This is a genomic window from Vibrio sp. Y2-5 (assembly GCF_014596725.1).
Lineage (GTDB): Bacteria > Pseudomonadota > Gammaproteobacteria > Enterobacterales > Vibrionaceae > Vibrio.
Window position 1 is genome coordinate 114,364 of sequence record NZ_JACVEG010000002.1, and the last position, 115,343, is coordinate 229,706.

The 115,343-nt window shown below is 43.5% G+C and carries 91 protein-coding genes (2 of these 91 only partly in view); 39 read left to right on the plus strand and 52 right to left on the minus strand.

The window, feature by feature from the left end; translation table 11 throughout:
• On the plus strand, positions 1–488 hold the final stretch of the coding sequence (locus HUO09_RS05740) for a reverse transcriptase family protein (RefSeq protein ID WP_188233310.1). 610 nt of this gene lie to the left of the window's left edge; 488 of the gene's 1,098 nt are visible here — the last part of the coding sequence; the start codon falls outside the window, past its left edge; its stop codon occupies positions 486–488.
• Positions 489–566: 78 nt separating this feature from the next.
• On the opposite strand, the gene HUO09_RS05745 is transcribed toward HUO09_RS05740, so the two are convergent.
• Together HUO09_RS05745 and HUO09_RS05750 are read right to left on the minus strand one after the other, a co-directional pair.
• Positions 567–1,820, minus strand: a complete 1,254-nt coding sequence (locus tag HUO09_RS05745) for a site-specific integrase (protein WP_188233311.1) — start codon at positions 1,818–1,820, stop codon at positions 567–569.
• Between the two features lie 455 nt (positions 1,821–2,275).
• Positions 2,276–4,177: a DEAD/DEAH box helicase gene (locus HUO09_RS05750; RefSeq protein ID WP_188233312.1), complete on the minus strand. Its 1,902-nt coding sequence runs from the start codon at positions 4,175–4,177 to the stop codon at positions 2,276–2,278.
• Positions 4,178–4,555: 378 nt separating this feature from the next.
• Between HUO09_RS05750 and rnb the strand changes: the two genes are divergently transcribed.
• The gene (gene rnb / locus HUO09_RS05755) at positions 4,556–6,589 is read left to right on the plus strand and encodes an exoribonuclease II (protein ID WP_188233313.1); all 2,034 of its coding nucleotides are present in this window, start codon (positions 4,556–4,558) and stop codon (positions 6,587–6,589) included.
• Positions 6,590–6,668: 79 nt separating this feature from the next.
• Here rnb and HUO09_RS05760 read toward each other — a convergent pair whose 3' ends face one another.
• Positions 6,669–7,022, minus strand: a complete 354-nt coding sequence (locus tag HUO09_RS05760) for a DUF3024 domain-containing protein (RefSeq protein WP_167413727.1) — start codon at positions 7,020–7,022, stop codon at positions 6,669–6,671.
• Between the two features lie 301 nt (positions 7,023–7,323).
• On the opposite strand from HUO09_RS05760, the gene HUO09_RS05765 reads away from it, so the two are divergent.
• Entirely contained in the window at positions 7,324–8,148 is an 825-nt protein-coding gene (locus tag HUO09_RS05765) for a phosphate ABC transporter substrate-binding protein (protein ID WP_167413728.1), read from the plus strand.
• Between the two features lie 52 nt (positions 8,149–8,200).
• Here HUO09_RS05765 and HUO09_RS05770 read toward each other — a convergent pair whose 3' ends face one another.
• The 4 genes from HUO09_RS05770 to HUO09_RS05785 all read right to left on the minus strand — a co-directional run bounded on the left by HUO09_RS05770 (position 8,201) and on the right by HUO09_RS05785 (position 12,842).
• Positions 8,201–8,872: a MaoC family dehydratase gene (locus tag HUO09_RS05770; protein WP_167413729.1), complete on the minus strand. Its 672-nt coding sequence runs from the start codon at positions 8,870–8,872 to the stop codon at positions 8,201–8,203.
• A 311-nt stretch (positions 8,873–9,183) separates the two neighbouring features.
• The gene (locus HUO09_RS05775) at positions 9,184–10,032 is read right to left on the minus strand and encodes an NAD(+)--dinitrogen-reductase ADP-D-ribosyltransferase (protein WP_167413730.1); all 849 of its coding nucleotides are present in this window, start codon (positions 10,030–10,032) and stop codon (positions 9,184–9,186) included.
• A complete protein-coding gene (locus tag HUO09_RS05780) occupies positions 10,032–10,994 on the minus strand; it encodes an ADP-ribosylglycohydrolase family protein (RefSeq protein WP_188233314.1) in 963 nt (320 codons plus the stop codon). Before HUO09_RS05780 ends, HUO09_RS05775 begins: the two co-directional genes overlap by 1 nt.
• 141 nt (positions 10,995–11,135) lie before the next feature.
• Entirely contained in the window at positions 11,136–12,842 is a 1,707-nt protein-coding gene (locus tag HUO09_RS05785; RefSeq protein ID WP_188233315.1) for a methyl-accepting chemotaxis protein, read from the minus strand.
• A 208-nt stretch (positions 12,843–13,050) separates the two neighbouring features.
• On the opposite strand from HUO09_RS05785, the gene HUO09_RS05790 reads away from it, so the two are divergent.
• Both HUO09_RS05790 and HUO09_RS05795 read left to right on the plus strand, forming a co-directional pair.
• Positions 13,051–13,323, plus strand: coding sequence for a PepSY domain-containing protein (locus tag HUO09_RS05790; protein WP_167413734.1), 273 nt, complete (start codon positions 13,051–13,053; stop codon positions 13,321–13,323).
• Positions 13,316–13,831 (plus strand): cytochrome b/b6 domain-containing protein, encoded by a 516-nt coding sequence (locus HUO09_RS05795; protein ID WP_167413733.1) that lies wholly within the window; start codon positions 13,316–13,318, stop codon positions 13,829–13,831. The genes HUO09_RS05790 and HUO09_RS05795 overlap by 8 nt, the downstream gene beginning before the upstream one ends.
• 557 nt (positions 13,832–14,388) lie before the next feature.
• On the opposite strand, the gene uxuA is transcribed toward HUO09_RS05795, so the two are convergent.
• The 5 genes from uxuA to HUO09_RS05820 form a co-directional block, all read right to left on the minus strand.
• Positions 14,389–15,462, minus strand: a complete 1,074-nt coding sequence (gene uxuA, locus HUO09_RS05800; RefSeq protein ID WP_167412908.1) for a mannonate dehydratase — start codon at positions 15,460–15,462, stop codon at positions 14,389–14,391.
• A 3-nt stretch (positions 15,463–15,465) separates the two neighbouring features.
• Positions 15,466–16,947 carry a mannitol dehydrogenase family protein gene (locus HUO09_RS05805; RefSeq protein ID WP_188233316.1) on the minus strand — a complete coding sequence of 494 codons (1,482 nt, stop codon included), beginning with the start codon at positions 16,945–16,947 and terminating at the stop codon, positions 15,466–15,468.
• Between the two features lie 119 nt (positions 16,948–17,066).
• Positions 17,067–18,029, minus strand: a complete 963-nt coding sequence (locus tag HUO09_RS05810) for a TRAP transporter substrate-binding protein (RefSeq protein WP_167412910.1) — start codon at positions 18,027–18,029, stop codon at positions 17,067–17,069.
• A gap of 16 nt (positions 18,030–18,045) precedes the next feature.
• Positions 18,046–19,407 (minus strand): TRAP transporter large permease, encoded by a 1,362-nt coding sequence (locus tag HUO09_RS05815; protein WP_167412911.1) that lies wholly within the window; start codon positions 19,405–19,407, stop codon positions 18,046–18,048.
• Positions 19,404–19,940, minus strand: a complete 537-nt coding sequence (locus tag HUO09_RS05820) for a TRAP transporter small permease (protein WP_188233317.1) — start codon at positions 19,938–19,940, stop codon at positions 19,404–19,406. The genes HUO09_RS05815 and HUO09_RS05820 overlap by 4 nt, the downstream gene beginning before the upstream one ends.
• Before the next feature lie 377 nt (positions 19,941–20,317).
• Between HUO09_RS05820 and uxaC the strand changes: the two genes are divergently transcribed.
• From uxaC to HUO09_RS05835, 3 genes are all read left to right on the plus strand, one after another.
• Entirely contained in the window at positions 20,318–21,730 is a 1,413-nt protein-coding gene (gene uxaC / locus HUO09_RS05825) for a glucuronate isomerase (protein ID WP_188233318.1), read from the plus strand.
• Between the two features lie 96 nt (positions 21,731–21,826).
• Complete coding sequence (locus tag HUO09_RS05830) at positions 21,827–23,287, plus strand: tagaturonate reductase (RefSeq protein ID WP_188233319.1); 1,461 nt, start codon at positions 21,827–21,829, stop codon at positions 23,285–23,287.
• A 9-nt stretch (positions 23,288–23,296) separates the two neighbouring features.
• Positions 23,297–24,784 (plus strand): UxaA family hydrolase, encoded by a 1,488-nt coding sequence (locus HUO09_RS05835; RefSeq protein ID WP_188233320.1) that lies wholly within the window; start codon positions 23,297–23,299, stop codon positions 24,782–24,784.
• 91 nt (positions 24,785–24,875) lie between these two features.
• Here HUO09_RS05835 and HUO09_RS05840 read toward each other — a convergent pair whose 3' ends face one another.
• Positions 24,876–25,625, minus strand: a complete 750-nt coding sequence (locus tag HUO09_RS05840) for a GntR family transcriptional regulator (protein ID WP_167412916.1) — start codon at positions 25,623–25,625, stop codon at positions 24,876–24,878.
• A gap of 195 nt (positions 25,626–25,820) precedes the next feature.
• Here HUO09_RS05840 and HUO09_RS05845 point away from each other — a divergent pair, with 195 nt between their 5' ends.
• Positions 25,821–26,507: a DNA-3-methyladenine glycosylase I gene (locus tag HUO09_RS05845; protein ID WP_188233321.1), complete on the plus strand. Its 687-nt coding sequence runs from the start codon at positions 25,821–25,823 to the stop codon at positions 26,505–26,507.
• A gap of 80 nt (positions 26,508–26,587) precedes the next feature.
• Here the strand turns inward: HUO09_RS05845 and yghU are convergent, their stop codons facing one another.
• On the minus strand, positions 26,588–27,448 hold the full coding sequence (yghU, locus tag HUO09_RS05850) for a glutathione-dependent disulfide-bond oxidoreductase (protein ID WP_188233322.1): 861 nt from the start codon (positions 27,446–27,448) through the stop codon (positions 26,588–26,590).
• 205 nt (positions 27,449–27,653) lie between these two features.
• Positions 27,654–28,457 (minus strand): MetQ/NlpA family ABC transporter substrate-binding protein, encoded by an 804-nt coding sequence (locus HUO09_RS05855; protein ID WP_188233323.1) that lies wholly within the window; start codon positions 28,455–28,457, stop codon positions 27,654–27,656.
• A gap of 197 nt (positions 28,458–28,654) precedes the next feature.
• On the opposite strand from HUO09_RS05855, the gene HUO09_RS05860 reads away from it, so the two are divergent.
• Both HUO09_RS05860 and HUO09_RS05865 read left to right on the plus strand, forming a co-directional pair.
• Positions 28,655–29,371: a glutamine amidotransferase gene (locus HUO09_RS05860; RefSeq protein ID WP_188233324.1), complete on the plus strand. Its 717-nt coding sequence runs from the start codon at positions 28,655–28,657 to the stop codon at positions 29,369–29,371.
• 101 nt (positions 29,372–29,472) lie between these two features.
• Positions 29,473–30,411, plus strand: coding sequence for a diguanylate cyclase (locus tag HUO09_RS05865; RefSeq protein ID WP_373563684.1), 939 nt, complete (start codon positions 29,473–29,475; stop codon positions 30,409–30,411).
• A gap of 89 nt (positions 30,412–30,500) precedes the next feature.
• Here HUO09_RS05865 and HUO09_RS05870 read toward each other — a convergent pair whose 3' ends face one another.
• Both HUO09_RS05870 and HUO09_RS05875 read right to left on the minus strand, forming a co-directional pair.
• Positions 30,501–31,625: a carboxypeptidase family protein gene (locus HUO09_RS05870; protein WP_188233325.1), complete on the minus strand. Its 1,125-nt coding sequence runs from the start codon at positions 31,623–31,625 to the stop codon at positions 30,501–30,503.
• 89 nt (positions 31,626–31,714) lie between these two features.
• Positions 31,715–32,635 carry a LysR family transcriptional regulator gene (locus tag HUO09_RS05875; protein WP_188233326.1) on the minus strand — a complete coding sequence of 307 codons (921 nt, stop codon included), beginning with the start codon at positions 32,633–32,635 and terminating at the stop codon, positions 31,715–31,717.
• Positions 32,636–32,765: 130 nt separating this feature from the next.
• On the opposite strand from HUO09_RS05875, the gene HUO09_RS05880 reads away from it, so the two are divergent.
• The 3 genes from HUO09_RS05880 to HUO09_RS05890 all read left to right on the plus strand — a co-directional run bounded on the left by HUO09_RS05880 (position 32,766) and on the right by HUO09_RS05890 (position 37,764).
• On the plus strand, positions 32,766–33,521 hold the full coding sequence (locus HUO09_RS05880) for an SDR family NAD(P)-dependent oxidoreductase (RefSeq protein WP_188233327.1): 756 nt from the start codon (positions 32,766–32,768) through the stop codon (positions 33,519–33,521).
• Positions 33,522–33,716: 195 nt separating this feature from the next.
• Positions 33,717–35,891, plus strand: a complete 2,175-nt coding sequence (locus HUO09_RS05885) for an esterase-like activity of phytase family protein (RefSeq protein WP_188233328.1) — start codon at positions 33,717–33,719, stop codon at positions 35,889–35,891.
• 157 nt (positions 35,892–36,048) lie between these two features.
• Positions 36,049–37,764: a S8 family serine peptidase gene (locus tag HUO09_RS05890; RefSeq protein WP_188233329.1), complete on the plus strand. Its 1,716-nt coding sequence runs from the start codon at positions 36,049–36,051 to the stop codon at positions 37,762–37,764.
• A 109-nt stretch (positions 37,765–37,873) separates the two neighbouring features.
• Here HUO09_RS05890 and HUO09_RS05895 read toward each other — a convergent pair whose 3' ends face one another.
• Positions 37,874–39,277 (minus strand): glycoside-pentoside-hexuronide (GPH):cation symporter, encoded by a 1,404-nt coding sequence (locus tag HUO09_RS05895; RefSeq protein WP_188233330.1) that lies wholly within the window; start codon positions 39,275–39,277, stop codon positions 37,874–37,876.
• A 314-nt stretch (positions 39,278–39,591) separates the two neighbouring features.
• On the opposite strand from HUO09_RS05895, the gene xylA reads away from it, so the two are divergent.
• The 3 genes from xylA to HUO09_RS05910 all read left to right on the plus strand — a co-directional run bounded on the left by xylA (position 39,592) and on the right by HUO09_RS05910 (position 42,515).
• A complete protein-coding gene (gene xylA, locus HUO09_RS05900; RefSeq protein WP_167413687.1) occupies positions 39,592–40,911 on the plus strand; it encodes a xylose isomerase in 1,320 nt (439 codons plus the stop codon).
• 99 nt (positions 40,912–41,010) lie between these two features.
• Positions 41,011–42,060, plus strand: coding sequence for a glycoside hydrolase family 43 protein (locus HUO09_RS05905; protein ID WP_188233331.1), 1,050 nt, complete (start codon positions 41,011–41,013; stop codon positions 42,058–42,060).
• Positions 42,061–42,281: 221 nt separating this feature from the next.
• Positions 42,282–42,515, plus strand: coding sequence for a DUF2789 domain-containing protein (locus HUO09_RS05910; RefSeq protein WP_167413689.1), 234 nt, complete (start codon positions 42,282–42,284; stop codon positions 42,513–42,515).
• A 100-nt stretch (positions 42,516–42,615) separates the two neighbouring features.
• Here HUO09_RS05910 and HUO09_RS05915 read toward each other — a convergent pair whose 3' ends face one another.
• From HUO09_RS05915 to HUO09_RS05940, 6 genes are all read right to left on the minus strand, one after another.
• Positions 42,616–43,998, minus strand: coding sequence for an aspartate ammonia-lyase (locus tag HUO09_RS05915; protein ID WP_188233332.1), 1,383 nt, complete (start codon positions 43,996–43,998; stop codon positions 42,616–42,618).
• Between the two features lie 269 nt (positions 43,999–44,267).
• Positions 44,268–46,238: an alpha-amylase family glycosyl hydrolase gene (locus HUO09_RS05920; protein ID WP_188233333.1), complete on the minus strand. Its 1,971-nt coding sequence runs from the start codon at positions 46,236–46,238 to the stop codon at positions 44,268–44,270.
• A gap of 38 nt (positions 46,239–46,276) precedes the next feature.
• Positions 46,277–47,407 (minus strand): ABC transporter ATP-binding protein, encoded by a 1,131-nt coding sequence (locus tag HUO09_RS05925; RefSeq protein ID WP_188233334.1) that lies wholly within the window; start codon positions 47,405–47,407, stop codon positions 46,277–46,279.
• 127 nt (positions 47,408–47,534) lie between these two features.
• Positions 47,535–48,020 carry a glycosidase gene (locus HUO09_RS05930; RefSeq protein ID WP_188233335.1) on the minus strand — a complete coding sequence of 162 codons (486 nt, stop codon included), beginning with the start codon at positions 48,018–48,020 and terminating at the stop codon, positions 47,535–47,537.
• An 80-nt stretch (positions 48,021–48,100) separates the two neighbouring features.
• Positions 48,101–49,111, minus strand: a complete 1,011-nt coding sequence (gene lpxD, locus HUO09_RS05935) for a UDP-3-O-(3-hydroxymyristoyl)glucosamine N-acyltransferase (protein WP_188233336.1) — start codon at positions 49,109–49,111, stop codon at positions 48,101–48,103.
• Positions 49,112–49,131: 20 nt separating this feature from the next.
• Entirely contained in the window at positions 49,132–50,166 is a 1,035-nt protein-coding gene (locus HUO09_RS05940) for a porin (RefSeq protein WP_167413217.1), read from the minus strand.
• A gap of 399 nt (positions 50,167–50,565) precedes the next feature.
• Between HUO09_RS05940 and HUO09_RS05945 the strand changes: the two genes are divergently transcribed.
• The 6 genes from HUO09_RS05945 to HUO09_RS05970 are packed head-to-tail and all read left to right on the plus strand — an operon-like array spanning position 50,566 to position 57,498.
• On the plus strand, positions 50,566–51,795 hold the full coding sequence (locus HUO09_RS05945; protein ID WP_188233775.1) for a maltose ABC transporter substrate-binding protein: 1,230 nt from the start codon (positions 50,566–50,568) through the stop codon (positions 51,793–51,795).
• Between the two features lie 2 nt (positions 51,796–51,797).
• Positions 51,798–53,081: a carbohydrate ABC transporter permease gene (locus tag HUO09_RS05950; protein WP_167413218.1), complete on the plus strand. Its 1,284-nt coding sequence runs from the start codon at positions 51,798–51,800 to the stop codon at positions 53,079–53,081.
• 2 nt (positions 53,082–53,083) lie between these two features.
• Positions 53,084–53,917: a sugar ABC transporter permease gene (locus tag HUO09_RS05955; RefSeq protein WP_167413219.1), complete on the plus strand. Its 834-nt coding sequence runs from the start codon at positions 53,084–53,086 to the stop codon at positions 53,915–53,917.
• A gap of 15 nt (positions 53,918–53,932) precedes the next feature.
• Positions 53,933–55,726: a glycoside hydrolase family 13 protein gene (locus HUO09_RS05960; RefSeq protein ID WP_188233337.1), complete on the plus strand. Its 1,794-nt coding sequence runs from the start codon at positions 53,933–53,935 to the stop codon at positions 55,724–55,726.
• Positions 55,723–56,619, plus strand: a complete 897-nt coding sequence (locus HUO09_RS05965) for an ROK family protein (protein WP_188233338.1) — start codon at positions 55,723–55,725, stop codon at positions 56,617–56,619. Before HUO09_RS05960 ends, HUO09_RS05965 begins: the two co-directional genes overlap by 4 nt.
• A gap of 51 nt (positions 56,620–56,670) precedes the next feature.
• Positions 56,671–57,498, plus strand: a complete 828-nt coding sequence (locus tag HUO09_RS05970; RefSeq protein WP_167413222.1) for a helix-turn-helix domain-containing protein — start codon at positions 56,671–56,673, stop codon at positions 57,496–57,498.
• A gap of 103 nt (positions 57,499–57,601) precedes the next feature.
• Here HUO09_RS05970 and HUO09_RS05975 read toward each other — a convergent pair whose 3' ends face one another.
• The 9 genes from HUO09_RS05975 to HUO09_RS06015 form a co-directional block, all read right to left on the minus strand.
• The gene (locus tag HUO09_RS05975; protein ID WP_188233339.1) at positions 57,602–57,979 is read right to left on the minus strand and encodes a carboxymuconolactone decarboxylase family protein; all 378 of its coding nucleotides are present in this window, start codon (positions 57,977–57,979) and stop codon (positions 57,602–57,604) included.
• A gap of 58 nt (positions 57,980–58,037) precedes the next feature.
• The gene (locus HUO09_RS05980) at positions 58,038–58,394 is read right to left on the minus strand and encodes a MerR family transcriptional regulator (RefSeq protein ID WP_188233340.1); all 357 of its coding nucleotides are present in this window, start codon (positions 58,392–58,394) and stop codon (positions 58,038–58,040) included.
• Between the two features lie 195 nt (positions 58,395–58,589).
• On the minus strand, positions 58,590–59,780 hold the full coding sequence (locus HUO09_RS05985; RefSeq protein ID WP_188233341.1) for an acetate/propionate family kinase: 1,191 nt from the start codon (positions 59,778–59,780) through the stop codon (positions 58,590–58,592).
• A gap of 326 nt (positions 59,781–60,106) precedes the next feature.
• On the minus strand, positions 60,107–60,289 hold the full coding sequence (locus HUO09_RS05990; RefSeq protein WP_188233342.1) for a hypothetical protein: 183 nt from the start codon (positions 60,287–60,289) through the stop codon (positions 60,107–60,109).
• Between the two features lie 126 nt (positions 60,290–60,415).
• Positions 60,416–61,174 (minus strand): class II glutamine amidotransferase, encoded by a 759-nt coding sequence (locus HUO09_RS05995; RefSeq protein ID WP_167413226.1) that lies wholly within the window; start codon positions 61,172–61,174, stop codon positions 60,416–60,418.
• A 169-nt stretch (positions 61,175–61,343) separates the two neighbouring features.
• Entirely contained in the window at positions 61,344–63,344 is a 2,001-nt protein-coding gene (locus HUO09_RS06000; RefSeq protein WP_188233343.1) for a methyl-accepting chemotaxis protein, read from the minus strand.
• Between the two features lie 151 nt (positions 63,345–63,495).
• Positions 63,496–63,759 carry a hypothetical protein gene (locus HUO09_RS06005; protein ID WP_188233344.1) on the minus strand — a complete coding sequence of 88 codons (264 nt, stop codon included), beginning with the start codon at positions 63,757–63,759 and terminating at the stop codon, positions 63,496–63,498.
• Between the two features lie 216 nt (positions 63,760–63,975).
• Positions 63,976–64,320, minus strand: coding sequence for a HopJ type III effector protein (locus HUO09_RS06010; RefSeq protein ID WP_167413200.1), 345 nt, complete (start codon positions 64,318–64,320; stop codon positions 63,976–63,978).
• Between the two features lie 94 nt (positions 64,321–64,414).
• On the minus strand, positions 64,415–65,395 hold the full coding sequence (locus tag HUO09_RS06015) for an ABC transporter substrate-binding protein (protein WP_188233345.1): 981 nt from the start codon (positions 65,393–65,395) through the stop codon (positions 64,415–64,417).
• 160 nt (positions 65,396–65,555) lie between these two features.
• Between HUO09_RS06015 and HUO09_RS06020 the strand changes: the two genes are divergently transcribed.
• On the plus strand, positions 65,556–67,490 hold the full coding sequence (locus HUO09_RS06020) for an ATP-binding protein (RefSeq protein WP_188233346.1): 1,935 nt from the start codon (positions 65,556–65,558) through the stop codon (positions 67,488–67,490).
• On the opposite strand, the gene HUO09_RS06025 is transcribed toward HUO09_RS06020, so the two are convergent.
• A complete protein-coding gene (locus HUO09_RS06025; RefSeq protein WP_167413203.1) occupies positions 67,487–69,025 on the minus strand; it encodes a DUF3369 domain-containing protein in 1,539 nt (512 codons plus the stop codon). The genes HUO09_RS06020 and HUO09_RS06025 overlap by 4 nt on opposite strands.
• Before the next feature lie 222 nt (positions 69,026–69,247).
• On the opposite strand from HUO09_RS06025, the gene HUO09_RS06030 reads away from it, so the two are divergent.
• On the plus strand, positions 69,248–71,245 hold the full coding sequence (locus HUO09_RS06030; RefSeq protein ID WP_188233347.1) for a methyl-accepting chemotaxis protein: 1,998 nt from the start codon (positions 69,248–69,250) through the stop codon (positions 71,243–71,245).
• A gap of 64 nt (positions 71,246–71,309) precedes the next feature.
• On the opposite strand, the gene HUO09_RS06035 is transcribed toward HUO09_RS06030, so the two are convergent.
• Both HUO09_RS06035 and HUO09_RS06040 read right to left on the minus strand, forming a co-directional pair.
• On the minus strand, positions 71,310–71,801 hold the full coding sequence (locus HUO09_RS06035; RefSeq protein ID WP_188233348.1) for a hypothetical protein: 492 nt from the start codon (positions 71,799–71,801) through the stop codon (positions 71,310–71,312).
• 36 nt (positions 71,802–71,837) lie between these two features.
• On the minus strand, positions 71,838–72,350 hold the full coding sequence (locus HUO09_RS06040) for a nicotinate-nicotinamide nucleotide adenylyltransferase (RefSeq protein WP_188233349.1): 513 nt from the start codon (positions 72,348–72,350) through the stop codon (positions 71,838–71,840).
• Between the two features lie 105 nt (positions 72,351–72,455).
• Between HUO09_RS06040 and nadE the strand changes: the two genes are divergently transcribed.
• The 7 genes from nadE to HUO09_RS06075 all read left to right on the plus strand — a co-directional run bounded on the left by nadE (position 72,456) and on the right by HUO09_RS06075 (position 81,030).
• Positions 72,456–73,286 (plus strand): ammonia-dependent NAD(+) synthetase, encoded by an 831-nt coding sequence (gene nadE, locus HUO09_RS06045; protein WP_167413207.1) that lies wholly within the window; start codon positions 72,456–72,458, stop codon positions 73,284–73,286.
• A 251-nt stretch (positions 73,287–73,537) separates the two neighbouring features.
• Positions 73,538–74,866: an anaerobic C4-dicarboxylate transporter gene (locus HUO09_RS06050; protein WP_167413208.1), complete on the plus strand. Its 1,329-nt coding sequence runs from the start codon at positions 73,538–73,540 to the stop codon at positions 74,864–74,866.
• 222 nt (positions 74,867–75,088) lie between these two features.
• Entirely contained in the window at positions 75,089–76,666 is a 1,578-nt protein-coding gene (locus HUO09_RS06055) for an EAL domain-containing protein (protein WP_188233350.1), read from the plus strand.
• A gap of 279 nt (positions 76,667–76,945) precedes the next feature.
• A complete protein-coding gene (locus tag HUO09_RS06060) occupies positions 76,946–78,091 on the plus strand; it encodes an ABC transporter substrate-binding protein (RefSeq protein ID WP_167413210.1) in 1,146 nt (381 codons plus the stop codon).
• A gap of 9 nt (positions 78,092–78,100) precedes the next feature.
• On the plus strand, positions 78,101–79,810 hold the full coding sequence (locus HUO09_RS06065; protein ID WP_188233351.1) for an ABC transporter permease: 1,710 nt from the start codon (positions 78,101–78,103) through the stop codon (positions 79,808–79,810).
• Complete coding sequence (locus HUO09_RS06070) at positions 79,776–80,426, plus strand: ATP-binding cassette domain-containing protein (RefSeq protein ID WP_188233352.1); 651 nt, start codon at positions 79,776–79,778, stop codon at positions 80,424–80,426. Before HUO09_RS06065 ends, HUO09_RS06070 begins: the two co-directional genes overlap by 35 nt.
• The gene (locus tag HUO09_RS06075; RefSeq protein ID WP_188233353.1) at positions 80,416–81,030 is read left to right on the plus strand and encodes a CDP-alcohol phosphatidyltransferase family protein; all 615 of its coding nucleotides are present in this window, start codon (positions 80,416–80,418) and stop codon (positions 81,028–81,030) included. Before HUO09_RS06070 ends, HUO09_RS06075 begins: the two co-directional genes overlap by 11 nt.
• 97 nt (positions 81,031–81,127) lie before the next feature.
• On the opposite strand, the gene HUO09_RS06080 is transcribed toward HUO09_RS06075, so the two are convergent.
• Genes HUO09_RS06080 through HUO09_RS06090 form a run of 3 tightly spaced genes read right to left on the minus strand, consistent with a single transcriptional unit; the run spans position 81,128 to position 83,680 of the window.
• Positions 81,128–81,256 carry a DUF2474 domain-containing protein gene (locus HUO09_RS06080; protein ID WP_167412494.1) on the minus strand — a complete coding sequence of 43 codons (129 nt, stop codon included), beginning with the start codon at positions 81,254–81,256 and terminating at the stop codon, positions 81,128–81,130.
• Positions 81,257–81,277: 21 nt separating this feature from the next.
• The gene (gene cydB / locus HUO09_RS06085) at positions 81,278–82,285 is read right to left on the minus strand and encodes a cytochrome d ubiquinol oxidase subunit II (protein WP_188233354.1); all 1,008 of its coding nucleotides are present in this window, start codon (positions 82,283–82,285) and stop codon (positions 81,278–81,280) included.
• Positions 82,286–82,315: 30 nt separating this feature from the next.
• Positions 82,316–83,680, minus strand: coding sequence for a cytochrome ubiquinol oxidase subunit I (locus HUO09_RS06090; protein ID WP_188233355.1), 1,365 nt, complete (start codon positions 83,678–83,680; stop codon positions 82,316–82,318).
• Between the two features lie 155 nt (positions 83,681–83,835).
• Here HUO09_RS06090 and HUO09_RS06095 point away from each other — a divergent pair, with 155 nt between their 5' ends.
• The 3 genes from HUO09_RS06095 to HUO09_RS06105 all read left to right on the plus strand — a co-directional run bounded on the left by HUO09_RS06095 (position 83,836) and on the right by HUO09_RS06105 (position 89,941).
• Positions 83,836–85,245, plus strand: a complete 1,410-nt coding sequence (locus HUO09_RS06095) for a PLP-dependent aminotransferase family protein (protein ID WP_167412497.1) — start codon at positions 83,836–83,838, stop codon at positions 85,243–85,245.
• Between the two features lie 296 nt (positions 85,246–85,541).
• Positions 85,542–87,503, plus strand: coding sequence for a glycoside hydrolase family 3 protein (locus HUO09_RS06100; protein ID WP_223159332.1), 1,962 nt, complete (start codon positions 85,542–85,544; stop codon positions 87,501–87,503).
• A gap of 548 nt (positions 87,504–88,051) precedes the next feature.
• Entirely contained in the window at positions 88,052–89,941 is a 1,890-nt protein-coding gene (locus HUO09_RS06105) for a methyl-accepting chemotaxis protein (RefSeq protein ID WP_167412498.1), read from the plus strand.
• Positions 89,942–90,104: 163 nt separating this feature from the next.
• Here HUO09_RS06105 and HUO09_RS06110 read toward each other — a convergent pair whose 3' ends face one another.
• Together HUO09_RS06110 and HUO09_RS06115 are read right to left on the minus strand one after the other, a co-directional pair.
• A complete protein-coding gene (locus HUO09_RS06110) occupies positions 90,105–90,896 on the minus strand; it encodes a family 16 glycosylhydrolase (RefSeq protein WP_188233356.1) in 792 nt (263 codons plus the stop codon).
• A 121-nt stretch (positions 90,897–91,017) separates the two neighbouring features.
• Complete coding sequence (locus tag HUO09_RS06115) at positions 91,018–92,274, minus strand: putative glycoside hydrolase (RefSeq protein WP_188233357.1); 1,257 nt, start codon at positions 92,272–92,274, stop codon at positions 91,018–91,020.
• An 834-nt stretch (positions 92,275–93,108) separates the two neighbouring features.
• Between HUO09_RS06115 and HUO09_RS06120 the strand changes: the two genes are divergently transcribed.
• Positions 93,109–94,110 (plus strand): substrate-binding domain-containing protein, encoded by a 1,002-nt coding sequence (locus HUO09_RS06120; protein WP_188233358.1) that lies wholly within the window; start codon positions 93,109–93,111, stop codon positions 94,108–94,110.
• Positions 94,111–94,199: 89 nt separating this feature from the next.
• Here HUO09_RS06120 and HUO09_RS06125 read toward each other — a convergent pair whose 3' ends face one another.
• From HUO09_RS06125 to HUO09_RS06165, 9 genes are all read right to left on the minus strand, one after another.
• A complete protein-coding gene (locus tag HUO09_RS06125) occupies positions 94,200–95,219 on the minus strand; it encodes a LacI family DNA-binding transcriptional regulator (RefSeq protein WP_188233359.1) in 1,020 nt (339 codons plus the stop codon).
• A gap of 305 nt (positions 95,220–95,524) precedes the next feature.
• Positions 95,525–96,532: a glycosyl hydrolase family 8 gene (locus HUO09_RS06130; RefSeq protein ID WP_188233360.1), complete on the minus strand. Its 1,008-nt coding sequence runs from the start codon at positions 96,530–96,532 to the stop codon at positions 95,525–95,527.
• Positions 96,533–96,604: 72 nt separating this feature from the next.
• Entirely contained in the window at positions 96,605–100,420 is a 3,816-nt protein-coding gene (locus HUO09_RS06135) for a cellulose biosynthesis protein BcsC (protein WP_223159333.1), read from the minus strand.
• A gap of 19 nt (positions 100,421–100,439) precedes the next feature.
• Complete coding sequence (gene bcsB / locus HUO09_RS06140; RefSeq protein ID WP_188233361.1) at positions 100,440–102,662, minus strand: cellulose biosynthesis cyclic di-GMP-binding regulatory protein BcsB; 2,223 nt, start codon at positions 102,660–102,662, stop codon at positions 100,440–100,442.
• Complete coding sequence (bcsA, locus tag HUO09_RS06145; RefSeq protein ID WP_188233362.1) at positions 102,662–104,767, minus strand: UDP-forming cellulose synthase catalytic subunit; 2,106 nt, start codon at positions 104,765–104,767, stop codon at positions 102,662–102,664. Before bcsA ends, bcsB begins: the two co-directional genes overlap by 1 nt.
• A gap of 23 nt (positions 104,768–104,790) precedes the next feature.
• On the minus strand, positions 104,791–105,594 hold the full coding sequence (gene bcsQ / locus HUO09_RS06150) for a cellulose biosynthesis protein BcsQ (protein ID WP_188233363.1): 804 nt from the start codon (positions 105,592–105,594) through the stop codon (positions 104,791–104,793).
• Positions 105,594–105,968, minus strand: coding sequence for a hypothetical protein (locus HUO09_RS06155; RefSeq protein WP_167412508.1), 375 nt, complete (start codon positions 105,966–105,968; stop codon positions 105,594–105,596). The genes bcsQ and HUO09_RS06155 overlap by 1 nt, the downstream gene beginning before the upstream one ends.
• Before the next feature lie 408 nt (positions 105,969–106,376).
• Positions 106,377–107,783, minus strand: coding sequence for a glycoside hydrolase family 1 protein (locus tag HUO09_RS06160; RefSeq protein ID WP_167412510.1), 1,407 nt, complete (start codon positions 107,781–107,783; stop codon positions 106,377–106,379).
• A 36-nt stretch (positions 107,784–107,819) separates the two neighbouring features.
• Positions 107,820–109,238 carry a PTS transporter subunit EIIC gene (locus HUO09_RS06165; protein ID WP_188233364.1) on the minus strand — a complete coding sequence of 473 codons (1,419 nt, stop codon included), beginning with the start codon at positions 109,236–109,238 and terminating at the stop codon, positions 107,820–107,822.
• Between the two features lie 669 nt (positions 109,239–109,907).
• Here HUO09_RS06165 and licT point away from each other — a divergent pair.
• Positions 109,908–110,762, plus strand: a complete 855-nt coding sequence (gene licT / locus HUO09_RS06170) for a BglG family transcription antiterminator LicT (protein WP_188233365.1) — start codon at positions 109,908–109,910, stop codon at positions 110,760–110,762.
• Positions 110,763–110,767: 5 nt separating this feature from the next.
• Positions 110,768–112,699: a beta-glucoside-specific PTS transporter subunit IIABC gene (locus HUO09_RS06175; protein ID WP_188233366.1), complete on the plus strand. Its 1,932-nt coding sequence runs from the start codon at positions 110,768–110,770 to the stop codon at positions 112,697–112,699.
• Between the two features lie 261 nt (positions 112,700–112,960).
• Here the strand turns inward: HUO09_RS06175 and HUO09_RS06180 are convergent, their stop codons facing one another.
• Positions 112,961–113,506, minus strand: coding sequence for a carboxymuconolactone decarboxylase family protein (locus tag HUO09_RS06180; RefSeq protein ID WP_188233367.1), 546 nt, complete (start codon positions 113,504–113,506; stop codon positions 112,961–112,963).
• Between the two features lie 124 nt (positions 113,507–113,630).
• On the opposite strand from HUO09_RS06180, the gene HUO09_RS06185 reads away from it, so the two are divergent.
• A complete protein-coding gene (locus tag HUO09_RS06185) occupies positions 113,631–114,524 on the plus strand; it encodes a LysR family transcriptional regulator (protein WP_188233368.1) in 894 nt (297 codons plus the stop codon).
• Between the two features lie 113 nt (positions 114,525–114,637).
• Here HUO09_RS06185 and HUO09_RS06190 read toward each other — a convergent pair whose 3' ends face one another.
• A protein-coding gene (locus HUO09_RS06190; RefSeq protein WP_188233369.1) for an arylsulfatase crosses the window boundary here: on the minus strand, positions 114,638–115,343 show its final stretch. It continues 1,679 nt past the right edge of the window; only the last 706 of its 2,385 coding nucleotides appear in the window; the start codon falls outside the window, past its right edge — the gene reads right to left on this strand; the stop codon is at positions 114,638–114,640.

The following is a 115,343-nucleotide window of genomic DNA, read 5'->3' on the forward strand; positions in this document are numbered from 1 at the left end:
ACAGTGAAAACTTTGAGAGAGAGATATCATTCTTCTTATCATGCCTTTCCCTTAGACTAAATCACAAAAAAAGGAAAGCGTGTGAAAACACCATTTCCTTAAATGGTTATGTTATTAAAAACTCAAAACCTAAGAAACTAGATTTTTTTAACATACACAAGGAAGACCCTGTCGGAAAAATAAGCTTATCAAACAAAAAACTTAAAATAATCAAAAAGATAATTCACCACTTAAAAAAGGGTTCTAGTGCTATAACCATTATGGAAGAGCTCTTTTATTTAAACTTCAATAAAAATAGAAGCAAATTTTATAATTATTACGGATTTTATCAAAAGTATGCAGAAGATCAATTGCAAAATAAACTAAAAGGTTATCGTTCATATTTACTTTCACTAGTTATTTTTCATCAAAAAAATAAATGCGTGGATGAATTGTGCTTAAGAACAGTAAAAAAAATGATAAAAGACATTAATAAAAAAATAGTTTAACGCTTTCATGTTAATAAACTGGCTCTAGTTATTCAGAGCCAGTTATATTGATACACACCAAGAACAGATTTAATATAGTCATAAGTTAACTATTGAACTTAGTCGCACCTTCTCAAAAGGCACACATCGCTGACTTTCCATAAAATCACACCATTTTTCATAGCACTCTCTTTGTTCATAAAGATAGTCATAATCTAAATAGTGTTTCTTCGTACCTGTATGCACTTTATGCCCCAACATCACGTCGCTGACCTTTGGATTGAAGCCTGCTGATTCCCACCAGTTTCGAGCTGTTCTTCGCATATCGTGATTAAGCGAAGGCGGTAATCCATGACTTTCTACAAAACATGAGAAACGTTTGCCAACATCAACGAGAGTATTCCCCGAGATTGGGGTATCTGATTTTTTGTTTACTTGAGGAAAAATGACTTCACAGTTAGGAAACATAGCGAATTGCTCTCTCAAAATGCTTACAGCTAGTTCTGGTATAGCGCGTCTAATTTCGCCCCCACCCTTGTGTCGTATTTTGTTATGTTCTTCTGGTACCGTCCAAATCAGCTTTTCAAAATCAAAGTCGGTTTTCTTTGCGAGTCGGAGCTCTACGCCTCGACAACCGAAAATCATTAGAAGCTTCAGTATATTTCTATTGCTAGGATGCGCAGGAAAGCCCGAGAGGAGCTGCCAAAGCCTTCTGACGTTGTTACCTTCCTGTTTGGTGCTTCGGACGCTTGTAGGCTTTCCTACGTCGTTTTTCTTCAACTCTGAAATTACGTTATATTTTAAAAGACCGTGTCTGACCGAAAACGATAGAACACCTTTAAAACGTGCCATTAAGTTTGCCGAATGCTTAGGGCTTACTCGTTCACTGGCTATTTTGAAAACCTTAACGTAGTCAAACAACTCTAGGTCTTTAGCATCATAGTCGCCAACATATGGGACAATATCTTTGTAGAACATAGTCAGTAGCGGCTCTGGCCGTTCCAAATTTGGCTCTGCGTGGTTTGCATACCAATAGTCGATCAGTTCTTTAACTGTGGTAGGTTTAGGATTTTCGCGGTTTATGATTAGTTTGTTTCGAGGGTCTATGCCTTGTGAGACTAAAGCTTCTTTTTCCTTTTTCACTTTCTCTGCATCGGTAATTCGCAATTCGGGATAAGTCCCTAATTTCATTCTTATGGCTTTACCGCCTAAAGAAAACCGATAAAACCATGAGATCTTTCCTTTTGGGGATATTCGTAATCCGAGTCCATCACGATAAGTTATTTCCGGAGCACCCTCGTATGTTTTGCCACTTACAGAGCGCAACCAAGAATCGGTTATTCGTTTTGTCATGGTGTATTCTCTGTACCAAAAATTTGGTACGAGTTTGGTACAAGCGATTCAGAAAATCAAAGAATCATTTTGAGCATACTAGATTATGAGAGGTGGCTACAGAAAACTCTAAACACTTGATTTACAGTGGATTGTGAACAAGTGAGATGATGAGAGATAAATTGAGGAGATGCTGCATGTGATACACACCAAGCAACACTTGTTTAAATATTGTGCTTAAAAATCAGAATGATAGAAAACAAGCACTCGATAAATCATTTTTAAATGCATCAACTCAAAGCGCAAATACGGATGCACTATCGTTAACACAAGCTGAGCATTCTAACGGATATGGATGAAATCTCAAGCAATCATTGCGTTCAAGCCTGATTAGACTGTGTTTATTAATCCAATCCAAAAAAGAAACCCATGGCTTTCACCACGGGCTTACTCTATTAAGTTTTATCAGCTGTCAATTAAGCTTCTTGGCTACGACGGCTGTGACCACGTTCACCACGGTAGTTACCACGGTTGTCGCCACCACGGTTACGGTCAAAACGACGTTCACCGCCTTCACGGCTGCCACCTTCACGGTTGCCACGGAAACCACCTTCACGACGAGGTGCGCCATCACGGTTACCACGGAAGCCACCGTCACGGTTGCCACCTTCACGACGTCCGCCTTCACGACGACCACGAGATTCGCGGAAATCATCAAAATCACATACAACCGCGCCTACTTCTTTTTGACGAATACGCAGTTTACGTAGTTTGCCAGTCACTTCAGCAGACATAGTCTTTGGAAGCTGAACAAATGTATGACCTTGAGCCAGTTTAATAGCACCGATAGAACCTTTAGTTAGGCCTAGTTCGTTTGCAAGAGCACCAACGATGTCTTTAACTTGCACGCCTTGGTCACGACCAACCTGAAGCTGGTAAGTTTCCCAATCTGCTTTGTCACGGCTACCGAATTCACGACGACCACCTTCACCGCGATCATCACGACGCTCACGACGACGTTGTTTGTCACGCTCTACTGCTGCGATCATTGGATCTTCACCAGTGTAGAACAGTGGACGCTTACCTTGTTGGCGTTTCAACAAGATTGCACATAGTGTTGCAGCATCCATTTCTAGAGACGCTTGTAGCTTCTCTACGAGTTCAGCAAACTTATCAAGAACAGTGTTGTTTTCTTTCTCTGCCGCTAGCTCAGCAGCAAGTAGAGTAAGACGAGCTTCTGCTACTTGATCACGGTGTGGAAGTTGAATTTCTTCCATTGATGAACGAGTAACGCGCTCAATAGTGCGAAGCATACGAAGTTGGTTAGTACGTACTAACAGAATCGCTTTACCTTTACGGCCAGCACGACCTGTACGACCGATACGGTGGATGTACGACTCAACATCGAATGGAATATCGTAGTTAAATACGTGAGTGATTCGTGGCACATCAAGACCACGAGCAACAACGTCAGTTGCAACAAGGATATCAATAACACCTTGTTTGATATGGTCGACAGTACGCTCACGTAGAGACTGAGGAATATCACCGTGCAGTGCAGCCGCTTTAAAGCCACGAGAGCTTAACCAGTCTGCAAGACGCTCTGTATCTTGACGAGTACGAACGAACACGATTGACGCGTCAGTTTCTTCAGTTTCTAGAAGACGAGACATTGCTTCGTCTTTCTCTACGCCTTTTACAACCCAGAATTGTTGCTCTACTTTCTCAACCGTTTGGTTTGAACCAGCAACGTCAACACGAGCAGGGTTACGTAGGAAGCGATCAACAATAGTTTTAACCATTGGAGGCATTGTTGCAGAGAACAGTACGCGTTGCGCTGATTCAGGAGCTTGCTCCATGATCCAAGTAACGTCGTCTACGAAGCCCATCTTCAACATTTCGTCAGCTTCATCAAGAACGAAAGTATGACATTCGTCTAGGTGTAGGCGTTCACGAGTGATCAAGTCTTTCACACGACCAGGAGTACCAACAACAATGTGAGCACCTGACCGTAGAGAACGCATTTGATCAACGATAGAAGCACCACCGTAGATTTCTAGAACTTTAAGGCCTTTAATATTTTGACCTAAGTTTTTAATTTCAGCAGCTACCTGAATCGCAAGCTCACGAGTTGGAGCCATAATGATTGCTTGAGGTTTATGCTGAGATAAATCGATTTTGTTTAGCAGCGGTAATGAAAATGCTGCTGTTTTACCAGTACCGGTTTGTGCTTTACCTAATGCATCACGGCCTTCCAAAAGATGAGGAATAGCTGCTGCTTGGATAGGTGTTGGAGAAACGAAGCCCATTTCGCTTAGGGCCGAAAGAACAGCACTGTTAAGTGCTAAGTCACTGAATTGAATCACAGTCTCTGACATGGGGATCCCACTAAAATATTAATAAACCAAGGTCCCATGTGCTCCACCATTTCCAACCAATCCAACGATTGTCTGAATTCCGTTCAGATACGGATAAGTCATATAACGCATCAAGCCACTAGGGACATCTAAGGGAGGCGGATTATTCCCTAAAAGCATAAAAAAAGCCAGAAAAAATTGAAATTCATCACAATTTATTCTCTTAAAGGATAAAAATTCATCAAAACCTCGTTCCAACCCTTTTATTCGTCAGTAATTTGCGCCGACAAATGCACAAATAGCACTGGTCAAATTGCTTGAGAAAGGTCTTCGCTGGGTAGTAATAATTGCCTGTAATGATTATAGTGTGCGCAATTCACTAAGCTAGAAATAGAAGACATGTTCCAAGACAACCCGTTACTTGCCCAATTAAAGCAACAAATTCAAGAAAACCTACCAAAGAAAGAAGGTGTGATTAAAGCCACCGACAAAGGTTTTGGATTTTTAGAAGTCGATAGTAAAAACAGTTTCTTTATTCCGCCTCCGTACATGAAAAAATGTATGCACGGAGACAAAGTGATTGCCATTATCCGCACCGAAAAAGAGCGGGAAGTTGCAGAACCACAAGAACTTGTCGAACAATCTCTGACACGCTTTATTGGCCGAGTAAAGTTATTCAAGGGCAAACTCAACGTAGCACCTGATCATCCACAACTTAAAAAGTTGCCATTAAAAGCAAAAGTTAAAAAAGGTTTGAATCCAGAACACTTCCAAGAAGGTGACTGGGTAGTTGCTCATCTCGTTCGTCACCCTCTAAAAGGCGAAGACCACTTCCTTGCGGAAATCTCAGAAAAAATTACAGATTCTGAAGATAAAATCGCTCCTTGGTGGGTCACGTTGGCAGAGAATGATTTACCTAACAGCGAACCTGCGGGGATCGAGAATTGGCAACTTAAAGATGATGCCGATCTTGAGCGTTCTGACTTAACCCATATCCCGTTTGTGACCATTGATGGCGCATCTACTAAAGATATGGACGATGCGCTATACGCGAAAAAGCTCGATAACGGTAACTTTGAACTGACGATTGCAATCGCCGACCCTACCGCCTATATCACCCCAGATGATGAGATGGATAAAGTGGCACGTGAACGTGGATTCACTATCTATCTACCGGGTCGTAATATTCCAATGTTGCCACGTGATTTAGCAGACGACTTATGTTCTCTGATCGAAAATCAAGTGCGCCCAGCTCTATGCTGCACCGTTACGGTAGGCGCAGATGGTGTTATAGCTGATGATATTCGTTTCTTTGCCGCTAATATCCAGTCTCATGCCCGTCTGGTATACGACCACGTTTCAGATTGGTTAGAAAACGGTGAGTGCACTGAATGGCAACCGAATGAAACTATTGCAGAAGTTGTTAAGACTTTGCATACATTCTCTCAAGCTCGTGCAAACTGGCGTGAAAACAATGCAGTTGTATTCCCAGATCGCCCAGATTACCGTTTCGAACTGAGCGAAGATAACGACGTTATTGCTATTCATGCTGATATGCGTCGTACAGCAAACCGCCTTGTTGAAGAAGCAATGATCACTGCCAACATCTGTGCAGGTAAGGTTCTTCAGTCAACCTTTAATGCCGGCGTCTTTAACACTCACGCAGGTTTTAAAGCCGATAAAATGGCTGATGTGGTCGAACTGATGACATCAAATGGTGCACAGTGCGATGCGGAAAGCTTAGCAACACTTGAGGGCTTTGCTGCGTTACGTCGTTGGTTGTGCGAGCAAGAAACCTCTTACTTAGATAACCGTATTCGTAAATGTCAAAGCTACAGTGAAATTGGTAACCAGCCACTCCCTCACTACGCTATGGGCTTAGACGTATACGCGACTTGGACTTCACCAATTCGCAAGTACGGCGACATGATTAACCACCGTATGCTAAAAGCGCATATCTTGAATAAAGAGCCAGTACAGCAACCGGATGAAACTGTGGGTGAAGAACTGGCGCTGCACCGTAAACATCACAAGATTGCTGAACGCAACGTCGCGGATTGGTTATACGCTAGAACACTTGCAGAAGAACCAAGTAAGCAAACTCTCTTTAACGCAGAGATCTTTGATATTAACCGCGCTGGTGCTCGTGTTCGTTTACTTGAAAACGGCGCAGCCGCGTTTATTCCAGCTTCATTGATTCTTGCAAACAAAGAACGCTTAGAATGCAACGGCGACCAAGGAATGATCACTATCGATAAAGAAGTGGTATATCGTTTGGGTGATACGCTTGAGGTTGTATTAGCCGATGTCAGTCAGGAAAACCGCAGTATCGTGGCCAAGCCAACTCAGGTATTTGCAGATGAACCTCAATTGCAAGTTCAAACCGAGGACACTCAGCAAGCTGAAATGAGCCAAGAAGAAAAAACGGAATAATCGGTTTCGATATCGAATTGGTCAAAAACATAAAAGGCATTCCATCGGAATGCCTTTTTCATTCATAACGCCGTTCAATTCACGACCAGAAGTAAGATTTTGGATCTTTCTCAATTTCACGCATCACTGCTGTTAAATCGGAACTTTTGGAGAGAAATGGGTAAGGAACCCACATTTCACTGTTCTCTTCACGGGTTGGAATATAAAGCTCCCAGTGACGTTGATCCGCATCCCAAATTATACGAGCTACTGGGCTCGAATACTCACTATGGACAGAGTCCAGCTTGTAGTGTTGTTGTATGAACTGCACACCATTATCTATCGGCTCAAAACTCGATTTTCCTAAATCCACAGGAAGGCTGCGGTTGCGGCTATGGCACACAAGTTCTGCCCTGCGTTCAATTTGACGCTGTAACAAGTTTACGACCGTCATGGCGTTGGATACCCCATTATCTTGTGACCGAATACAGCATTAAGAGCTAGTCACTCCAAATATCTTAAAGTTAACTCAGTATAACTCAATAGAGTCTGTTTATCCTTTGGCGACTTTTTGCTGTGAAAACAACTTTATAATGCGAACAAAACTAAACTTCAAAAGAATAACAAACACAACGTCACACTAGAGATATTCCGCCCATATTTCTATGCGTACTATCAAACACTTTCATAAAACTGTCATTTAATCGCAATAAGATATTCCGCTGATCTGTCCTTATTTTGTTTGGAGTTCCATTATGTTTCGAGTTGCGTTAGCCACTCTTTGCTCGTTTTTTCTAGTTACCTCTTTCGCGCATGCTAGCGAAATCAACGTTTCTGGGTCGACCTCTGTTGCACGCATCATGGATGTGATTGCCGAAGAATATAACACTAGCCATAAAGATACCTATATTGCGGTGCAAGGCGTAGGCTCTACCGCTGGTATTACGCTACTAAAGAAAGGTGTGGCCGACGTAGCGATGAGTTCTCGTTACCTTACGAATGATGAAGTAGAAGAGTCGTTGCAGACATTCATCATCGCATTTGATGGTCTAGCTGTTGTCGTTAACCAATCAAATCCAATCGGTAACTTAACCCGTGAACAACTTTACGACATCTATAAAGGCAAGATCACTAACTGGAAACAAGTTGGTGGCAATGATCAAAAAATCGCCGTGGTAACGCGCGAAGCTTCTTCGGGTTCTCGCTTTAGTTTTGAAAGCTTGCTTGGTTTGACCAAGGTGATTAAAGACAGATTAGTTTCAGATATCAATCCAAACAACCTTGTGGTTAATAGCAATAGCATGGTGAAAACGTTAGTAAATCATAACTCGCAAGCGATTGGCTTTATTTCTACGGGCTCTGTTGACCGTTCTGTCAAAGCAATTAAGTTTGAAGGAGTGAAAGCGACTCCAGAGACTATTGCTAACCACGAATACCAACTTTCTCGTCCATTCTTGTTACTTCACTATCCAGAGAAAGATAAACAAGAAACTAAAGAGTTGTTCAGATTTATTCAGTCAGACAGAGTGAAAAAACTGATTGAAGAGTATGGATATATTCCAACATCGAAATACAAGTAAGCATGACAAAAAAAGGAGAGCTGACGCTCTCCTTTTTAATCAAATCAATGTGTTAAAAGTGCAATTGAATAACGGATGTTACGACACAACCTGGACGGCGAACACCTTCAATTTCTACTTTTATTTCACGCTCAATCTCTAAACCTTTCTTAATTGGCGTTACTTTTGACAGTGTGCTTACCGCTCTTACACGGCTATCCACTTTAATTGGATAAGGAAAACGCACTGAGTTTAGGCCAATGTTCACCATCATTTTCGCGGTCGGAAATAGCAACTTGTCTTCATCAACGCTGTCCGTCAATTTTGGCAATAACGCTAATGTAAGAAAGCCGTGTGCGATAGTGGTTTTAAATGGTGACTCTGCTTGAGCTCTTTCTGGATCCGTATGAATCCACTGCATATCTTCCGTAATTGCGCCAAACTGGTTGATTCGATTCTGATCAACCAATAACCAATCTCCTGTATGGATAACTTCACCTAACTTCGACTCAAGTTCATTATAAACAGCCTGAGCTTCTGGTTTTAATACGATAGGTTCAACAACAGGAACATCTTCATTTGCTGGCTGGTGAAAATCCTTCACCCATGAAAAAAGCTGGCGGCTATTTGTTTTATCCAATAACTCTCCCCAGTACTCGCGCACTGTAGGAGGCATCAATTGTTTAAACTCATTATGCTTAACTATGTTCTCAGCATGATGTTTAAAAATATCCGCAACTTTCATCAAAACCTCATTCTTAACTAAGAAGAAATACTAATTCGTTAATTTTGAAGCACTTCACAATAATCCGCAATAACTTTCGAGCGTACATGCGTATTCCGAATGATTAAATTCATTTAAAATACAAACAGTTAAGCAATAAAACATTATTTTATTAGAATTCGTATTATTAGAACAATTACTCCAGTTAATAAAATCCTCAAAATATCAAATTCTTTATTTTTCAATCAGTAATATAACTTTAGATAACCGAACGCTTATTGACCAAGTGTGACTAGAATTTTGCATAGCAGCTCACATGTTACGTGCCACTGTTAGCCCAGCCAACGTTTTACTCGATATAAGCCCCCTAAGACCATAAACTCCTGCTCACCTTGCAAACTATGAGGCAAAAGAGATTCAAAGCAGGCAATTTTGGAGAGAGGGACATTCACAGCAAACACTTTAGAGCCAAAACGAAGTGCACTCTCAGGGTCAGCTGTAAACGAACTTAAGTTATTAAACAGTTTCACCCATTCTCCACCAATTTTAAACTCAGCTTGTTCAGTGCACCCTCTATAGAGGGTTAAATAATCGTCTCCCTTAACACGTAAGCGCAACTCATGCTGGCAGAACAAGTACAACAAATCTAACTGGGCATACAACTCATTGGTATTGTAGGTTGCTCGTGTACACACTTGCCGAAAACGCAAATATTCTGGCGTGTCTGGGCCATGCAACGATCCTTGATGGAAGCAAGTCAGCAAACCAAACCGGGATTCAACCCAACTGCGCCATGCCGCCCCTTGCTCGTTATCGGAATCAAATAACCACCCTAGCAGTAGCCTTCGGTAGTTCACCTTAGGACGAGGTGGCGGATCGGTGTTTTCACTTGAACGATAATCACCTTTTGATAAATGAAAATGCTGAGACATAAAATGTTTGAAGTGCTCAGCCCTTGCCTGATAACTGTCGGTATTGTTTAAGACCTCAAACAAAGTGGGATACCAAACATGCAAACCATCAATTTCCAAAGGGATGGGTCTTTGTTGATAGCTAAGACTTGCCAACAACTTGGACGGAACGTTGCAATGATTCAGTGGCAAGCAAATCTGCTGGAGAATTGCACTTTCTTCATCACTCAAAGCGTATTGTTCTGGCTCACAAACAGGTATCGGTATCATTATTCACCGCCTGAGATTTTTGTATTTTTCGTATTTAGGGCAAGCGCATAGAGTTCATCCGAAAGAGCCAAAATGTCTTCGTGTTTGTAGAGTACTGATAGCCAGTCATCTCGAATTCCTTGATGCCCGTAATGAGCGCCCGCGAGTTGACCTGCAATCGCCGCAGTAGTATCGGCATCATTGCCCAAATTCGCGGCTGCCAATACACAAGACTCAAAGCTATTAGTGTTCATAAAACACCACAATGCCGACTCTAGGCTTTCAATCACATAACCACTTCCGGTTAACTCTTTATAGCTTTTGTTGAGAAACAAGCCTGATTGAATCTCCTTAATCTCTTCCGTTTCCGCCGCATACTCCAGCTCGGCAAAAAACTGTTTTTCATGACCATGAATCAGATGGAACAGGATCGAAGACAAATAACGACAAGCATCAACGCACAAGGCCGAGCCATGTGTCGTCCGAGAACTCTCACCGGCGTAGAACACAGCGTCAGGAAGGGACAATTGATAGAAAATCGGTACAGGAGCTAATCGCATGATTGAGCCATTACCAGAGCTCCAGCGAGCTTTAGAACCCGCGTAAGGATCGCCCGTCTTTTGATAGCGACGCAATGCAGATGATACGCCGACGCCAACGTCAAAGCAGACACCAATACTGCTCATATAACCTTTATTCATCCACTGGCAGTATTTGTTCATTTGATCGCGAGCGTCAAACTCGCCACATTCCAGCAAACTATGAGCAAGACATAGCGCCATTGAAGTATCGTCCGTCCAATAGCCTTTTTTGAGACAAAAATGCCCCCCACCCATCATATCTGTAATGGGTTTAAACGTCCCTGGAGGCTTAAATTCAAGTGTCGTACCCAGTGCATCTCCAACCGCGAGACCAACTAAGCAGCCTCTTGAACGATCGAGATCTGGAGTAACAGAAGATAAATGAGTAATAGACCCAGACATAACAACTCCATTGCTTTCTAAATCCTGCACTTCTGTATTCATTTTTCATGAATATCAGTCGTGTTCACCAGTTTAGAGTGCCATAGATTATCAGTACAAAAAGCCACCAAACTCTCAGGTTTTAAGGTTTATTTTGCCCAACTACGAAATGCATTGGGCTCTTACCTGAAACGCAGACATGAGTGTACGTAACGCATTTGCCTGCACCGCCAAACCTTCACTTGCGGTAGCAGTTTCTTCAGTGCTTTGCAGTACTCTGTCACCGGAATCTTTAATACCAATCAGGTTCTGGCTTATTTGATCTGCAGTAACCGCTTGTTCTTCACTAGCGGCTGCAACCTGAGTATTCGATTCAGAGAGCTCAGCCAATGCGATGGCGATGTGATTTAGTTGATTTCTCGCTTGTTGAATACAATCGGAAGTTTGGTGTACTTTCTCGTTACTTTGATTCATTGCACCATGAGCATGCTCTGAATTTTTGACTAACACTTCGATCAAATTGCCTATCTCATTGGTAGCCTGCTGGCTTCGAGAGGCGAGAGCTCGAACTTCATCAGCAACAACGGCAAATCCACGTCCTTGTTCACCAGCCCGAGCGGATTCGATGGCCGCATTTAACGCCAATAGGTTGGTCTGCTCCGATATTCCATCTACGACTTTGACGAAATCTTGTATCTTTTGCGTGCTGTTTTTTAAATCAAGAATCATGTTTTGAGATTGGCTTGCTTGCTCGACCAACATAACAGACAGCTCTTGGGTCATATCGATTGTTGAACAGCCCTCTTTTACATTCGTTTCCGCGCGAGAAGTAGCAAACGCAGCATTATCAGCGTTGCTCGCCACCTCTGTGATAGTTGCAGCCATTTCGGTCATTGCTGACGCCACTTGTTCCGTGTTTTCTTGCTGAACTTGCATAGCTTGACGATTGCCCTCTGCAACGGCGGATAACTCTGTCACGGTTGCGGCAATGGCATCTGTTCGGCTCATCACTTCCCCGATCATTTTACTTAACGAATTAGCCATCACGTTCATACTTGACATCAGTTGGCCAATTTCATCATTCGATTTCACTTCGATCAGTTGATCAAAATTGCCTTGCGCCATACTCGCTGCCACATTTTTCGCTCTGTTCATGGAACTGACTATTCTGCGACTAAATAATATGCCGACAGTTAAACCAAAAATGATCGAGACAATAGACAGCGTTGCCATGCCTATCAATGCTTCATGCTCTTGTTCTTCCGTTATCATGACAGCATTCTCAGTCGCGTTTTCTAAGCCGACTAAAAATTCAGACAATTCCACATTGAGTAATTGCTGTGACTTTTCAAATTGATGGACAGTTTCAGCCATTGCCGCATTATTTTGTTTTGTTTCCAATCCATCCAAAATAGAAAACAAGGTTTTCTCATACCCCTTATGATGTTCTTCGAGCTGACTTAAATTTTTCGACAATTCAGACAGATGGTTGGCTTGCTTAGTACTGATAGCGTGCTTTATCGCTTCGGTAAGCAGTGACTTAGCGTTCCGTATTTGATCATCAAAATAGGTTGAAGATTGCCTAACTTGAGCTACAAATGTCGCCATCGTTTGCTGGCTTTCTCCTGAAGGTATCTCCGCTAAACGAAAAGCTTTTTCTAACAACACCGCGCCTTCGAGTTGTTTAATAGTGATACTGCTCGTCAATTTGACCAATGGCATATTTTCATGAGCAATCCCATCGATCTCTTTAGAGACACGTTCCATTTTCACTACAGCATAAAAAGAAACAATTAAAGTCAGAGCAAGTAACGTAACGATTAAGCCGATCAGTTTCTTGGTGATTGTTAGGTTTTTAAGCCAACGCATAGACACCTCTGTGTTGTTAGCAAACAAATTAAGAATAGCTGATACAAAAATTTAGGATAAAAATTATACCGATATTAGACCCAACCCTCTTTTAAGCGCTTACTTAAGCATGGCAAACCATTCTTAAGCATTCCTTAAGAATTAGTGTTCAAACTGGGCCTTGATCGTTAACCAAGATTCTCAAGGAGAGAACATGACTACTAACACGATGCTTCGTTCTGGTTTACTAGTAACACTGATGGCTACATCTTCGTTGGCAATGGCTTCTGATCCTGTATGTACAAAACAGCCGGAATCTAAATGGATGCCTTTCGACCAAGCAAAACAGCAGGTTCTGGATATGGGCTACAAGATTAAAAAGTTCAAGACAACCAGCACCGGTTGTTACGAGTTGTACGGATATAACGCTGAAGGCAAAAAAGCTGAAATCTATTTCAACCCAGTGGATATGAGTAAAGTAAAAGAGGAACAAGATGACTAAACCATACGTTTGGGACACTGTCGTTCGTCTCACACACTGGACCGTAGCCGCGATGTTTCTTGCGAACTACTTTGTCACAGAAGAAGGCAGTGAAACGCACGAATGGGTGGGATACATCGTTCTGGCAGCGATAGCAGTTCGGCTCTTATGGGGCTTTGTCACTCGCTCCCCTGCTCGTCTATCAGCATTCAAGCCGTCTGTGTCTCAAGCTGTAGATCATTTGCAACAGGTCTTAAATACCAAGTCTGATGATCATCAGGGTCATAATCCCGCTGGCGCAGTAATGATTTGGGTAATGTGGACACTTCTCATCCTTACAGGCTTATCCGGTTGGTCAACTCAGCTAGATATGTTTTGGGGAGAAGAATGGGTAGAGCAAGTTCATGAGTTGTTCGCTAATCTCACCATGTTCGCTGTTGCAATTCATATCAGTGCGGTCATCTTTATGACTCACTGGACGAAACGCTCTTACGTGAAAAGTATGCTGTTTTCTCGTAACTCTCACTAACCAATTCATTTAATTAGATATTTAAAACAGCCTGTTTTTGCTAACAGGCTGTTTTTCTTTTTGTTGAACAAGGGTTATGTAATTTAATTACATTAAATAAAAGTAAAAACCCTAAAACTCGCCGAATGAATAAAAATAACCACAGGCAATGTTGATCTATGTCATACCAAGGAGTAAAGTGTGACCAAAGTCTCGTTTAATTAACCGTTTTATAGGTGGGAACATGTTCGACAGAAAGAAATCGTTACTAAGCAACATTCGTGAATTAGGCAGTATCCTAGCGCTATTCTCAGTATCATCATTGACAGTGCTATTGCTAAGCCAAACTTGGGTTAATTTCTAATTCTGAGTCAATCACAGCGACACTGAGAAAAATCGAGAGAACGAACCTTGGTTGTTATACAAACGCTGGTTCTAATGGAGAGTTTTGATGGTTTGCTTGAGTTCAGATAACCCAATCAAGGTGTCATTTCACCGCTAGTGTTTCACCATGAGTGAAATGACACACTTATAAAACAGACAATCATTCACTTATCAATAACTGTCTGTTCCCCTTCTTAAGATTGTTTAGCGTTTTTTTCCACGCTATCCCAAACACCAAGAATATACATTATGCCTAGTGCACGGTCGTATAACCCGTAGCCTGGACGCGCCCATTTTTCTTCGCCCCAAATATGACGACCATGATCGGGACGCACATACCCATCATAACCATGTTTATGCAGAGTCTGAACGACTTTGACTGTATCCACTGAACCATCACAAGCACGGTGTGAAGCTTCGATAAAGTTACCATTGTCATAGCGTTTAACGTTACGAATGTGCATGAAATGAATGCGGTCGTGGTACGCATCTATAATGTCTGGAATATCGTTATTCGATGAACCCAGAGAGCCCGTGCACAAGCTCAAGCCATTGTATGGGCTTTGCACTAAGTTAAGAAAACGACCGATGTTCTCTTTATTGATGATCAAACGTGGCAGACCAAAAATTGGGAATGCAGGGTCGTCTGGGTGAATACCCATCTTGATACCCACTTCTTCACACACAGGAATCACTTGCTCTAAGAAGTATTGTAGATTGCGCCATAAGTCTTCAGCCGTGAAGTTTTCGTACAGTTTAAACGTTTCCTTCAAACGAGCTAAACGCTCTGGTTCCCAGCCCGGCATAGTCACATCGACATTGGTCGATAACTTTTCGATCAGCTCGATTGGATCAATATTTTCGATTTTGCTTTTTTCGAAGAACAGCGCGTTCGAACCATCTTCCATCTCTTTGTAGAGTTCAGTACGAGTCCAGTCAAATACCGGCATAAAGTTGTAACACACCACTTTTACGCCCACTTTTGCAAGGCGACGCAGTGTTTCTTTATAGTTCTCGATGTATTTATCACGAGTTGGTAGACCAAGTTTGATGTCTTCGTGAACATTGACACTCTCAACAACGTCAATATGAAAACCCGCCGCTTCAATGATCGCTTTTTCTTTCGCGATACGCTCTTCGCTCCAAAGCTCACCAGCAGCCATATCATGCAGTGACCAGACGATACCTTCTACCCCTGGGATCTGTTTAATGTTGCCGAGAGTAACTTTATCGTTACCTTCTCCGTACCAACGGAATGTCATTTTCATCTATTATTTCCTCTGTGCTACGAAGCTGGCTACCGATGCTTTGGCACCGTTTGCAAACAGTGTTTCTAACGCGGATTGCAGCTCTGCTCTGAATGTTTGATTAGTCGCTAGCTCTTGGTCAAAGACACTGCGAAGAGATAAGAAACCATCTAAGGCTTTTTCTAAATCTGAGTCAGCTTGCTGCCAAATTTGCGCAAGCTGCTGTTTGAGCGGATCTTGAACATCAATCTCCTGCCCTTGTTCGTTTACACCGCTGACATAACGAATCCAGCCCGCCAATGCTAAACATAACCCTTTGATAGAAATACCATTGTTAAGTGAATAGCGAATGGTTTGTAGGAAGCGTTGCGGAACCTTCTGTGTTCCGTCCATCGCAATCTGCCATGTACGGTGTTGCAGCCCTTTATTCTCGTAACGCTCAATCAGCTGATCTTTGTACTTATCGAGGTCGATGCCTTCTATGCTTAGCGATGGCGTGATTTCTTCGTCCATCAGATAACGAACAAAGATCTTAAAATTCGGATCTTGAATCGTTTCCGCAATGGTTTCATAACCAGACAAATAACCAAGATAGGCCATCGTAGAGTGAGTACCGTTAAGCAGACGCAGTTTCATCTCTTCAAATGGCACAACGTTGTCTGTTACCTGCACATTGGCGATAGACGTCTTTTCCCAAGCAGGGCGTTCATTGACAAATTTGTCTTCAATCACCCACTGTAAAAAAGGTTCGGTAACCACGCTGGCTTTGTCTTCAAAACCCAAAACTTTCTCCACACGAGCGATATCTTTTTCTGTCGTACGAGGAACAATGCGGTCGACCATAGTACACGGGAAAGTAATGTGCGCTTTAATCCACTGGTACAGCTCTTCATCCAACTGCTTAGCAAACTGCAACACTACTTTCTCTAAAACATGACCATTTTCAGGTAAGTTGTCGCAGGTCAATGGTGTAAAAGGCTGAACACCTTTTTGGTAGCGACAGCGTATAGCTGAAACCAAAAAACCGATCGCCGATTTTGGTGTATCAATATTTTCTAAATCATGCTGAATCAGTGGATGTGAAAGATCTAAATCACCCGTTGCAGGGTTGTGGCAATAGCCCTTTTCTGTAACGGTCAGCGAAACGATTTTCACCTCTGGGTTACACATATAGCTTAAAACTTGCTCTGTTTGAGCTGACATCAACACTGTCTCGATTGAGCCAACGATGTTGATATTCAATTGATCGTTGTATCCGACACCGACCGAATAAAGGCTATCTTGTGCCATTAACTCTTTCTGTAAATCGGCATCGCTCCAAGTGACACCAACGATTTTCCAGTTACCGCCAAATTCTTTTATCACAGCATCTGTAATTAATGCCTGATGAGCGCGGTGAAAAGCGCCAAAGCCCAAATGTACAATCCCAACTTTTGCATTCTTGTTATTTTCGTTGGGTTGAATTAGGGCATTAGCCGCAGGTAAGTGAGCTTGACTTAATCTCATAATTATTCGAACCAAATGATGTTAATAGACGCAAAGCGAACTCTTTGCGTAGGAAATCTTGCGTGAGAGAGTGACCAATAGCGCAGGGAAAAGTCCCCGCGCTATAAGAACATCTCTGCTTACATTGCTTGAATCTTGTCTAGAAGAGGTACTAGATCTGGGTTTTCCTTACGGAATTTTTCATACACAGGCTTAACCGCTTCTTGGAACTTAGGAATGTCACTCTCAACGAAAGTCACATTTTGGTTAACCAGTTCCGCTTTCGCTTTTTCTACGTAGTTTGCCCAGTTAGTGTCTTGTTGCTTAACTGTCTCTTTCGCGATTTCACGAATTTTTGCTTGGTCTTCTGCTGATAGGCTATCCCATACACCTGTTGACACTACAAGTACGTCAGGAACCATAGTGTGCTTGTCGTAAGAATATGTTTTCTTCACTTCGTAGTGACGAGAAGAGTAGTAAGACGGAATGTTGTTCTCCGCACCATCGACAACACCCTGTTGTAATGCTGAGTAAAGCTCACCGTATGGTAGTGGAACCGGAGTACCGCCTAGCGCTTTGATAGTATCAATCGCAAGCGCTGAGTTTTGTACACGGATTTTCAGACCTTTCAAATCTTCTGGAGTACGAATCGGTTTGTCAGTGTAAAAGCTACGTGCACCTGCATCTAAGAATGCAAGACCGATAAAGCCAGAGTCTTTAGAAGACATCAGGATTTGCTCACCAATAGGACCTTGAAGTACAGCATCGTATTGTGCGCGGTCACGGTATAGGTAAGGTAGAGAAAGTAGTTTGTAATCTGACGCAAATGCTGTCAGTGGTGCAGCACTCACTTTAGTGAAGCCGATAGTGCCACCTTGTACCATTTGCAGTAGTTCAGTTTCATTACCTAAAGTACCGTTTGGATACACTTTTACGCGCATTTTAGTTTCTTTTGTCACTTTGGCAGCAAACCAATCCAAAGATGTGTGAACTGGGTGCTCTGTCGGTAACGCATGAGCTAGCTTAACAGTAGCTGCATAAACGTTGCCTGCCATTAGTGTTGAAAGCGTACAAGCAAGTAAAAGTTTATTTGTTGTTTTCATTTTATAGTCCTATCAATTATTGAGGTTTATAACCAGCTAGTTCCGGTAGCCATAATGAAAGTGAGGGGAACAAGGTCACTATCGTCAACGTGATAACCATGAGGACGAATAGCGGTGCCAATTTAGGAACAACAGCGCCCAACTTGGTGCCTGTAACACTGCAACCAACAAACAAGGCAGTGCCTACTGGTGGTGTACAAATACCGATACATAAGTTGAATACTAAGATGATCCCAAAGTGAATCGGGTCAATACCAAGCGTGATAGCAATTGGTAAGAAAATAGGGGTAAAAATCAGTACTGCTGGCGTCATATCCATGAAAGTACCTACCACCAACAGAATCAGGTTCATCAAAAGAATAACCATGATCGGGTTTGTAGAGGTTTCAAGTACAAACTCAGCGATGTAAGTAGGAATATCCGCGTTCGCCATCGCCCATGACATTGCAGAAGATGTCGCCACCATCAGCAATACGATAGAAGTGGTAATCACACTATCAACAAGCACAGGGAACATATCGCTCATTTTCAGTTCGCGGTAAGCAAAACCAAGGATTAGAGCATAGACAACCGCAATCGCAGACGCTTCAGTTGCAGTGAAGATACCGCCCAAGATGCCACCCATAATGATGATAACCAGCGTTAAGCTTGGGATAGCATCCCAGATAACTTTGCGTTTCTTCTCTGTTGAAATAATTTTCTCACGAGGAATGTTGTAACGCTTGCCGAGCAAGAAGATACCAATCATTACGCTCAAGCCCATTAAAATGCCTGGGACATAACCAGCAATGAAAAGGTACTGAACTGAAGTACTACTTACCAACGCAAACAGAATAAGAATGTTTGATGGCGGAATAAGCAAACCAGACGGACAAGATGCCACGTTCACTGCAGTTGAGAAGTCCATTGGGTATTTGTGCTTCTCTTGCAGCGGCTTCATGATGCCACCAACCGCCGCCGCAGAAGCCGCCGCAGAGCCTGACAATGAACCGAACAACATGTTCGCCATAACGTTTACATGCGACAGCGAACCCGGCAAGCGGCCACCGAAAATCATTGCAAAGTTAATCAAACGAGAAGCAAGACCACCTCGGTTCATCAAGTTACCGGCCACGATGAAAAATGGCAGGGCGAGCAAACCGAAATTGTCTAACCCGTTCGCTAACTTCTGCGATACGAGAATGGTCACTTGTTCAATTGGGAAGTCGATGAATACAGTAAGTAGAGCAGCTATACCGATTGCAAACGCAATTGGCACACCAATAATCAGCAAAACACCTAATACGCCGAACAACACAGCCGCAGGAAAGAAATCGTAAAATGCATCAGGCGCATTCGCTAGGAAGTCTTGTGAAAACAGTAAATCAATCAGAGTCATTTTGAATATCCTTCTGCTGCCACACGCTCTTCTTTATTTACAAGCGAAAGAACTGAAGAAATAACGTCGACAGTACCGAAGTAAGAAATAATGTAGCCCGCCAGAGGTACGACAACATAAACATAACCAATCAATAGGTGGTGACCACCAATCACGATCCCAGGAGAAATCTGACCATGTTTAAGTGTGTTTGTGACCAGTGCAGTTCCGCCATAAATAAAGGTGACAGCAGCGAAAGCAATGATGATTAGGTTAATAAGGATACCTAACACCAATTGTCCGTTATGGCTTAATCTTGGCGCCAAAAGTTCCAACGCTAAATGACGTTTGATTGCGAAGGTGTAAGCTCCACCTAGCACACCAATCCAAATTAATAAGTAACGTGACAGTTCATCTGTAAAGGCAGAAGGATCTTGTAATATAAAGCGAGTAAATACTTGCCACACAACCGCAACAATCATTACGGTCATAAACATACTCAACACAACACGCAATAAGCCATTGATATATGAGTTGATAGACTTAATTATCATAGTAATTAATCTCTAATTAGTTTTTGTGCCACCAGACAGAACAAATAATCCATTACGTTCCCATTCTGTTGGTGACGTTTCCCTGAACAACATGTGTCGATTGCAATCATCACAATTCGTTATTCGTAAGCTTATTCATCGGTAATTCCGATAATGAAGCAATCCTACATTTGGTATAACAATAAAAAATTGGTCTAGATCATAAAACGAAACGGGCTTTCATTTTTTTACTTAAAGTATGATCACCTTTAAACTTTTGACAAAAATCACTCTAATTACGTTCAAAAATCAATCAAAACTCTACTTAAATCGTGTTTCTTTGGCTTTTATGAGTTTAATATCACACACAAATGGTAGAACACATAAGGACAACCTGTATGACATCTTTCCTTTCGGAGGATTTTTTACTCCACAGCGAATTTGCTAAACGCCTTTATCATGAAGTAGCAGCCGATTTACCTATCATCGACTACCACTGCCACCTGTTACCACATCAGGTTTCTGAGGATTACAAATTTCAAAACTTAACTGATATCTGGCTTCGCGGTGATCACTATAAATGGCGAGCAATGCGTATTAATGGTGTGGATGAGCGTTTCTGTACTGGTGACGCAACGGATAAAGAGAAGTTCTTGGCATTCGCTCGTACGGTTCCCTATACAATTGGAAACCCCATTTATCACTGGGCTCATTTAGAGCTACGCCGACCGTTCGGGATTACTGGCATTGTATTAAATGACGACACCGCAGAACGTGTTTGGAACGAAACCAATGAGATGCTAGCTACACCTGAATTCTCTGCTCGTTCGATCATGCAGAAAATGAATGTGGAAATGGTGGGTACTACCGATGATCCAATCGATGACCTCACCGCACATAAAAAAGTAGCAGAAGACAAAGACTTCCCAGTACAAATGCTGCCAAGCTGGCGTCCAGACAAAGCATTCAACATTCACCTAGAAACCTTCCCTGCTTATATGGAAGCACTATCTAAAGCCGCAGATGTTGAAATTGCTCGTTTTGCAGACCTTTGCTCTGCACTAGATAAACGCCTACAACACTTCGCAGACCACGGCTGCTGTATATCAGACCACGGTCTAGATACGGTCTGCTACGAAGATTCAACTGAGCAAGAACTGGATGCCATCCTCAGCAAACGTCTAAGCGGCGGAAACGTCTCTGAATTTGAAAGCGCACAGTTCAAGACGGCAGTATTGGTATACCTAGGTAAAGAGTACGCAAAACGTGGCTGGGTTCAGCAATACCACATTGGTGCTCTACGTAATAACAACCAACGAATGTTCAAGCTTCTTGGTCCAGACGTTGGTTTCGACTCTATCCATGATGGTTTAGTCGCCTTGCCTTTATCACGTCTGCTGGATGCGCTTGATCGCGACAATGCACTACCGAAAACCATCCTTTACGGTTTAAACCCACGTGATAATGAAGTTCTGGCAACCATGTGTGGCAACTTCCAGGACGGCAGTATCGCCGGCAAAATCCAATTTGGTTCTGGTTGGTGGTTCAATGACCAAAAAGACGGCATGGAACGTCAAATGACTCAGCTTGCACAGCTTGGTCTACTAAGCCGCTTTGTCGGTATGTTAACCGATAGCCGTAGCTTCTTGTCATACACCCGACACGAGTACTTCCGCCGCATCCTATGCCAAATGATTGGTCAATGGGTTGAAGATGGTGAAGCACCAGCGGACTTCGAACTGCTTAGCCGCATGGTTCGCGATATCTGTTATTACAACGCGAAAAACTATTTCGGTATTACCGCTAAATAATCTGACGCTCTGCGGCTGTTGCTTATTGATGAAGACTCTACCGACAAAGAGATTCTTCACCGTGCTTCAGCCGCAGCATATCGATAGGTAACTTTTATGAAACAGCTAAACCGAGATACCTTTCCCGGCCCTTCTTACCCAACCAAAATTATTCAATTTGGCGAAGGTAACTTTTTACGCGCATTTTTAGATTGGCAAATTGACCAACTCAACCAACACACAGATTTCAACGCTGGCGTCAGCATTATTCGTCCAATCGATACCGACTTCCCGCCCAGTCTTAACACTCAACAAGGTGTGTATACCACGCTGATTCGTGGTCTGGATGAAACAGGCCAAGCGATCTCACAATCCCGTGTTATCTATTCTGTGAACGAAGAGCTGTCTGCTTACCAAAATTTCCAAGCCATTCTTGGACTTGCTCGTAACCCGGAAACTCAGTTTGTGTTCTCAAACACAACGGAAGCGGGAATTGCATTTGTGGAAAGCGATCAGTTTGATGATTTACCACCAAGTAGCTACCCAGCTAAGCTGACCCGTATGCTGTGGGAGCGCTACAACTACTTTGAAGCCGATGAAGACAAAGGCTGGATCATTGTTCCTTGCGAACTTATCGATTACAACGGCGAATGCTTGAAAGAAATTGTTGGCCGCTACATTGAGGCGTGGGAGTTACCTGTTGAATTCAAACAATGGGTAGAAGCGGCAAATACATTCTGCTCAACTTTGGTCGACCGCATCGTTACCGGCTATCCAAAAGATGAAGTGAGCACGCTGGAAGCGGAGCTAGGCTACAAAGATACTTTTATGGTCAGTGCCGAAAACTTCTATCTGTTTGTGATTCAAGGTCCTCAGTGGCTAAATCAAGCACTGTGTCTGGATCAGCTTAGCACTGAACACTCGCTCAACATTAAAATTGTTGACGACATCAAGCCTTATAAAGAACGTAAAGTCGCGATTCTTAACGGGGCGCATACCGCGCTTGTACCTGTGGCATTCTTGTCTGGTATTGATACCGTTGGTGAAAGCATGGCTGACGAGCAGATGGCAACGTATATCAAAGCGCTGATGTTCTCTGAGATCATCCCTACTCTTTCACTGCCAAAAGATGAACTGCAGACGTTTGCTCAAGATGTGGAATATCGCTTTAAGAACCCTTACATCAAACACCTGCTGTTATCTATTTCGCTTAATGGTATGACAAAGTTCAAAACCCGAATTTTGCCGCAGTTACTCGCGTATCAAGAAAAGACCGACCATTTACCTCGTCACATGAGCTTTGCACTTGCAGCGTTAATTACCTTCTATCGCGGCGAACGTGAGGAAGGAAATTACCCTCTTAGTGACGACCAACCGTGGCTAGATTTCTTTGCTTCCGAGTGGCCTAAGGTGTTATCAGGGGAGCAAAGCTATGGCGCGTTAGTTGAAGGTGTGTTGGGTAACACTGCGCACTGGGGACAAGACCTCAATCAAGTGCCTGGTTTGACGGAATGCGTAACCGCGTACATCGAACAAATTTGCCTTGTGGGCATGCGACGTGCGTTAAATCGCTGCTAAGGAAATAGCATGAACTCTCTTATCAAAATACATCCTGCAGACAATGTAGCGGTTGCACTAAAAGACTTAAGTGCTGGCACAACATTAGTCGTTGATGAGCAAGAAATAACGTTGCAAGAGGACGTTCCTCAAGCGCACAAAGTGGCGTTGCAAACTTTTGTTGAGAATGACCAGATTATCAAATATGGCTGCCCTATCGGACATGCGTTGGAAAAGATAGAGCTAGGCCATCGTGTTTATCAGGATAACATTCGCACCAACTTAAGCGATTTAAACGAATACCAATACCAACCGGATTTCCAAAATGTGCACAGCACATTGGAAAATAAACCAGTGAATATCTATCGCCGTGAGAATGGTGATGTGGGTATTCGAAACGAACTTTGGATCATCCCAACGGTTGGCTGTGTAAACGCTATAGCTAACATGATGAAAAGGCAGTTTGAGTCTGAAGTCGACATGTCAGCTATTGATGGCGTGCAAGTGTTTACTCACCAATATGGCTGTTCACAACTGGGGGACGACCACAACAACACTAAGATTCTGCTGCAAAACTTGGTGAAACACCCTAACTCCGGCGGTGTTTTGGTGGTGGGTTTAGGTTGTGAAAACAACCAAGTGAACGCGTTTAAAGACACGCTTGGTGAGTATGACGAACAGCGTGTTCAATTCATGATCTGTCAAAAACAAGATGATGAAGTGGAATACGGCGTTGAGCTGATGAAAAAGCTGTATGACGTGATGTCCAAAGATCAGCGAGTTCCGGGCAACCTGAGCGAAGTTCGTTTTGGCTTAGAATGCGGAGGCTCTGATGGCTTCTCAGGCATCACAGCTAACCCTCTGCTAGGACGTTTCTCAGATTACCTTGTCACGCACGGCGGCACCACAGTGTTGACCGAAGTGCCAGAGATGTTTGGTGCAGAACACATTCTTATGAGTCGCTGCGTTGATAAAAACGTATTCGACAATACGGTATCCATGATCAATAACTTCAAGCAGTATTTTATCGATCACAAACAACCTATCTATGAAAACCCATCTCCGGGTAACAAGGCGGGCGGCATTTCTACATTAGAAGAGAAATCTTTGGGTTGCACGCAAAAAGCCGGTTCTAGTCAGGTGATGGACGTACTTAAGTACGGTGAACGTTTAACCAAGCCGGGTTTGAACCTTTTAAGTGCTCCGGGGAACGATGCGATTGCAACCTCTGCGCTGGCGATGGCGGGCTGTCACATGGTGCTGTTCAGTACTGGTCGTGGCACACCTTATGGTGGACCAGTACCCACATTGAAGCTGGCAACCAACAGTGACTTAGCACGCCGCAAACCACACTGGATTGACTTTAATGCAGGCACTCTGGTGGAAGGCACATCAATGGACAACTTACTTGAAGAATTTGTCGATAAGGTTACCAGCTTCGTAAATGGTGAGCCGACGCGCAATGAAATCAATGAGTTCCGAGAAATCGCCGTATTCAAAAGTGGCGTAACGCTTTAATAAGATGTGCTAAAAGACAACAAAGGCTACCTTCGGGTAGCCTTTATTTTTCAGTTCTTTTGCAGCATTTCTTCTGCCACTAAAAAGATGTTTATGAAGTAGCAATCGGGCTTTCTGAGAACAAGAAACGATCATAGTCATCATTTGAAGCATCAAACAGCATGATCTTGGTATTTTCAATGTGCTGCCAAGCTGCCTGACGTGCGGCGACCGCATCTCGCTTGATTAATGCTTTTACGATTTCATCGTGATCGCTACACCAACTGCGGATTTTATTATCTTCAATGTGCTCGTGAAGCTTCTTCCAATAAGGGTTGTTTTCACGATGTTTCGACAGCATTTCAGCAATGTGTACCACTACTGAGTTTTGCGTACAGCGAGCCATCTGAATATGAAATTCAATATCCCAGTAAGAATCACGTGAACAATCGTCTTGCTTCGCTTGCTCTTGAATCTTCATCAAAGCAACCAAATCTTGTTTAGTCGCTTGAGTCGCTGCAAATTCGGCTATATTGCTTTCAAATAACTGGCGAGCCTGTAGCAATTCAAACGGACCACAGGTAAGCATGAAACCGAAATCACCCGACGACTGCACGATGTCAGGTACTACGTTATCAACCTGCGTGTTAATGACTCGGATACCCGAACCTTTACGCACTTCAACATAGCCTTCAACTTCAAGCATTATCATTGCTTCACGAATCACGGTACGACTCACTTCCATCTGCTCAGCGATCACTCGTTCAGCAGGAAGCATATCCCCAACGTTGTAAACGCCATTAAAGATTTCCGTTTTAAAGTGATTGGCGATTTTTTGATAAAGCTTAATATTCGGTTCCATATTAATCTCTCAAACCACTTGTTATACCAATTTAGTGACAGCTTACCATAGATAGTATTCCAATCGATAGTCAAAAAAATGGTCTGATTTCAAAATTTTCAAAATGACTCGCAACACGTTCCTCCCTTCTTTAGCGTGCCGATCGGTTATCCCTTTGCTAGTATTTATTTCTAAACTAAACAAGAGTCTTCAAGCATGACAACCGAAAAATTTTCTTCCATTTATCAACGAGCCGTCGATCGTAAAGGTGGCGAAGACCAGTTAGAAACGCTGCTTAGCACGCCATTAAGTCAAACCGAACTTGCTGCGCTACCTGAAGATCGCTGGTTATCTGCATTTAGTATGAAAGTGTTTCAATCGGGAATCTCTTGGGATGTTGTGAGAAAGAAATGGCCTAACTTTGAAGAGCTTTTCTTCGGCTTCAAAATTGAACCCCTGTTGATGCTGTCTGACGAAGTATGGGAACAAAAAGCACAAGATCCACGCATCATCCGTCATTTAGCCAAAGTGATGTCGATTCCGCGCAATGCACGCATGATTTATGAAACCAGAGTCGAACACGGTTCTTTCAGTGAAATGGTGGCAAACTGGCCACTAGACAATATTACTGGCCTTTGGGAATACTTAAAAAAGCACGGTGACCGTCTAGGTGGCAACACAGGGCCATACACTCTGCGTACTATGGGTGCTGATACGTTTATCTTCTCTACCGATGTTGAAGCCTACCTTCGGAACACTGGCGTTATTGATAGTGCAAAGACAACCAAACGTGCAATGACCGCAGCCAATCAAGCATTCTGCCAATGGCGTGAAGAGTCTGGACGTAGCCTAAGCGAGATAAGTCAGATCATCGCCTATAGCACGGGTGAAAACCGAATCTAAAGTGATTTATGAGCACGGTAATAATGCAAAAAGGGAGAGCCTCCAAAGACTCTCCCTTTTGTTTATCAGCACAGAAATGGTTATTGAGGTCGTTTACTCAATACCGCATCAATATCTGCTGCGCTATGGCGTTCTTCGACTTGTTCCCACTCTTCACCAAAAGTGCGGTTTACAATTCGGCCACGTTGAACAGCAGGACGCTCTAGCATCATTTTCGCCCAACGTTGAACATGAGTATAAGACTCAACATCCAAGAACTCACCAGCATTGTATGCTTTGCCTAGTGCCAGATTACCGTACCAAGGCCAGATAGCGATATCTGCAATACTGATTTCTTCACCAGCAATAAAAGTATGTTTCGCCAGTTGCTTATCAAGAACGTCAAGCTGACGCTTTGTTTCCATTGCAAAACGGTTAATTGGGTATTCAAACTTCTCTGGCGCATAAGCGTAGAAGTGCCCAAAGCCACCACCAAGATAAGGTGCAGAGCCTTGCAGCCAGAATAGCCAGTTCATTACTTCAGCACGTGCCGCACCTTCTTTTGGTAGGAAATGGCCGAACTTCTCAGCAAGATAGAACAGAATATTACCGGATTCGAATACGTTTACAGGTTCATCACCTGAGCGATCAACCATCGCTGGAATTTTCGAGTTCGGGTTGACGGCAACAAAGCCAGAACTGAACTGGTCACTGTCACCAATGCGAATCAGGAACGCATCATATTCCGCTTCTGTCACGCCCAGAGCAAGTAGCTCCTCAAGCATGATGGTCACCTTCTGGCCATTTGGCGTACCCATAGAGTAAAGCTGAATTGGGTGAGAGCCCACTGGAAGTTCTCTTTCAAAACGAGCACCTGAATCCGGTCGGTTAATGCTCGCCCATTGACCACCATTTTCGCTGTCCATTGTCCAAACTCTTGGTGGGATATATTCACTTGCCATGGTTGATCCTTCTCTTGGTTTACGTATTCGATTTACGACTTCTTAAGATATAGGGGCAAATTATTGCAGATAAAGTCTTTTATGAATTTTTAGTTATAACAATAAATTATTGTAAGGGAGAAGAAATTATATAGGCAGGGAGAAACAGTGACAGGAAAGATTTGAGTTCCCGCAGTAACAGACGCTACTACGGGAATCAGAGCAATTAGAACGCTGGCTCGATCGTGCCATTAAAGGTTTGTTGCATGTAGTCACGAATCGCCTGTGACTGGTAGATCTCTACGAATTTCTTATATGCTTCGTTATCTTTGTCTTTTTCACGACTTGCAATCACCATTACTGCAAGCGGCGCTTGCTTCGATTCAAGGTAGATACCCTGTTTCTTAGGATCAAGACCCGCAGACATCACGTAGTTCATCGTGATAGCCGCAGCATCAACGTCGTCCAACGTACGAGGAAGCTGCGCCGCATCCACTTCCAAGAACTCGAAGTTTTTCGGGTTTTCTACGATATCGTTTAATGTCGCTTTAAAACCCACATCCGCTTTTAAGGTAATCAAACCTGCGTCAGCAAACAGCAGTAAACCACGCCCACCATTGGTTGGGTCATTGGGAATAGCAACACGAGCATTCTCTGGCAACTCTTCTAACGATTTGTATTTATTAGAATAAATACCCATACGCATCAAAATAGATTTACCAATCGATACAAGGTGAGAACCTTGGCTATTGTTGTAGTTGTTTAGGAAAGGAAGATGCTGATAACTATTTAAATCAATACTGCCATCTTCCAACGCCGCGTTTGGCGTAATGTAGTCAGAGAACTCGACTACTTTCACTTTTAATCCCTGTTTAGCTGCCTCTTTTGCAACCGCTTCCACTACCTGTGCGTGCGGCCCAACTGTTGCACCAACAGAGATTTCGTCACTCTCTTTCTGACCACAAGCTGTTAAACCGAAAACCAAAAATGCCACTAAGCCCAACTGAGAGAGTTTTTTATATCCGTTCATTATTTATTCCTTACCCAAACCAAAGACGTATAGCCGTCTAAACAGCTATATTATCGATGACTAACTAATATGCAACTACAAATTTGCTATAAGGTAGTTCCTTCTGTGCTTTTCTTCCGCGCAGTAAATACCGATTGAACTCATATTTCGTTTTCACTAAATTAGCCAAAGTAGCAGGAAGTCAGAAAAAGGAATTTATGAAAACGTTACTGATAATTAATGTTGGTCAGGCTCCTGAACAACAACTTAAGAAATACGGAGATTTTGAACACTGGGCACAGAGAGCCATTAGTGAAGTCGATATCCCCGTAACGTTCCTAGATGGTACGCGCGATGCTTTACCTACTTATGACTCTTTAGCAGGAGTCATCATCATGGGCTCACTGTCTATGGTGACCGAGAAGACCGACTGGATGCTGAAGTTGTCAAACGACATCGTTGCCCTCACTGAAAAACAAATCCCTCTTCTTGGTATTTGCTTTGGCCATCAATTAATCGCCCAAGCGCTTGGTGGCACTGTGGGTTATAACCCCAAAGGCCTCGAAATTGGAACGGTAGAGTTGGAGCGTTTACCAAGCGCGAGCAATGATCCTCTATTTGAATCACTTCCAGCAAACTTTGCGGCTCAAACCGTTCATTTCCAATCGGTTCAGCAACTTCCATCGAATGCCGTGTGCCTAGCCAGAAGTGAATTGGATGAACACCATGCCTTCCGAGCAGGAAGTTGTACTTGGGGCGTGCAATTCCATCCAGAATTTACCAGCGACATCATGCGCGATTCTGTTGAAGGTTTGAAAGAAGCGATTGCCGATAGCTATACCAGTAAGCTCGAACAAGTCTCTGAGACGGAACAGGCGAAACAAATTTTGGTAAGGTTCGCCAGTATGTGTAAATCACGTATTGATCACCCTTAGACTTTAAAAACATGAGCTAGAATATCAACAGTAGAGCCACTTTCGTTGGGAACGCGAGCGGTTAAGCCTGTATTTAATCTATATAAAAAGGCTGGTACTTCGTGAAAGTAGAACATATGGATAAACAGTGTTATGAATGCGAAGAATACGCTGCGGTAATTTCAGCTTTGCCTGATATGGTCTTTGTTCTCACTGAATCTGGTCGCTATGCGGCGATATTTGGTGGCGAAAACTCCGACCTTTATCATGACGGCTCATCTTTAAAGGGATTAACCCTCGCCAATGTTCTTCCTGCAGATAAGGCCGCTTGGTTTAAAGATCGAATTAAAGAAACGCTCGATTGCGATTGCATCAAAGTTTTTGAATATTCCTTATCTGCAGATGACGTTGACACGGTCGATGAAGCCTCTGGGCCGATTGGAGAACTACGCTTTGAAGGCCGAGTTAGCCCGCTGAAATCATTACGCTATGGCGAAAGAGCTGTGGTGTGGGTTGCTCGAAACATTACCGCTCGACACCAGATTGAGCAGAAGTTGCTCTATCAATCTGAAGTGGATGATTTATCCAAAACACTCAATCGTCGTAAGTTGTTTGAAACACTGAACGATGCCTTCTATGCCTTCAAGCGATACCATGAAAACTACTGTTTCCTTGTGGTCGATATCGACAATTTTAAGCGGATTAATGACTTTTACGGACACAGCCTAGGCGATGAAGCTATCCGTAAAGTCGCAGAGATCTGCAAACAGAGAGTACGTAAAACTGACACGATTGGACGACTTGGTGGCGATGAGTTTGGCATTATTCTCAAGCACACAGACGAAATTTCTCCCGTGAAGTTTGCAGAGCGACTGGTAGATGCGGTATCCAACACTCTGCTACACGAAGAGCTTTCCGATACGCGAGTCTCCATTAGTATCGGCTTAAGTTATTTCACTGAAAGTGATACAGGGATGGAAGACATTTACCATCGGGCTGACCTTGCACTCTATGACGCAAAACGCCGCGGAAAAAATCGAGTATCAACCAAAACCAATTAGTTGGCTTAATCCGACTTCTACATTTCCACCGAATACAACAAAGGCACGTCAGAGAACTGGCGTGCCTTTTATCGATTACACTTTGTATCTTACAGGTGGTCAATCACCGCAGGAATAGCGGCCAGTACATCTTGACCGAATGCCACGCTACGCTCAGGAGACCAACCATAAAGCTCATCAGGATGGCAGTTATGATCCTTAAACGGCATCTCTAAAGTGTAAGACAGACACTTAAATTCTTCGGCAACCCAATTTGAACCGACGGTCAAGTTTGCTTTACCCGGTTCATCTTTGTCATAACCAAATTCATCCTGAAACTCAGGCGTGATAAAGGTTAATGCTTGCTTAAACAGAGCTTCAAGGTTCGCCATTTTCTCGTTGTAACTTGGAACACCTTCGGCACCAGCCACGAAGTTATAAGGGATTGCTTCATCGCCGTGAATATCGAGGAACAGATCAACACCCGTTTCCATCATTCGCTGACGAACGTAGTAAACCTCAGGACTTTTCTCTAATGACGGTGATTGCCATTCGCGGTTAAGGTTGATACCAATCGCATTAGTTCTCAGGTGACCACGAACGCTGCCATCTGGGTTCATGTTTGGCACAATGTAGAATACCGCTTTTTCAAGCAGTGCATTCGCTACGGTGTCAGTGTTATCAAGCAGGCGTTGCAGCAAACCTTCCACAAACCATTCAGCCATGGTTTCACCCGGATGCTGGCGTGCAGTAATCCAAATATTTTTCTTCTCAGAACTTGATTCACCAATCGTTAACAGACTGATGTCACGGTTATCCAGTGTTTGACCTAGCGTTTGAAGCTTGGTTTGTGGGTGCATTTGAGCTTGATGCAACAAGTCTAAATGACGCTCGTAGCTGTATGGCGCAAAATAGGCGAAATAGATCGAATCGTACTCTGGCAGAATCGAGAAACTCAGGTTGTCGCCGTCGTAAGAAGCGGGCACACGGAACCACTCTTCACGATCGTAAGAAGCCACCACATCGTAACCGTCCCAGCCTTCTGGATAAGCCGATTTTGCGAGGTTCATCATGCGGAACTTGTGCTCTGTGTTGGCTTCACTTTCTACTCGAAAGAAAAACCATTGAGCAATTTCAGTCTCGTTATCACGTTTAATCGACAATTGAATATCTTCACGATTTTCAGCGTTGATAACTTCAATATTACCCGCGTCAAAATTACTAAATATTTTCATAAAGTCACTATATTGCTCGGAGTCTTGGTTGTTCGGTGTTTTGTCCAATTTATCAATATAAACCATGAGTTAAAAGAATGTTCTAAAGATTACAACTTTGTCTCTGGTTCATTGCTGCTAAATCGCTCAAATAGCTGAGTTAACCAGTCAATAAATTCTCTTATTCTTCTTGGCTGTTGGTGGCGAGACTCGTAGAGCACCGACATTGGCATCGGCATACAGACATAATCACTCAGTACTTCAATCAGCTCTCCATTGGCGATGTGCTCCTGCACTCCCCACTTGGGTAATTGGATAATACCCAAACCATTGAGGCACGCTGACAAATAGGCATCCGTTGTACTTACTGAAATCAGGCTCTTGGTTGACACAAAGTGCGTTTTGTTATTTTTGACGTACTCAAAACCACTCTGTAATCCGCTCTGCTCAGGTGCATAATCCACGACAAAATGCTGATCAAGCTGATTAAGTTGAGTCGGCAACCCATACCTCTCAACATAACTTGGACTAACGCAGTTAATCATTTCAATGCTGCCCAAATGTCGCGCAATCAGATTGCTGTCTTCCAATATTCCACCGCGAATCACACAGTCGATACGCTCTTTGATGAGATCAATTCGATAGTCTGCTCCCACTAGTCTCAGTTGGGTTTTCGGGTGAAGTTCGAACCATTGGTGAAGATTAGGCGCGACGACCGTAGAAAAGAAGCGGCTTGGCATATCCACTTTGATCACGCCACTGAGTTCATTGCTTTCGCGCTGAAACTGATTCTCTAGCCCTTCCAATTCGTCAATCAGTCTCAGGCTCTGAGATAAGTAACGTTCACCAGCTTCTGTTAATGAAACCTGCCGCGTGCTGCGTCTCAATAACCTCGTTTGTAGGTGCTCTTCCAAACGGCTCACCGACATAGAAATCGCTGATTTCGGCACGCCAAGTTGATTGGAAGCCTGCGTAAAACTGCCTGTTTGAGCGACCGCAATAAAACGCTTCATCGTTTCAATCTTATCCATCAGCCTCGTTTGCTCACTGGTTATTGTTCATTTGATACGAACAGTGTTGTCTGATTACCGCTATTTTTCAATCCAATACCGAAGAGTAACGTATAAACGAACCCAACAACTGAGCTCAAAAGGTAAAGACATGAACAAAATTGCACTAATAACTGGTGGCAGCCGCGGTCTAGGCAAAAGCGCGGCACTTAAATTGGCAGAGAAAAACGTCGATATCATTTTCACCTATCACAGTAACCAACAAGCGGCGCTGGATGTCGTTGCCGAAATCCAACGTTTGGGACAAAAAGCAGTAGCCTTGCAATGTGATATCCGTGATACCGCTTCGTTTGCTGCATTTGAAAGCTCCCTTTCGAAGATCCTACAGGAGCAATTTGGACGTTCTGACATTGATTACCTGTTAAACAATGCGGGAACCGGTTTGCATGCCACGATCGAAGAAACGAGTATTGAAGATCTTGAAGAGATGTTTAATACCCACGTGAAAGGTCCGTTTGTTTTCACACAGAAGATGCTTCCGCTAATCAAATCTGGCGGTCATATCGTGAATGTATCTTCTGGTTTAACGCGATTTTCTTTCCCCGGCTCCGCGGCCTATGCCATGGCTAAAGGTGCAGTAGAAGTGATGACTCGCTATATGGCGAAAGAGTTTGCGGCAAACAACATTCGCGTGAATACGCTTGCTCCGGGGGCTATCGCAACCGATTTTAGAGGCGGCGCAATTCGTGACAATCAACAGGCACAAGCGATGGTGTCATCGGTTACCGCTCTAGGACGTGTCGGTGAAGCTGACGATATTGGAAAAATCATTTCATCTATGTTTAGCGAAGGCTTTGACTGGGTAACGGGGCAACGAATTGAGGCGTCAGGCGGTATGATTCTTTAATTTCTGATAAGGGGGGCATAGCTTAACTGTGCCCCGCTCTTATACTTCTCTCTTCAAGATTTCAAACAGGACTAAAAACTAGCCCTAACATGGCAATTTCGAATTCTGTAAACATAACAACATAAAACTCTCATGCAACTGACACACAGCGTATCTAGCGTGTTCGACTAAGTCTTAAATAACAGGGAATAAGGCATGGAAGTCAAATATCTAAAAACCACATTACTAGCGGCAACCATTGCAGCCGCTTCATCTTTTGCGCATGCAGAATCATTTCAACGTATTGCTACATTTTCGGTAGCAGACAACATTCCTGCGGGTAAAGCGAAATCTTCGGTGACGTCATCAGAGATCATAACCGCATCGGAAGATGGCAATACCTTGATCTATTCTGACAGCCCGATGGGCGGTATTGGTTTCATCGACATTAAAAACCCAAATCAGCCTTTAGCTGCGGGGTTTCTTGATTTACAGGGTGAACCGACATCGGTAGCAACGATAGGCAAAATGGTGGTTGCGGGTGTTAACACTTCGAAAAGTTACACCGAACCTTCAGGCTATCTGGCCGCGGTTTCTGTCGCGAGCCATAAGCTGATTCAAAAATGTGATTTGGGCGGACAGCCTGACTCTGTAGCAGTATCAAAAGACGGTCGTTTTGTTGCCGTTGCAATTGAGAACGAACGTGACGAAGAACTCAACGATGGTGAGTTGCCACAAATGCCTGCGGGATACCTTTCTATTGTTCCGATCAAAAACAACAAACTTGATTGTGCAAGCACCAAGAAAGTGGACTTAACGGGCATCACTGAAATTGCACCGTCCGATCCTGAGCCAGAATTTGTCGCGTTCAACGACAACAACGAAATAGCGCTTACACTTCAGGAAAACAACCACATCGCCATCATTGATGCGGAATCTGGAAAAGTCATCCATCATTTCTCAGCAGGCACCGTTGATCTAAAAAATATTGATATCAAGAAAGATGGCGCGCTGACTTTCAACCAATCGCTAACTAACGTACGCAGAGAACCCGATTCAGTAAAATGGCTCGACAATGACCGTTTCGTCATAGCGAACGAAGGCGATTACAAAGGCGGTGCTCGAGGCTTTACCATTTTCAACAAACAAGGTGAAGTTCTGTTTGAAAGCGGAGCGAGTTTTGAATACGAAGTGGTCAAAGCAGGCCATTACCCAGAAAAACGTTCAGGCAAGAAAGGCGCTGAACCAGAAGGGATTGAAGTAGCAAAATTCGACAATGATACGTACATTTTTGTTATGTCTGAGCGTGGCTCAATTATGGGGGTTTATCGTGATACCGGAGCCGAGCCAGAATTTGTTCAAATGCTGCCTTCAGGTATCGCACCAGAATCCGCGATTGCAATTCCAAAACGCGGCCTGATTGCGACGGCAAACGAAAAAGACATGGTGAAAGACAAAGGTGCCCGCTCTCATGTAATGATTTATCAATGGACGAATGAAGCGCCAGCCTATCCTATGATTCAGTCCACAATGGACAACAACAACCGTCCTATTGGCTGGGGAGCATTATCGGGGCTGGCGGCAGATTTAAACCAAGCAGGTATTCTCTATTCCGTCAGCGACAGTTTTTACTCTGCTCAACCCGCAATCTTTACTATTGATGCAACACAGTCTCCTGCGCTGATAAAAGACAAAATCATCATCACTCATGGTGGCAGAGCCGCAGAAAAGCTCGACTTAGAAGGCATCGCCGTTGACCCACAAGGTGGATTCTGGCTTGCTTCTGAGGGCAACGCTGGAAAATCCGTTCCGCATCAACTGTTACATGTCACCAAACGCGGTGCAATTGACCAAACAGTGCCTTTCCCTGCCGAGTTACTTCAACATCAAGAACGATTTGGTGCTGAGGGTATCGCTATTCAGGGTGATTCTTTATGGGTCGCAATTCAGCGCCCTTGGAAAGATGATGAGAAAAATACCGTCAAACTGCTTTCCTACAACACCAAAACCAAACAATGGAGCGCCGTCAAATATCCATTAGAAAGCGCGCAGAAAGGTTGGGTTGGTCTGTCTGAAATCACGATTTACGGAGACAACGCGTACATTGTTGAGCGTGACAACCAGTTGGATACGGCTGCGAGAGTCAAACGTCTTTATAAAGTTGCACTTTCTGATTTCAAACCAGCGCCGTTAGGTTCCCAGTTACCAACGGTAAGCAAAACCTTGGTACACGATTTCTTGCCAGATCTAAAAGCAACGAAAGGGTATGTGGTTGATAAAATCGAAGGTTTTACTATCGATACATCCGGTCAAGGTTATGCAGTCACCGACAATGACGGCGTAGACGACAGCAGTGGCGAAACGCTGTTCTTCAAAGTAGACAAGTTCTAAGTTCTCTTCAAAGTCAGAATACTACTCTCCAAGCGAGCCCTAAGCGGCTCGCTTTTAATTCGTTCACACCCAAAGCAACACTTTAGTATTAAGACCAATCTCACACTTATTAACTATACTATCAGTAACATTTACAAGACGTTTAAGGTGAGCGGTCATGAATATCATGCGCAATGTTTTGCTTTTAATGCTAACAACCTTCTTTATATCAACGAGCTATGCTCAAAATGCAGACGTTTTAAACAAATATATTGTTGTACTCAAGCCAAGTACGATTCCTTCTGCAGTGGCTAGTGACATTGCACAGCAAGCAAATGGTCGTGTTGGCTATATTTATGAAAATGCCATACAAGGTTTTTCTATTTCGATTCCAGAGCAAGCGTTGAAAGGAATCTTAAACAACCCTAATGTGTTGTATGTGGAACAAGACCTACCGATTACAGCATTTGTGCAAACATTCCCCACTGGTGTAGAGCGAATTTTTGCAAACGAGGTAACTCTGAGCATCAACAATACCGATGATCAACATGTAGACGCAGATGTCGCAGTGCTTGATACGGGTATTGATATTGACCACCCAGACCTTAACGTGGTTGGCGGTGCGAACTGTCTCAGTTACTCAGGGAGATCGCCATGGAATCGAACTTACTATTGCGATGAAACCAAAAGCTACGATGACGACCATTACCATGGTACTCATGTCGCAGGAACCATTGGTGCCTTAGATAATGATTTTGGTGTTGTCGGTGTCGCGCCCGGAGTGCGTTTGTGGGCGGTTAAAGTTTTGGATTCAGCGGGTTCAGGTTCGCTTTCTGGAATCATTGCCGGTATAGACTGGGTGGTAAAACAGGGCAATATCGAAGTTATCAATATGAGTTTAGGCGGTAGCGGACAAAGCAGCGCAATGGATAGCGCCATTAAAACAGCCTTTGAAGCAGGTGTATTTGTTGTCGTAGCGGCCGGGAACTCAAATGCCGATAGCGCAGGCTTTACCCCTGCAAACTCACCGGATGCTTTTACAGTTTCGGCTCTCGCTGATTTTGATGGACTAGAAGGCGGCAATGGCTCGGCTACATGTCGTTCAGACGAAGATGATACTTTAGCCAATTTTAGTAATTGGGGAGCACCTGTAGACATTGCCGCACCTGGCGTATGTATTACCTCAACTTACCCTATTGAAAAAGGAAGCTACGGTACGATTAGCGGAACCTCAATGGCATCCCCCCATGTTGCCGGTGCAGCAGCTCTATTAGCCAGCCAGCAAAATGAACCAACTCAAATCGAAAATATCCTTCTCACCAACGGAAATAGCAACTGGGTAGATACCAGCCCGGATGGTATCAAAGAGCCACTACTCGACATTCATAGTGCCGATTTTGTCCCAACATTAATTGATGTGAATAGTAGCAATGAAAATGTTCCACCAACGGCTCAATTCAGTGCAAACTGTATAGACCTTACCTGCACCTTTGATGCTTCTGCTTCAACGGATAGTGACGGCACCATTGTTTCTTACGATTGGAATTTTGGCGATGAATCATCAGATTCTGGTGATATTGTTGCTCATGTTTACGGTGCTTACGCTTCCTATAACGTTACTCTCACCGTTACTGACGATAAGGGAGCCGCGGATGTGTATAAGAATACTGTCAATGTCAGCGAATCTCCTGCCATCGTGACAGAAAGTATTAGTATGGGCAAAACTTGGATTGCGAAAGTCTCATATAGCTCCGGTGCAAATATTTCAGGAACATGGTCTGAATCTGGAGGCTCATGTGCACAAACAGAATGTAAAATTGAACTCGCTAAGAAGAAAGCCAGCGTGGTATTTACCAGTGATCATCAAGAGTCAGTGATCATCTATAAGCCTTAGTATTCTTGATGGAAAATTAAGGTGAATGACAAGAGAAAGCCCCTGAAGTCAGGGGCTTTCTTATTTATTGTAAAACGGTTTGTTGTAAAAAGAGTGCAATTCAGATGAATTATGCGAGTGCTTCTTGCTCTTTAATTTCAGGGACAAAAGTAGCTGGTTGCTCTTTCTCTTGTTGTTTTACCAACTCTTGTTTAATTTCACCCAACTTTTTGTTGTCGAGTTTATAGAACAACATAAATACCGCGAGCGACGCAAAAAACACACCCGGTAATACAGTAAACAGAAGATTGATGGCATTGATCGCTTCATCAGTTTGCACTTCTGCACCACCTTGATAGCCAGCCCAAGCTAGAATCCAGCCCACGCCAGCACCGCCAATAGCAATACCAAGTTTGATAGCGAATAGGTTAGTTGAAAACACCATGCCACTCAGTGAACGATTGCTGCGCGTTTTCTCGTAGTCAACAACGTCAGACATCATACTCCACAAGATTGGCGTCGTTGCCATCTGTACTATGCCGAGCAAAATAACCAATGAGAAAACCGCTACGATGTTTGATGGTTCAACCAAGTAAATCATCGCAGAAAGAATACCGGATATCACAATAAGAATTTTGTAGACGGTTGGCTTGTCGTACTTACCTAACAGAGGAGCAGATAAGATAGCGCCAACAATGTTTGCCAGCATGCCACAAACCATGAAAATAGTTGCCAAATCAGCTCTGCCCATCACAATTTTTACGTAATACATGGTCGATGCGCCTTTCAGCACAACACCAGTAAGAAGCACAACGTTAACAACGAACAGCACTCTCCATTGGCTATTCTTTGCCAGCAATTTCAAGTCTTTTAATACGGACTGTCTTTCTTCCTGTGGCACATAACGCTCTTTGGTGTTTGAGAAACTGAAGAAGAACAACGCAATAGCGCCAATGCCCATAATGGCCATGGCTCCAAGGTATCCTTTTTGTTCATCCCCTTGGCCGATGATGTCTACCAGTGGCAAAGCCACCATAGCAACAACAAGACCACCAGCTGTACTTAAAGCAAAACGGTAAGACTGTAATGACGTACGCTCAGCAGAGTCATTGGTCATCGCATTTGCCATTGCACAGTAAGGAACGTTGATAGCGGTATACATTAACGTCAGGAAGATATAAGACGCATACGCGTATACAATTTTACCCACTTCGCCAAAATTAGGCGTGAAGAAAGCGAACATACAAGCCGCGCCAAAAGGAACTGCCATCCATAACAGATAAGGTCTGTAACGCCCATGCTTTGACTGAGTTCTATCAACAATAGAGCCCATAACAGGATCAGTGACGGCATCAATAAAACGAACGATCAGAAACATGGTACCCATATGAGCCGGGGATAGACCATAGATGTCGGTATAAAAGTAAGCTAAAAAAAGCATGACAGTCTGCCATACAAAGTTACATCCCGTGTCGCCTAATCCGTAGGCGACCTTTTCCTTTATTGATAATTTATCGGTATTGGCCATATTCATTTTTATATTTACTCCAGGATACATTTTCACCAATAAATATTTTGTTTATCCACAAAAATATAATCAATTTGCACAAATTAGTAATGCTTTTACGATATTTCACTTATGTGAACAGCACAGAAAAAAACACGCCTCAACATCATAAAATCAATGAGTTACGAGCATATTAGTGATGATTTAATAGTATTTCTGGGATATCTAACACACTTGTAAAATAGAGGAATACCAGTATTAAAAAACATAATTGATAGAAAAAACAAAACCATTAAATTTGTCAGAGAATAAAGCCCATATGAAACTATTGGAATTACGCAATGACTGAATACTTTAAAGGTATAAATAAAATTCAATTCGAAGGGAAAGATTCGACTAACCCGTTAGCATTTCGCCATTATGATGCGAATAAGATGATTCTTGGGAAAAGCATGCAAGAACACCTTAGATTCGCTGTGGCTTACTGGCACAACTTTGGTTGGGGTGGTTCGGATGTTTTTGGTTCTGGCACCTTTGAACATGAATGGTTAAAGAATTCAAACTCAATGGAAGCTGCTCACGTAAAAGCAGACGCTGCATTTGAATTTTTCACAAAACTCGGCGCTCCATACTATTGCTTCCATGATGTAGACGTAGCACCAGAAGGTAATTCACTGAAAGAGTACGTCAATAACTTCCAAACAATGGTTGATGTACTGGAGCGTAAGCAAGAAGAAACGGGCATCAAACTGCTATGGGGAACGGCTAACGCATTCTCCAACCCTCGTTACATGGCGGGTGCGGGTTCAAACCCTGACCCTAAAGTCTTCGCGTATGCAGCAACTCAAATCTTCAATGCGATGGGCGCAACTCAACGACTAGGTGGTGAAAACTACGTATTGTGGGGTGGTCGAGAAGGCTATGAAACACTTCTCAACACCGACCTTCGTCAAGAACGCGAGCAACTTGGTCGCTTGATGCAAATGGTGGTTGAACACAAACATAAGATAGGTTTCAAAGGTTCTATTCTTATCGAACCAAAACCTCAAGAACCAACAAAACATCAGTATGACTACGACACGGCTACCGTTTATGGCTTCCTGAAACAATTTGGATTAGAGAAAGAAATCAAAGTTAACATTGAAGCCAACCACGCAACGCTTGCAGGCCATAGTTTCCAACATGAAGTTGCCACTGCAACATCGCTAGGCGTCTTTGGTTCTATTGATGCAAACCGAGGTGACCCACAACTTGGTTGGGATACAGACCAGTTCCCGAACAGTGTCGAAGAAAACACTTTGGTAATGTATGAAATCTTAAAGGCTGGCGGTTTCACTACAGGTGGCTTCAATTTCGATGCCCGACTACGTCGCCCTTCGACAGATTTAGCAGACTTCTTCCACGGTCATATTGGCGGCATGGATACTATGGCGCTGTCACTAGAGCGTGCGGCAGATATGATTGAAAACGATCTCTTATCTAAGAACATCGCTCAACGCTATGCAGGCTGGAACACGGATCTTGGTAAGAAAATACTTTCTGGTGACATGTCGCTAGAAGCGGTAGCAAACTACGCTGTTGAAAATTCGATTGCTCCTGAAAAAGCATCTGGCCGCCAAGAGTACTTAGAAAATATCGTTAACGGTTTTATCTATAAGTAGCTATTAACGCTTGATTAAGACGGTCTGAGATGACAATTTTCAGCTCAGACTCGTCATCTCATGGTATTTTTTATCAATTCCAATAAGAGAAACCAATTCATGACGGACCAAACAGTAGAACATCCTGAACTGAGCGATGCTGAACGCATTACTCAACTTGATCTTGCCCGAGCTAACTCGCTAAAGCCGATATCGCCTCCACTGGTAAAACACATGTACACGGCAGACCCGTCAGCCCATGTGTTTAATGACCGTATCTACGTCTACCCTTCTCATGACATTGAAACCGATCAGCCACTTAATGATGATGGCGATCATTTTGATATGTCTGACTACCACGTCTTCTCTCTTGATGAGTCTTTAGAAGAAGTGACAGACCACGGCCTTGCTTTGGATGTGAAAGATGTAAAGTGGGCAGAACGACAAATGTGGGCGCCCGATGCAGCTGAAAAAGATGGCAAATATTATCTATATTTCCCAGCTAAAAATGCGCAAGGTGTTTTTCATATAGGCGCAGCCGTATCGGATTCTCCAGCAGGTCCTTTCAAAGCAGAAGAAACGCATATTGAAGGCACCTTCAGTATTGACCCTGCGGTATACCAAGACAACCAAGATTACTATTTGTATTTCGGTGGTATTTGGGGAGGACAACTACAACGTTGGACTCAAGGTGAATATGGTGAAGACAACTACCCTGCAGATAACCAAGCTTCTCTAATGCCTAAAATGGCAAAGCTAGCCAAAGATATGGTGAGTTTAGAAGAGCAACCAAGAGACGTATTGATCGTTGATGAAAATGGTGAGCCGCTAAAAGCAGGTGATACAGAGCGTCGTTATTTTGAAGGCCCTTGGGTTCATAAACATAACAATGTTTACTACCTCTCGTACTCCACAGGCGATACACACAAGATTGTCTACGCGACAAGTGATTCGCCTTATGGGCCGTTTAAATACCAAGGCGTGATTCTTAACCCTGTACTTGGCTGGACAACTCACCACTCAATTGTTCAGTATCAAGGCAAATGGTACTTGTTCTACCATGACAGCACGCTATCGGGCGGTCAGACCCACTTGAGAAACATCAAGATGACCGAGCTTCATCACAATGCAGACGGCTCAATCCAAACCATTAAGCCCTATCTGGATTGATTCGCTATTAGCGAGAACCCTTCACAACATTCCAGAGTGACAGGGTAAGCAGTAAGTACAAAGCGAGCCACCAAGGCTCGCTTTCTTATAGGCGTAAAGCGTGGGTTAGGACACAATTGGTGCCCGCTATATTTCAAGAGAACTCTCGAATTTGGCTTGCCCCATCAATTTCTGAGTAGCGTATATACTTTAGGTAAGTGAACGCTATGAGGAGGTCGATAATGGAAATATATCAACACGGCATGCCAGAGCTATTTAAGCAGCTTGGTTTAGGGCATTCACCTAAAGAAATCAAAGAGTTTGTGAAGAGCCACCGGCATACGCGAGATTCATCTCCAATACATAAAGCGAGTTTTTGGACAAGGTCGCAATCGGATTTTTTGAAACAAGCTATCGAACAAGATGCCGACTGGGCAGAGGTAGTGGATCAACTCGATAATATGTTGCGAGACTAACTGACCAGCCAATGAATCCGTCAATAGATTCAAAAGTTTATTAATATTCAGAGAACTATTTCTACGCTGCGGGCACAGTCATTCTGTCCCGCAGCTTTGTTTATACAATTCCACCACGCGTTAATGTTTTAGGGTCAAGATAGTGCTCTAATTCTTCGCGGCTCAAATCGGTTTCTTCTTCCGCTACATCAATGACTGCCCTGCCTTCCTTATAGGCTCTTTTTGCTATTTCGGCCGCTTTCAAATAACCCACCACCGGATTTAACGCGGTAATAAGGATTGGATTTTTGGCAAGAGCCTTATCAAGATTTTCCTGACGCACTTTGAACGGCTTAATCGCTTTATCGGCCAATGAAACACATGAGTTGGTAAGCAAATGTATCGACTCAAGCAGGTTGTATGCAATGACTGGTAACATAACGTTGAGCTGGAAGTTGCCTGACTGGCCAGCAACAGTAATGGTTGTATCGTTGCCTATTACCTGTGCCGATGCCATAGCTACGGCTTCAGGGATCACTGGGTTTACTTTGCCCGGCATTATTGATGAACCCGGTTGTAAAGCTTCCAGTTCAATTTCACCAAGCCCAGCAAGCGGACCTGAGTTCATCCAACGTAAATCATTGGATATTTTCATCAAGGCAACAGCCAGCGTCTTTAACTGACCAGATAGAGAAACAATCGAATCCTGACAGCTCAAATTAAAATAGAAGTTATCACTAGACTCAAAGGATAAGCCACTGAGCTGACTTAAGTTATAACAGAAATCCGCAGCAAAGCTTGTATGGGCATTGATACCCGTACCCACAGCGGTTCCTCCCTGCCCAAGTAATCTTACAAATTCCAAAGCAGAGGTTATTGACTGCGAAGCATGTTGTATTTGTGCTTCCCAGCCACTTAGTTCCTGACTAAATGTAATTGGCATCGCGTCCATTAGATGCGTTCTGCCGGTTTTAACAATCCCGTCCAGTTCCTTCTGCTTGCTTCTGAGAGTTTCTGTTAAATGAGTGAGTGCAGGAATCAACGACTTCTCGCATGTCATAACAGCACTGACTTGAATGGCAGTGGGAATTACATCATTACTGCTTTGCCCCATGTTAACGTGGTCGTTGGGGCTGACTTTTTCGTTCAATATTTGGCTTGCCAGAGTCGCCAGTACTTCGTTGGCATTCATATTTGTACTGGTGCCTGAGCCTGTTTGAAATACATCAATCGGAAACTGGTCATGATATTGACCATCAATAATGCTTTGCGCAGCTTTGATTATGGCATCTGCAACGTTGTTGTTTAATGTGCCTAACTTGGTGTTTGTCTTTGCCGCAGCCTGTTTGATATAAGCTAACGCCACAATCAAGTCTTTAGGCATCTTATGCTCACTGATGTTGAAGTTATCGATGGCTCTTTGTGTTTGAGCCTGATAGAGAGCATCAGAAGGAACGTTAACTTCCCCCATACTGTCTTTTTCAATGCGATATTTCTTATTCATAAAACATCCTTGAACGTACCTGAAATCGGTTTATGTATACCGTAATTCTAGTTTGTCCTGAGATCACTTTAGGTTTATTGGTCGGCCATCAACCTCAAAACAAGCATCTATGGTGAAAGCTCTATAAGAATTGATAGGAAAGATGGTTGATTAGAAAAGTGGGTTAGGTAAATACAATGAAAAACGTCCCCAAGATGCATAGTCCGTGGGGACGTTTAGTTTTAACAGCAGTTATCCGCGCAATTTTAGTTCATTGCTTCGAACTAAAATTAGAAAGAGCCTTGGGTTGCATTGGCGTTGCTATCAAGTTGGTTATTACCCCCTGATTGCCAAACTACGTTCAACTCAGGGTTGGTTTCATCCCTTTTTAGACACTTCCACTCAATGTTTTGCGCTGCTGGTACATCAATGGTTGCGCTCCAAGTTGGATACTGGTCAGGGTCGAGTTTAACCGCACCAGCCGGAGCCCAACCGCCTAACTGTGCAACACTACCAACGGCATAAACGCTTTGACCAAGATTGGTGTAGCCGTTGTAGCAAGTGAACGCGACAGTTTTCAATGTCGGGTCGACGCTACCGCCACCACTGCCATGCAGCACCACAGCTTGGTTTTGAGCCAAATGGAAAGTCGCTTCGCCACTGCTCACGCTTACAATGTCATCACCAATTAAACTGGTGTGGCTGCCATCACTAAGAGCCAAATTACCTACAGTCACAGACGTTGCTGAGCCGCGGTTAAGTGCGACAGTCACAACATCTTCACCTTCTTGACGCTCATAGACCAACACATCGTCATCAACCCATCGCTGCGCGTAGCTACCGCGTTGAATCGCTAGGCTATTCTGGCGCAGATCGGTTAATGCTTGGATGATCTTAAACGCCTGTGTGTCTTGGCTAAAGCTTGGCATTTTCTCACGGTTGTACGGGTCACTGCCTACTTGGCCAAAAGCGTTCTGGGTAAAGTCTGCCGAATAGTGCTCGGTACCGTAGTAAATGGCTGGAATACCACGTACTGTCATAGTCGCCACTAGCCCTAAATTAACACGCTGCTGGGCAAACGCTTCACTCTGGTTACCGCCCGCCTCATTGTTACCGGGACCAAACGTGGAGGCACTAGAGCGCAACGCCGTCGAGATACGCGCCATATCGTGATTATCCATAAACACCACTTGCCAATCGTCACTGGTGAAAACTGATTTTCGCGTTTCCAAATAGCTATTTAGCGTTTTCATACTGTTGCCGACACGGTTAGCCAACACGCGCTCTAAAGTATCGCGAAAACCGAAGTCAAGCAGCGCTGAACCGGAAGTGTTGGCGTAATCTATCGCGTAGCCGTCAATACCTGTGGTGGTATTGGCGCTGGCACCAAACCACTCTCCGAAAAAGTAAAAGCCATCACGACCAAGGCTCTTACTGTAGTTATAGATGTCCGTCGTCCATTGCTGAATAAACGACTTATCCATGTGTTTGATCGCATCAATTCGTATCGCATCTACCCCTGCATCGATCCAAAACTTAGAGCCATCGAGCAGGTATTGATACACATTGGTATTCGATTGGTTGAAGTCAGAAAGGTTGAACAAATTAAAATTGCGTACTTGATACCAATCGTTCCAGTTGGTCACACCACCATTATGGTGATACCAGTCGGTGCCTGCCGCGACATCGCTGTTGTAGTCAGTGATAAACTGACCATCACGATATAAAGCGCCGTATTCGTTTTCATCATTCCCGTTGGAGTGGTTAGGTGCATAGTCGAGAACCAGTTTCATGTTGTATTCTGCACTGTGCATTTTGTTGGTCAGTTCTTTGAAATCATCCAAGGTGCCGAAGTGCTCATCCACACGGAAGAAATCACGTCCCCAGTAACCGTGATAACCAGCCCCGCCATTGGCATCGATATTGTCGGCGTTATCCACTGGTGGAGTAATCCAAATCGCGGTTACACCAAGTGATTTTAAATACGGCAGTTTATCGATTAATCCACGAAGGTCTCCCCCAACATACTTTTTCAAGTTGTTCGGATCGTAAGTTGCTGGGTTGTGGCCCGTGTTGTTGCTTACATCGCCATCGCTGAAACGATCAAGAAAAACAAAATAAATCGTCTCTTTGCGAAAATCGAGATAAGTGCCAGTTTCCGTATCAGCACTGGTCGCAGCGAAAGTTGTTGGGCTAAACATCAGTCCATTTGCGGCAATAGCAGCCAGCAGCGCACTGCAAAGCAAAGTGCGTTTTTTCATTGGAGACTCCCCCGTGGTTTGTGAAAATTAACCGGGAATCATTCCCGGTTGTTGGTTAAATTCTTTTCACTGTAGAAATCGAAGATATGACAGAAGGCAGTGTTGAGATTGAAGCGCATCGGCTTACCAATATCTGCGGTGGTGATGGTTTGATCATTCACGCGGGCGATCAGTTCTTTGCCGCCCACTTTGAAGTAGAGGTATTTTTCATTCCCCATATTTTCTACCACAGTCAAAACACCTTCGAAGGCGTTGATGGTGTCACCTACGTCAGCAACACCAATGTGTTCTGGGCGAATACCGAAGCACACGGGTTTATCCACGTATTCGCTCAATGCTTTCTGTTTTTCTACCGGAATAAACATGCGGATGCCGGAGCCTATTTCGATGTATAACTGGCCGTTTTCTTCTCGGATCACGGTATCTATCAAGTTCATTGCGGGTGAACCAATAAAACTCGCCACGAACTTGTTGGCTGGGTAGTTATAGAGGTTGGCGGGAGTATCCACCTGCATGATTTTACCTTGGTTGAGTACGCAGATACGATCACCGAGCGTAAGCGCCTCAGTTTGATCATGCGTCACGTAAATCATGGTGGCTGGAGTGCCTTCTTCTTTCAATGATTGATGTAACTGAGCGATTTTGACTCGCATAGACACTCGAAGTTTAGCGTCAAGGTTCGATAGTGGCTCGTCAAACAGGAACACCTCTGGCTTACGCACAATTGCACGTCCAACCGCAACGCGCTGACGCTGACCTCCAGACATCTCTTTTGGCTTACGGTGCAGTAACTCCTTAATCTCTAATTTCTCTGCGGCTTCTTCAACACGGCGTTTAATTTCATCTTTCGGCCGTTTTTGCATTTTCAGGCCAAACGCCATGTTGTCGAATACGGTTTTGTGTGGATAGAGCGCGTAGTTCTGAAACACCATCGCAATGCCGCGGTCTTTCGGTGGTAGGTCATTCACCACTTTGTTGCCAATGCGAATTTCGCCACCAGAGATACTTTCCAGACCGGCGATCATGCGCAATGTGGTTGATTTCGCACACCCCGACGGCCCGACAAACACCATAAATTCGCCTTCGCGAATATCCAAATCGATGCCATGGACAGCTTTAAATCCGTTGTCATATTTTTTTTCTACTTTACGCAAACTAACCGTCGCCATGAATCTCTCCACTTACCAAAAGGGTATAAAATGATCTTCAATTTACCGAGGCAGACTGGTTGGCAATCTGTCTGGGTAAATCAGGCAGCCGAATACCTGCACGGCTGCCAACTGTATGTGTTCTTAACTATTTACACTCGCTAACCATGGCAAATAACGGTGCTTTGTCCGGAGCAAGCTGAATGGTCCACACATATTTGCCATCTTTAGGTAAATTCACTACGGTGTTTTTCGCAAACCCACCTCGTTTTAACTCATTCACTTGCCCCACGGTCATCGACATACCAGCGGCTGTAAACTGAGGTGTCCAGCTCATAGTGGCAAATTGCAAAGTGACATTGCCCGCTTGCTCGTCCGAGACCACTTGATAGATTCCATCGCCTTTATAACCCATTTTGTGGGTATCTAAGTGAATCCATTGACCTTCAGGAAAGGTGCCCACTACAAACAGTGACGGTTTGATTGGACCGCGATCGTCTTCTAGCGTCGGCAACGTACAGTTAGAGAAGCGCGCATCGGCATTAGTTGCCGCAGGTTGAGCCTGTTCAGTGGTGCTAGCACAACCTGCCAATAAGGCAGTTGCGGTCGCAGCAATCAGAAGTGTATGTTTCATAACAAATCCTTGATTATTTCGTTCTCGTTTCATCCTGCGGAGACCGATTTGCTTGCTCCGCGTGTCAGTTAATTTGCTTGTTAGGCCGATCTCTTTTCAAACAGTCGGGCAAGCCAACGCTTTTGCTCCGGTTGGGATTTTTTTAACTGCTCATAGTGCTGAGTCAATTTGTTCAACACCGCAAGATTTCGGTAATACGCTTTGGACTCTTTAGCAGGGTAACCAAACAAATCGCTACCTGGAGGGCAAGAGTGGCTCACACCTGACTTGGCCTTAATCACTGAGTGACTACCGATGTTAATGTGTCCAGCCGTACCTACTTGTCCATGTACCACTACGTGATCACCCAGTACGGTGTGTCCAGCGAATCCACATTGAGAGATGATCAAACAATGTTTACCAATGCGGCAGTCGTGACCAATTTGCACTTGATTGTCTATTTTGCTGCCTTTACCAACCACTGTGTCACCGAGCGTGCCTCGGTCAATGGTGTTGTTGCAGCCAATTTCAACATCATCTTCAATAATGACGCGACCAATGCTTTCCACGCGTTGATAACTGCCATCTTTGCCAGACATATATTCAAAGCTGTAGTTACCAATCGAGTTATTGGAATCGATGATGACGTTGTTGCCGATCACGGTTCCCTCTTTAATCACGGTGTTGGCGTGAATTGCCACATTGTTGCCAATGGTCACGCCGTTCATGATCCTTACGCCGGGCATAAAATGGCAGCCTTGTCCTATCTGGCAATGTTTGCCAATGTATACCCCATCAACTGTCGAGGTGTTTCCTTGATCAAACAGTTGATATTTATGCACCTTGTAATGGCGCAAAAGCAGATTGATTTTCTCTACATCTAAATGGTCAATCACAATGTGTGCTTTGGCGGGGCTTTGCAAAATCGCTGGCGGCCCCACCAGCACTTCCGCTGAACTTTCAGAGAGCTGTTTAAGTTCAGATCGGGCAAACACAACGGCGAGACCACCCTCTACATCACTAACAATCGGACGTATGGTATCAACCACCAGCGAGCCATCCCCCTTTACTCGACCTGATAAACTTTGCGCAATTTCTGAAACACTCAGCATGTTGACCTCTTAGACTCGGGTTAGAAACGGTATAAAGCTTGAAGATAAACAGTGTGCTGTTTTAGCTCACTCTCATTCTTCGCTTCCCATCCAGCCAGTTTACTTTTTTCTTCTACTTCATTTGCGTATTCGTACTCGCCTTTCAGCAACCAGTTATCACCGACAGCTTGTTCATAGCCCATAGTGGCTTTACGAATGTCTTTAAAGTAATCGACATCGGCATTACCACCGCCACTATTAGAAGCATTGCGAGTTTCGTTTTCACCAACACGAATACGCGCATAGAGAACACCAGCATCGTCGAAGCTATATTGCACAATCGGTTCAATGTATTTCTCTGTGAAATCACTGATTTCATTGATAGCACCATTCGCTTGGTGATCTTCATTATCTTTGATTTGGTAGTACAACTCGACACCCAACTCCCAGTTTCCAAAGCGCTTATAAGGCTTGAATAACAAGCTGTAACCTTCTTCAGTTCGCTCACCCCAAGAGTTCTTGTCTTCTGCACTGTAGAGATACTCTAGGTTAGAATAGAAACCCCAGTTGTTCTCGTTACTAAAGTAAGTCAAATAAGGGCGGAAGCTGTGCTCTGCAAGCGCTTTACGCAGACCACTCTCATAAGGAGAGAAGACTTTACTGCGGGTATATTCCAACTCGTAAATGGCACCAGTTGCCCAGCCATTGCCTAAGTCAAAACCTTTGTTGATTGAAAAAAGCTGCTTAATACCGTCTTCATTTTCGAAGTAGTTTGGCTCTTTTTGCTCACGGTTTTCCAATTTAAGACCATAAAGCGCACTAAGATTCCAGCGTGCATTGTTGTAGTACACACCAAACACTTCATGAGTTGTGGTTCGTTCCTTTTTCTTGGTGCCGTTGAAACCATCTGTCACTTTGTCCTCGTATTCGAGTGAAGTGCCAACATGGCCGCCAAACTGCATCGCTTCGTCAAGGAAACCAATATCAGCATCCATGCCACGTTCACTAGCTGCTAGTGTAGGGAAAGATATAGCAAGCGCCGCCGCTACGGAGACGGAAATTAACGTTCTTTTCACGATAGGTCCTTATCAACCTCTTGGTTGTAAATCGTAGGTATAATTAAAATGCATATTTAGTAGTTCACTGTGAACGCCTACTTATTCTTCTGCATGTTGATTCGTTTTTCCTCCTCCCATTTTTTCAAATGAGACCCCCATCACTCTCACTAGCTCATTTGAGAGACATTTATCACATTTTTATATTAACAAGGCGAAGACTTGCTCTAATTGAGTACACTTTTTGCTCTTTTAAAAATCCGCCAAATCAAATCAAACAAAACCACCAAAAGTGCAGTCTACACCTACATTTATTGATGGTCGTCACACTTAAAATCAAAGTTCGATGGATAGTAGTTGACTTAAAAAGAGGTAGATTTAACCTAGTAGTATATTATGAACTACTATAGAGCTATCACGATGAAAAAGACATGGATAAAAGCAGCGATAGTCGCTGCGTTCGTTAGTCTGCCAGTTGTTACATTCGCTGAAGATATTCAGCCGGAACCCGGCTCAGACCTGTTGATCTGGACGGATACCACCACACTGGATTACATGAAGTATGCAGCTGAGTCATTCAATCAAGACTTTGGCTATAGCGTGAAGTTTTCATTTCGTGGTTTAGCCCCTATAGATTCAGCATCACGCATGATTCAAGATGGTGGTTCTGCTCGGGTAGCTGATATCGCTGAGATCGAACACGATTTGCTTGGTCGTTTAGTTGTTGCAGGTGGTGCAATGGAAAACCTTGTGTCTGCCGAACGTATTCAATCAACGTTCTTACCAAACGCCACTTCAGCGGCCAAATATGCAGGCACCAGCTATGGTTTTCCAGTTAGTTACGCAACCTTAGCGCTGTTCTACAACAAAGACCTGCTACCGAGCGCGCCTAAAACTTTTGAAGAAATCATCGATTTTGGCAAAAGCTTTAATAATGCCAAAGAGAACAAATACGCACTGCTTTGGGACATTCAAAACTATTACGAATCACGTATGTTTTTGACGCTGTATGGCGCATATGAATTTGGTAAAGGCGGTACCGACGCCAAAGATCTAGGTATTGACTCCCCACTTGCTCAACAAGGCATGTCGGCGATGAAAACGCTAAAAGCAGCCAACAATTCCAATCCTGTAGATATGCGTAATCCTCAAGTACGCCGTGGCTTATTTGGTGAAGGTAAGGTCGCCGCAATCATTGACGGACCTTGGGCGATTCAGGGTTACGACAACAGCGGTGTTAATTATGGCGTGGTACCAATTCCGACCTTCGAAGGTAAACAGCCACGCACATTCTCAACCGTACGTCTGGCAGTTGTATCCGCATACAGCGAATTCCCGAAAGCGGCACAACTGTTCGCTGACTACCTCACTTCAGAGAAGATGTTGATGAAACGCTATCAGATGACCAAATCCATTCCGCCAGTACAGGACTTAATGGAAAAAATCATCGTCGATGCGGATGAAGCTACCTATGCCATTATCGCTCAAGGCTTCCATTCCGACGCCATGCCATCAATTCCGGAGATGGGTTACTTGTGGTCACCGATGGCCAGCGCTATCACGGCAATGTGGGTCAATGATCAGTCGCCAAAACAGGTACTTGATCACGCCAAAGCGATCATTGAAGAGCAGATCGCGTTTCAGGAGTAGTTATGTTGTTGTCGCAAACCGTCAAAGCTCCAAAAGTGTCTGCCTCTATATTTGTTATGGGGGCAACACAACTGGCGCACAAACATTGGATCACTGGAGGTTTTTTCCTCACCATCCAATGCCTCTTTATTATCTTCTTGCCTGATTTGGCCACTGCACTCAAGGGCTTGGTATCACTTGGTGACGTGGCACAAACTCGCCAAGGATTTAAAGTAATTCAAGGGGACAATTCGATCTTTTTGCTAGTGGAAGGGGTCATAGCTGCTTTGTTCCTTTTCCTGGCAATTATCGCTTACGTGACGAATGTTCGACAGGCGCAAGATTGCGAACTCTGCAGATTGAACCTGCGTCAGCAGTTAAAAGCCATTTACGACGAGAAATTCGCCTTTATTGTTTTGTCACCAGCGTTTATTGCCAGTATCGCTTTCATCATCATGCCGATTGCGATCACTGTGTTGGTCTCTTTTACCAACTACTCGGCACCGCACCATATTCCACCGAAAAATCTTGTCGACTGGGTAGGATTTAAAAACTTCCTGACTCTGTTTGAGCTGAAAATATGGTCGAGCACCTTTATTGGCGTCGCTACTTGGACAGTTGTCTGGGCGATTGCCGCGACAATCTGTACCTGCGGTTTTGGTTTTATCCTCGCTTTGGCACTGGAAAATCGCAATATCAAAGCGAAAAAGTTGTGGCGATTTGTCTTTATCTTGCCTTATGCCATTCCTGCTTTCGTCACCTTGCTGATGTTTCGCTTACTGCTCAATGGCATCGGTCCAGTCAATGCCACACTTAATGCTTGGGGATTCGAATCGGTCGCTTTCCTGTCTGATCCGCATTTAGCAAAACTGGCAGTCATTGCCGTGAGCGTTTGGGTTGGCGCACCTTACTTCATGCTATTGATTTCCGGTGCATTAACTAACATTCCACGCGATCTGTACGAAGCAAGCGAAGTAGATGGCGCGAGCAAATTCCAGCAGTTTCGTGAGATCACTTTACCGATGGTTTTGCATCAAGTGGCACCTTCTCTTGTGATGACGTTTGCCCACAACTTTAACAACTTCGGTGCCATTTTCTTGCTCACTGGCGGTGGCCCAATCAATCCGGAATATCGTTTTGCAGGCCATACCGACATTTTAATCACTTGGATATACAAACTGACACTGGACTTCCAGCAGTACCAAATTGCCTCAGTGATTTCGATTGTAATCTTCTTGTTCTTGTCGGTGATCGCTATCTGGCAATTCCGCCGCATGAAATCCTTTAAAGACGATGTAGGAATGTAATCATGGAAAAACTACTCACCAAGCTGGCGACCGCTATCGTCTATTTGTTCCTCGCAGCTAACGCCATTCTAGTGCTTGGGCCTGTGCTGTGGACGGTGCTCGCCTCATTTAAACCAGGCAACAACCTGTTTAGTTCCTCATTTGGCGAGTTCGCATTTACGCTGGATCACTACAAAGCGTTGTTTAACGACACTCCCTATTTGCAGTGGTACAAAAACACCTTTCTACTCGCCACTGCGAATATGTTGATCTCACTTGTGGTGGTCACCATGACGGCATTCGTCTTCTCACGCTACCGCTTTCAGGGAAAACGCAATGTATTGATGAGCATCTTGGTACTACAGATGTTTCCAGCCTTCTTGTCGATGACCGCGATTTATATCCTGCTGTCAAAAATGGGCTTGATTGATACCTACATCGGCTTGTTGTTTGTCTATGTTACCGGCTCTCTGCCGTTTATGACTTGGCTGGTTAAAGGCTACTTTGACGCCATTCCCACATCGCTGGATGAAGCCGCAAAGATCGACGGTGCCGGTCACATGACCATCTTCTTAGAGATCATCTTGCCATTGGCCAGACCCATTTTAGTGTTTGTTGCCTTGGTCTCGTTCACTGGGCCGTGGATGGATTTCATCCTTCCGACGCTGATTTTACGCAGTGAAGAGAAAATGACTTTAGCGATCGGTATCTTCAGTTGGATCACGTCTAACTCAGCAGAAAACTTCACCTTATTTGCCGCAGGCTCGCTGCTGGTCGCCATACCGATCACCTTGCTGTTCGTCGCCACACAAAAACACATTACGACTGGCTTAGTCAGTGGCGCAGTAAAAGAATAATTATTAGGAACCGTTATGATTACAAGAAGTTCATTAACTCATTTGGCGAAGAGTGCGGACAGCTACGCCTACGATAACGATACTCTCCACATTCGTTTTCGTAGTGCAAGAGGCGAAGTTGACCGTGTAACACTGTGGATAGGTGACCCTTATACTTGGGCTGAAGGTGGCTTGGACGGCGGAAACTTGGGCGGAAGCGATGCTCACGGCTGGACAGGGGGGACTGAAGTTCCAATGCAATTGGAAGGGCAAAGCGAACACCATGATCATTGGTTTGCTCCTTTCGTACCACCAAAAAAACGCACTCGCTATGGCTTTATTCTGTATGGAAAAGAGGGTGAGAAACTGCTGTTTGGCGAAAGGCGTTGTGTGGATATTCAAGACGAGCAACGCGCAGAAGTTGAATTGAGTAACTTAAGCAATTTTTTCTGCTTCCCTTACATCAACCCCAAAGATGTGCTGAAAACGCCAGAATGGGTTCGCAACACCATCTGGTATCAAATTTTTCCAGAGCGTTTCTACAACGGTCGCCCGGAAATTTCCCCAAAAAATGTACAACCATGGGGAAGTACACCCACTGGCGATAATTTTATGGGGGGCGACTTGTGGGGCGTGATTGAGAAGCTGGATTATTTGCAAGAACTTGGTATCAACGGCCTCTATTTCTGCCCGATTTTCACCGCCAATGCCAACCACAAATATGACACTGTCGATTACTACAATGTTGATCCTCATTTTGGTGGTAACGAAGCATTTCGAGCCTTAGTGCAAGAAGCGCATCGCCGTGGGATGAAAGTAATGCTGGATGCGGTATTCAATCACATCGGTCATCAATCACCACTCTGGTTGGACGTGATTGAAAAAGGCGAACAATCCCGCTATGCCGATTGGTTCTGGATCAAGCAGTTTCCCGTGTATCCGAATAAACCCAAATCTGAGTGGGATTTTGACAACCTTAATTACGAAACATTCGCTAACGTATCGGAGATGCCTAAACTCAACACTGAGAATCCAGAATGCCGCGCATATCTATTGGACGTCGCACGACACTGGGTACAGGAATTCGACATTGATGGCTGGCGTTTGGATGTCGCCAATGAAGTCGACCACGAGTTTTGGCGCGATTTTCGTCGCGTAGTAAAAGACATAAAACCCGACTGCTACATCCTTGGTGAAATCTGGCATGAGGGAATAGCTTGGTTAAGAGGTGATCAATACGATTCGCTGATGAATTACCCATTGACTCAAGCCATCACCGATTTTTTTGCTCTTGGACTCGATGACAAAACAAGCTTCATCAATGCGGTAACTCGCTCTTATCTTTCCTACCCGAGGAATGTCAACGAGGCGATGTTTAACCTGCTTGAAAGCCACGATACTACGCGCTTATTGAGCCTATGTGGCAACGACAAACGTAAAGCGAAACTCGCTTATCTGTTCATGTTCACCCAAGTAGGGTCACCATGCATCTACTATGGTGGTGAAATTGGTATGGATGGACAAAAGGGGATGGGACTGGAGCTGAATCGTAAATGTATGATTTGGGACGAACACGAACAGGACCTTGAGTTCAGAGCCTTTATACAAAAGCTGATTAAACTTCGCCAAACTTACCCAGAGTGCAACCAACCTTACCTTGAGTGGTTAGATATTGACCACCCACATGTCGTCGCTTTCCGTAAGGGCGATTTACAAGTCGTACTCAATAACAGTGATGTAGAAGTGCAATGTATTGCCAACGACATTCCACTCTCTTTACCCCCATTTGGCTATGAGATACGCAATATCGTCACTCAGGTAAAGCTATGAAGCTTGGACTTTCTGTTGACTCAAAATGGATATGGGGCGTTGTCATTGATGATAATGAGAAGTCCCATTATCGCAATCAACTAAAGACCCCTGTCAGTGCGCAGCAAACCGCTGCGCTCATATCTAGCATGGCGCTGAGCATGCAACGTATGTTTGGCCCGCTAACGCAAGTTGGCATCAATTTGATGCCTGACTGTTGGCAGGGACAAGAACAAGCATCCAATGCTAAAGAAACTCTGTCTAAGTGGTTAGCGATGCAACTTTCTATTCCTTACCAATTGTTCGATCCGGCGGTGATTGCTCTGTCACAACTACAAACACATCCTGCGGGCAACGTGCTCAGCGCGATACTGGATGATGGTTGCGAGCTGTGCGTGACCGATCAAATCTGCCCAACCAAACCCTACTTCAATGTGCTGGACTTGGGGTGGGCGCACAAACCACTAAAAGGTTATCAAAGTTTGGTTGATGGTTTGACACCATTGTGCAGTTGTGGAAGCGATGAATGCATTCGGCAATATCTGTCACGAGAAGGGATAGAGCGCCAATATCATCAACTCTCATTGCAACATCGTGATGCTAACGACATTATCCACGGCATTGATGACAACCACACTTGGTCAACTCGGGTCTATCGCATCTGGATAGATCAGCTTGCCAGAGCACTCTCTGACTCAATCATACGCTTCAAACCCAAACTTCTAGTACTGAGCGGTAGCTTAACTTCGCATCCGGACTTAGCCCTGACACTTAAAGGCACCTTAAGCCGCTACTGCCAGTATGACACTCTGCCAGACATTATTTGTCTGCATAACAACGAATATGGTTTTGCTCAGGGCGCTATCTCTATGTGTGCCGGAAATTCTACACAACCATCTACATTCATTGCATAAGGAATGGTAACCTTGACGAAAATTTGCGTGAACAATTACCGAGGAACTCCCGTGACCGAGCTGGTAACAAAACTGATGGACTTTGGCTTTACGAAAACTGACGCTTTGGTTTATATCAACTTGCTTAAAAATGGCCGCTCCAGCGGATATAAAATAGCCAAAGAGATTTCCCTCTCTCGTTCATCTGTTTATTCGTCGATTGACAACCTATACAAGAACGGTTGTATCTTTATGTCCGATGGCGATACCAAAGAATATGAAGCCAAGTCTCCGGATCTGATATTCAGTCAGATTGAGAAAAAGACGATAGAGAACATTCACATCCTGAAGAAAGAGCTCTCACGCATGATGCTTCAGGAAGAGAAAGAATTTATCTATAACGTTACAGGGTTTGAAAATCTGATTCAAAAAGCTCGGGAAATGCTTAACCTAGCGCAAATGGAAGTTTATCTTAATACGGATTTTAATCTCGAACTGATTGCAGACGAGATTTGCCAAGCCATAGAACGTGGAGTGCGAGTAATAGTTTTCTCTTTTAATCGCTTAGCCTTACCGCACCCTAAAGTTGAACACTATTCTCGTTCAGATAACCCTGAACAGCGCTATCCTTCTCACCGCTTTATGCTTGTGGTGGACATGAAACAAGCGATGATGTTTTCCCACCGAGAGGAGACTCAAGGCTTGTTCTCAAACAACCGCTTGATCATTAAAATGATGGCTGAACACATTCACAGTGACATTTATCTTACTGAGTACGAAAAATTAGCTTTAGAAAAGCGTTTTCGAATCGCTACCATCCATGAATTGGAAAACAATATGGTGACGGATGACCGTTTAAATGTACATTCTCACCCGCAACCTCAAAGTAGTGATCGATAGCGATTAAGCACAGTGTTGCGATGGAAAATTGGTTGCTATAGGAAATTGGTTGCTATGGAAAATAGTTGGGCAGCTTCAAGTCGTGCTGCCCTATCAAGCTTTGCTATTTGCTTCGTTCAGAAAGTACTTCTTTAAAAGCAAACATTCCATTTAATGCCGCGGGGAATCCTGCGTAGACTGACATTTGGATTATGACTTCTTTCAGCTCTTCTTCTGTACAACCCACATTAAGGGCGGCGTTCAGATGTACTTTTAGCTGTGGTGTACAATTCCCCATCGCTGTCAGCGCAGAAACGGTTGCTATCTCTCTTGATTTTAAGTCTAACCCCTGGCGGGTATAAATATCACCAAACGGGTATTCAATGGTAAATTTGGCTAAATCAGGGCAAATGTCACGCAGGCTTTCTATAACTTTTTCACCAGCCTCACCATCAATTTTTGATAGCTGTTCTAACCCAGATTTAAATCGTTGACTGTCCATTTTGTGTGCTCCTATTAATGACTACCAGCACACCATACAAGTTAGAGTTAACTCTAAGTCAACTTACTTTCCCACTTTTATATAAATCAATTTTTACTTCTAATGCATCCAGATGCTCGACCTGTTGCTGGATATGTTGTTTTAATTTTTCTCGGTGTTTTTCTAGCAGTGCTTGACGTTCTGCTCTGGTTTGAGCGCCTATATCTCTTAATGACGCATACTTTTGAATTTCTTCTAATGGCATCCCCGTGTCTTTCAGTCTTTTAATGAAATTAATCCAATCAATATCCCGATTGGAGTAGATACGATGACCACTGCTATTTCTTTGCACATGTTTGAGTAAGCCAATTTTTTCATAGTATCGAAGCGTGTAAGCCGAGAGGCCCACTAGATCCGAAAACTTCTTCATATTCATCTTTATCACCTTTCTGCTTTCATTGGCCAGACTCACGCCAACACTCAACGCAACACATTAACGGAGCAGATGAGTTGTTGCCATACAAATGCCTTGTTCCTCATAAATAGAGCTTAGAATGTGACAATTCAGCCAAACTCAAAACGAAAAAAGCGAGCACTGAGCTCGCTTTTAACAATATGACGTTAATTGTTATTACAGCAATTCAACTGACTGTTGAGCAATCACGAATTCTTCATTGGTTGGAATCACCATCGCCAGTTTAGAGTCGGCTGTAGTCACTGTACCTGATTGACCGAAGCGCGCTGCCGCATTGCCAGCTTCGTCTTCTTGGTAGCCAAATACTTTTAGATACTCAAGGATTTCACTGCGAATTGGCAGTGAGTTTTCACCAATACCGCCGGTGAACACAATGGCATCCACTTCTTCACCGATCGCTACCATGTATGAACCGATGTATTTGGCCACGCGGTAAGTGAAGATATCAAACGCCAGTTTCGCACGCGGGTTACCGTTGTCCATCGCTTCCAGCACGCCACGAGCATCGCTGGTAATGCCAGACACGCCAAGGAAACCTGATTTTTTGTTCAGCATTTCAAACAGTTCTTCTTGTTTCCAGCCTTTGCGGAACAAGAATTCGATCACGCTTGGGTCCAAATCACCACAACGTGTGCCCATCATCAGGCCTGCCAGCGGTGTTAAGCCCATGCTGGTGTCGATGCATTGACCATTTTTAATGGCTGTGACTGACGCGCCGTTACCAAGGTGAACAGTAATGAAGTTGCTTTCTTCAACGGGTTTGTTGATGGCTTTCGCTGCTTCACGGCTTACGTAGTAATGGCTTGTGCCGTGTGCGCCATAACGACGAACTTTGTGCTCTTGGTACAGCTCGTATGGCAGCGCGTAAACGAACGCTTTCTCTGGCATGGTTTGGTGGAAAGCCGTGTCGAAAACAGCAAATTGAGGCAGATTCGGGAACGCTTCCATCGCTGCGCGCATACCCGCCGCGTTGGCTTTGTTGTGCAAAGGTGCCAGTTCAGCAAGACGCTCAACGTCAGCAATCACAGCCTCATCCACACGAACAGTTTCTTTAAAGGTTTCGCCACCCGCGACGATACGGTGACCCACAGCGACAAACTTAGAACTTAGGCCCAGCGTTTCAAGCAGTGCCACCACGCGGTTGACTGCGTATTTGTGATGGTTCCCGCCTGCAGGAATCGCTTCTTCGGATTTCTGACCCTGGTATTTCCAGCTGATAACCGCTTCCGGCAAACCAAAACATTCTCCAAGACCCGACACTAAAGCATCACCGCTCTTTGAATCAATGACTGCAAATTTTAGTGAGGAGCTACCAGAGTTGATAACCAACACATACGAGTTCGACATGGGGCTCTTTCCTGTATCCGACAATGAATATGAAGCTTATGCTTCGTGTGTTTTCCTATGTCCATTATTCAATAATTTTTGAATCTTTCAACTTTGTTTTAATTCTTTGAGACCACTCTCGTGATTTTTATTGATCTCTAGCAAGATTTTATTTTTTTCGCCTTGTGAAATATTCAATTTGCGCTTCACACCAACTATAGACCACTAAGCGAAAAAACCGCCTACAAATGATTGTAAGCGATTGAATTACCTAGCCTGTTATTTTGTTAGTGCACTTAATTTTATATGCCATTAGTTACATTTAACACCTAAGTGGTAATGCATCATCACAACTGATAAGACGCCGAAATTTTATAACTTCTTCCCGGTTCATAATCATTTGTGGTCGCGCCACGCGCCGTTCCAAGACATGATGCGTGAGATACGTAAACCTCATCAACGATGTTTTCTATATCCACAGTCACGATTAAATAACCGTCTGACATCAATAGCAGCGCCGCAACCGACATTACAGAACAGGCAAGACGCAGGAGCAAAAAGGGCGTGATTTTAGCTTTAGAACCACTTCAAATAAGTGGCAATAAAAAAGGGTTCCGTTAAGGAATGTTTATTCGGAACCCTTTGAAAATAAGGAATTAAACTTGGTAAGTTTGGCAGTGATGTCCCAACACATGGGTAATGGTTTGAGGGGGAACGCTCTCCCAACCGGGTTCTTTTGCCAAAGGCTCTGACGCTAGAATGATATCTTCACCTTGTTTCTTAACAAACACTGTTGGTGGTTGCTGATCAGAACTGTAGCGAACTAGCCAGAGTTGCTCACCATCAGAAACACAAATAGAAGCCTTGAAAGGTTCTGTTACCCCTTTTTTGGCCATCGTTTGCTCAATGTCATAAATGGTCTTACGAATGGCTGCCACTGGCTGTTCAAACAAGCCATTCATAATCATGAGCAAAAAGACTAACTCACTGTCAGTGCTGCCTTGCTGCTTGATATAGATGTCTTCCGGCAACATACGCTCTAACGAGTATTTCACTTTGGCAAATTCGCCTATCTGACCGTTATGCAAAAACATCCAGTTATCTATAACAAAGGGATGGCAGTTGCTACGTGAAACGCAGCTCCCTGTCGAAGAGCGAACATGAGCCATAAAACGGTGCGAACGAATATGATGCGCTAAGGAGCGTAAGTTATCATCTCCCCATGCAGGTAACACTTCATGAAACTGCCCCGGTGTTGAACGTTCGGTATACCAACCTAATCCAAACCCGTCTGCATTAACTCGGGTGATTGTTTTTCGAGCTTCGATACTTTGATGAACAAGAGAATGTTCGGGGTGAAAAATAAGCTCATCTAGATAGATAGGGCTTCCTTGATACGCGAGCCAACGACACATAAAACACGCAATCCTATAACGACAAAAACGATAATTAACCACGAATTTTGTAAGGACGCAATAATCACAGATAAGACTACAATGCTTGCTGTGTATAGCTTGTGAGAGGTTTCAGTATACATTCTACACTCGACAGAAGTATCGAGTGCAGAACGTAAAGGCGACAAAATTAGTGCAATTTAAATTGAGCCATTTCGCTATTTAATTCGGTAACACGATCTCGAATTTGAAGTGATGTTTTATTCGCATTCTGGCTGATGGAATCCACATCTTTCATCGAAGTCGACACATTCTGCATATGTTCGGTGATCAGACGCGTCGCCTCTGTTTGCTGATTTGCCGCTGCGGCTAGCTGCAACATCTGTTCGTTCAGCGCGGAAATTTGATCGGTAGAATTAACCAACTTGATCACCGCTTCTTCAATGTGTTCCGAGCCCTGCTCTGCCATCTCCTGACTGCGTTGAATTTCTTTCACCACAGATCCAGTCGCACTCTGAATAGCATTGACAATACTATTGATTTCGGTGGTTGACTTAGTCGTGCGAGACGCCAGCATACGCACCTCATCAGCAACCACAGCAAAACCTCTTCCAGCATCACCAGCTCTCGCCGCTTCAATCGCAGCATTGAGCGCCAGTAAGTTGGTTTGTTCTGCTAACCCTTCGATCACTTCAGTTACTTTACCTATCGCTTGGCTTTCCAAATTCAACTTGGCAACCAGTTCACTCGTCACTTCAATCGTTTTATGCAAAGAAGCCATGGTCGCTTTATTTTGCTCAAGGGACTCACGCCCCAAAGTTAACTCATATTGACTGTCCGACAGGGTTTCTACCGAACGCTGCGCCTGATCAAGCGTATGTTGAGTTGACTGAGCCACATCTTCCAGTTCAGTCTCCATTTGCTCGATACTCTGTTCCTGATTTTTCACTTGGCTAAGCGTTTGCTGGCTGGAGGTGAGCAACGCTTGCATGCTGTCATTCACCTGCCCCGCTTTATCTGTCACGCCTTTGACGATATCCGATAAAGCGCGATTCATGCTGTTGATGGAAACCGTTAATGCTGACAACTCATCGCTTCCTTTCACTTCCAGTGGCTGTTGAGAAACATCCCCTGAAGCAATCAACTGTGCCCGTTTTGAAATTTGCGCTACACGGCGACCAATGCTACGCCCCATATAAGTTGATACCACCAGCGATGCAATCACCACCAAGAAGAGTGCCACCACCAAAGTCGTTAGAACTTGATGGATAGATTGATTAATACCCTCACCGCTCCTATCCGCTTTGCTTTGCTGAGCCGTAACAACCGCCTCCAAGCTAATGTCCAATTGTTCCGCGGCAGGCACAAGAACATTCGCCATCTCTTGATTAACTAAGTTCCAATCTGGCGACTGACGAAGCGCGATGGTTTGATCAGCAAGCGGAAAATACAGCTGCTGCATCTCTTTAAAGAGTTGCCAAAGTGATTGGTCATCTTCGTTCAACAAATCAATCTTACTTTCTATCTCACTCACAGACTGCTTATGGGCTTTGATAAAATCTTGATACTTTGTCAGATAATCAGGGTCACCGTACAAAAGAAAATCGCGCATGGCAGACAGCGCATTTGCCAGCGAGTTATAGCTGTCGGCATAGACTTTAAACAGACGCTTTCTCTCTTCACCCTCTTTGTTTGAAGATTCCGCATTGAGCAACCCTTGAATCTGATCTAATGCCACTTCAGCAATTGGCGCAGCTTCACTGGTGAACAAATTATGCGCAGGCAGATTCTCAGGTGTATGTGTCATCTCAACGATTTTGTTTACCGAGTCTTTCACTTCATTCCAATGTGTGACCACATTCTGGTAGTCCTGTGGTTGAATGAGGTTTTCTAACACCGGCAAAGATTCATCTGTCTGAGCGATAATCGTGTTGATTTTAGTCTTGAGGTTTTCACCCGTCTGTTCGTCATTGCCCAATAACATATAGGCTCGAACAGTAGAGAGTGTTGCCTGAATAGATTGCTGAATAGCTCGGGAGGTATCGACCGTTGGCAAATCAGACTGAAGAAGTGAATTAGTGTGAGTCTCTAATACTGAGACATTTCGGTAGGTAACGACCGCAGAAACCGTAAATAATACGGCTAAAAGTAAAAAACTTAACTGCAATTTCCCCGAAATTGTTAGCTTCATCCTTGAGCTCCTGTACAACTTTTAACAGACTATAACGTTAATTAAAGGTTAACGGTATATACAAATAAAACTTGAGAAGCGTTTGGTTAGTGTTTGTACAATTTACGTATGATATCCGGTATTTTGGCAGAAAATGGCCTCGTTGCTGAGTCTATGCCCCCAATGAATACATCAAAAGTGACGGTGCAAGCACGCAAGTAACAAATGCAGGATGGGTTAAAGCAGAATAACGAAAATGAATCAGTAATGGGGCTGCGACAAACAGAGTGATCAACACAGGGACGGTATCAACATCAATCGCAAAGTGAACAATCACCAACGTTGTCGCAAGACCAAGTATTGATAGGTAAGGAATCAGTACTTTTTTACCTAGAAGAAGCATAAAGAAAAACGTCGCCAAAAAAGAAAACATCATGAAAACCTAAATTAATAATAATTATCATTTAGATTTAAATGATATGTTGAGTCTTGAGGTAAATCAAGCAGCAAAATGGGTTTTACTTGTTCGTTTCTTTAATTTAGAAAGTGACAGCAAGTGCGATCAAAAAGAGCAACCGTTTATCGCTGCTCTTAGTATTTAAACTCGTATTTAATACTTTGCTTTCTGCTAAAGCTTCACTGTCCGTATTGGCTATTTCGCTGACAGCGCCTGACCGGAAAATTTCACGCCAGCCCAACCAAAGCGGATAAAATTGCGGATATTTTGATGATCATCGTTATCAGGGTTTTGTAGCACATCTTTACGATAAAAATCGCCAAAACACGCTAGCGTCTGTGCCTCTGTCAGTTGCTGCAACTGCGCAAAAGCAAAAATTTTGCACGAACCGTTGTTTTGATTCTCTTCATTTACGGTTTCGCCATTAACAAAAGCAGTTGGCGTAAAATCAAAATTCGCATCGATGGTCGCGATGACTTCCTGAAATTCTACTTTTTCTGGTTGTTGGTTTAACTTTTCAATCAGTGCTGCAATTTCCATATGTATTGTTCTATCCAGTTAAAAACGAAAAAGGCAGTCTAATGAAAAACTGCCTTGATGCAAACTCACTAAATCCATAACGGCTGTTTAAACACTACCAATTTACCGCTTTCCATCCATTCGGAGGATTGAGTCCCCAGCGCTTGAACTCTTCTGGGCTATATATTTCCATGCCTTGATGGCCCGCTTGAATTGGGAAAGTGCTGGCATCTAAACCTTTCTCTAAGATTTCTCGCGCAATATTGCCCGCTTGTATCCCTTGAGAACGACCATCTAAAATCACACCACCAGCCGCTTTTCCTTTACCGATGGAAAAATCCCAGAAACCGAATAAAGGCACTTCGCTGTTGTTTGATGTCCAATCCAACAGTGTTTCGGACGGTACACTCTCGCCATCGCTATCAATCAAGGTCTGAAATAATCCAACCACAATGGCACTCACATTATTGCGTTTAGCGTTCAACACCGCCTCTCGCCACTCACTTTCTGTCGAAAAAGTGTTTATCTGTGTATCAATACTCAAATTCTGTTTAATTAGCGCTGTTTGACTCTCTATGGTTCGTACTGCAATTTTTGAAGTGTTACCAGAATCAAACATCACCAGCACCTTAGGATTGGTGTTGGGGCTGTCCAATACCTCGCCGACACCAGCCATGGTTTTGGTATAAAAAGGGCGTTCCAGAATGCCCGTGACTCCGGCTTTCCCCGAATACTTGGTCAGCAATTCTCTGGGGTTGGAGTTAATCCCTAAAAACACAATCGGAATGGGTTCCTGATACAACTTCGGCAACATATAACTCAATGCATTGTCATCACCGATGACCACTAAGTCCGGTTTCAATTCTAGATAGGCTTGATGAGCCAACTCCGCTCTCTGTTCATACTCCTGACTTGGAATCCGTTTGGTGTCCATTTCAAAAAAAGTCAGTTGATGGTCGGATGCTAAACTTTCAGTCAGCCCTTGCCTGTAACCCGCATCCCAACCGAATCCAGCGTGATAGCTCTCTATCACCAAAATGTTGGCGGCCATTACAGGTGAAGATAACAAGCAGATAAGCAGTGCAATTCGAAACATAGTTAACGCCTTAATATCTTATTATTTTTTAAGTTTAGACGAACTTCGCCAATTACCAGAATCAGACCTTCTATACTGGAATCATCCTTTAGTTAAAAACTTAAATGACAACTACTACAACTTTAGGTAAATCGGACTTCAAGTAGAAAGGGAATGCTTAATGAATAAGAGTCGGCAGTTCATCGAAAGTGACACCAACCCGTTTTATAGCCGTATCGGCCGAAGAATTATCATTATTTTAGTTTTACTCAGCGGCGCTGTGACACTGGTTGCAACTTTGACACAGACTTACTTTGACTACAAAAGCGAATTTAATGATGTTGAACAACGCCACCATGAGATTGAAATTATCCACTCCGAACTGCTTTCTGCTTCTTTATGGGATTATGATTTAGTTCTACTGCAACAACGTCTGGACAGCTTGGTTGAACTTCCTAAATTGAATTACTTAAGAATAAAATCAGGTAAATACCAGTTTGAAGCAGGGACACCTGTTACCGGTAGTGTGGTAACCAGTACCTACCCTCTGTATCACATCGATCCCGATAGCAATCAAATGCAGCAACTGGGTACTATTTACATTGAGTCCAGCGCACAAGATATTTATAACGGCCTCATCAAGCAGTTCATCATCACCCTGTTAGTTAACGCCGTAAAAACACTGTTTGTCTGTGCGGTGATCCTCATGGTCTTTCATGAAAGTATCAATCGTCGAATTTTCTCCGTAGCTCATTACTTGCGCAAATATAATCCACGTCACCCTGCAGAAAAGCTCTCGCTGGAGCACAAAAAATGGATCATGGAAAAAGACGATGAACTGGATTGGCTGGCAGAAGAGACCAATACCATAACCAATAATGTCACCACTCTTTATCGCAGCATTAAGTTTGAACAAGAACGCTTTGCCGATTTTACCCAAGTGTCCTCAGATTGGTTATGGGAAACCAATATGGATGGCTACCTAACTTACGTCTCTGAACCTATGCGTGAGATGCTCGAAATTGATGAATTTACCCGCCCCACCTTCGCCCAAATCCCTTGGTTTGTTGATGTGACGGAATTGCTTCGCGCTTTAGAAACCAAACGTGATTTTTCCAAGTGTGAACAACAATTAAAAATTGATGGCTATAACATCTATATGATGTTTCAGGGAATCGCCCGCTACGAAAATGACCAGTTTGTCGGTTATCGTGGTACCACTATCAACATTACTCAGCTCAAGTCGACTCAGCTAGAGTTGCAGACGCTCAACTATAACTTGGAAAAAACCGTAGACGAGCGAACCCTTGACCTGAAACAGAGCATGGAACATCTTCAGCGCACACAAGATCAATTGATCGAATCTGAAAAACTGGCGGCTTTGGGCGGTCTTGTCGCAGGCGTAGCGCATGAAGTTAATACGCCGCTAGGTATTGCGGTTACCGCCACCTCTGTGATTCAAGAAGTGAAAAATGAATTAAACGCGGCATTTGCCTCACAAACCCTTACCAGTACCCAGTTTAGTGAACTGATGCAGCGTCTCGCCGATAGCAGTGCGTTGTTAGAAAGTAACCTGAACAGAGCTGCGAAGTTAGTACGGGATTTCAAACAGACAGCCGTTGATCAGGTATCTGAACAACGCAGCCAATTCCGTATCCAACAGGTTATTGAAGCCTTGATTGCCAGCCTGCATTCAGAAACACGCAAGATACCTGTTGAACCTCAGATTCAAGGCGATGAACAGTTAATGATGACCAGCCTACCCGGCGTGTTGACACAAATTCTGACCAATCTGATTATGAATAGCTTAAATCACGCATTCAAAGACGTTGCACAACCCAGTATTGTGATTCACTTCTACGAACAAAATGACAACATCGTTTTGGAATATCAGGACAACGGTAGTGGTGTTGCCAAAGCACTGCATCAGAAAATTTTCGAACCGTTCTTTACAACCAAGCGAGGACTAGGCGGTTCAGGGCTGGGACTAAATTTGGTCTTTAACCTGTTGAAGAAAAAGCTTAAAGGGGATTTACAATTTGAATCTGACATTGGGCAAGGCGTTCACTATACCTTCACCATGCCCAAAGTCCTGACTCAGGAAACAAAAGATTAATCTGGCCAAGTCGATCTTATTTCCACGAATGCATCCCAGTTATCGAGGAGTAGATCCACCAATTTTGGCTCAAAATGCTGGCCTCTTTGCGCCAGCAATTCGCGCTTAATCTCATCATCTGGCCACGCTTCTTTGTAGACACGTTTAGCACCTAAAGCGTCAAATACATCGGCCAATGCGGTAATGCGTCCACAAATAGGAATATCGTCGCCTTTAAGCTTGTTAGGATACCCTTCGCCGTTCCATTTCTCATGGTGCGTAGCCGCAATTTCCTTCGCCACAACCATCAATGGACGTTTTGATTTGCTTAGAATATCAACACCATATTCAACATGCCTTTGCATTTCTGCCCACTCTTCTGCATTCAGTTTTCCAGGCTTATGCAAGATGCTATCAGGAATCGCCACTTTGCCGACATCATGCAAAGGAGAAGCACTGCGAATAAGCGTGGCCTCTGACTCTGGCAAACCGTACAAAAGTGCCAGCTTTTCGCAGAATAGCGATACCCGCTGAACATGGGCCCCTGTTTCTTTACTGCGTGCTTCTACTGCGTTTGCCAAGTTGTATACCAACTCTTTAGACGTCTCTTTGAGATCTTCCATAAGGTTAATTTTTTCGAAGGTTAACCCTATGTTGTACATATAAATTTGCAGTAGTTGTTTATCCAGTTCTGACAACTCTTCATTAAGATTCACATACAAGAGGTTATCGGCACCCCGCTCATCGTGAAGGTAGCATATATAAGCCTTGCCGAAATCTTCAGACAGTCGAGTTTCAAGTACTTTACGACAACGGTTAACGACATCTTCTGGTAACACGTCAAACGCACAATCTTGGTAGCAGTCAACATACTCGCCAGTCGCTGCCAGTGTAAACGGGCGTGCTTCTTCCCCTTCACTACGAGGTTTTACAATGCAGTAAAAAGCCGAGGCATTCAGTTTCAATAAAGAGGTCATTTGACTCAGAACAGAAGAAGCGTAGGTCTTTAAAGTTGTGGTGTTTTGCACCTTGGCTGATGCTTCAATGACGCGGCTAAGCCCTTGCTTTTGTTCTTCAATCAGACACAAGTCTCGATATGACCTGAGCATAGAGTAAAGCAGTGTACGCAACTTCTGCGTGGTCAGTTCGGTTTTCTCTTTATAGTCATCAATCTCATATTCTTGGATGACTCTATCTTCCGGCGCCTGACCAGCTTGCCCCGTCCTTAAAACCAGACGAGTCATTTTATTATTGAGATGTTCGCGGATGTAACGAACCAATTCGAGACCTGCGTGTTCACTCTCCATGACAACATCGATCAGAGCCAGAGCCACATCGTCACGTTCTTCCATGACTTTACGAGCTTCGTCCCCAGATAGCGCTGAAATCAATTCAAGTGGCCGCTCCTGAAACAAGAAACCACTAAGGGCTAATTTGGTGACTTGATGCATTTCTTGGTCATCATCCACCAGTAAAACTTTCCACGTTTTAACAACATTTTGGGGTACTTTTATCTCAGACACTGAGCTACCACGCATGTCCGCAAATAAATCCATTTACAGCCTCATTATAGTTATTCTTAATTGCCATTTTAGCGTAGCACATTCCATATAGTCGCAATGTTACCTGTGGCACTTTTTTGCTGTACATTGTTCAGCATAGGGTTTGAGCTTTACCGTACGTCGTAATAAATGCTTGTTAGAGCACAGCAAATTTTTCTCTGTCATCTAGAATAATAAGTTCAGTCAGTTGAACTACTACACATAAAAGGGAATATAATGAAGAAACTGTTAAGGCTCTTTCCTTTGTACCTAGTTGTCACAGTCATCGCAGGAGTCCCCATACTTATCGCGCTGACATTAGCAGTATCGAATATACTCGATTTAAATAAACGAGTGAGTATTGCAGAGCATGATCAAGAGACCGTCCAACTCATCCTTTTATACGATAATCTCGCCCACAATTTGGCGGTTGAACGTGGATTAACGGCTGGCGTGCTGGGTTCAAAAGGCCAAGGCGATCAAGTTGAAGCGTTAAGCAAGCAACGTACTCAATCTGATATTCACGTTAAAGCCCTGCAAAGTTTCAACCCAACTTACATTCCCAAAGCCTTCACGGACAAAATTCGTTCTGACATCAACACCCAGCTTCAGTCTTTAGCCGAAGTGCGCAAGCAAGTCGATGCTCTTCAACCTAAAGTGTCGCCTTTTGCTTATTATTCGAATCTTAACCAGCTCGCGATTGATAATGCGCGAGTGCTGCTGGGAACGATTGATGATGCCAGCGTGTCAGAGCTGGGTAGTTCACTGATTTCCGTGGTGATAATGAAAGAGCGAGCGGGACAAGTTCGCGGTGCATTGAATGGCGCGTTTGCCCGCCAAAAATCAAATGCCGCTCAGTACACATCGATTAGTGACTATATTTCTTCGGGTAACTACGCAGAACGTTCGGCTTTACTGACCATGCCTTCTGAGTTTATCCAACAGCTCAACGATGCCAAGAACTCACCTATTTGGAAAAACGTTGAGCAAATTCAACAACGCTATCTGAGTCAGGCTAATCAACTGGATAACTTGCAAGGCCCTAAACCCACAGAATGGTTTGCAGCCGCGACGGAGCGAATTGGTTTGATAAATCAATTAAGAAACTCCGTTCAAGGCCAGATGATGACGATATCAAGCCAACAAGCGGAACAGGCGAATACTAACGAAAGCATTATTATCGCGTTAAGTACTGTCATCGGTTTTATTTTATTATTCGGGCTTTACTCTTCTGTACACACTTTGAGAAGCCGTGTGGGAAGCTTAACTAAAAAACTGGCGCTTATGTCTAGCGACAGAGACTTGAGTGTATCGCTGGCATCAGATGGACAGGATGAAATCTCACAGATATCTCAGAGTGTGAATGGTTTAACCACCAGTATTCGAAACCTCTTAAGCGACGTGACACACTCTAATGATCATAGTGCCGAACGCCTAACACTCATCATCCAAAGCTCAAAAGACCTTTCTCAAAGTAGCCAGGCAACCACGGCCAAATGTGACAATATTGCCGCAGCGATGACTGAGTTGTCTCAATCAAGCGTGGAAATTGCCCAATCGTCAGAGCGTGCCCTTGATGAAACTAATACGATGACTCAGAAAGTCATCACTTGCCAAAACCAAAGTCAGTCTTCGTTTAAAGCAGTAGAAGCTTTAGTGGAACAAATCGAACAAACTCAGATTTGTATGCAAAATCTGGAAAAAGACGCCATGAGCGTCAGTAAAATAGTCGACACCATCAGCGGCATTTCCGAGCAGACCAACCTACTTGCGTTGAATGCAGCCATCGAAGCTGCGCGAGCTGGAGAACATGGACGAGGTTTCGCGGTTGTTTCTTCAGAAGTTCGAGATTTAGCGCAACGAAGTAAAGAAGCCACCGAACACATTAGCCAGTTGTTGAGTAACATGTCGAGCAACACCAACACGGCAGTGAGCTTTATGGAAAAGAGCCGACAGGCGACTCACACAACTTTCGAATCCGTTTCAACCGTAAACACCAGTGTCGCTGAGCTGGAAAGTGTAATTGAGGAAGTAAACACTCACATTACAAGCATTGCCAACTCAACCGTTGAGCAATCTAAAGCAAGTGAAGATGTTGACCGAGATGTCGATGTATTAGCAGAGATTGCGCAAAACACTGGCGCACTGGCAACACAATTGAACGAAATCGTAAGCAGCTATAACAAAGAGGCAGACACGGTTAAACAGCAACTCAGTGAGTTCAAACTCACATAGTAGAAAAACATTACGGACATAAAAAAGAGTCATCCATGGATGACTCTTTTTCGTAAACTTCAAATTAAAATGGCACTTCTATATGCATCATTAGGTCTACTTCGTAGTCTTCATGCCAACGATAATCCATTCGCATACGTGGTTCGCCTTTTTTCTTACTACCGAACCCTAAGCTCAGTAATAAACCATGGCTTTTTAACCACTCTTCCGTAGACATCTCAGCTTGCTCTTTTAAAAGCTTTGGAGGCATCCATACACCCACGCCGATGTAACTTTGGGCAATCTTATGGGTAAACAAAGGTTCATCTTCTTGATCGAATCCCCACTGCTCCCAGTAATCACTAATGATTTCTTTTTCGTTAAAAAAATCTAATTCAAAGAGTTTGTTAGAAGCATACTCCAACCCGTGAATGAACGAGATACAAAGTACACGACTGTCTGATAGCTCTATCGTTTCAAAAGGCTTGTGCGATGGATCTTTATACACAAAGGATTCGCATGCACTTGCCAAATTCGAAACCAATAGCAACAAAATACATGTAGCAAAAGATTTCATTAAACAGCTGCTCCGACCTCTTGGAGCGCTGATTTTCTAATAGACTTTTAAACGCTTCAATAACCCTTCTACACTTGGGGTCGTTAAACCGTTAATTTCAGCGTTATCTGACAGCCTACGTCTTATCTCAGTACTACGAACAGGTATTCTTTCCGGACAAACCATGATCGACCAACGCTGCAAAATCTCGGAAGATTTGTAGAACTTGTCGAAGTTGAGCAAATTATCAGGACCTATCACAAACGTGATGTCAGCTTGCGGAAAGATTTCTTCAACTTTTGTCAAAACTGCATAAGTTGTGACACTGTTACCGGGCGTGACCAACTCCTGTTCGATTTTGCACAGTGTCACTTTGCTTGAGCCAATATCCTTAATGAAGGCTTCGATCAGTTGGCAACGGATATCGTAATCCAACATTTCTTTACCCCAAGCATGGGAAATACTGGGTACCAATAAAATGCGGTCAAAGTGATCCAAAGAGTCAATAACACTCTTGTGCCCCAAACTCGGTGGATTAAATGCACTGCCAAACACAGCAATTTTTTCCATCTTTACCTCTACTAAGAATGAAATCTCTATTCTCGGTTTTCTAATTGCATGATTGAGGTATGATACTACGAAAGTTTGTTAATGCTTGCAGGAAAAGGAAACCCAATGGAACAAATGATTCGAGATGAGATGCGAGTACTTCCTAGCATCGATCCAGAGTTCGAAATCGAACGTCGTGTCGCTTTTCTAAAACGTAAATTACTAGAGTCTGGCTGCAAATCTCTGGTACTTGGTATCAGTGGTGGTATTGACTCCACGACTTGCGGACGCTTGGCTCAACTTGCTGTTGAAGCACTGAATAAAGAAAGCGACTCGAATAATTACCAGTTTATCGCTGTGCGTTTGCCATACGGCGAACAAAAAGACGAAGACGAAGCACAATTGGCTTTATCTTTTATCAAACCGACGCACTCTGTTTCAGTAAACATTAAAGCTGGCGTAGACGGCTTGCATGCAGCTTCTCATGAGGCTTTAGCACATACCGGTCTACTTCCGGCTAATGCAGAGAAGCTTGATTTTGTAAAAGGTAACGTAAAAGCACGTGCTCGCATGGTGGCTCAATACGAAATCGCTGGCTACGTCGGTGGTCTAGTTCTAGGTACGGATCACTCCGCAGAGAACATTACTGGTTTCTACACCAAGTTCGGCGATGGTGCGTGCGACATGGCGCCTCTGTTTGGCTTAAGTAAGCGTCAAGTTCGTCAGGTGGCAGCGGCTCTTGGTGCGCCTGATTTGCTGGTTCACAAAACACCAACGGCGGATTTGGAAGAGCTTTCACCTCAAAAAGCTGATGAAGATGCATTGAATCTTACGTACGACCAAATCGATGATTTCTTAGAAGGCAAACCCGTTTCTAAAGAAGCTTCTGACCGTTTAGTGGCTATCTATAAAGCGACTCAGCATAAGCGTCAACCTATCCCAACGATTTACGACTAACAATCCGATCAATAATCGTACAGAAAGCCAAGCAGCTCGCTTGGCTTTTTTACATCCGCTAAGTGATTACAACACATTCCAATAACACTTCATTTATCTATTCATCACTTATGTCGCAAATAATGTGCACTAAATCTGATTCATATAATTCAAATACTTGAACACACTTTTCTGTGAACAGCACTCCATTCTTTGAATACATTTGGTTACACAATGTAGTCATTCAAAAGTCAATTTTAGAGAGCACCGATATGTTATATGTCGAATTTATGTTCCTGTTGCTGATGTTATACATCGGTTCACGTTATGGCGGTATAGGATTGGGGGTTGTATCCGGTATCGGTCTTGTCATTGAAGTATTTATCTTCAAAATGCCACCGACTTCGCCACCCATCACCGTTATGCTTATCATTTTGGCAGTGGTTACCTGTGCTTCGATTCTTGAAGCAGCAGGCGGTCTGAAATTCATGCTTCAGGTGGCCGAACGTCTACTACGTAAAAATCCTAAACGAGTCACCTTGATTGCTCCATTTGTGACTTACACAATGACTTTTATGCTAGGTACTGGCCATGCGGTTTACTCCATCATGCCAATCATTGGCGACGTGGCGCTAAAAAATGGTATCCGTCCTGAACGCCCTATGGCAGCGGCATCTGTTGCTTCTCAAATAGCGATTACGGCATCGCCAATTTCAGCGGCAGTGGTGTATTACCTCGCACAGCTTTCGGATATTAACCACAGCATCACCTTGGTTTCGATTTTGATGGTTACCGTACCAGCAACTTTGTTTGGTACGCTTCTGATGTCTCTTTACAGCCTAAGACGTGGTAAAGAGCTTGAGAACGACCCTGACTACCAAGAACGCTTGGCAGACCCTGTCTGGCGCGAAAAGATTCTCAACACAACAGCAACCTCTCTGGATGAAACGCTACCAGCCGCCGCTCGCAACTCTGTTTTGCTGTTTATCTCGGCACTACTTGTGATTGTATTGATTGCGATGGTTCCAGAGGTCAGAACCATTGGCGAAAGCGCAAAACCAATCAGCATGGCCGTGGTCATTCAAATGATGATGCTCTGCTTCGGCGGTATCATTTTACTGGCAACCAAAACAGATCCTCGTGGTGTACCTAATGGCGTGGTATTTAAATCCGGCATGGTCGCAGCGATTGCGATCTTTGGTATTGCATGGATGTCCGACACCTATTTCCAATACGCAATGCCTCAATTCAAATCTGGTATTGTGGAGATGGTAACCAACTATCCATGGACATTTGCACTAGCCTTATTCATCGTATCCGTAGTCGTAAACTCTCAGGCAGCGGTAGCGCGTATGATGTTACCTGTCGGCTTAGGTCTGGGATTAGAACCTGCATTACTGATTGGTTTGATGCCAGCTCTTTACGGTTACTTCTTTATTCCAAACTATCCATCAGACATCGCAACGGTGAACTTCGATAGTACAGGTACAACAAAAATCGGTAAGTGGTATTTCAATCACTCATTCATGTCAGTTGGCTTAATTGGTGTGATCAGTGCAAGCTGTTTAGGTTATGTACTAGGAAAAATGATTATCGGTTAAACGATATAAAATGCGTAAGTAAAGGCATGGGGTCAAACTCATGCCTTTTCATTTGGTCGACTCTTACCCTTCTAAACTGATCTTTTTCGGCTTTGTACCACAGCTTTTCTTTTGTCTCACTTTTGAAACACATTTATTCTCATAAGCCGTTAACTCATCCCCTTTATTCACATATAGTGATAACTCAATCAGTATCAAACCTAGTAGTTACCTAATTTCGTCATGGATAAAACCGCTCTGAGTGAAACGTCACCAATATCTTCTCGGCAACCATTCATAGACCGATTAAGTATCTTGACACCTGTAATCATTATCTTTGCGATCGTTTTTACTCTATCTGCTATCAAGAACATCTACGATACCAGTGCACACGCCAAATCACTCGGTTACAGCGCGATTGCCACATTAGAAGATTACCTCGATAACACCGCCAGCGAACTGTCTGAACTTAACCGCCACATAAGTAAAACATGCAACGTTGAAGACACTCAGCGACTGCGTCAGTATGTATTTCAGTCTCCTAAGGCGAAAGAAGTGTCTTTATTCGATGCAAAAGGTCAGGTGTATTGTTCAAGTAATGAAGGAAAAACAAGCTTTGACGTTGGAGAAGCTGCACTCAAGCAAATAAAACAAACTCAGACCTTAACAACCATAGCACTGTCTGAATCCCGCAGTCATGATACCGCCATTTTCATTTACTCGGCGAACAAAGACCTAAGCGGAATCAATGCGTTATTACCACCGAACCTGTTTTTGGAACTCATTACCCCGCAGTTTGAGCTGCAGCATTACGACTATCAGGTGAATATTTTGCAACATTCTTTGGAGCACAAAAGCGGCTCAGAGAATCAAGCATACCGTTCCTACGATTTCAAATCTGAACGTTACCCTATTACTCTGACTATCAACCTGACACCACAATCGTACTTCACCCATTACGGGCAGCACATATGGCGAGTGATATTGCTTGCAAGTGCCATCGCCGTTTTGTATCAGGCTATTCGCAACTATAAACTGACACGAAATAGCCTGGCCTTCTCACTCAAAGAGGCGATAAACAACCAAGAGTTAGTCCTGAACTTTCAACCGATAGTCGATATTCATCAACCCAAAATTGTCGGCAGTGAAGCGTTGATCCGTTGGAACAATCCTGATCATGGTTCCATTTCACCGACGATTTTTATACCTCTCGCAGAAAGAATTCAGGTCATAGAACAGATCACTCACCAAGTCTTCCAACTTGTCACTGAATTCGTCAACTTGAACCCTCACTTGGTTCAAAGCCAATACATCAGTATCAATGTCAGCCGTACCTTGATCACTAAAAGCAAGTTTGTCGAATTTCTAGAGAGATATGCCAAGCGGCACCCAGATATTCTTCCACTATTACTGCTCGAAATCACCGAGGATAACGACTTCTCACCGAAAGAATTAGAGACAGTAAGAACCAATCTTGGTCGTCTCAAACAGCTCGGATTCAAGATTGCCATGGACGATTTTGGCACCGGTTATTCAGGTTTAAACTTCATACATCAACATGCATTCGATATCATCAAAATCGATCAGGTGTTCATTAAAGGCCTTTCTCAAAACTCGGCCATTGACTCTGTCATCACTTCAATGATCAAGTTGGCAAAACAGCTCAAAATGAGAGTTATCGCCGAAGGTGTAGAAACTCATGAACAAGTTGAGCAATTAAGAGGTTTAGGCGTGCGTTATATCCAAGGCTTCTATTATTCAGAGCCGCTCCCAGCTGAAGATTACATACTCAAGCTGACGGCTCAGATGGAGGGATACTAAAACAATCATCGTTCCTCTCCTCCTTTTTTGGCTACCTATTGTTACTTTTTACGATTTGTCGTGGAAGAAAACGTCTACTTGTTCGGTCTATATCAACTCACTCGACAATTAGGTACGAAAAATTTCTGTTGGCACCTATAATTGCTTTACACGTAGAACATTTAATGCTCTGAAATCATTATAAATTTCAAAGTTAATGCACGTTCGGGATCACAACTCTAAAGGATAGAAGTCGCCGTTATAAATTCGTCGACTTGTCTGAATAAACACGGATCATTTATGAAAAAGCTACTCACTACTTTAGGTATTTTCGCATCTCTCTTTACCACATCTGCACTCGCAGAAGACTGGAAAGCGGTGGAACAAGAAGCGAAGGGCGAAACGGTTTACTTTCATGCCTGGGGCGGAAGCCAAGAGATCAACCGTTACATTCAATGGGCAGCCAATGAGCTCAAAGCCCGCTACGACGTCACGCTGAAACATGTAAAAGTGGCGGACATTTCAGAAACCACCACTCGTCTGCTCGCTGAAAAAGCCGCAAATAAGAACACGGGTGGCAGTGTCGATATGGTTTGGATTAACGGAGAAAACTTCAAATCCATGAAAGATGGCGGATTGCTGTATGGTCCATTTGTGCAAGATTTGCCGAGCTGGCAGTATGTCGATAAGTCTCTCCCTATCGATAAGGACTTTTCAGTACCAACCGAAGGATTAGAAGCACCCTGGGGTGTGGGTCAACTGGTGTTTATTTACGACAAAGCGAAACTCAACAATCCACCAAAATCTTTTCAAGAGATGCTGAGTTATGCGAAAGCATTCCCAAATCGTTTAAGCTACCCTCGTCCACCAGAGTTTCACGGTACCAGCTTTTTGAAAGCACTCTTAATTGAACTGACCAATAACGATCCTTCATTGATGAAACCCGTTGATGAAGCAAGCTTCGCTATGGTCACTCAACCTTTATGGAACTATTTAGATGAATTTCATCCATCAGCTTGGCGCGGTGGCAAACAGTTCCCTTCTGGCAGCAGCGAAATGCTTCAACTTCTAGACGACGGTCAGATTGACCTTGCTATCACTTTCAACCCAAATTCCGTCTATTCAGCTCAAGCCAGCGGAAAATTGGCAGACACCACCAATGTGTATGCGTTGGATTCAGGTGCGCTTTCTAACATCCACTTCTTAGCCATTCCTTGGAATGCGAATGCAAGTGCAGGCGCAAAAGTGGCGATTAACTTCCTGTTAAGCCCTGAAGCTCAGTCTCGTAAAGGAGAATTAACCATATGGGGCGATCCTTCTGTATTAAGTAGCCAATACTTAACAGGTAGTGCAAAAAATACTAAACAGTTCAAATCGATCGCCGAGCCTCATCCAAGCTGGCAAGTGGCACTGGAGAAAGAGTGGCTTAAACGTTACGGAAACTAAAACTCACCCATGTTACGCGTTTTATATTTAGTCATTATCGCTGTCTGTGTCTTACCGACCATTCCGGGGTTATTCGGTGTGGTCGTGTCGGCGTTTGGCTATATTCCCGCCATTGGGTTATCAACATTTTCTTTAGCAGGCTTTGCGGAAGTGTTTAACTGGCATGGCGTCTGGCTATCGCTTGGCTTAACAGTAGGCTCTGCCGTGGTGAGTAGTTATTTGGCCTGCCTAATCACCTTTGCCATTCTCCAATCGTGCTGGAATACAAGACTGTGGCGCAAAATTGAAATCTCACTCTCACCTCTTTTAGCTATGCCCCATGTGGCATTTGCTATTGGTTTTGCTTTCCTGTTTGCTCCCACTGGCATGGCAGTTCGCTTTATCTATGAGGTGTTCGGTTACGATATCAATAGCGCTGACGCGAGTGACCTAGCCCTGCTGGTTAAAGACCGCTATGCACTGGGGTTAACCCTAATGCTGACATTGAAAGAAGTGCCTTTTTTACTGCTGATGAGCATTCCCATTCTGCAACAGCTAAAAGTCGATCAAATCGAAAAAGTTAGCCATTCGCTCGGTTACAGTTCAACTCAATGTTGGTGGAAAGCAATACTGCCTCAGTGGTTGGCAAAGCTTCGCTTCCCAATGTTTGCGGTTATCGCCTATAGCGTGTCCGTGGTGGATGTGGCATTGATCATAGGCCCAACCAACCCGCCAACTTTCTCGATACTGGTATGGCAATGGTTTAGCGATCCTGATCTGTCCTTACTTCCTCGAGCCGCCGCTGGCGCTGTTATTTTGTTCCTTGTCGCCAGTTTGTTGCTTGGATTTACACGCTTGGTAGAATGGGTTACAACCACAGGATATAAGTATTGGCAATTTTCGGGACGAAGCGGATTACCTTTACCCGGTAAGATGTTGTTTTACATCACTACTATGCTTGCTATTTTGATTATTCCATTGATGCTCATCTGGAGCTTCGCGCAACGCTGGCGTTTTCCTGATCTTCTGCCAAGCCAGTACACGGCTCGTTTCTGGCAATATGAAGCACAAGGTATTGCGGAGACATTAACTCAAAGCATCATCATCGCAATCATCAGCGCCACCATTGCGCTCATTCTTGCACTCATCGCCCATGAGTACCGTTTACGTTATCGAATTCAGCTACCCAGCTACATCATTGCCATTCCGATGTTGATTCCTCAGTTATCTATTCTGTTTGGCATTCAAATCGCCACACTGTACATCAATAGCGAGCTATATCTGTTTTGGGTTTGCTGGGCACACATTTTCTTTGCTTTCCCCTATGTGTATTTGTCGCTTGATGGTCCATGGCGCAGCTTTGATAATGGCTTAACACGAATCGCACTGAGTCTGGGAAAAACACCAGTTCAGGCTTGGCTCGGCGTTAAACTGCCACTTCTGTTGCCTGCAGTAACCTTCGCTTGGGCCGTTGGAGTGAGTGTAAGCTTGGCTCAGTATCTACCCACTTTGATACTCGGTGCAGGGCGAATTAGTACGGTAACAACTGAAGCGGTTGCACTTTCAAGTGGGCTTGACCGCCGTGTTTCAGCCATCTATGCCATTTGCCAAGCTTTGCTACCATTATTGTTTTTCTCATTTTCCATTTTACTTAGCCGCACACACGGCAAGTATCGTAGGTTGTCTATTAAAGGTTTACTGACTAATGAGTCTTTGTCTCGAAAACCTCGCCATCCGTAAAAAAGATGGTGAAGCATTGTTTACTGCATTTAACCTGACCGTTGAGAAAGGTGAAATTGTTACTCTCATGGGGCCAAGCGGATGCGGTAAATCCACTCTGCTTGACGCTATTGCTGGTCACTTATCGCAAGACTTTCAATACACAGGTAGCATTAAGCTTGATGGTACCCGGTTGGATGGACAATCTGCACACAAACGTCAGGTGGGAATCTTGTTTCAAGACGACCTGCTTTTTCCTCACTTAACCGTTTGGGAAAACTTGGCCTTTGCTCTGCCTGATTCCATCAAAGGAGCACAACGAAAAGAACAAGCGATCACTGCATTAAAAGAGATCTCTCTGATGTCGTTGGCTGACTCGTTTCCAGACCAGATATCCGGTGGTCAGCGTGCAAGGATCGCGCTCACACGCATGTTACTCGCAAAACCAAAGGTTGCTTTGCTTGATGAACCCTACAGCAAGCTGGATAAAGATCTGCGTCAGCAATTTAGAACACAGGTAGAAGCCCAACTCAAGGAAGCGAACATTCCGGCACTCATGGTGACTCATGATGAAGACGATGTTCCACAAGGCAGTCGCTGTATCACATGGCCTTGGGAGGAAAGTTATGCTCGATAGGTTTAGTATCAAAGCGATTCGCTGGCCATTAGCGCAAAGCGCAAAGATCTTAGACAGCATAGGTATTACGGCGAATCAAACCACACTGTTTGGGTTTGCTCTTGGTTTGCTTGCCCTGCCCGCTCTGGCGTTTGAGCAGTATTACCTAGCACTGGTACTTATCTGTTTAAATCGCCTATGTGACGGATTAGACGGCGCGTTAGCGCGTATTCAGGGCATTAGCGATGCGGGTGGTTTCCTCGATATCTGCCTAGACTTTCTGTTTTACTCTCTCATTCCGTTTGGTTTTGTACTTGCCAACCCTGAACATAACGCTATCGCAGGTGCATTTTTAATTTTCTCTTTTGTCGGAACAGGCTCGAGCTTCTTAGCGTTTGCCATCATGGCAAGCAAACAGGAAATCGACAATCCAGTCTATAAAAACAAGTCTCTTTACTACATGAGCGGGCTAACTGAAGGCACAGAAACCATCTTCTGCTTTATCGCTTTTTGCCTGCTCCCTCAACACTTCGCCATCATCGCCTACACCTTTGGTGCTGCGTGCTGGTTTACTACTTTCACCCGTATTTATTCAGGGTTTTATACTCTGTTCAATAAGTCGTGAATTGAGTATCGACCTAGGAAAGTTGGAATCAAAAAAAACCCTAGCGTCCAAATTGGCCTAGGGTTAGATAAAGACATCTGAACTCAACACAAACTGTTTAAGATTTAAATCCCGCCATTGTCATCAGGAAGCGGAACCCCATAGAAACAATACCGAGTGCGATAACGCTCGCAGCCCAAATACCAATCATCCAGGCCCATTGTTCAATTCCTCGTTTAATATTCATAAGTTACCCTCAAATATTCACTTAGTGGTACGCTTCACCTTCTTTTACCTTTCCTGAAAATACGTAGTAGCTCCAGAATGTGTAGGCAAGAATGACCGGCAAAATCAGAACGGCACCGAACAACATAAAGCTCTGACTGATTTCAGGAGATGCCGCATCCCAGATGGAAATACTAGGAGGAACAATGTTTGGCCAAATACTGATCCCAAGCCCTGCAAATCCCAAAAACACAATGATTAACGCCATAATAAACGGGCTACGTTCTTTGCGTTTTTTCAATGAATTGATGATTGTTAAACATGCCAAACCAGTGATCAGCGGTACAGGAAGTAAGTAGTACAAATTAGGAAGAGAGAACCAACGTTCAGCAACAAATGGGAACGCAACAGGTGTCCATGCGCTAATAATGACAAGCGCAGCGATCATAACCATCAGTGTTTTGCTGGCGAAACGAAACATGCTTTGCTGTAACTCACCCTCAGTTTTCATAATCAGCCAAGTACTGCCCAGAAGTGCGTATGTAGCGATAAGCGCAAAACCACAGAACAGTGGGAATGGTGCTATCCAATCCAATTGTCCGCCAACAAACGTTCGGTTTTCTACTTCAAAGCCTTGAATGACAGCACCGACAACCACCCCTTGGAAAAATGTCGTAAAAATAGACCCAGCCATAAATGAACGGTCCCAAAACTTGAGGTGGCTTTCCAGTGCTTTAAAACGAAACTCGAATGCAACGCCACGGAAGATCAAAGCAACAAGCATAAGTGTCAAAGGAACCGTTAACGCTTCAATGATCACAGAGTAAGCCAGTGGGAATGCGCCAAATAGCGCAGCACCACCCAGCACAATCCACGTTTCGTTACCGTCCCAAACGGGTGCAACAGTATTCACCATCACATCTTTATGTTTTTCATTTTTAATGAACGGCATCAGGATACCAATACCCAAATCAAAGCCATCCATCACAATGTACATCAGCGTGGCAAACACGATGATCGCGAACCAAATCACGGACAAGTCAAAATGCATATCTATTACCTTCGTTGTAATCTTGTGACGTTAAATACGGCCAGAAATGGTGTTCATTTCGTGAGCTTCTTGATCAATTACATCCGGACCTTGTTTGATCTGTCTAATCATGTAGTAGTACCCGAAGCCAAACACCATGCTATAAACCACAAAGAAGCAAAGTAAACTGATGCTCATTTGTAAGTCTCCGTGTGCAGAGACCGCATCGCGAGTACGCTGTAATCCGTAGACAACCCAAGGCTGACGACCCACTTCTGTAGTAAACCATCCAGCCAGAATGGCTATAAGCCCGGTAGGCCCCATTAATACTGAAAACTTAAGGTACCAACTTTGGGTATACAGCGCTTTTTTATGGCGTAACCATAGGCCATAAAAACCCTGAAGAATCATAAGCATGCCTAGAGCGACCATAATTCTGAATGACCAGAAAACCACAAGGGAGTTTGGGCGTTCGTCTTTTGGAAAATCTTTAAGTGCAGGAATCGGCTCTGTCAGACTATGACGAAGAATCAAACTGCCTAACACAGGGATCTCTAATGCGTAATCGGTTCTTTCTTCTTCCATGTTTGGCATGCCAAACAGAATTAATGGTGTCGGTTCCCCATCGTCGTTTGACCAATGTCCTTCAATCGCTGCGATTTTAGCGGGTTGATACTCTAAGGTATTTAAACCGTGCGCATCGCCGACAACCGCTTGAATAGGCGCAACAATCAACAGCATCCATAACGCCATGGAAAACATTTTTTTCACAGCAGAACTGCGATTACCTTTCAGTAAGTGCCAAGCTGCTGATGAACCAACAAATAAAGCCGTGCTCAAAAACGCTGCGATTCCCATATGAACAAGGCGGTAAGGGAATGAGGGGTTGAATACGACCGCAAACCAGTCAACAGGAACAATACGCCCGTCCACGATTTCATAGCCCTGGGGAGTTTGCATCCAGCTGTTTGAAGCAAGGATCCAGAACGTAGAGATGATCGTTCCCAACGCCACCATGGATGTGGCAAAGAAATGCAGTTTTTCTCCAACACGGTTCCAACCAAAAAGCATCACACCAAGGAAACCCGCTTCAAGGAAGAAAGCGGTTAACACTTCATAAGTGAGTAATGGTCCGGTAATGCTTCCAGCGAAGTCAGAAAAACCACTCCAGTTAGTCCCAAACTGGTAAGCCATGACCAAGCCAGACACAACACCCATACCGAAATTGACAGCAAAAATTTTAGACCAAAAGTGGTAAAGTGTTTTGTAATCAGGATTACGAGTTTTGAGCCATAATCCTTCTAGCACAGCGAGATAGGTCGCTAAGCCGATAGTGATGGCGGGGAAAATAATGTGGAAGGATACAGTAAAAGCAAACTGTATCCTTGCCAGCATAAATGCGTCGAGACCAAACATAAACTTCCTTTGAGCTTAATAAGTATTTATGGAAGTGATAATAAAGGCTCGAACCACAAGGCAGTAGATACAAAAAAGAACGACTATTGTATAACAGATTTATTTTATAAGTGTTATTGTTTGGTAGTTATTGATAGTTCAGTTAGGGGGCTAATTTGGCTAAGTATCAGAATTTGGTAGATCAATTAAAACGACAGATTCAATCTGGGATCTGGAACCCCGGCGATAAACTGCCTTCATTAAGAAAACAGTCTGAACACTCAGGAATGAGTTTGATGACCGTTTTACACGCATATCAACTTTTGGAGTCGCAAGGTTGGATTAAATCTCAAGCTCGATCTGGGTATAAAGTCGCTCCTCGTTTTAAAGAACCGCAGCAGGTTCAGGTGGCAGTAGCCAGAACTGAAAATGTCGATGTAAATGAATTTATATTTGAGATTCTTCAGGCCGGAAAAAACCCCTTAATGGTCAATTTTGGTTTTGCTTACCCCAGCCCTGATTTATATCCACGCTATCACATCAACCGTGCTCTATCTGCGGCAGCTCGTAATATGCCGATCTCCAATGCATTCAACAATCTTCCTCCTGGTAATGAAGAATTGCGCTCTATCATTGCCAAGCGTTACACCGCAAGAGGGATTGAAATATCGCCAGATGAAATCGTCATAACTGCTGGCGCATTGGAAGCCTTAAACTTAAGCTTGCAGGCCTGCACCAAACCGGGTGACTGCGTCGTGGTAGAGTCGCCAACATTTTATGGCGCCTTGCAATCTTTGCAGCGTCTTGGCCTAAAAGCGCTTTCCGTACGAACAGACCCAGTCACTGGCATCGACATTGATTCATTGGAACGTGCCCTTCAAACTCATGAAGTTAAAGCATGCTGGCTGATGTCCAATCATCAGAATCCTCTCGGTTTTACTTTATCTGATGAGAAGAAAAAGCAAATTGTAGAGCTTTTGCAACGCTACAACGTGGCGTTAATTGAAGATGATGTGTATAGCGAATTGTATGAAGGAAACGAACCCGTTAGCTCGATGAAAATGTATGACTCGTCAGGGAATATTATGCTGTGTTCTTCGTTTTCCAAATCACTGATTGCTGGTCTACGCATAGGCTGGGTCGTTGCAGGGAAAAGATCGTTCGACATCCAGAAACTGCAACTGATGAGTACTTTGGCAACCAGTGCCCCAATACAGATGGCTTTGGTCCATTATTTAACCAGTCGAAACTATGAATCTCACCTAAAGCAATTACGTAAAAAGCTCCACGAACGTAAAAGCAAAATGGCGGACTTTCTCAGCTCTCTGCTACCTAACAATGTGAAAGTGTTAAATCAGAAAGGCGGATATTTTCTATGGTTAGAACTGCCCCAAAATATAGATGCCATGCTGATATACCAAGACATGTTAAAAGTGAATGTAAGCATAGCACCGGGTAAAATGTTCGATTTAACAGAGCAATACAATCACTGCATTCGAATAAATGCGTCGTTTGAACTTGATCATCAAAGAAAGGATGCATTGGAAAAGCTATCAAATAGCATCATTCACCATATGAGTGGTTAGCTTACCGTTAGAAAGAAAATTCTCTACAAATATGCATATATTCCATTCGGTGTATATGCATATTGTTTTTTATTATTAATTTAATTAAAACCCTTTATTTCCCGCATTAAACATACAAATTAAATAATATTTAAATCTGTTATATATAAAAATTCAAATCTGTATATTGATTTTTTATATATCAATTTTAATTAAACCCTCTTCACAATTTCAATAATACAAATGAATTATTTCTACTCTCTAATTAATTTTGCATATACTTTTATTGATGAACTAATAACCCCGAGATATGCACCATGGATATTATTAAGCATAAGACTCTACTTAGAACTTCTATAGCGTTGGCTATGTTTCCAATGATTTCATTCGCTAATATGGATGTTAATTTGGGAAGTGACGCTGTTAAAATTATAAAGGTCGATGGTAAGTCTTTTAAAGATTTAAATAAAAATGGAAAACTGGATATATATGAAGACTGGCGTCTCACTCCAGAAGAACGAGCTAGAAACCTACTGTCTTTAATGACTGTAGAAGAAAAAGCTGGGTTAATGATGCACGGCTCTGCACCGAGTTCAGGAATCTTAGGGCGTGGCTCAAGTTACGACCAAGAGAAGGCCAAAAAACTGATTGAAAAAAATCATGTTTCCTACTTTATCACACGACTAAAAGGGGAAGCTCCTAGCCATTTAGCAGAGCAGAACAACATATTACAGAAAATCGCGGAAGCGACTCGCTTAGGGATTCCGATGACAATCAGTTCGGATCCGCGAAATTCATTTCAATATCTAGAAGGAGCCTCTATCGCTTCTGGGAAATTCAGTAAGTGGCCTGAAACGCTAGGTATTGCAGCCATTAACGATGAAGCACTGACTGAACAATACGCAAATATTGTACGTCAAGAATACCGTGCTGTAGGTATTACAGAGGCGTTATCACCTCAAGCAGATCTCGCCAGTGAACCTCGTTGGCCGCGTATTAGCGGTACTTTTGGCGAAGACCCTGAAGTAGTGGGTAATATGACACGAAGCTATGTTGCGGGAATGCAATCTGGCTCAGAAGGTATCAATAAAGACAGTGTTGTTACGATTCTGAAGCACTGGGTTGGTTATGGCGCAGCAAAAGACGGATGGGACAGCCACAATTCCTACGGAAAATTTGCCGATTTCACATCAACATCGTTAGAAACACACATTGCTCCATTTGTAGAAGCATTTAAAGCAAACCCAGCAGGCATTATGCCTACATATTCAATACTGAAGGGGGCTATGCACAATGGTAAAGAGCTCCCACAAGTCGGTGGCGGTTATAGCCGTTATCTGCTGAAAGATCTATTGCGAGACACCTATGGTTTCAAAGGCGTTGTCTTGAGCGATTGGTTGATAACTAGAGACTGTAAAGACGACTGTATCAACGGTTTTAAAGAAGGGGAAAAAGTTCTGCCACGAGGTATGCCTTGGGGTGTTGAAGATCTCTCTGTAGAAGACCGTTTTGTAAGAGCGATCGACGCTGGTGTGGATCAGTTCGGTGGTGTTGTTGATTCACAAATTATTGTGAATGCTTTCAACAACAAAAAGGTAACGGAAAAACGTTTGGATGATTCTGTGCTCCGCTTGCTGGAACAAAAATTTAAGGTTGGTCTGTTTGAAAACCCTTATGTTGATGCTAAAAAAGCAGATGACATCGTTGGCAATCAAGAGTTTTCTACTTTAGCCAATGTTGCTCAATTCAAGTCACTGGTATTGTTGAAAAACGATAACGTTCTACCACTTAAAACTGGACTTAAAGTTTGGTTACACGGTGTGAACAAAGAAGTAGCCGAGAACGCTGGTTTTCACGTTGTTGATGAAGTTAAAGAAGCAGATATTGCGCTTATAAGAGCAACGACACCATTTGAAAGACCTCACAAAAATTATTACTTCGGTAAAAAGCATAATGAAGGTGCTTTGGATTTCAAACCTGATAATAAGGATTACTTAGCGATTAAAGAAGCGTCGAAACATGTACCGACTATCGTGACTATCTATCTTGATCGCCCAGCGATCATGACCAACGTGTTAGAAGATTCAGATGCCTTAATTGCCAACTTTGGTGTGAGCGATGAAGTATTATTTAATCGATTAACATCGAATGAGAATTATACAGCTAAGACTCCATTCGAACTTCCTAGCACAATGGAGTCCGTAATATCACAAGACCCTGCTAAACCTCATGATTCGAATAATCCACTATTTACAATAAATTATGGTCTGAGTCATTAAACTGCATATACATTAAATATATGCACCTTGAACATTTAAAAATGTTCTTTAAAAGAAATAACCTTTAAATTAAATCCATCCTTGTTCCCCCCAAACAATGATGGATTTATCTTTTAAGAATAAAAACAGCATCTCATTCACTTTGTTATTTCATCTAACTATATAAAACTTTTCTAATTGTTATTCTGTGAACCAGAATCCTAACAAAATCTCTAACCTCACTAGATTCTATTCTCTTTATGCATAATGTTTACTTCCTTGAATACATGACGATTCGCACGTCTGTATTCGGTATTTGTTTGTTAGCTTGCCATCTCTGTGTTCAAAACGTTTCGTTGAGCCATATAATCATATGCCACTCATCCATTATCAGTCCGAGCGGCGCTGAGACAGGAAGTTAGTTAAGCGCACAAAAACGACTAAAAACTACAACAAAAACAACTAATAGTTAGACACACTCAACACATATCTTTCACGCAGTTGTTATAGTCTAAATAATCATTAGAACAAATGATTATTTAGACTAAGCATTGGAAAGGACAAAACCTATGAGTCTGACGTTAAAAACAAAGGTCTTGGTATCGACACTGATTGCTATTGCCATTACAGCTATAGCTTTGGTCATCGTGAGTTATCAGTCCAGCAAAGAAGAAAGTTGGAAAAACATTTACAGCGAAAGCCACAACACACTGAAAGCATATAGCAGCGGTATTGGCGTTTGGTTTCATGACAAGCAACTCGCTGTTGAAGGCATGAAAAAAGAAATTGAAGCTAACCCAAACATGGATTTGATTCCTCATCTGAGACAATTAATGACTTCCGGTGGATTTGGCCTTAGCTATTACGGCAATGAGCAAGGAGAGATGTTCAGGCAAGATCCTTCGCTAAATAAAGCAGGTTACGATCCTCGAGTTAGGGGGTGGTACAAATTGGCCATGCAGGAGAAGAAACCCGTTACCACAGACCCATACGTCAGCGTCACAATGAAAGCCTTAGTAGTAACACTCGCCTCTCCTGTTACTGTGGATGGCAAAATTATTGGTGTCGTGGGTTCTAACTTAGCGCTAGACAAGCTAGCGGAGGATGTTCTATCTATTTCGGTTCCAGGAAATGGCTATGCTTTCTTAGTTAACTCTAAAGGTAATATTGTTGCACACAACAACGCTGATCTGGTTTTAAAACCGATTGCAGATATCCACCCAGACTTGACATGGCAACAACTAAAGAGCTCTTCAGACAATCGTTCACAATTTGAAATTCAATTAGATGACCGCGCAAAAGTCATTGCCAGCAAGGCAATAGAGAATACCGATTGGATGTTGGTTGTCGTTTTAGACAAGAAAACCCTAGAAGAACCCATTTTTGCTACCTTGCTCAATCAGCTAATGATTGCCGCAGGTATTCTTATTGTTCTAGGTATAGTGGCGTCGACCGTTGTCGCCAAACAGCTTCAAGGGCTGTCTCACATCACTTTAGCGCTAACTGACATCGCAGAAGGTAACGGCGATCTCACTCAAAGACTTGAAGTGAAGAGCAACGATGAAGTGGGAATCTTAGCAGAAAAATTTAACCAGTTTGTCGGCAGCTTACACACCATTATGGTGAACGTTCGCGATATCACCTTGTCCATCAACCAAAATGCTGATCTATCTGCGAAATCTGCATCAACCCGTAGTTCACGAGTCAGTATGCAGCAAGACGAAATCACTATGGTAGCGACAGCTGTGACTGAGATGGCGGCGGCAACGGCGGAAATCGCCAATAACGCAGAAAGTACCGCGAAAAGCGCTAACGAGTCTGTCACGCTTGGACAAGCGGGTTATGAGCAAATGCAAAAAAGCATTGATTCAATTAACCAATTAGCGTCAGAGCTCAACAGTTCTACCAAAATCATTGGTGAACTTGAAAATCATACTCAAGAAATCTCAACCATTCTCTCCACCATCCGCTCGATTGCAGAACAGACTAACCTGCTTGCTCTTAATGCGGCGATAGAAGCAGCACGAGCTGGAGAACATGGACGAGGCTTTGCTGTCGTTGCTGACGAAGTACGCGTGTTGTCGCAACGAACACATCAGTCAACGGAAGAAATCCAGTCAAAAATCGAAGGATTACAGAAAGTGACAAGCGAAGCGGTATCAGCAATGACTCATAGCCACTCCTTAGTGACAACAAGCGTTGATGATGTTCAGCATATGGGTGATCAGCTCCAACAAATTAGCCAAGCAATAAGCATGATCAGCGATATGGCAACGCAAATTGCTTCTGCTGCGGAAGAGCAATCACTCGTTACTTCTGAGATCAACACAAACACAGAGTCAGTACGTGAACTCAGTAACGGCCTAGCACAAGACGCAGCGGAAGGTGAAAACGAAGCCCATACGCTACGTGACTTGGTTGTTCAGTTAGAAAAACAAATAGGAAGTTTTAAAATCTAAACCCCAACTCTTAAAAATAAACGCGCATAAATGAATGCCAATCCTTTTATGCGCGTTTACCAATATTGTTCTCTATGTATGGGTAAAAAAGTTTACCTATCCCTATAACTGAGAATAAATGAACAGAGATGTTCAATACCTCTAAATAGCTCGGGCTAATAAGTCACTCTGTCAAACGTAATATTAAGTTACCATCTTCAACAGACACATTAGATGACCTAAAAGTCGATGCATTATCTTCAAATGTCCAGTTAGCGGTTCCCCATCTATTAGTGTCTAAAAAGTTACTGTTAAAGTCATCACGCCAAGAAAGTACGAAATTGTCCGTTGATGAGTCATATTGATAATACTCAATCCAATCGACTTCTTGCTGTAATGGCAAGTTATTTAAATTGAATTCCCCAGCCCAAGAGACAGATTTTGAGACCCAAATATTCATTCGGTAGGTTTGTGGCGTATTGATGAGATCCCTTACTTGCTGAGAGTTAGCCGCGAGTTCCTGATGTAATTGAACCCCGTCCACCAACCAAGTCACTTCATTTGGTGTCCAAATCAAGGTGTATTCATGAAAGCTTTCTATATCATTAATTTTAAAGCTATTCTCGGATTGAATTTGCGAATCGGATGTTCCAGTAATAATGTTGGTTTGCAAAAGGTCTTTCGACTTTCCAATAGATTCAATATCGATTTCACGCCAAGGTATACCACCAGCCCAAGAATCATTATCGTATAGGAAGAATGAAGAAATGACCCCAGGTTTAGAGACCATTTTCATTCGAATAACAAACTTTCCGTACAATACTTTATCGCTATCAAATCCATAAACTTCAGCGCCATATACAGAGCGTTCAGGTGCGTTTACTGAGGTTTTAACATCACCAGCATAAGTACCTTCGTTACCTGCACTATCGCCTCCATTGCATGCGGTTACAACAACAGAAATACCAACAGCCATTATGAGTCTTAATATAAAAATCATATATATCCCAAGATTGCGAATAAGAGAGTAATAGAATAAAAATCGATAACTAAATTTTGAATGAAAAGAGCCAATTCAATATTGGCTCTTTTATGATTTAAAGCTTAATGCAATCCGAAGCACCAGATATATTCTTAGCGTTAATGAACGCTATATTAGTAAATGAAAACTCTAACCCAACCATCGAGTCCCACTGACCAGATAAATAGGCAGCCTTTTTAGTTGAAGTTAAATAAGTGTCACTAGGGGCTAGGCTACTGACAGGCAGGTTACAGCGATACCAACCACCATTTGCCGGAACAAGAGAGTTATCGACAAAGTAAAAATCGGAATTGTTATCAGCGCTACTACCGTCCATTTTTATCTGTAAATTCGGCGAATTCCCATAGTTGTCAACTTTAATATCAATTGTCATATAACCAGCAGCATAGAAACTGGAGAAATCCCGTTCATTTCCACTACTAGCTTCGAAGAATATGCCACCATTAGCTGGGAAGGATAAATGTACAACTTGTCCACTTTCTGTTTTCGTACTCGTAAAATCATCTAGTACAAAATCTCCCAATATGTATTTATCACTGATATCCGTCGCTAAAGATTTATCACCCGTGTAGTAAATACTAAGGTCCCCAGCGGCCAACGCTGCAGGATTGTTGACGCTTGAACTATTAGTACACGAAGTTGCATCAACAACTGGTGTAAATTCAGATTTTTCTTTGTAGGCAATATCGGTAATTTCAAAACTGTATGCTTTACTTGATTCCATAAAGAACGGTGTAGCAACACTCTCTAATGAAAAATCATCCATACCAGGACCTGGTTTCATACACTTGATGGGTATAGAAATGTTTTCCCAATCATTGGTATGGTTGATATATCCATTTAACGAGAACACTTTACGATTAGGCCAGCCATTATCAATAGCTACTGTTAGATCATCGGGCACTGCGCTTTTGGAGCGAACTTTAAACTCCAAGTAACCAGACTCAAAACTAGAAAAGTCTTCTTTTTGCTCTCCCGCTTGCAACATCAGCGAACCCGATGCAACACCTTTAATCTCAACATCTATTGTATCGTTGGTACCATTGTTATTAATTAGACCTGCATTGATATCTGATGAACTCACATAAGCTTCAGTAACGACTGTGCTGCTATATTTATCGGTTGCAGATAAGATCAGCGCCTTATATGGGCTATCAACAGCGTTAACACCAAATAAGTTGAAGACCTTTCCGGATGAACCTGAAGAACCGGAAACAGAATCGACATCGGATTTTTTCTTTTCATCACCACAACCTGCAAGTAAAAATGGAAGTATTGCTATGGCAATCAGTTTCTTATTTAGGTTACTCATCTTCACGCTCATATTAGTTATAATTTATAACAATCAGTAATCAATACTTTATAAAAAGCACTTAAATTACTCGCTAATTTTTATTTGGGAATGCAACTCCCCACTTAGTAAAAATCTGTTTGATGACTAGTTATGGATAAATAAAAACACGTCCACAATAAGACACACTTAAACCATTAATAGGAAAAAGAGTTCACCTTAATGCAATGAGTTAATAAAATTATACTTGTTTTGAATAATGAAAATAAAAACGCAATTATTTACGATAGCCAATCCATGTCTAATCATGAAATCCGAATATTAAAACCTATCTCTACCTATGGAAGAGACTTAGCCGTTTATATATTTTCTAATACCATTCTATTAATTAGTACAGATGAAAATGTAAACAAAGAAATGGTATGGTATTAGTACACAAATTCGATAAACGTTTCATTAGTCTTATTCTTGCTCTTTATCTGATTTGTTCATAGAGACAAAACTCACACAGCCTATCTTATACGTGCAACAAATTTGATGGTTAAGCCAAGGGTTTAATTTAACTATTTGTTTTTAATGTTATTTATACAAACTTAACCAAGAAAAACTTCTTCCAACACCAGAAAAAACTTAAGTATAAAGCATCGAATTAGTGATCAACCTCTATTTTAATCCTTATGTTTTTTAGTAAACATCAGTATTCAAATCCTCTCGTTTTCAAAAATGAGTGGAAAAACCAACCATATAATTCGGTAAATTTGAGTTTTAATGGTTTTAAACCCATAATTGGGAACTCATTTATGGAAATCGAAAAATGACATATTCATCATAAATATTTTGATTAAGTGAACGTTAATGAAGAAACCTACGATATATGACATTGCTCGACTAGCAGGCGTTTCTGTGAGTACGGTATCTCGCTATAGCAACCGCAAAGCATATATTTGTAAAGATAAAGTAAGAGCCATCGAACAAGCTATGTTTGAACTCAACTTTAAACCTAAAAATACAAAAATAAGTACTAATCGACTGAGAAGTATGAAAATTGGAGTCGTTATTCCAACGTTCGATAATTCTTATTTTTCTTGTATCTTAAATGGCATGAATCATTGGGCACAAAATAGTGCTTACAGTTTGAGAATTGAAAGCTCTAATTTCTCTAAAGTTCGCGAGCAAAAAACAATCAAACAAATGATGGATGTGGGTGTGGATGCTTTAGTATTGATCGTCAACTTATCTTCAGAAGACGAAATCAAACAACTGGTTGGAGACTTACCCATCCTTGTTGTTGCTGGCAGTAATTTAGGCACACTCCCGAGCATAAAAATAGATAATGTTATTGCTGGTAGCATTGCTACAAATCATTTAATCCAACTTGGACACACAAAAATCGTCCATGCTCATGGTCGTTTGGATGAAGGTCCAGATGCAGGTGACCGTTTAAAAGGCTATAAAAAGAGTTTGCTGGAAGCGGGATTAAACGTTGATGAAAATCTCATTGTTAACGGTGGTTATTACTTCGAATATTCATATCAAGCGATAAATGAACTGTTAAGCAGAGGAATTGAGTTCACTGCCGTTTTTGCCGCCAATGACTTAAGTGCGTACGGCGTTATTCAGGCATTGAAAGAACACGAATTAGGCATTCCAGAAGACGTGTCTGTAATTGGTTTCGACGACTTATATACTTCTGCGATCTGTAACCCCTCACTAACAACCATTCGCCAACCTTTATATGAGATGGGGGAGCTGGCGATGCAGTATATTTGCGACTTAACGAGTATGAATGCTTCTATTCCCCACGTCCCTCCTGTAGAGCTCATCAAGAGGGAAAGTTCAGGGCCAGTTAAGAGCTAAAGTACCCTACAGCATAGTTCATGTTTTTCATTGAGAAACCTCACCTCACTGCTTAAATGGAAATGAATGTGCTCCGAAAGACAGATGGATCAGAGAGTTTCTACCCAACAGTAAATTGGAGCGCTAGATGTGCTATCTCTAGTTACAACTTTTAATTCCAAAGGCCCAAAGTGTATTTCACGATCAGAAATGAGATCCAGCATCGTCGGAATGGCTGTTTTTCCCATTTCATGCAGAGGCTGCCGGACAGTAGTCAGTTTGGGGTAAAACGTTGAGGCAACTGGACAATCATCAAATCCTATTACTGATACTTGTTCGGGGACTCTTATCCCATTTTTCAGTAGTGTTTGAATCGCTCCCAGTGCACTTAGATCATTAGCCGCAAATACCGCCGTAAAAGGCACCTTTTGATCGATTAAACTCTGTATAGCTCGAGAAGAAAGCGAGGCTCTATAACCTCCATTCAAAATGAGATTTTCATCAATATCGATTCCCGCTGAATTTAAACTCGCTTTATAACCTTCCATGCGTCCTATCGAGTCTCTATTGCCAATCTCATCGCTATAGAGGTGTACTATTTTTTGATGACCAAGACTAATAAGGTAATCCGTTGCTAGTTTCCCTCCCATAACGTTATCCACTCTTAGACACGGATAACTGCTATCTTCAGCACCCGCCAGAATTAAAACGGGCAAATCACCAACCAGACTACGAACCTCTTCTTCAAATAAGCTACTCACCGTTAAAATTAAGCCATCCACGCCTTGGCTAAGTATCTTTTGAATAACACGTTTTTCTCGTTCTTTCTCCCAATGTGTCGTTTCAATTAAAAGCCTATATGCGCTGTTTTGAATTGCAGGTTCCATCCCAGCTAGAACCATACTGATAAAAGAGCTATCAAATGTCGGAATCACCAATCCAATCAGTTTTTCCTTGTGTTTTCGTCCGTTCATAGAAGCTTTTGAGATAAAACCCAAACTCTCAATAGCCTCCTCGATAGCGACAATTTTATCTTCAGCAAGATAAGCACTTCTATTGAAATATCTCGAAACTGTACTTACTGAAACGTTAGCAAGTTTCGCAACATCGGTTGCTGTTGGCTTTTTCATAACAGACATTTGTACCGTAACTTGTTTAGATAATCGGATTTACTACAGGCTAGTTAGATTAATGAAATGAACAACGAAACGGTAGTAACATCGTCTAGATTTTGTACTTTATGTGTTTGAATATCACATATTTTCTAACCAAGCTGGATGTTATGAACATAGAGTTAATCAGTCTTAGGGCGGCTCAGCTACGGTATGGCGGTTAACATCTACAACCACCACATGCAATCGGTTAAGCCAAGTATACGAGCCCTCTATAATGGAGTTCGAAACCAGAAGCAGCCATAGGGACATTAATCCCCAACTTAAAAACCGTCGTTAGCTAGAGCGACCAATAATTTCAAGCTTGCGGAATAGTAATCATCACTAGTTCTTAACTTAGTCGCGTCGCTGCTAAGTTGATTCATAGTGTAATCTCGCACCGCCAACAGTCCGCCTCGCATTGGATAATTTGCTACTTCATGGTTGGCCATATTTTCCCATGCTGGCGTTTTCAAACGTGAGTAACCAGAAAACCAAGATTGCCAACGGCCTAACAGTGGGTTATCCGCACGATCCCACTTCATATAAAGAGGAACGCGAATCGCATCATAGCTGACTCGCGCTGGCCATTTTGTTGCTGGTGCTGTCTTTCCGTCCGCATAAAGTGTTATCCAGTCTGTCGGTATGCGGTGTTGTCCCCAATCAATGTCGCTCATCAACTGCTGAGAATCCTCAATCAAGGTCCACAAGTTAGCTAGATAGCTACGTTCAGCGAAGTCGCGCCAAGCAGGGAAGATGAAATAGGAAGGGTTTAAGGTTATCGAGTCTTGCGCGGTAAAACCGCTGCGCCCAGGAAGCATCACTTTACGACCTGCAAAGTCTATAACTGTATGATTGAGCACCGCGCGAACAATGCGATCCGACTCAGTTAAATAAGGTTTATGATTCCAGCGTTGCCCAGCTTTTAGTAGCGCCCATGCGATCAACACATCGCCATCGGAGGCATTGTTTTTATCTTCGATAGGGTCAGCAATCACTGGGTTATAACGCCAGTAAAACAGGCCGGATTTTTGATCTTTAAGATGGGAATGAGTCCATCCCCAAATCTTGTCAAACGATGTTTTGTCATTCGCCCCAACAGCAAACAGCATAGAAAAGCCCTGACCTTCGGTATGACTGATATTGCGATTACCACTGTCCAAAATTCGGCCGTCAGGCGCCATAAAGCGTTGTTTAAACGTGGTCCAGTCAAGTGAAGAGGCACTGGCAGAGCTAATACCACAAAGCATCAACAGCCAAACTTTGAGCATCGGTTTGTAGAGCTTGAACATCAATTCATTCATCCCTTTGATACAAAATAAGCAGAGTACTGTGGAAGATACTCTGCTTATCATCATGCTAGATTAATAGTCTTGGAAAGACTGACGTAATGAGAGCTGCGCTTTTGACTCGTTGTAATCACCGAATGTGTCATAAGCGACTTTAGCTTCTAGCGTTAAATCACGCTTAATTTTGTAGCCCAGTCTCGCTTGGAAACTGTACCCAATACCGTCAGTGCTCTCTCCGCTGTATCGCGCCTCTTTTGCCCAACCCGAGCGAACGTAGGACTCCAAGGTTGATTGCATTGCTGATTGTCCAGGGAAGTAGTTGGCTTCATCCTGACTATAAGACTGGTAACCCAATGCGCCGCCAATACCCAAACTCAACTTCGAAAACTCCTGCGTATATTCCACAGGGAAAGAGACGCTGACATAGTTCTGCGGGCTAAAGTAGCCACCATGCCCAAAACTGTAGTAGCTGAGGTTTTCTTCGAAATTCTGATAACTGATGTGTGAGCCGATCTGCAGCTCTCTGTCATCCGCTTTAAGAGGACGCAAGTACATGCCTGCTTCTACTTTAACCGCATCGTTATCTTCGACATTGCGGCCAGCATAACGCCACACGCCACCGCCAGCATAGTAACCTACATCACCATCATCGTAATTCAGTTGAATGTTGATGCCGTTTTGCGTCACTTGTCCCCAGTATTGACCTGAGAAACTGTCTTTCATGCCTACATACGAAAGCATGCTGTCTTTTACTGCTCTGCGTTCTAGAGAGAAGGACAGTTTAGTGTAATCACCTAACGGGGCAATCACTTTTGCACCGCCGACTAACGTGCTCAACTCTGTACCAAGCGGCGTAGTGCCGATATCTAACTGGTAATACTGATCTCGCAATGACATTGCCAGTTCAACGCCACTTTGACGTTGTCCACCTTGAGAATCAACATCAGGTAATGTGTCGCCATTTAACGAAGAAACACCTTCTGTTTCAGCTACCTGCCCCTGAATTAATGCACCTGTACCAAAACGGCGGTTTGCATCACCAGAAGAGGTACCTGCATCCAGAGTTACTGGCGCAACATTTATCGCAAATCGTGCGTCACCAAAAGGTACTGTCGACCATTCCATAGGAGCGCGAGCTTCAGTCAGTCGGCTAAGTCCGTTTTCACCGTCACGTCCACGAATTTCAATGCCACCTTGAACCCAGCTAGATGTGCGATCAGATATTTGCATCATTAAACGGTTCACATCTGCCAGTGTCTGCTGCTCTGATGTTGGCTGAGGAAGATCCGCACGTTGATTGATATACGCCCCGTTAGCGGATGTTTGCGCGCTCACCTGCCAAGGCATTGTCGTACCATATACAGATGGAGCGACATTAGAATTTTCAGCACCTTGTGAAGTAGCAAATGGATTATCTGCCATCACCAACCCGCCAACCATAGGCGAAGTGCTCGCATGAGTAGACTGCAAACCAAGTAACTGTGCACGAGCTTGACGCAAATTAGCCATTGCCTGAGCGTGCTTGCCTTGCGCTTCATCAATACGCGCAATTAACAGCAGACGCGATGGAGATTTCACCTGCTGCAACTGTTCTGATAACTCACGCGCTTTGCCCGCTTCACCTTTTACCAAAGCGATATTGATTGCGCCAACCAGTGCATCTTGTTCTGGTGTGTCTTGTTGATTATCCAACAGATATTGATAGACCACTTCTGCTTGATCATTCAGCTTACCGCTTTGATACAAACGTCCCATGGCTAACATCAGATCTTTGCTTGTCGGATCGGTTTGCAGTGCGGCAGTCAACATGTCATAAGCTGGCGCATACTGGCCTTGCTCACGTAATGTATCCGCTTGGTTAATCACATACACATTGCGTGCTCGTGCAAGTTGCAAAGGCGTACTGTTGGCAATAATTTGTGGATGATTCAGCAGATCTTGTGCTTGCTGTTTCAGTCCTGCTTGATATAGCACCGAAACCTGGTCTGCATAGTCACCCGCATTCCCTTCAATACCTCGAGCTTGACTCGCATCAACCACATCGATGGCAAGATCAACATCTCTTGTTTTCATCAGTAGTTGAGCAAGCTTACCAGCCCAAATTGGCTTTTCGATAGCTTGTGACTGCATCGCTTTTAGCGATTCTCGAGCTTGAGCAATTTGCCCGTGAGTAATATGAGAGCTCGCTAACTCCAAATCGAGATAGAATTTTGACTCTTTGTACAAAGCGTTGGCTTGAGAATTTCGCTCAGACTCTGGAATACGAGATAGTAAAAGATTGGTTTGCTTCCACTTTTCCTGACCTGAGTAATAAAGCCCCGCCACATACAAATCTTCGCTACTGGCTTGCTCACTTTCTAATGAGGCAATAATCCCTTGGGCGGCAACTGCATCACCTTGTTGCAGGTAAAGACGAGCCAACTCCAATCGAAGCCAAGGGTTGTTCGGTAAACGCTGAAGGCCGTTATCCAGAATCACAATCGCGGTTTCGATGTTGCCTGCATCTACCGCCATTTTGGCCAGATCACGGATATTGCTATAGCTATCGGCTTTACGGATTCGACTCTGGACTTGCTGCGGCAGAGAACTCAACAAGTTCTTCGCTTTATCAGTCTGGTTTTGCTCAGCATAAACATAATATAGAGCTTCTTTGGCAGCCTGATTGTTCGGTTCTTCATCCAAAACTTTAAGTAGCAGTGCTTCAGCTTGCGCGTAGTCGCCGTTATGACGTAATACATCCGCTCGGAACAGTTTCGCTCCGCGTCCAGCGTCACCTTTGCGCTTGGTTAACGGCGCACTTAATTCTAACGCCTGTGCAGTGTTGCCCGCTTGATAGGCGGATTTTGCCTGTTCTAACTGAGCAAGAAATTGTGCTTCGCTGGCTTGTTCACGTCTCTTATTGGCTTGATTTCCACCCTGAGCAGCAGAGCGTTTAAGGTAATCTGCGGCTTTTGAGTAGTCGCCTTTGTTCAGTGCCACATAACCGATACCGGCTAAAGCGTCTGCATCGTTCGGCGATTTTGCCAAAGCACGTTGAAATTCAACTTCCGCTTGCTCCAAATTGCCTTGATTCAGCTCGTTGTAACCACTGCGTTTGATGTCTCCACCGACGGCCGCTTTGTAATGATCTAAAACCGCTTTATCCTGTGGATGGGCTAACGCCCAACGTTGATAATAACGCTCATCAGATTCCTTTGGTTCTAACCACAGTAGTGCCTGACGTAAAGAATCAGACGCCGTTTTACTCTGCTGAGAATAAGGTTCCAGCTGTTTTAATCCCTGACGGCGAGTGGGTTTGCGATAAGTTAACACCTGACCATAGGCAATACCCACAGCGCTGTTGTTCGGGTTTTGCTTAGCGAGTTTACCCAGCTCGGACACCGCTTTCTTATACAGCGCTTTATCGCCAGACATGGTTAGGTAATATTCAGGCGCTAATTCAATCGGTGGCTCACTGCCTTTAAACAGTTCATCCCATGTTGCGATCGAACCTTTGATATCACCAGACTGAGCCTGACGACGCGCTTGTTCGATTCCGCTTTGTGGCAATTGCCCTAGTGCTTCCGAGCGCGTTAGCTGCTGAAGTTGTGGCGCATTTGGGTGCGCTTTCTCTAGTCGGCTTTTCCACTGAGCACTCTCAGTAATATCGCCACGTTCCTGTGCCCAAAGTGACATCAGATACAGCGCATCTGGCTGATTTGGGTCAACCATCAGTACTTTCTGCAGAGATTCCTGAGCGAGTGATGGATTGGACTTTTCGTGCCAATACTTAGCCTGATCAAGCAGTGAATCTAACGCTGGTGCAGTAGCCAAAGCCGGAGTTGCCATCACAAGTTGCAGCGTTTCAACCAAAAATAATGTGGAGAAAAGTTTTAACGTATTCTTTTTCATAATGATGAATCCAGAGCCCCTACTCTTCATTCAAGCGCCGTTCGGCTATGTGCTGTAAGCGGCTATAAATAGCAAATCCCAAAATCGATGAAACAATCAAAGTCAGTAAAGCGAAAATGGCGCTGTGTTGGTTGGCATACCAGATGGCCATTTTGTACCAAGCTAGCTGACCAGATGGAAACTGAGGCGCAACCTGGAAACTGGTCGCTCCATTGTCATCGGTAATAACTGTGGCATCACCACGAATAGCCGCGTTGATGGATGAAACCTTCAGGTCTTTATCCAACTTAACCAATTGCTGATCTGATGAAGCGGTGGCAACCACTACTGTGTAGTTTTCGCTCCAAGGAGACTCAAAGCTGATGAAGCCACGCCATGATTCATTCGACGAGAAGTATCTTTCTGCTTCTTGCTCTGTGAGGTTCCAGTTCCCTTGCAACCAACGGAGCAATTTATCGCCCATTGATTGAGACTTAACGCGCAGCATGTGGTCCCGCTCTTCAAAAGGCGAGTTGGTTAACAACATGCGGTTAAAGCGCGCTTCTTTCATCGAACTCACAGCCAGAATATCTTTGTGCTCAAGTTCCATACTGCTCAACGGTGAACCAAGAATGACGTGGTTTTGGAAAATTACGGTACCCGTCGCCGCACCTGATCGTGCCGTCAAACTAAAGAGTGTTTGTAATTGTGCCTTGCTTGGGTTGGCAGGTAACCAAAGCACTGTTCCTGAATAATCCGCTAAACGCGAAAACGGAAAGGACGCACCAACAAAAAATGACAGGTTAGGCAACAGCGAAAAATGCTGGGTATTGCTCAGATCAATGCTCGACGAGTTTTTAATTCGGCTTTGAATATTGCTGTCCATCGACGCACCACAAGGCAAATCAGCTTGTGGTTTGACATCAAAATAGAGCGATAACTGGTTATCGCCATAAATCATGTATGGCTGAATCGGTAACAGCGCGGTTTCCTGACGAGTATCACCACCCAAGCGACGCCATAGTTGCTCAAGTACTCCGCGTTGGTTTACTGGTAAATCATTTAAAAACTTACCATTGAAAATCACGTTCAAGAACGAGTGTTCAGTATCAATCAAAGCGTCGGGCGGGAAGCTGTAATCAATGTTCAAAGGAATGGTTTCCCCGTCCCACAAGAACAAATCTGGCGCTGCACGGAATGAATAATCCAGCGAGTTATGCCAGATACCTTTCGCCACCATGTTTTGCCCTTGGGCACTCAGTTCGCTTAGTAATACAGGCTCTGATGTCGGAATCCAGCGCGGAGCATCGTAAGGTTTGCTTTTGGCAATCGCCTCAGATTCCACTAAGTATTTCGAGGTCTGCTTTTCAAAATCTAGGCGAGCTAAACGGTGTACCGCTGATTGCAATCCATGCTGATCTTTCGCGACGATCAACAGCAACTTATAAAGCGGATTACGTGGGTTTGCGACCACTTGCAGCAAAGGTTGTTCTGCTTTCGGCAACGTTAGATCACCGATTTTGTCACCCGGTGCACCAAATACAATTGCATTACTCAGAGGCAATTGACCTTTTGAAACCTCAAATGAGACACCACGGTAGGTGGCTTGTACACCAAACCATGATGACAGAGCCGCTGCCGCGCTCACTTGATCAGAGGTCAATGACTTAGGAAAGACAAATTGAACTGGGTTATCCAACATATCCTGAGCATCCCAAAACGGGTTTGGGAAGAAGTTTAAATCGGCTGCGATACCTAGCTGCTGCGCACTCAGTTCAAGTTTTGAACTTGGTAGGATTTCAATCTGCTCGGAACGATTGTCTTCATTCTGAACACACAAGTTGTCCTGCTCACTGATAAGGCTAAAGCTCAAAGTATTGCGAGAACTGACTAGCAGTGCAGGCACATTTAACTGATAGCGGTTTGCCTTCTGCTGTACTGAAGAGAGTGGAATCGAGCCAATCGGTTCGCCGTTAACACGAACCTGCAAGGTGACATCGCTATCCATCAATGAAGCGGACGAACGCAAGTCTAACGTTATTTGAGCCTGATTCACCAGTTGGTCAATTGGCAAACTGAACATGACACCAGCGTCTTTTTGACCGCCACGAAACACAATACCTTTAACGTAGCCCATATCAGCCAACGTCATTTTGTTTTGATACTGTTGAACGCTGCCATCTTCTTCTGCTGATGCCCACGCTTTCGCTGGCAGCAGTACAGAGAACCAAGCCACCAGTATTGTTAGCAACATATTTTTCATTACGCTTGCTCTCCACTGAAGCGTTTAGATTGGACTGCATTTCTTTTTCGAGATATTCGATACGCTTTAAGCGCATTACTCGCCACATCCCAAATGCACGAAACAATCGTCACTAAAGAGCGCAATGGTCTATCTTGTTTGCGCGGAGCACGAACCCAAGCGTCAGAACGAGCCAATACAATGCGAACGAGTTCACGACGATGGTTCAAAGAAACTTCACTGAACTTCAAGCGATAGCCTTTTTCATTAACACCTATCTGCTCGACTGGGATCGCGATACTGCCTGAGCGAAGCTGCAGTTCAATCGCTTCAACTGCTTCACCTCGTTGATCTGCAGGTAATGCAACCAGACAACCACCCATAGAGAGATCCACCGTATGTGAGCGAGAAAGCACACCACTAACATAATGAATCACAACAGGAATTTTCACATCTAAGCGGATGGTTTCACGAACTTGTTTCGTTTCACGACCAGCGGCAATGGCTGCGAGCAAGAAGAATAGTCCATAAACCGACCACCCTACATTGAGTGCCACAACCATAGGATCAGCCACAAAGAATGAGTAACCCAAAGCACGATAGATGCCCCAACCAATACCAATTACCAGTATCGCTGCGGTAATCATATGCGGTTTAACAATGTGAGCATCGAAATAGGTTTTGTCGAGCAAAGCGCCTTTGTCAGTTACGTTGAATTTGCCACGCTTCGGGAAAATCATGGTCACAATGGTTGGCAGCGCCAAATGGAATGCCAGCACCATGTCGTAAATATCACCCCAAAAACTGTATCGTGAACGCCCGTTTAAACGTGAAGAGACGAACATGGACATAATAAAATGCGGCAATGCATAAGAAAAAATCAGGCTTGCTGAGGAGTGAATGATGTTCAGGTTGAACAGCAAAAACGCGAGCGGCGCCGTCAAGAATACAATTCTTGGCAGCGGGAATAAGAAGTACAACATCGCACTCAAATAGCAGAGACGTTGTTGCAGCTTCAGACCACGACCTAACAATGGGTTGTCAACACGGAAGATCTGTACCATGCCGCGCGCCCAGCGGTTACGCTGAATAACATGCAAGCCAAGACGCTCAGTCGCTAAACCACCCGCCATCGGAATCGGCAGATAAGCGGTATTCCAACCTAAACGCTGCATTTTAAGTGCGGTATGTGCATCTTCCGTTACCGTTTCAACGGCAACGCCACCAATCTGTTCCAAAGCGGTACGACGCAAAACGGCACATGAACCACAGAAGAAGGTCGCATTCCACATGTCATTCCCTTGTTGAATAGGGCCGTAGAAAAGCTCGCCTTCGTTTGGAATATCATGTTTACCGTACAGATTACGTTCAAAAGGATCCGGAGAATAAAAGTGGTGCGGAGTCTGCATCAAAGCTAGCTTTGGATCTTTCAGGAAAGCACCCACCGTTGCCTGCAAGAATACCCGTACAGCAACGTGGTCACAGTCAAAAATACAAATCAGCTCACCGTTAGTTTGCTTCAATGCGTTGTTTAAGTTGCCTGCCTTTGCGTGTGAGTTGTCAGACCGAGTGATGTAGCCAACCCCTGCCTGCGCAGCAAACCTTGCAAATTCTTTACGCTTACCGTCATCAAGAATATAAACCTTGATTTTATCTTTCGGATATTCAAGACATTGCGCTGCCAAGACCGTATCGCGAACAACATCCAGTGATTCGTTATATGTAGGAATATAAACGTCCACCGTCGGCCATTTGTTGCTGTCTTTTGGCAATGGAACAATCTGACGATTCAAAGGGAACGTCGTTTGTAGATAACCGAGCAGCAACATTACCCAAGAATAGAGTTCAGCGATGAACAGCCCTGTTCCTAGAATCGCTTCGATCATCGAATTGAAGTGTAACGTCTGGTCAGCACGGAAATAGAGGTAACGAGTCGAGGTTAAGATGGAAAAAAGTACCATCACCACAGATACGTCACGACGTTTACTAAAATTGAGTAAATACAGTATTACTAAACTGACAATCGCAAACACGAATTGCTTGTCACTGTCCATTGGCGTGACAACAACCATTGCTGCCAATGGAGACATGACAATGATCAGCAAATATAAAGCTAGCTTATTCATTCTTAATGTTTACCGATCGCTAATTAAATGTGATGTGGGGCTGGAGCGGAGAACATTGAACCATCATTGGTCACTAATCCCAGTTTTTCAGCCAGTTTTTTACTGATGACTTCAATATCAAAAGCCGCAACAGAAGCGTGGTTAACTGACGTAATCGACTGTTGAGCAGCATTTGCTTCAACCACACTTTCATCGCGGTGAACAATACCTATAACCGTGTCGTTTAATCGTTGAACAATATAACCTTCAACGTCTTTGCTGACTTTACGGCGGTAATCGGCCTGATTGATAACCACAAAGGAATCCGGTGCATTTTCTTGCATTGCAATGTCGGCAAAGAGGTTTTCAACGACAGGTAATAACGACAAAGAGGCGGTATCAGCCAGAAGTGGTGTAACAACCACATCCGCTTTTGGAAGCAATGACTGTAAAGCGTAGATATTTGCAGTAGGTAAGTCCGCGACAACAATAAGATCAGGTTGAGCCAGCAACTCTTGTAAACCACGAGTAACAAAAGAAGGTTCACGAATTAAGCTCATCTCAAACGTAGAACGTTGTTGAATCGTCGTCTTACCATAAGGCAACACAAAGACATGATGCTGAGTGGAAAGTAAATGCTTACTCCACATCGCAGACTCGCTGGCAGAAGCCACATAACCGGACGTATCCGCGAGTGGGATACCAAACTGTAGACGCAGCGCATTTTGTGGATCAAGATCCACCGCCGCAGTTTTAAGACCCATTGTAGACAAAGAATGGCAAAGGTTTGCAGCAAGTGTTGTTTTTCCTGTACCGCCCTTTGGGGAATAAACAGCAATTAAAGGCATTACTCATTCCCCGCTATGACAAATGTGCTTTCACGCTCTTGAGTCAACCCTGCAGAATGCAATAAACGCTCTAACGACTGCTTAGATGAGATTTTTGATACTGAGTCGAAAATCGAAGCTTCTGACGTTTTCTCGGTTACTCGATTGGTAATAAGGCTCGCATCAAACGAAGTTAAGTGTTCTGCATCAATACCGTTCAAATGGTCCAAATGTGCGCAATCCTGTGCTTGAGCAGAAAAGCGCTCATCTAACTGATTAAAAATAGCGTAATGAGCCTTAGCCATCTCGTAACCACGAGACAATTCAAACTGCTGAAAATGGGTATTCTGCTGAATTTGTTGCTTAAAACGCTCTAGGTCGTCATAGATGTCCAAGTTGCTTCCGTCACACTTAAATATTCAAAGCGCGCATTATGCCAACATATCAATGGAAGTAATGTCTCAAATTTGAGTCATCCGTCTAAATTATAAATAAAAAACTCATTAAGAGATCAAATTTCGAACAAATCGGTAGATCAATGCCTATCCAGAAAGGTGAAGAATCTCGAAAAATGTCAATTGTATCAGTAAACTAGCATCAGCTTGACTTGACGGAAAGGTCACACAATCATGCCAAACTGGCTGCTATGATACCGGTTGCATTCATCAGTAAAAAGGTTATATCATGTTGAAGCCTATACTCACTCTAACCATTTCCTTCCTGACAGTAACTCATTAATTAGTAGGCTTTAAATGAAACCCACCGGAGCAGGAGCTTCCGGTGAGCCGATGGGGGAACTAAATTTACTGTTTTGGACTTTGCAGAGCTTCTCCTCGAGAAGAGATAATCGATTTGTACCAGTGGAAGCTCTTCTTGCGTTTACGCTCTAGAGAACCATTGCCTTGGTCATCTCTGTCCACATAAATAAAGCCGTAACGTTTGGACATTTGTGCTGTTGACGCACTGACAAGATCAATCGGTCCCCATGAGGTGTACCCCATCACTTGAACACCATCCTGAATCGCTTCACCGACTTGATAAAGGTGATCATTCAAATACTGAATACGGTAGTCATCGATCACTTCACCGTTCTCATCCAGCTGGTCTTTAGCACCTAAACCGTTCTCTACAATGAACAAAGGTAATTGGTAGCGATCATAGAGGAAATTAAGTAAGTAACGCAGGCCTACTGGATCGATCTGCCAGCCCCACTCCGAAGCCTCTAGATAAGGATTGGCAATTATATTCAGCATGTTGCCACTTGCTTTCTCGGCTTCACCTGGATCAGTACTCGCACATCCTGACATGTAGTAACTGAAAGAAATAAAGTCGATGGTTTCTTTCAAAGATTCTGTGTCGTCTTCGGTAATGTTAAGTTCTACGCCCAACTCTTTGAATTTACGTGTCATATAACTTGGGTAGTAACCGCGCGCCTGAATGTCACCAAACATCAGCCATTCACGGTTTTGAGTCAGCGTATGCATGACATCTTCAGGCTTACAAGTGAGCGGATACTGAATCGCGCCCAAAATCATGTTGCCGATCTTGGCATCTGGGATGATGTCGTGACAGGCTTTCACCGCTTTTGCACTACCCACCAACTGATGGTGAATCGCTTGGAATCGTGTCTGCTCACTGCAATCACGAGGAAGACCAGAGCCCGTAAACGGTTCGTGTAACGTCACGTTGATTTCGTTAAAGGTTAGCCACAGTTTGACTTTATCTTTGTAACGCTTGAACAGTACTTTGGCGTAGTTCTCAAAGAAACCAATTACCTCACGGCTCGCCCAGCCTTGATATTTGTCCGCTAGGTTCAGTGGCATTTCATAATGAGAAATGGTGACCAACGGAGTGATGTTGTGCTTAGCCATCTCGTCAAACACGCGATCATAGTAGGCTAAACCCATTTCATTCGGCTCAGAATCGTTACCATTTGGGAAGATTCGGCTCCAAGCAATAGACACTCGCAAACAGGTAAACCCCATTTCTGCGAACAAAGCGATGTCTTCCTCGTAACGATTGTAGAAATCGATCGCTACGTCCTTGATATTGAAATCACCTTCTTCTCGGTATACCAGTTCGCCAAAGGCACCGAATGGCTGAACATCGGATGTAGACAGACCTTTACCATGCTTATTATGTGAACCTTCAATTTGGTTTGCGGCAGTGGCACCGCCCCATAGGAATGATTCTGGAAAACTAAAACTCATGAATATATCTCCTTTAAAATTTGGTTTGGGTTGCCGTTACGCTCTGGCCGTTACAACTGCGTGTGTGGCGTCTTTATTGGCATCGTTAACTTTGCCAAACAGTACGGTTAAAACCGTCGCTAGAACAATGGAAAGCATGGAAGCGAAAACGGTTACCCACAGCGTTAAATCAACACCAGTTGGGGGAATGACTTGTGGGAAAACTAAAATACTTGGTAGCGCAAACGAATACATACGGACACTGAAGTAACTAATGATTGCAGCCCCAATTGCTCCCGAAATACAGCCAATAGCAAACGGACGCTTCTTCGGCAGGTTTACGCCATAGATAGCAGGTTCAGTGATACCGAATAGCCCAGCAGTGGTTGCAGAACCAGCAATGGCTTTCAGCTTCATATCTTTGGTCACTAAGAAGACACCAAATGCAGCACCCGCTTGAGCAAGTACAGCAGGAACCAGCAGTGGCATCATGCTGTCAGAACCCAAGACGGCAAGGTTGTTAAGCAGAACAGGAACAAAGCCCCAATGAAGACCGAAGATAACGAAAACCTGCCAGAATGCGCCCATCACTAAGCCTGCTAAAACAGGACTTGCAGCGTAGACAAGCTCATAACCATGAGCTAAAAGTTGGCTCGCATGTGTTGCCGCTGGGCCAATAACGAGAAAAGTCAAAGGAACGGTAACGACAATGCACAACAGAGGCGTGAAGAAGTTCTTTATTGCACTTGGCAGCAATTTATTGAAAACCGTTTCTAACTTGCACGATACCCAAGCAGCAAAAATAATAGGCATAACCGAAGAAGCGTAATTCATAAAGGTGATTGGCATACCTAAAAACGTCAACGCTTCATAACCGGGAGCCTGAGAAGCGCCAAACGCCGCAATCATGCTTGGATGTACGAGTGCCCCACCAATCGCCATAGTGACAAATGGACTTCCGCCAAATTTCGCACCAGCGGTATAACCAAGAACAACGGGAAAGAAGAAAAACAGAGCATCACTTCCAGCAAACAACAACTGATAAATACCGCTATCTGTCGTCGTCCAGCCTGCAGCAATCGCCAAAGCTAATCCCCCTTTGAGAATACCTGACGCAGCCATAATGCCTAAAAGCGGAGTGAATATTCCAGAAATCAAATCGATAAAGGTACTCAATAGTCCCTCTTTACCTTTGTTCTCCGTCTTATCTTCTTGTTCATTACCCGTGTCGCCACCCATCTCGGCCTGTACCGCTTTAAAGACCTGATTGACGTGATTACCTATCACAACCTGATACTGTCCACCGCTCTCTACTGCTGTGATAACACCATCCAGTAGTTTTGTCTGTTCCTTGTCCGCTTTCGCGCTGTCATTGAGCTTGAAACGCAAGCGAGTTGCGCAATGCATAACATTCGCCACATTACTGGTGCCGCCGACACTTTTAATAATATCGATTGCAAGTTGTTGATATGCCATAACTATGCCCTTTTGTTAGATGGGTATTGCTGGCTGGCAGACATAAAAAAACCCGAGGACCCCAAAATGCATTACATCTGGGTATCCTCGGGTTTTGCCCTATAGCGGTAACAATCCCGAAAAACGATAATTAGCCTGAATTTTATGTATAAAAAAACCTGACCACTCACCAAGTAAACCTTAGGTAAGCTAAGTCAGGTTTTGCTCGCGTTTGCGATAACAATCCATTTCGACGTAACAAGGTGTCTATTTAACAACCTTGCCGACGTTGTTCGTGTGGACAATAAGCCCAGCGTCTTTTCAGATCAACTGACTAACAAACCAAACGTGAATTGGATCAGATTCACACGATGAATAACTGAACAAATAGCGATAAACATCACAATTGTAACCGGTGCCAATGAGGAGTTTATACTCATTTGTAAGCACTGAGATTATGATGTCCCTATCAAAAATGACCCTACTTCGAACTATTTTGGTAACCGTATGTAGCCATTCTCACGTTAACCTGCTTCTACAAAGATGCAAAAAAGATGGGGGCTATACGCTGTGCCCAAATGACAGAGTTGTCATAATCATTAAAAGGTAAACCTAAGCTTTAGGACAAAATATAAAGCGTCTGACCAGCTTGGTTTTTTCCATACAAAATAGTCTAGTAACTTAAATATTATGCGTGTATCGAAAGTATTAAATAATAATGTTCTTATCTCTACTGACGATAACCAAAGAGAAGTCGTTGTCATGGGGCGTGGTATTGGATTTCAGATGAAACCTAATGATGAAATCCCTGAAGACAAAATTGAAAAAATATTCATCCTCGCAAAAAGTGACGACGATAACATCGATAACCGTTATAGAGAGTTGTTAGAAAATATACCTCTTGAACTGCTTGCAGCCACAGAGCACATCGTAGAGCTCGCCGAAAATACGCTCACTGGGGAGTTGCATCCCAGCATTCGAATTTCTTTGGCGGATCACATTCATTTTGCTATCGAACGATTACGTAACGGCATGGTGGTTAAAAATGGAATGTTATGGGAAATTAAACAGCTTTACCCCTTGGAGTTCAAAGTTGGTTTAGAAGCATTAACGCTACTGAAAAAGGCATCGGGCGTTAATTTTTCTGAAGACGAAGCGGGCTATATCGCCTTACATCTGGTTAATGCTCAGCTTAATGAGGACATGAACAACACCATTAGTGTCACCAATTTGATTCGTGACATTGTGCAAATGATTAAATACAACTTAGGTCTGGATTTGAATGAGGATAGCGATGAATTTCGTCGATTGGTCACTCATCTAAAGTTTTTCGTCCATCGGCTTATTCATCAGACCACGATTTCTGAGGACGACGACTCGCTTTTTAAAACAGTACGCAGCAAATACCCGACGGCTTTCTCATGTGTTGAAAAAATTAGCCGCTATGTAGATAAAAAATTCAGCCATGCCATGACTTCTGAAGAAATGATGTTCCTGACCATCCATGTTGAACGGGTACGCCGCGCCGCACCTTCAAGCGAATGACACATATGACATCCCCAAGTAATTATCTCACTCATCTGGCCGAACAAATCGTTGATCGGGTCGGAGGGGCTTCTAATGTTCAGCAAGTCACTCACTGCACAACACGCCTGCGTTTCCAACTCCGACATATTCCAACCGATGCGGTAAAGGAGATTAACAAACTTCCAGAGGTTATTTCGGTAATACATTCGGGGGGAATGTTCCAAATAATTGTTGGTTCCAACGTCGAAAAGCTGTATCAATCCATATTACCTTTGCTTGAAACATCAGAAGGCACTGGTATTCCCAACCATATGACCAATGTTATTAACACCATTACCAATATATTTTTCCCAATATTATGGTTGCTCAGTGTAGCCGGTATTCTCAAGGGAAGCCTTTTCCTGCTGGTTAGCCTTGGTTGGATGAACGTGGATAGTGGCACTTATCGCATTCTTTTTTCATCTTCCGATGCTGTGTTTTTCTTTCTTCCTATACTCTTGGGCTATTCCGCCTCAAAACACTTTGGTACAAATCCTTTGTTTGGCATCACCATTGCCTGTGCCCTAGTCCACCCAGAGATCAATAATCATGTCAGTGGGTTGTTTTCGCAGAAAGTCACTGCAATGGAAACAGAACAAGAATACTTCCTAGGCTTGCCAGTAGAGTTCATCAACTATTCGAATTCTGTTATCCCTATCTTATTTGCCATCTGGTTTAATGTTTGGCTGGAATATTTGATTGCTAAAAAAGCCCCAGACTCTTTTGCCAAGTGGCTAACACCACTATTGTGCCTAATTATCACCGTGCCACTGACATTCCTAGTGATAGGCCCGCTTAGCACAGTGGTTGCCAAAGCCCTCTCATCAGGCGTATTTTTCCTCTATCATTTTAGTCCTGAAGTGGCCGGTTTCATCATGGGGGCTTTGTGGCAGGTTCTGGTTGTTTTTGGTATTCACTGGAGCTTTGTCCCTATCATGATGAATAACATCGCAGTTAATGGCTATGATGTGCTCCCTCCTTTACTGCTTCCAGCCGCGTTCGGACAAGTCGGTGGGTGCCTTGGCGTTCTGTTGATAAACCGACGACAGAAGAAAAAGAGTCATGCGGGTACAGCAGCGCTAACTGCGGTGTTTGGTGTGACGGAACCCGCCATTTACGGTATTAACCTTCCTCTTAAATGGCCATTTATTTTTGGCTGTTTATCAGCGGCAATAGGATCCAGCATTGTGGCTTATTTTCAGGCCAAAGCTTATTCCTTGGGGATGCCCGGCCTATTTCTCATCGTTCAAATTGTGCCTCCGACGGGTATTGATGATTCAGTAATTGTTAGCATTCTGGCAACCATTTTTACCTTGGTCTGTGCAACGGTTCTTACCTATATTTTTACCCCAATGCTTACAGCAACAGTCCATTCAGAAACCACAGAAACTGAAAAGAAGAAACCATCTGCATCCGAACCTAAACAAACCAATAATAATGTTAGCCACGATCAAATCAGCAAAGAGCACTTACAAATAGCCAGCCCTCTAACAGGACAAGTGGTTCCTCTTACCGAGGTTGAAGATCCAACCTTTGCCAGCGAAATCATGGGGCAAGGCATAGCAATCAAACCAGAGGAAGGCGAACTTCGCGCGCCTTTTAATGGCAGAGTCGTATCTGTATTTAAAGCCCTTCATGCTATTGGATTGCAAAGCGATGATGGGATTCAAATGCTAATACACATAGGTCTGGATACCGTTAAGTTAGACGGTAGAGGGTTTGAGTTATTGGTCGTTGTTGGTGAAGAAATCAAGCAAGGGCAACCCCTTATACTATTCGATCTGCCGTTACTCAGCACTCTGGGCTACGATAGCACCACGCCAATTTTGGTCACCAATAGTGATGATTACTTAGATGTTATCGCCACCAGCACACCCCATGTAAAAAGCGGTGAAACACTACTAACGATCGTATAGAAATTGTGGAAAGATTGAGCTTATAACATCGAAAAGAACTTTCGACCCTCAATTAGAATGTGCTGAGTAGCGATCACTGCTTTACCGGATTCGTAAGCAGGTCGGCATACCAACGGCACAATATTGACTTGGGTGTATCTGAATTGGGCAACAAAGCCTATAAATATAATGAAGAGTTATTGAACACAAAAAAGCGGTCATTCAAAAATGACCGCCAATATCAAAACAGTAGAAACACTGATATCTATTTGAAATCTCTGTTTAGTTCAAAGTGTCAACCGCAGGGAAATCGATCTCCGTACCAAGGACTTCATTGATGTAGTTGGTCAAAGTATTCAAAGCAACATGACCCACAATTTCAACGATCTCGGCATCACTGTAACCAGCAGATCGAACAACCTCAAAGTCACCATCTGTCACCTTGCCACGATTGATGGTTACTTTTCTCGCAAACTGAACGGCGACTGCTGCTTTTCCATCTTCTGAAGTACCTTTGCGGTTCGCTGCAATTTCATCTGCACTTAGTTTAGCTAAGTTAGAACCAAGGTATTGATGCGCGGCAAGACAATAATCACAGCCATTCACTTCAGCCACAGCAAGTGCAATACGTTCGCGAGTTTGCGCTGTGAGCTTACCTTTAGCAAGAGAACCATTCAGCCCTAAATAGCCCTCCAGTGTTTCTGGACTAGTTGCTACGATACGGAAAAGGTTTGGCACACTGCCCAACAAGTTGTTTACAGCATCCAATAATGCGTGTGATGCCTCTGGTGCAGCAGTAATTGATGCAGGGGTAGTAATACGTGACATGTTCAGCTCCTATTTGCTTTCAAATTGTCGAAATCATCTTACAACTTGAAGATAGGGAAATAATTAGACCAAGAATTAATTGTCTATTACATTATTTGCAACAATAGAGATAAGGTCTGAGCAAATGGATAAACTAGAAGCGATGCGAATATTCGTGGAAGTTGCTAAAGAAAGTAGTTTTGTGGCAGCGAGTCGAACTCTAAATATTTCTGCTCCGGCAGTCACTCGTTCTATCAACCATCTTGAAACTGTTTTAGGAGTACGTTTGCTCAATCGTACGACCAGAATTGTTCGCCTTACGGATTCTGGCATGCGTTTCTTTGAAGATGCTAAACGAATCTTAGAAGACGTAGATTCAGCGATATCATCTGTAGCGGGTAAATATAGTGAACCCAGTGGAGTCTTATCTATTACTGCACCAGTGTTATTCGGGCAAATACATATCACTCCGATACTGACAGAATATTTGCGTAAAAATAGCCTAGTCACTGTACGCGCTGAGTTTTTTGACCGTAATAGTAATATGCTTGAAGAGGGATTGGACGTTGCTATTAGAATAGGAAAACTCAGTGACTCTAGTTCATATGCCACCCAAGTAGGACACGTACAAAAAGTTGTATGCGCCTCCCCTTCATATCTTGATAAACATGGAGTGCCCAAACACCCTTCCGATTTAGAAAACCATGAAATAGTTCAAGCATCAATGGTGGAAGCATCTACAACTTGGGTTTTTAATTCAGCGGGAAGGGAAGAAAATACAAAGGTAATACCACGGTTATACTGTTCGCAAAATGGCACAGCCCTAGCAGCAGTCGAAAATGGATTAGGAATTACACGATTAATGTCCTATCAAGTTGGGGAGCAACTGAAGAAAGGTTCCCTCATTCGAATTCTTAATGAATATGAGCCGTCTCCACTTCCAGTCAACATTCTTTATTTAGAACGACGTCACTCGAATGCAAAAGTGAGTTCATTTATTGAACTGGCAAAAATGCGATTAAGCGAGTCATTAAAATAAAGAGCATAGGTTAATAGTCTTCTCAAACTGAGATAACTTCCATCCTGTCCTTACCAAAAATACAAATGCCAACCCTTAGGTTGGCATTTGAGTATCAATAATGAATATAAAGCTTATTTAATTATTGGCTGAGTTGGTGCGGTTTCAACATCAACTTTTTCAATCTTGCCATTAAATTTAAACGGTGCTTTTTCACGGTACGCTGGCATTACTGCTGCGCCGAGGTCAACGCCTATATCGAGAGTTTCTGTTGCTGAGAAACGCACAGGTACTGCTTTTTCTACTTTACCCGACCCCACTTTTTGGTCGTTGATGTAAAGATCGACACTACCACCGTTAAAGTCTTTCAAGAACTTAAATGGCTCTTGTTTGTAGACTGCAGACAACTTCACCGTGCCAGAAGGAATAGTCATGTTAGATTCGATGGTTGAATAACTCTTACCAAAGAAATTATAACCATAAACCAATTTTCCATCGTCGGCATACAAAGACACACCGCCAGAACTACCGCCAATCGCCATTAATACGCCATTCGCTTTGTTTCCTTTATCGACAGTGGCATAGGCATCGATTCTATGATCTCGTTGGTAGAGCTTAGGTGCAGAACCCTCAGGGACACGGGTAACATTCTCCGTATAACTGAAATGAGTTTTACCTCTGGTGATAGAAGGACGGTCAGGTGTACTCGCTCTCTCAGTAAAGCGGTCATCAAGTGGGTACACTTCATTGATTTTCGCTTGATTATCGAATTCTTTAATCAACTCTTGCAGTTTCTCTGGATTTTGTTTTGCCAAATCAACTGCTTCAGAGAAATCTTCT

Coding starts and splice junctions, on each gene's coding strand:
- HUO09_RS05745 (WP_188233311.1), bottom strand. CDS start 1,820: ATGACAAAACGAATAACCGATTCTTGGTTGCGCTCTGTAAGTGGCAAA.
- HUO09_RS05750 (WP_188233312.1), bottom strand. CDS start 4,177: ATGTCAGAGACTGTGATTCAATTCAGTGACTTAGCACTTAACAGTGCT.
- rnb (WP_188233313.1), top strand. CDS start 4,556: ATGTTCCAAGACAACCCGTTACTTGCCCAATTAAAGCAACAAATTCAA.
- HUO09_RS05760 (WP_167413727.1), bottom strand. CDS start 7,022: ATGACGGTCGTAAACTTGTTACAGCGTCAAATTGAACGCAGGGCAGAA.
- HUO09_RS05765 (WP_167413728.1), top strand. CDS start 7,324: ATGTTTCGAGTTGCGTTAGCCACTCTTTGCTCGTTTTTTCTAGTTACC.
- HUO09_RS05770 (WP_167413729.1), bottom strand. CDS start 8,872: ATGAAAGTTGCGGATATTTTTAAACATCATGCTGAGAACATAGTTAAG.
- HUO09_RS05775 (WP_167413730.1), bottom strand. CDS start 10,032: ATGATACCGATACCTGTTTGTGAGCCAGAACAATACGCTTTGAGTGAT.
- HUO09_RS05780 (WP_188233314.1), bottom strand. CDS start 10,994: ATGTCTGGGTCTATTACTCATTTATCTTCTGTTACTCCAGATCTCGAT.
- HUO09_RS05785 (WP_188233315.1), bottom strand. CDS start 12,842: ATGCGTTGGCTTAAAAACCTAACAATCACCAAGAAACTGATCGGCTTA.
- HUO09_RS05790 (WP_167413734.1), top strand. CDS start 13,051: ATGCTTCGTTCTGGTTTACTAGTAACACTGATGGCTACATCTTCGTTG.
- HUO09_RS05795 (WP_167413733.1), top strand. CDS start 13,316: ATGACTAAACCATACGTTTGGGACACTGTCGTTCGTCTCACACACTGG.
- uxuA (WP_167412908.1), bottom strand. CDS start 15,462: ATGAAAATGACATTCCGTTGGTACGGAGAAGGTAACGATAAAGTTACT.
- HUO09_RS05805 (WP_188233316.1), bottom strand. CDS start 16,947: ATGAGATTAAGTCAAGCTCACTTACCTGCGGCTAATGCCCTAATTCAA.
- HUO09_RS05810 (WP_167412910.1), bottom strand. CDS start 18,029: ATGAAAACAACAAATAAACTTTTACTTGCTTGTACGCTTTCAACACTA.
- HUO09_RS05815 (WP_167412911.1), bottom strand. CDS start 19,407: ATGACTCTGATTGATTTACTGTTTTCACAAGACTTCCTAGCGAATGCG.
- HUO09_RS05820 (WP_188233317.1), bottom strand. CDS start 19,940: ATGATAATTAAGTCTATCAACTCATATATCAATGGCTTATTGCGTGTT.
- uxaC (WP_188233318.1), top strand. CDS start 20,318: ATGACATCTTTCCTTTCGGAGGATTTTTTACTCCACAGCGAATTTGCT.
- HUO09_RS05830 (WP_188233319.1), top strand. CDS start 21,827: ATGAAACAGCTAAACCGAGATACCTTTCCCGGCCCTTCTTACCCAACC.
- HUO09_RS05835 (WP_188233320.1), top strand. CDS start 23,297: ATGAACTCTCTTATCAAAATACATCCTGCAGACAATGTAGCGGTTGCA.
- HUO09_RS05840 (WP_167412916.1), bottom strand. CDS start 25,625: ATGGAACCGAATATTAAGCTTTATCAAAAAATCGCCAATCACTTTAAA.
- HUO09_RS05845 (WP_188233321.1), top strand. CDS start 25,821: ATGACAACCGAAAAATTTTCTTCCATTTATCAACGAGCCGTCGATCGT.
- yghU (WP_188233322.1), bottom strand. CDS start 27,448: ATGGCAAGTGAATATATCCCACCAAGAGTTTGGACAATGGACAGCGAA.
- HUO09_RS05855 (WP_188233323.1), bottom strand. CDS start 28,457: ATGAACGGATATAAAAAACTCTCTCAGTTGGGCTTAGTGGCATTTTTG.
- HUO09_RS05860 (WP_188233324.1), top strand. CDS start 28,655: ATGAAAACGTTACTGATAATTAATGTTGGTCAGGCTCCTGAACAACAA.
- HUO09_RS05870 (WP_188233325.1), bottom strand. CDS start 31,625: ATGAAAATATTTAGTAATTTTGACGCGGGTAATATTGAAGTTATCAAC.
- HUO09_RS05875 (WP_188233326.1), bottom strand. CDS start 32,635: ATGGATAAGATTGAAACGATGAAGCGTTTTATTGCGGTCGCTCAAACA.
- HUO09_RS05880 (WP_188233327.1), top strand. CDS start 32,766: ATGAACAAAATTGCACTAATAACTGGTGGCAGCCGCGGTCTAGGCAAA.
- HUO09_RS05885 (WP_188233328.1), top strand. CDS start 33,717: ATGGAAGTCAAATATCTAAAAACCACATTACTAGCGGCAACCATTGCA.
- HUO09_RS05890 (WP_188233329.1), top strand. CDS start 36,049: ATGAATATCATGCGCAATGTTTTGCTTTTAATGCTAACAACCTTCTTT.
- HUO09_RS05895 (WP_188233330.1), bottom strand. CDS start 39,277: ATGAATATGGCCAATACCGATAAATTATCAATAAAGGAAAAGGTCGCC.
- xylA (WP_167413687.1), top strand. CDS start 39,592: ATGACTGAATACTTTAAAGGTATAAATAAAATTCAATTCGAAGGGAAA.
- HUO09_RS05905 (WP_188233331.1), top strand. CDS start 41,011: ATGACGGACCAAACAGTAGAACATCCTGAACTGAGCGATGCTGAACGC.
- HUO09_RS05910 (WP_167413689.1), top strand. CDS start 42,282: ATGGAAATATATCAACACGGCATGCCAGAGCTATTTAAGCAGCTTGGT.
- HUO09_RS05915 (WP_188233332.1), bottom strand. CDS start 43,998: ATGAATAAGAAATATCGCATTGAAAAAGACAGTATGGGGGAAGTTAAC.
- HUO09_RS05920 (WP_188233333.1), bottom strand. CDS start 46,238: ATGAAAAAACGCACTTTGCTTTGCAGTGCGCTGCTGGCTGCTATTGCC.
- HUO09_RS05925 (WP_188233334.1), bottom strand. CDS start 47,407: ATGGCGACGGTTAGTTTGCGTAAAGTAGAAAAAAAATATGACAACGGA.
- HUO09_RS05930 (WP_188233335.1), bottom strand. CDS start 48,020: ATGAAACATACACTTCTGATTGCTGCGACCGCAACTGCCTTATTGGCA.
- lpxD (WP_188233336.1), bottom strand. CDS start 49,111: ATGCTGAGTGTTTCAGAAATTGCGCAAAGTTTATCAGGTCGAGTAAAG.
- HUO09_RS05945 (WP_188233775.1), top strand. CDS start 50,566: ATGAAAAAGACATGGATAAAAGCAGCGATAGTCGCTGCGTTCGTTAGT.
- HUO09_RS05950 (WP_167413218.1), top strand. CDS start 51,798: ATGTTGTTGTCGCAAACCGTCAAAGCTCCAAAAGTGTCTGCCTCTATA.
- HUO09_RS05955 (WP_167413219.1), top strand. CDS start 53,084: ATGGAAAAACTACTCACCAAGCTGGCGACCGCTATCGTCTATTTGTTC.
- HUO09_RS05960 (WP_188233337.1), top strand. CDS start 53,933: ATGATTACAAGAAGTTCATTAACTCATTTGGCGAAGAGTGCGGACAGC.
- HUO09_RS05965 (WP_188233338.1), top strand. CDS start 55,723: ATGAAGCTTGGACTTTCTGTTGACTCAAAATGGATATGGGGCGTTGTC.
- HUO09_RS05975 (WP_188233339.1), bottom strand. CDS start 57,979: ATGGACAGTCAACGATTTAAATCTGGGTTAGAACAGCTATCAAAAATT.
- HUO09_RS05980 (WP_188233340.1), bottom strand. CDS start 58,394: ATGAATATGAAGAAGTTTTCGGATCTAGTGGGCCTCTCGGCTTACACG.
- HUO09_RS05985 (WP_188233341.1), bottom strand. CDS start 59,780: ATGTCGAACTCGTATGTGTTGGTTATCAACTCTGGTAGCTCCTCACTA.
- HUO09_RS05990 (WP_188233342.1), bottom strand. CDS start 60,289: ATGTCGGTTGCGGCGCTGCTATTGATGTCAGACGGTTATTTAATCGTG.
- HUO09_RS05995 (WP_167413226.1), bottom strand. CDS start 61,174: ATGTGTCGTTGGCTCGCGTATCAAGGAAGCCCTATCTATCTAGATGAG.
- HUO09_RS06000 (WP_188233343.1), bottom strand. CDS start 63,344: ATGAAGCTAACAATTTCGGGGAAATTGCAGTTAAGTTTTTTACTTTTA.
- HUO09_RS06005 (WP_188233344.1), bottom strand. CDS start 63,759: ATGATGTTTTCTTTTTTGGCGACGTTTTTCTTTATGCTTCTTCTAGGT.
- HUO09_RS06010 (WP_167413200.1), bottom strand. CDS start 64,320: ATGGAAATTGCAGCACTGATTGAAAAGTTAAACCAACAACCAGAAAAA.
- HUO09_RS06015 (WP_188233345.1), bottom strand. CDS start 65,395: ATGTTTCGAATTGCACTGCTTATCTGCTTGTTATCTTCACCTGTAATG.
- HUO09_RS06020 (WP_188233346.1), top strand. CDS start 65,556: ATGAATAAGAGTCGGCAGTTCATCGAAAGTGACACCAACCCGTTTTAT.
- HUO09_RS06025 (WP_167413203.1), bottom strand. CDS start 69,025: ATGGATTTATTTGCGGACATGCGTGGTAGCTCAGTGTCTGAGATAAAA.
- HUO09_RS06030 (WP_188233347.1), top strand. CDS start 69,248: ATGAAGAAACTGTTAAGGCTCTTTCCTTTGTACCTAGTTGTCACAGTC.
- HUO09_RS06035 (WP_188233348.1), bottom strand. CDS start 71,801: ATGAAATCTTTTGCTACATGTATTTTGTTGCTATTGGTTTCGAATTTG.
- HUO09_RS06040 (WP_188233349.1), bottom strand. CDS start 72,350: ATGGAAAAAATTGCTGTGTTTGGCAGTGCATTTAATCCACCGAGTTTG.
- nadE (WP_167413207.1), top strand. CDS start 72,456: ATGGAACAAATGATTCGAGATGAGATGCGAGTACTTCCTAGCATCGAT.
- HUO09_RS06050 (WP_167413208.1), top strand. CDS start 73,538: ATGTTATATGTCGAATTTATGTTCCTGTTGCTGATGTTATACATCGGT.
- HUO09_RS06055 (WP_188233350.1), top strand. CDS start 75,089: ATGGATAAAACCGCTCTGAGTGAAACGTCACCAATATCTTCTCGGCAA.
- HUO09_RS06060 (WP_167413210.1), top strand. CDS start 76,946: ATGAAAAAGCTACTCACTACTTTAGGTATTTTCGCATCTCTCTTTACC.
- HUO09_RS06065 (WP_188233351.1), top strand. CDS start 78,101: ATGTTACGCGTTTTATATTTAGTCATTATCGCTGTCTGTGTCTTACCG.
- HUO09_RS06070 (WP_188233352.1), top strand. CDS start 79,776: ATGAGTCTTTGTCTCGAAAACCTCGCCATCCGTAAAAAAGATGGTGAA.
- HUO09_RS06075 (WP_188233353.1), top strand. CDS start 80,416: ATGCTCGATAGGTTTAGTATCAAAGCGATTCGCTGGCCATTAGCGCAA.
- HUO09_RS06080 (WP_167412494.1), bottom strand. CDS start 81,256: ATGAATATTAAACGAGGAATTGAACAATGGGCCTGGATGATTGGTATT.
- cydB (WP_188233354.1), bottom strand. CDS start 82,285: ATGCATTTTGACTTGTCCGTGATTTGGTTCGCGATCATCGTGTTTGCC.
- HUO09_RS06090 (WP_188233355.1), bottom strand. CDS start 83,680: ATGTTTGGTCTCGACGCATTTATGCTGGCAAGGATACAGTTTGCTTTT.
- HUO09_RS06100 (WP_223159332.1), top strand. CDS start 85,542: ATGGATATTATTAAGCATAAGACTCTACTTAGAACTTCTATAGCGTTG.
- HUO09_RS06105 (WP_167412498.1), top strand. CDS start 88,052: ATGAGTCTGACGTTAAAAACAAAGGTCTTGGTATCGACACTGATTGCT.
- HUO09_RS06110 (WP_188233356.1), bottom strand. CDS start 90,896: ATGGCTGTTGGTATTTCTGTTGTTGTAACCGCATGCAATGGAGGCGAT.
- HUO09_RS06115 (WP_188233357.1), bottom strand. CDS start 92,274: ATGAGTAACCTAAATAAGAAACTGATTGCCATAGCAATACTTCCATTT.
- HUO09_RS06120 (WP_188233358.1), top strand. CDS start 93,109: ATGAAGAAACCTACGATATATGACATTGCTCGACTAGCAGGCGTTTCT.
- HUO09_RS06125 (WP_188233359.1), bottom strand. CDS start 95,219: ATGAAAAAGCCAACAGCAACCGATGTTGCGAAACTTGCTAACGTTTCA.
- HUO09_RS06130 (WP_188233360.1), bottom strand. CDS start 96,532: ATGTTCAAGCTCTACAAACCGATGCTCAAAGTTTGGCTGTTGATGCTT.
- HUO09_RS06135 (WP_223159333.1), bottom strand. CDS start 100,420: ATGAAAAAGAATACGTTAAAACTTTTCTCCACATTATTTTTGGTTGAA.
- bcsB (WP_188233361.1), bottom strand. CDS start 102,662: ATGAAAAATATGTTGCTAACAATACTGGTGGCTTGGTTCTCTGTACTG.
- bcsA (WP_188233362.1), bottom strand. CDS start 104,767: ATGAATAAGCTAGCTTTATATTTGCTGATCATTGTCATGTCTCCATTG.
- bcsQ (WP_188233363.1), bottom strand. CDS start 105,594: ATGCCTTTAATTGCTGTTTATTCCCCAAAGGGCGGTACAGGAAAAACA.
- HUO09_RS06160 (WP_167412510.1), bottom strand. CDS start 107,783: ATGAGTTTTAGTTTTCCAGAATCATTCCTATGGGGCGGTGCCACTGCC.
- HUO09_RS06165 (WP_188233364.1), bottom strand. CDS start 109,238: ATGGCATATCAACAACTTGCAATCGATATTATTAAAAGTGTCGGCGGC.
- licT (WP_188233365.1), top strand. CDS start 109,908: ATGCGTGTATCGAAAGTATTAAATAATAATGTTCTTATCTCTACTGAC.
- HUO09_RS06175 (WP_188233366.1), top strand. CDS start 110,768: ATGACATCCCCAAGTAATTATCTCACTCATCTGGCCGAACAAATCGTT.
- HUO09_RS06180 (WP_188233367.1), bottom strand. CDS start 113,506: ATGTCACGTATTACTACCCCTGCATCAATTACTGCTGCACCAGAGGCA.
- HUO09_RS06185 (WP_188233368.1), top strand. CDS start 113,631: ATGGATAAACTAGAAGCGATGCGAATATTCGTGGAAGTTGCTAAAGAA.